Source organism: Bacillus sp. FSL K6-6540 (genome assembly GCF_038007545.1).
Genome location: NZ_JBBOXH010000001.1, coordinates 2,228,115 through 2,343,457 on the forward strand (window position 1 = coordinate 2,228,115; position 115,343 = coordinate 2,343,457).

Genomic DNA, 115,343 nt, shown 5'->3' on the forward strand with positions numbered 1-115,343 from the left:
TCGCCATGGGTATGGGAGCGCAAATTCGAAATCGATTCGCTGTGCTTCTCCGTTCGCCTGGCCTACCTGTACTGGAAGGAAACCGGCCTGACGGATGTATTCGACGCCAACTTTAAGTCGGCTATGATCAAAATCATCGAGCTGTTTAAAACCGAACAGCACCATTTCGAGAAATCGCCTTACCGATTCACGCGGGATAACGGAATTCCGACCGACTCCTTGCGCAACAACGGTCTCGGCATGCCTGTGAATTATACGGGCATGATCTGGTCGGGCTTCCGTTCAAGCGACGATGCCTGTGATTTCCACTACAACATTCCGGGGAACATGTTCGCCGTTGTGGCCCTTCGTCAAATGCAGGAATTCGCGGAATGGGTATTCCGTGACATGAAACTGCTGGATGAATTGAAACGACTTGAAGCTGACGTGGATCACGGAATTCAGCTGTACGGCATCTATCGTCATCCGGAGTTCGGTCCGATCTACGCCTATGAAACGGACGGTTACGGAAATTACTGCCTGATGGATGATGCGGGCACTCCAGGATTGATGTCCATTCCTTATCTGGGATATTGCTCAGCAGATGATCCTATCTACCAGAACACCAGACGGTTCGCGCTCAGCAAAGAAAATCCTTTCTACTACGAGGGGACCGTTGCCAAAGGCATCGGCAGTCCGCACACGCCGCCGGATTATATCTGGCATATGGCCTTGTCGATGCAGGGGATTACGGCGCAGACGGCAGAAGAGAAGCTGGAGATGATTGCGCTGCTGGAAGCGACCGATGCCGATACCGGCTTCATGCATGAAGGGTTCCATGCCGACGATCCGAAAGTCTTCACCAGATCGTGGTTTGCCTGGTCCAACAGCCTGTTCTCGCAATTGGTGTATCAGGCGATGAAAGCAGGGATTCTATGAGCGGGCGCCTGATTGTATTCTATGATCCGTCCTTTCCGGCAGCAGAAGCTGCCGGTTTGCCGGCTAGCGCCGCGGCTCTGAATGCATTCGATGCGGTGTGCGGCGCCGAGGACCTCGCTGAAGCGCTGGCTTCGTCAGGCGGACAAGGTGCAAGCTTTGTCAATTTGCACGCGCCTTATTTTCCGAAATCCGCCTGGAGAGCGATTCTGGACTTTCTGAGAAACGGCGGCGGCTTGGTCAGCGTTGGCGGCGCACCCTTCAAGCGTCCTGTCCGCAAAGAGGACGGCGCTTGGGTGGTGGAGCACGAACAGACGGCGTATCACCAGCAGCTTCATATTCATGAGGTGCTGCCCGTGGACAGCGGGCGTGTCGATCATTTGATTGCAAGCGACGTTATACCGCTGATGGAGGGCAGCCGGGAACGGTTAACTGTCAGCGATACGTGGAATTTGGTTCCGCATGTCACCAAGAGCAGTGATCTGCCTCATCAAATGGGATCGGCCGGGCCGATGGATACCCGGATTTATCCGCTCCTTAAGGGAAGCACGGCGAACGGGAGAGAGGTCGCCGCTCCGGTTGTTTTATGGGAAAATGTCGGCGGGCCTTTCTTGGGCGGACGCTGGCTGTTTGTGAACCAGCCACTCACCGCTTCCTTCTGGGAACAGGATGGAGGAGCAGAGGTGCGCCGCTGGGCGGCATTCTGCGCGAAGGGGATTACCGAGCTGTGGATCAAGCCGAATTATGCGACCTACGAGTCCGGCGAGCGCGCGATTCTGACCCTGCAGGCGCAAAGGCTTGGCCGGAGCCTGCCGGTTCATGAGCCGCAGAGCTGGACGTTCCGCATCTCTATCAAGCACGACGGGGATGAATCTTCCGAATGGAATCATACCGTTACCGTGGACGTGACCGGACAATTTCATGTACAGCGCATCCCGGTTGCGCTCGATATCAAGCCGGGAGCTTATCGCGTGGTGTGCGAAGCCGAAGGGCCGGACGGAGAAATCCGCAGGCTGAGACAAGGCTTCTGGGGAGCTGATCCGCAGCTGCTGCAGGCAGGCTCGCCCGTAACCTGCAACCGGGATTACTTCATCAAGGACGGCCGTCCGCTGCCGGTTGTCGGCATGACGTACATGACGTCCGATGTCGCGCGTAAATTCCTGTTCCTTCCGAATACGGATGTATGGGATCGTGATATGGCGCAAATGCGGAGTGCCGGCATCAACTGGATCCGCACCGGCATTTGGACCGCTTATCGCAATATTATGCAGGTGGACGGGCATGCATCCGAGGAGGTTATGCGTTCGATTGACGCCTTCCTGTTAACGGCGAAGAAGCATGATCTGCAGGTAACGTTTACCTTCTTCTCCTTCACGCCGGAGACATGGGAAGGCCAGAATCCTTACCTCGATCCGCGAAGCGTGGAAGCGCAGAAGCGTTTCATACGTTCCATCGTGACAAGGCACAAAGACACGAAGAATGTGGACTGGGATCTGATCAACGAGCCTTCCATGTTCGATCCGCCGCAAATTTTCTCGGACGGTCCGCGTTCGGCGAAGGATCCGTTCGAGCGGCAGGCTTATGTCGATTGGCTGAAAAAGCGTCACGGCTCGATTGAGCGTTTACAGGAACGCTGGAACATGACGGCCGATCAGCTGCCGGGTTTTGACTCCGTGGTACCTCCGGAGCCTCAAGCCATAAATTTTGACGTTCAAGACATGCACCAGGGGAAAAAGGGCGGGCAATGGCTCGATTATGTATTGTTCTCCATGGATATGCATAACCGCTGGGCCAAGGAATTATATGAAGATATCAAAGCGGCGTGCCCGGATCATATGGTGACCGTCGGACAAGACGAGGCGCTTGGCGCACAGCGTCCATCCCCGTTCTTCTATGCCGAAGCCGTGGACTATACGACGGTTCACTCCTGGTGGTTCAACGACTATTTGATCTGGGACGGCATCTTTGCCAAAACCCCGGATAAACCGAACCTGATTCAGGAAACGGGCATTATGTACGTGGAAACACCGGACGGCCGGGCGAAGCGGAGCGAAGCCGAGCTTCGGAACCTGCTGGAGCGCAAGTATGCTTACGCCTTCTCTACCGGTGGCGCAGGAGCCATTCATTGGATCTGGAACACGAACTTCTACATGGATAATGCCAATGAATCGCATATCGGAGCTGTCCGCGCCGATGGCACGGAGAAACCGGAAGCGGACGTATCGTATGATTTCGGCGCCTTCATGGAAGGCATCCGGGATTTGTTTGCAGGCCGGAAGCTTGAAGAGACCGCGGTCATCTTCCCTTATTCCAACGATTTCTCCAACCGGAAGCTTGCTTTTGAAGCGACGACGAAGGCGACGCGCGCGCTTGCTTACGAGCTGAACGTGCCGTTCCGTGCCGTTGGGGAATATGATTTAAGCTCGCTGCGCAGCAATCCGGCGAAATTCATCATTCTGCCAAGCGCCCACAATGTGGATGACCAGGCGTTTGCCGAATTGATAACGATCGTGGAGGAAACGGGAGCCACGCTGCTCCTGACCGGTCCGATCGGTCTGGATGCTTACTGGCATCCGGTTGATCGCATGACCGCAGAGCTGGGCGAGCGCAAGCTGGCAAATGTGCGCCGGGAAGAAAGCTTGCGCCTAGGGGATCGTGCATGGCCCGTTTCATATGGGCACCGCAAGATTGCCGAGCTGAGCAAAGAAATTCCGGCAGGCAGCGGGGCTAAACCGGCAGACGCAGCCGGCGACTCGATCGTGGACGTGAAGCTTGGGGCAGGACGTCTGCTCTGGAGCCCGCTTCCGGTAGAACTGAACGACCGGATCGACGCCATTTCGGCTTTGTACCGGCATGCATTGGAGCTGTCCGCAGCCGACACGGGGCTGATTTGGAATCAAGGCGGAGAACATTCCGGCGTATACGGACGCAAAGTAACGTTCGAAGAAGGGGCGCTCTTCGTCTTCGGCTCAGAGCAATCGTGGGATGCAAACGTCGAGGTGAAGGATCCTTCAACCGGCCTTACCTATTCATTCGTGCTCGAGGCGGATCGCTCGATCTTGTTCGCAGTGGATGCGAGCGGCGACCTGTTATCGGTGTACCGTCCGGATGAAGTCGAAATCACCGTATCGAAAGGCTAACATAAGGGGGACTAAGTAGAGATGGACCAATCCAGAAAGGCACATATCATTTCTCATACTCACTGGGACCGCGAGTGGTATTTGCCGTACGAAAAGCACCATGTGCGGTTAATCGAGCTGATGGACAGCTTGCTTGAGACGATGGAAAAGGACTCGGAATACCGCAGCTTTTTCCTTGATGGCCAGACGATTATTATCGAAGATTATTTACAGGTAAGACCTGAGAAAAAAGAACAGCTGGAGAAGCTGATCACGGACGGCCGGATCATCATCGGTCCTTGGTACATCCTGCAGGATGCTTACCTGACGAGCAGCGAAGCCAACGTGAGAAATATGCAGATTGGGCACCAGGATGCGAAGCGGTACGGCACGGTTGCCAAAATCGGTTATTTCCCGGATACGTTTGGACTTACGGGCCAAATCCCGCAGCTGATGCTCCAGTCCGGCATCGATAACGCCTTCTTCGGGCGGGGCGTGAAGCCGACGGGCTTTAACAATACCGTCTCCGACAGCGGCTATGAATCTTCGTTCTCCGAGCTGATGTGGGAAGGTCCGGACGGCTCCAAGGTGCTGGGCATCCTGTTTGCCAACTGGTACAGCAACGGCAACGAAGTTCCCGTGGATGAAGCCGAGGCGAAGGCGTTCTGGGACCGCAAGCTGGCGGATGCCGAGAAGTACGCTTCCACGCCTGAGCTGCTGTACATGAACGGTTGCGACCATCAGCCGATTCAGACCGATCTTCCGGAAGGCATTCGTACAGCGAAGAAGCTGTATCCCGATACGGAGTTTATCCACTCCAATTTCGACGATTACTTGAAAGCGGTCCGCGAGAAGCTGCCGCAGGATCTTTCCTCCGTCAAAGGAGAGCTCCGCAGCCAGCGCACCGATGGATGGGGAACGCTCGTGAACACCGCTTCGGCGCGCGTATACCTGAAGCAGATGAACCAGCGCGGCCAGACTCTGCTGGAAAAAGTGGCCGAGCCGCTGGCATCCTACGCCAGCCTGCTTGGCAAGGAGTATCCGCATCATCTGTTCACCTATGCGTGGAAGACGCTGATGCAGAATCATCCGCATGACAGCATCTGCGGCTGCAGCGTGGACGAAGTTCACCGCGAGATGGTCACCCGCTTCGAGAAAAGCGCCCACGTGGCGGAAAATATCGTGGACGACAGCGTGCGCGTCATCGCGGATGCGGTGGACACGACCGGATTCGAGCAATGGGGCACCGACCCGCTGCCGCTGGTCGTATTCAATACGACCGGATGGGAACGCAGCGGTACGGTCAGCATCGAGCTGGACGCGAAACGCCTCTATTTCCGGGAAGGCTATTCGCTTGAGGAAACCAGCCGCCGGATGAAGGAAGTCGACTTGTCCGGCCGCGTGCTGGTTAACGCTGAAGGTCAGGCCGTGCCTTGCACCGTAGAGGACCTCGGACTTCAATTCGGGTACGATCTGCCGGACGACCGTTTCCGCCAGCCGTACATGTGCCGCCGCGTGAGACTGACTTTCGAGGCAAGCGACATTCCTGCCATGGGCTTGACTGCCTATGCTTGGGTGAAGAGCGAAGTGAAGCCTGCCGAGACGGGATCCCTGTTCAGCCAGTCGAACGTGTTGGAAAATGACCTGATCAAGGTCGAAATCCAAGCGGACGGTTCCTTCTCCCTGACGGATAAAAAGAACGGACAAGTATACCGCGATCTGGGCGTTTATGAAAATACCGGAGACATCGGTAACGAATATATGTACAAACAGCCGGACGGCGAAATTCCATTGACAACCAAAGGATTGACCGCCGAAATTACGGTTCTGGAAGACACGCCTTACCGGGCATCCGTTGAAATCGTTCATAACTGGTCCATTCCGGCTATGGCGGACAGCAAGCTGGATGAAGAGCAGCATGAGCTTGTGTATTATCCGAACCGCAAAGCGCAAAGATCAAGCGAGATGGTGCCGATGCGCATACGTACCGTGGTCAGCTTGAACCGCAGCGGCAAAGGCGTGGAGATCGAAGCCACGTTGGATAATCAAGCGAAGGATCATCGGGTGCGTGCTTTGTTCCCGACCGATTTGGAGGCATCTTCCCATTACGTGGATTCCATGTTCGAAGTGGCGAAACGGGATAATGAACCGGCTGCCGAATGGGAGAACCCGAGCTACACGGCTCATCAACAGGCCTTCGTGGACGTTACGGCGGCTGCGGCAGGACTGACGGTGGCCAACCAGGGCTTAAACGAGTACGAAGTCCTGCGGGACGGTCGGAATACGATTGCCGTTACGCTGCTTCGCTCCGTAGGCGAGCTCGGCGATTGGGGTTACTTCCCGACGCCTGAAGCCCAGTGCATCGGCGTTCATACGGTACGTATGGAGGTCATTCCGCATCAGGGCGACGGCATCGCTTCCGGCGCTTATGCTGAGGCTTACCAGTTCCAGATTCCATGGACGGCTGCCCAGACCGGCGTTCATACCGGACAGGTGGCTTCCACATCTGCGCCGCTGGCATGGAGCCGCGAAGAGCTTGCATTCTCTTCCCTGAAAGTGAATCCGAACACAGGGGACTTGATGCTGCGCTGGTTCAATATGGCAGGCACAGATGCTGAGCTTGCGTTGACATCTTCCTTGCCTTCCCAGGGCGTGTATAAGAGCAATATTCTGGAGGAAGAGGGAGCGGTTCAAAGCTTTGACAATCACGGAAGCTTTACGCTGCCGGTGAAACCTTATGAGATCTTGACTCTGGGCGTTAAAGTTTCGGCCGAGTAAGTTTCGATCAAATATACGCCGGGCATGGTGATCCATCCCGGCTAGCAAAAGCCCGATTCCGAAATGACAGGGATCGGGCTTTGCTGTCTTGCAATGTGATAGGCAGCATCTCAAAAAAAGAATGGAGGTATGGAGATGAAGGTTTATTTTGATAACCTGCCGGAGAAGCTGCTTGAAGGGGTTGGCGAGCTCTCGGACATATTGGATATCCGCATTACGGAGGAAGAGGGCCTAAAGATTCGGGTCATTCAGGCTCCAGGACCGATCCAGTTATCATTAAAGCATGGGCAGGGGACGATCCGATACCAGGAGAAGATTCATTTTTTCCGTGCTTTAGGGGTGTTTCTGGAGCAGGCGAGGGAGCGTGACCGGTTCGAGCTGACCGAGGAGCCCAGGTTTGACTTCAACGGCACGATGCTTGACGTTTCGCGCAATGGCGTGCTTAAGGTTCCGGTGATCAAGCAGTTTATCCGCTATATGGCTTTGATGGGGCTGAACGGGCTGATGATGTATACCGAGGATACGTACGAGGTGAAAGAGCAGCCGTATTTCGGATATATGCGCGGCCGGTACACGGCTTCGGAAATGAAGGAATGCGACGATTACGCGGACCTGTTCGGCATCGAGATGATCCCCTGCATCCAGACTTTGGGGCATCTGCAGCAAGCGCTGAAATGGGGCTATGCCGCGGATATGAAGGATCATGCGGATATTTTGCTTGCAGGCGAGCCGAAGACGTATGCTTTCATCGAACAGATGATCACCGCCGCATCGGGGATGTTCCGTTCCAAGCGGATTCACATCGGGATGGACGAGGCGTTTCAGGTCGGCCTTGGCAAGTATTTAAAATTGAACGGCGTCCAGGACCGGTTTCAGATTATGAATGACCATGTCAGCCGGGTGCTTGCCATTACCGAGCGACTCGGACTCCGGCCGATGATCTGGAGCGACATGTATTTTAATTTGCTGGCCAACGATTATCAAGGTTCGCTGTACAATCTGGATGCGGATTTTTCCGACGATAATATGAGCCGCATTCCCCAAGGCGTCCAATTCGTGTATTGGGATTACGGACGTAGGGATGAACAGGGCTATGAGCGGCTGTATGAGAAGCATATGAAGCTGGGCTCCAAGCCGATTTTTGCCGGCGGCATTCATATGTGGAACAGCATCAGCCCGAACAACGGCAAGACCTGGATGACCAGCCATCCTGCCCTGCGCGCCGCCAAAACGAAAGGGATCCGCGAAGTCATCGCCACCGCGTGGGGGGATAACGGAAACGAAACCAATCACCTGGTCATCCTGGCGGGCCTCCAGCTGTTTGCCGAGCATGGGTACGGAGACGATATCAGCGACGAGTTTCTGGCAAGGAGGCTTGCGGCTTGCACGGGCATCGATTTGTTCGGAGCGCTGAACGCGCTGAAATATATGGATGAGGTTCCCGGCGTGTCGGAGGGAAATCACTGGATGGCCAATCCTTCGAAGTATTTGTTGTGGCAGGATCCTTTGCTGGGGCTGCTGGACAAGCATGTGGAGGGGGAAGTGGGTTCCGTGCTGCCTGGATATTACGCCGGTCTGGAGCAGAGATGGCGGGAATGCAAGGAACAGTACCCGGCACCGTTTAACCGCCTGTTTGATTTTTATGAAAAATTGGCCTCGGTCCTCGTTATCAAGAGCACCCTGGGCGTTACGTTGAAAAAGCTTTACGACACAGGCAACAAAGACCGGCTTGCTGAGCTTGCTTCCGCAGCGGATTCCCCGTTAAACGATCTGAAGCGGCGCATCGAGGCATTGCGTTTATCGCACAGGGGACTGTGGATGAGCACGTATAAGCCATTTGGCTGGGAGGTGCTGGATCTCCGCTACGGCGGGCTGCTCGCGCGAATCTCCTCTACGCGGGACCGCCTTGCGGATTATGTGGAAGGCGTAGTCGACGAAATCGAGGAACTGGAAGCCGACCGGATGCTCTTTGATCAGAATGGTTTAACCGACAGATCGCTGGAGGTTAATGTAACCTATCAGGCGGCCGTGACGGCGTCCTGCTTCATCTAATGAAAAAGCTGCTCTACCAAGGTCACTGTAGACGCTTGGAGGGCAGCCTTTTTTCTAAGGGGCTTGGTTATGGCTTCTCTCCGTGTGTTTGTTCTTTCTCGTAGGCAATCAGCGTGATCTCTTTGCCCGTCAGCTCGGCAATTTTGGTTTCGGCGTCTTCAATTGCCTTCAAAGTGCCTTCATTTCCATTGAGCGCAGCGATTTTGTATTCATCCGAATGGATATCCATGGTGAACTCCCCCCTTGGCTGGTTATTTCATGTTATATAATGATAAGGTATCCTTTACAATACAGTTACATACCTGGGGGTGGGATTCATGATACAATTTGAAGGACTGCACCATGTGAGCTTGGCGGTGCGCGACTTGGAGAAGGCGAAGTTTTTTTACTCGGACGTTCTCAAGTTTCGGGAGCTGCCGCGCCCGCCGTTTGATTCCAAAGGGGTCTGGTATGCCGTCGGGGGCCAGCAGCTCCATCTGCTGGAGCATCCCGTCAGCGATACGCTGCGGGAGCGGGGCATCGATACAACGGACGGGCATTTCTCGATATGGGTGAAGAGCTACCGCGAAACCAAGGAATGGCTGGACCGGATGAACGTCGAGTATGTAGCCAAACCCGACAGCGTTGCCGGCTTCGCCCAGATATTCGTGCTCGATCCGGACCGCAACATTATTGAATTCGGAGCCGAGTACGGCTCGTAAAACGTTAAACCTAAAAAAGCCAAACACTTGTGCAGTGTTTGGCTTTTTCATGGTCGCGCCTTATTTTTGGATGAGGACGGGGGTGTTCATTTTTACTTTGTCGTAGAGCCATCGCACGTCCTTGTTGTGCATCCGGATACAACCCGCGGATACGTACTTTCCGATCGAATTCGCGTTGTTGTTGCCGTGGATGGCATAAGCGTAACTGGTTCGGCCGTTCACTTTCACATTAATGCCGAGCCAGCGGTCCCCAAGCGGGTTGCGCGGATCTCCTCCCTTGATGCCTTCCTTGTAGTACGGTCTGTTCTTCACTTTTTCGTGGATTTTGAACAGTCCTTCCGGCGTATAGGAGGGTTTTTTGCCGGTGGCCACGGGGAATGTTTTTATGACCTTGCCTTTTTCGTAATACGTCAGCTTGTTGGTGGATTTGTCAATGACGATAAACTGTGCGTACTTGGTGTACTTACTGTCCAGCTTCTGTCCTGCTGCCGCGCCTTGGGTAACGGAGGGGAGAAAGAATACGAGCAGTAAGGCGAAGACCAGTATGCGGCCGATGCCCTTAATGATGTCCGATCACCTCTTTTCGTTCTCCCCCATATATATGCGGGGATTCGCGAATGTTGACGGAAATGTGCAGCTGCCGGAAAATAGAACAAGTTGTTTTCAAAGATCAAGCGACAGGGGCATTATGGGACATTCCATCTAAAAAATGATAGTGTCATGGCTGCGCTCAACTTGTCCTTTTAAAGGGCTTTGCTGTAAGGAATCAGCGTAAATTACTGGTTGGTATTTGAAAACGACATGAGTGTCGTTTATAATATGACATGAAAAACGACACCAGTGTCAGTTTAAGGTCGAGGGTGGGGAGGATTATGTGTCCAAGGGTCAGCGACGAATACAAGCAGCAGAAAAAGCTTGAAATCTTGAGGGCAGCCAGGCGCGTCTTTATTAGGAAGGGTTATACCCGCACCGTGATGCAGGACATCATGGAGGAAGCCGGCATGTCCCGCGGCGCCGTGTACGCGTATTTTGGCAATGTGGAGCATGTTTTTCTGGAGGTTCTGCGTTATGACGATCAGGAGGCGCTCCGTTTTTTTGAACCGGATTCGCCACATTCGATATGGAAGCAATTGTTGGACTGGATCAAGAAACAGCAGGAGGACATCACGCTGATCCATCACTCGCTTGTACTCGCCAGGGCGGAATACTTCCTGTCTTCCTCTTATGATCATGCGAAGCAAGGAGATCCCTATATTACCGAGCGCTATCAGATTACGGTAGAGGCTCTATGCGGGGTCATTCGGAAGGGGCAGGAGCAAGGGGAGTTTCGGCCGCGTCTGGAACCGGAAGCCATCGCACGGTACATGATCTCGTTTCTCAACGGACTCATGCTGGATACCTTCCAGCTTGGGGCTGGGGTGACTTGCGTGCCGGAGCAGCTGGAGTCTTTCCTCTACTCTCTCGGCGAAATGCTAAATCCGATAACCATAGAATCATGATGACAGAAAGGGGTTTATAGCAATGCTGTTTGATTCTGCTAGATTGTCTTGTCGAAAAATGACCATGGATGACGCGGAGCTGTATCATACCTGGCGCAATGACCTGGACGTGATGCAATCCACCAGTCCCAGCTTGGATACTTACCAAATGGAGGAGACCAGGGACTTCGTTCAGCATGTGATCCTCGGCACTCCGTCTTCGAAGAGCTATCTGATCCAGGCGAAGGAAACAGGCCAACCGACGGGATCATGTCGTTGGTCGGCATCGATTTCAAGAATCGCAATGCGGAGTGCATCATCGACATCGGCGATAAGAATTATTGGGGCAGGGGATACGGCTCGGAAGCGATGAAGCTGCTGCTGGATTATGCCTTTTTGGAGCTGAATCTGCACCGGGTAAGCCTGCGGGTGTTCTCCTTTAACCATAAAGCGATCAAGCTGTACGAAAAAATCGGCTTCGTCCACGAAGGCAGCTCCAGACAGAGTTTGTACCGGAACGGTGCCTGGCATGACATTGTGCACATGGGGCTTTTGCAGAGCGAGTATACCGCCAACGGTTGATTTTCCCGCGCTTCCATAATAAGGTAGGTATGAGACGACAAAAGAGGGAATGGGAGAATCAATCATGTCCGAAAATGAAGTGTTATCGATTGAAGACCTGCGCATGAAATATGATAACCGTTATGTATTGAACGGGATTGATCTGAAGGTCAACCGCGGCGAGATGATAGGATATATCGGTCCGAACGGGGCGGGAAAGAGCACGACGGTTAAAATTATGCTTGGGCTGGTTGAAGGGTATACGGGAACGGTCCGCATATTCGGCCAGGATATTTCCGACGGGAATATCGATTATAAACGGAGAATCGGGTATGTGCCCGAGGTGGCGGAATTATACGATCAGTTAACGGCCGCGGAATATCTGACGTTTATCGGCGAATTGTACGGACTTACATACGATGCTGCGGATTATAAGGCCAAACATTTGATGGACTGCTTTGACATGCAAAAGGCTTACCATGCTCGGATCGCCACGTTTTCAAAAGGAATGCGGCAAAAGGTGCTGCTGATCTCGAGTCTCCTGCATGACCCGGACCTCTTGTTCCTTGATGAGCCCTTAAGCGGGCTGGATGCAAACAGCGTGATGGTGGTCAAGGAGGTACTGGCGCAGTTGTCGGTACAGGGCAAGACGATTTTTTATTCCTCGCATATCATGGACGTCGTCGAGAAAATCAGCAGCCGGATCGTTCTGCTCGCAGACAGCCGGGTGGTGGCGGACGGTACGTTTAAAGAGCTGCAGCAGCATTCCCATGAAGGGTCGCTGGAAGAGGTGTTCAATCAGCTGACGGGCTTCAATGACCATGCCAGCATCGCAGAGCGGTTTGTATCGATCGTTCGGGAGGGAAGCTGATATGGCGGGCCCGGAAGTTTCATTTCGAATGCTGAAGCTGCTGGATCGGTTTCAAGGGGGTATCTCGAGACTGGGCGTCGACTATGAAACGCTGCGGCGGATCCTGCATGTCAAGCTGCTGATGGACTCGAGGCGGGCACCCGTCATATTATCTTCAAACAGCCGGAAGGCTGAAGAGCAGGACAAAAACCTGTTTGTCAGTTCCCTCTGGTTGTATGGCTTAATCGGGCTTGTCCTGACGCCGTTTGTGTTTTGGAGCGATCCGGAATATCTGATGCCGATGAGCATCCTGTCCGCTATCCTCATGTTCCTGATCATGACCTCCATGATTTCGGATTTCTCATCCGTGCTTTTGGATGTGCGCGACCGCAGCATTCTGATGACGAAACCGATCGACGGCCGCACGGTCGGCGTGGCCAGATCGATTCATGCCGGAATTTATTTGCTGCTGCTGACCGGAGCGCTATCGGCCGCTTCACTTGCCGTGGGGCTGTTTAAGCATGGCGTGCTGTTCTTCCTGATCTGCATCCTTGAGCTTATTTTGATGAATATGCTCATTCTGGTGAGCACCTCCATGATTTATCTGGTGCTGCTGAAATATTGGGACGGAGAGAAACTGAAGGATCTGATCAATTATGTACAGATTGGGCTTTCCGCTACGCTGGCCATCGGCTATCAGTTCGTGATCCGTTCATTTGATTTGATTGATTTCAATTTGGTATTTACGCCGGCCTGGTGGCAGGTCCTGCTTCCGCCCGTATGGTTTGCGGCCCCATTTGAATGGATGTTCGGCGAGGGGAGCGGGTGGCTGATTGTCCTATCCTTATTGGCCGTGTTCGTTCCGGTTCTGCTCATGGTGGTGTACCTTCGTTATATTCCATCCTTCGAGCAGTATCTGGAAAAGCTGGCGCACAGCGAAGCGGGAAAAGGGCGGGAGCGCGGTCGGTTTGACAGGTTTTTGGCCAAAATCGTATGCCGGTCCCGCACGGAACAGGCATGTTTCCGGTTATCTGCCAGCATGTTGAAGAACGAGAGAGAATTCAAGCTTAAGGTGTATCCTACGCTCGGGTTGTCCGTTCTGCTGCCCTACTTGTTCTTTTTCTCCACGATCCGTAATTCCTCCCTGGCGGAAATCGGCAGGGGATCGTCGTACTATGTGCTGCACGTCATGCTTATCATGATTGTAACCGTCGTGATGATGTTGAAATTCTCCGGCAAACCCAAGGCCTTCTGGCTGTTTGGGGCGGCCCCGCTGCCAAACATGAGTCCCTTATATCAAGGAGCTTTAAAGGCCTTTGCCATAAAAATGTTCCTGCCGTTGTTCACTGTGAATGCGATCGTATTCCTGATCATATTCGGTATTCGGATCCTACCGGACGTTCTCATCATTCTTCTTACCGGCTTGGTGCTGATTCCTGTGTCGGCCAAGGCGATGCTTCGCCATCCGCCGTTCTCCCAAGCGTTTAATGTGGCTCAGCAAAAAGACGGCTGGTGGGTGCTGCTGTTCATTATCGTTGTCGGCGGGTTATGCGGCTTGCACTATTTTAGTAGCACGGTTACCTACGGTATATCGGCCTATATCGTCGTGCTGCTGGCTGCCAATGGTATGGCTTGGACCAGACTGTATAAGTGACTGCTTTACTCATACACAAAAACATTCCGGCTAACAAGGCGCATCCTTTTGAAAGGTTGGGGACGAGAACGGAATAAAAGGGGAGGGGCATCCGGCGGATGCCTCTTCTTGGAATACAGATTAGTTGATCCTATCTTAATATCTAATTGTGTAAGGTTTATGTCAGAATAAAATAAATTCTGTCGTTCCTTAATGGTTGAACAGGAACGTAGGTTCGTATATAATAGAGTTATATCTAGTTATCTCCTTTTATAAACTCTACACTTCATAGATCCATGATGGATTCCCCCACATATGTATTTAATTACCTGTTGTTATGCCTACATGGCCTTATATAATCGACTTAGATGATGTCAGGATGTTATGCATCGTGCGACACGAGTTTATTCTGGCTTAGTTATGTTCATAAGGTCGTGGATTCTTGATCATTGATGCTCGTTTTTTGTTTTGCGGATTGAACGTTGCAGTGGTTTGCTTCGTCTTGGCGTTATAAGTTCCGGGCCGTTGTGCTTGGTAATTATTGTATACAAGCCGGAGCTATTGACGCCGTTCGATGTTATTGCATTTTTCATCAGAGCTTCCAGACATATAAGAAATGGCAGGCGCCATCGGAATTGACCTCAAGAACATGCATCATTCAGGGACGACTCGATAGAATCTGAAGGCTGAAGATATACGTTTCTTAGAGACGTTATAACCACTCAGCTCAACCAGGATGAATCGGGAAGTGGCGTTGTACACATTAAACCATTTCTTTACGGTGTAGGGAGGAAATCTTTGAATGGAAGCTATTTGGTTTATGGTGTTTTCGACTTTTGAAACACTGGCGATTTATTCACTGATCATGACATTGCTTAGATTTAAAACAACGGAGTACATATGGCAAGCCCTGCTGGTTATGATCCTTGCCAATCTACAGAGTTACATCATGCGGAATGAACTCTCGCTCGATTTTCTTGCCCCGCTTATTACGGTAATGATCTTTGTGTTCTTGTTCTCGGCCATCATTAAAATTCCAGTCATTTGGTCGGCGATTTGCACCATTATAGGCTACATGTTCTACGCGTTGATTCAAACCGCCTATTTGACTACGGTGTTCGGATCGATCAATGCCATTCAGACCGATCCTGCCAAAGGTTACATCCTTCAAGTTCTGTCAGGAGCGACGGGACTGCTGATATCCTGGTTGATGTACAGGTTCGGTATCGGGTTTAAGTACGACCTGGAGAAGCTGCGCATTAAATTTGAACATATTCTGTTGATCGCTTTAATTATCGTAGTGCTGATATTAATTGCCATTCTGTTTTACCTCAACCGCCTGTGGCTGCATCTTCTCTTCTTTGGAATCACATTTGGAATCTTCTTGTATTATGCGATCAATACAGAGGAGCGGGAGTCTTATGATCATAGAAGGACTGTCAGAGCGGATAGCGGAGAGGATCAAACGTCAGGTACCTGATCATCCGTCCTCCGTTCCTGTTTTGAAGCACGCGCTCGCCATTCTATTCAACGTGATGTTCATTGTCGTATTCACGCTGCTGATTTCGATCTTCTCGGGTAACGTGAGAGAGGCGGTCATAGCCTTGACGGGCTTCGCAATACTGAGGCAATTCTCGGGAGGGTATCACCTTAAGACGGGGGCCGGCTGTATTGCGTTCACGACAGCACTGTTTACCTTGGTGACTTTTGTTGATATGGGGATTGCAGCTGTGCTCGTTATGAATGCGCTTAGTCTGTTGCTGGTTATGCTGTTTGCTCCCAGCCGAATCGAGAGACAATCCCGGATACCGAGCAAGCATTACTCTAAACTCCGCTTGATTAGCTGCTTCATCGTGATGTTCAATTTTGTCCTTCAGTCCCCAACATTGGCTGTCATATTTTTAATCCAGGCTATTAGTTTATTACGCTGGAAAGGAGGACAAGCTCATGTTATGGATCCATAAGATTCGTCATCGTTTTTTTTCGTTCATCGCATCTGCACTGACGTTGGTAGCCGTATTTGTCGTTAATACTGCAAGTCCCGTATTTGTGTACAGCGGAGAGACGCCGGAAGAACTTTTGAAATAAATCTTGATCCAATTGATACGGGGACTGGGGTACACCAAATTTGTGGTAGGTTCATGGTTGTTGAATGAGATATGGGTCGTAGTAGCCGGTGCCGGTTGGCGCCGGTTTTTATTATGACTAAGGAAGCTACAGCTGAGTCCTTAACGGTCGGTTCCATCGATGCTCCAATGATTGCGAGTTTGTTAGTAATGGATGCCAAGCCAATTAGGGTAAAATTGACATTGATAAAAGAACGAGTGTTCGCATATAATTAATACAAACAAACGTTCTTATCAGAGGTGGGTGCATCATGTTTGAGAAATACCTGGAGCAAACCGTAGAAATCATATACGAAGACCGTAAGGGCAACATTACCCAGCGCAAAATACAGATACACAGCATTAAGGATCAGCGGATTCGGGCAACGTGCCTGGAGACGGGAAAGCCCCGAGTATTCAATGAAAACAACATCCTGTCCTGGAGGCCCCAGAAAGGAAGAGGTTCGCATGCTTCCTGATCTGGAACGAAAACTGCTCCGAATTTTGATCAACTATCCGGCGCATCGCAGCCGTGTCCCGACCTTGCGGTTACTTAAGTACCTAACGGGACGTAAACCGAATGAAATTATGGAGGGCATAGCTTCATTGGAGGAACAAGGCTATATTATGTTTAAGAACAAGCGGGAATTGCAGAGCCTGATTGTACTGAAAGAAGAGGCACAGCCCGTTCAAAGAGTGGAAAGAGCTGCGGATTACTGGACGACACATTGATTCGGCAGGAGGTATAGAGATGCCTGTGCTTAGAGATTGCACGGATGAGGGGACACGAGCCGAATTTCATTTTATATCACGTATCCCTGGAAAGTACGAAGGATGCCAAATCAACTTTAAATTTTATGATTCCAACCGATTCATCTATGATTTGAATTTCGGTTGGACGAATCTAACGATTCGTAATTATATTACAGTAACTACGGAATTTCCGTTGGACACACTGAATGGATTCAAATTAGATGGATTATATATGTCATTCGAAAAACATCTTTATCAATTAAGCTGGAGAAGAAGCCAATCGGAAGGTATTTATGAGTTGGGCTTTTTTGGGTCTGATCAAGATTTCACGCTTACGGCTGATATAGACTCAGTCAGAAAGTTTGGTTCTCAATTTAAGTTGGAATGGGATCAAGCACCGATATTCGATTGAATTCTTTGCGTCTTAGGTAAGGACAAAAGTACGGGTACTTGGCCCTCTTTAGTTTCCCCCATCGTCCCCCGAGACTCGCTATACGCAGAAAAGCATGTCATACGAGCAACCGGCGGCCTTTGAAAAGACCTACAAACTTATGAGACCATGCTTGATGATACGCTGTCTACGCTAAGTGTGAGAGAAACAAGTGTATGTAATTCGGTAATTACAGATTGCTAGGATAAATGTATATGATCATGGACAGGTTGTGTAGAGCGCCTGCTTGGCAGTCGAGCCAAGGTTTCCATCTGTTTATTTGTAAAAAGGGCTGAAATATAGAATTTAGACACTCAACGATGTTTTTTATTTTTTTTGTCAATTTTCGACAATTCAACATTATAAATTACATTAAAATACACATATTTTATATCATATGTATCATATTCCAATATTTAGGATACATGTTACAATGAAACCAATCGGCCGATTATATAATTAGAAGAGAGGCGGAATACCTTTGAAGATGAAAAAACTGTTCTCTATCTTACTAATTTCTGCAAGTCTTATGACTGTTTCGCAATCTGCTTTTGCTGATGAAGCAACTACAGAATTAACACCGCAAGTGATTGGTGTTGGGGATACACGGGCAACAGCTATTGATCTTTTTAATGGATCTGAATACAATTTATTTTTAGAAAGTGCAATTGACGAAGATTGGTTCAAGTGGACCAACAATACTGGAGCACCTAAATTGATTTATAGTAACGCTTATAACAAAGGTAGCGAGAATATTATAATACAGTCAGCTATTTTCCAATACGGAGAAGGTCGCGAATCAGGTGTGATTTATGCAAATCCAACTAAAAAGGGTAACACTGGCTGGCCATCTACATTTGAATTTATATATGTTCCAGCAGGAACAACTGTATTCTTTAAGGTACAGGCTCAGGAATTTGTTAAATTAGAGAGTTATAGATATCAGTTCTTAGTTCAAGATTTTAACTAATCTAATAATAGGCACTCCTTATGTGGGGTGCTTTTTTTGTGAAATTCATAATTTTATAGGGCGACAACCACCTATAGAGAGTGGTGAAGGGTTAATTGAGATGACGATACGGGACATTCTGGGTATCCCTTTATATTGTCTTGTTTGGTCAAGAGCAAAAACGTTGAACCTTAGGAGGGGAAGGATCTATTTAGAAGACTGCAAGCTATTTAAATAATGCAAGAAATGGATCATGGGATGTATCGCTTGGTATGATCACGTGTCATAATCTCATTGACATTACATAGTTGGAGTAGTCGCTCATGGTTTTCGCAATAGCATTATGATTATGTGGGGCGATATTACTTTTGCTCAGGTGCCTGCTGGGTATAAAGAAGCATCTAGAAATCGTCAGGCTACTCTTGCACTAGAAAACTTCCAATCTATTCCAAACAAATGTTGAAGTTTGTTGAATTGTAAATAGGTTTTGAGAAATATTTACTGATTCTTCCTGCGATGCTATATTAGCCATATACTAATACTTTGGAGGAGAGTAAATAATGAAGATAAAGAGACTCGCAGGATTTACAATTGCATTTGCACTTGGTATTTTTATTGCAAACGTCGGAGGGGATGTGTCAGCGCAAGTTAAGTCGCTTATTGGTAAAAAGGTAACTGGCGAGTATTCTATAGTGGTGAATGGAAAGACACTTTCAGATAAGGGAGCAATTATTGATGGCAGAGCCAATGTTCCCATACGTGCACTGGCTGATTCTATTGGAGCTGATATAAAAGTGGAGGGGAAAACAATTGTTGTCTCAACCGAAGGAGTTGGATCAATAGATAAGGTTGTTCTTATTGATGGGATACAATATGTTACGAAACCTGAATTAATGAACCTAAAGAAACATTTGGAGGATAATTTGATAACTTATCAAAATGAACTTGAGATAGAACTTGCTAAAAGTGAACAAATGGAAAGTGTACCAATTGGTGTTGTTAAGGATACGTGGTTAGCAGGAATAAATACATTAGAAGAAAAAATAAAAATAACAAATGAACAATTAAAAGAAGTGAGTGAGGCGCTCAAAGGGTTCAAATAATTAAGACTAAAGTCCTGCTATTTTGGAAGGTTTATTTTTGATCGATGTGATGGTACTGAACACTCTCTTTATCTGGCATTTTTTCATAGGATAAGCAGCCAATTAGAGAATAATGGAACTATCAAAATGAAATCACAGACGTTGATCATGAAGCATAACGTGCCGTAAGGCGGTTTCATTTTGCCCCTGGGTAGTCCGGGGGCTCTTTTTAATACACAGAGACAAGGCGAAGAAGAGCGGACGTTTTTCAATTTTGGTTCAACAGATAAAATTAATAATTGAAGAGGAACAAATAAAAAAGAAAAGAGCCCCTTGCTACGCAAGGACTCTTAGTGATGATCTGTAGTGGGCTCGAACCACTGACCCCTACCCTGTCAAAGTCAATGCGCGTACCCTTTTGAGTGTTTCTGATTTTATAAAACCTATGTAAATCAAGGTAACTGACGTTTTTCATTCTGCTGAATAGTCTCATTTTATCCTCCTTAATTTTGATTTCTCCCCCAATTGATTTGCGAGGGATTTACGAGAAAATTCATTGTACTTACCTGCAGTTTTCTTCTTGACCTTTTTCGTAAGGGTGAACATAGATATCTGATGTTGTAGAAAGGTGGGAGTGTCCCAATCTTTCTTGGATTACCTTAAGGACAGAATCGAAATTATGTTCGTCCTCGTCTTCAAGAAGGAGGGTCCCGGTGCTATGACGCAGTCCGTGGAATTTAATGAACCTGGTTTTATATCTAGCACAAAACTATTCGGAGGGGTTCTGATAGGTCTTGTTTTAGCAACCTCTGCCAGTGCTTTTGCAGATAGTGTAAAAAGCATGATTGGAAAAAAATGACCGGGGAATACACAGTTGTAGTTAACGGTCAGAAATTGACGGACAAAGGCGCGATAATTGATGGCAAAGCAAACGTGCCGGTACGTGGCATTACCGAGGCATCGGGTGCGGATATTAAGGTGGATGGGAAAACGATTATTGTAACTACAGAAAGCGAAAATAATCAAACGTCTATTGAGCCGACTGTTTCACAAAATAACAAGGAATTAACTAAACAGCAATTAGAGAGTAACCTGGATAATTTGAAGAATAATATCCTTGCTCCGAAAGTCCAAACAGTAACTGAAATCGAGAGCAATATCCAGAAATTAAAGGATGATGACAAAGAGTATAGATTGTTCTTGGGAAAAAGCGATGGCACAAGAAAGAGATATCAACAAAGTAAGCCCCTGGGCAGCAGCTGCTTGGGATGCAGCGAAAAAGAAAGGGCTTTTCGATGGCAGCTGCCCCGGAGATCCTTTGATCCGCGAAGAGGCGGCAATCGTCTTCCTCCGTTTGGAAAAAAATATTCTCCAGAAATTAAACAAATAACACGAGTACCCTTCGGGCCTATTACTGGCTGGCAGGGTCTTTTTTGATGGTTTAGCGGCACTTTCATTTTACCCAGGAAAGGTTTTATTGTTATGAAAAGTGCTGTCCCGCAGCCATTTTCATGGCTTTTGGAACAGCTTCTGTTTTCATCAGTTTTTAGATCCAAAAACCTGCTGCCAAAATGATAACGAGAAGAATGTACAGAACCAAGACAAAAGTAGCACTACGGCCATAGCCATACCCGGCATCAGCGCTCATGGTTATTCCTCCTTTGTTTTAGAGTCAGATTATTAATATGTGGTCACTTATGTATAAGCTTGGGTGATTAACTAAGTGTTTAGCCTAATTTTCAAGCCTATTTCGATTGCTGCTTGGGTGGAGGAGGAAGTTTTTAACGTGAGGGAGTTGTTGCAGCCCCTTTGTATTTTTTTTGATGATGTACATTTGAAAATGATTAGCAAAGTGGCATTTCTGTGAATATACATGAGAGTGTAGCCCGCCAACTACAACTCAGGTTTCCTTCTTTAAAAAAGAAGAAGCTGTCCCGCAGTCATTTTTATGGCTTTTGTGACAGCTTCCTCTTTTTGTACGGTGTCATATGCTCCATTTTCCGTCCGCATTGACGGGAAGGAGAAAAAACTCGGGGTAACACAACCCGTGATATCCATGTGGTCAGCGCCGCATCGGTAAAAAGAACCTCGCTGGCTTAGGCTGGCGTTTTTTTTTTGTTAATAAGAATATTGGCCCTAGCATTGCTTGAGTTTTTGAATACTTTGTATCAGATCGTTGAAAGGAGGAGTCCTCATGGGTGAAGTTGGTTACGAAGGTGGATACGGCGGTAAAAACTCAGTCGGAGCAGTTCTAGTTCTCTTTATCTTGTTGGTCATCATTTTAGGTTCTTTCTGGGTATAATACTCCCCCGGATGACAAAGACCCTACGTGATTTGAACATTTGTATTTATGTGAGAGGATCCCTACCGGCTTAGGCTATCGGGGGTCCTTTTTCTTTGTCTTCTATCGGTGAAGTAGGGGATAACAGCCTCCTGATCGATTTACCCAGTAGCAAATCTCCGCTTACCGACAATGCCCTCCATCTCCTGTTTTTCTATCTGAGTAAACAGGGCTTCGATGAACGGAACAATACCGAAGCTAGGGACGGTAGCGGAATAGACGAGAGTATTTCTTTCCGCTGTATTAGTGGCAGCCGTCGCAAATCCTGACCGTAATACTGCAGCAAGTCGAATATGACGAATGTAGACGGCAGAGTTCCGGCTAAAGCTGTAATTTTATCCGTCTTCTTCGCCTGGAATCGGGTCATAACCGCTTCAAAATCCGAGTTGCCAGTCGCGGGATCAACGCACGCGATTTCGCCGTCCAATACGATGTCATGCGGAAATATAGCGTTGGCTATCTCAGGATATTGGCGAGAACAGTCGTTGTTTTGGCGCGTGTATAGGCGAACAACGCCATTCTGCTGCGAAAAAATCAAGCGGTTGCCATCGATTTTAGGTTCAAATATGAAGCGCGAGTCTGAGAATGGAGCGGGCGCTGTTGCGAGTAACATCGGTTCAATAAACATAGAAATGCCTCTTTACCTGAATTATAGCGCTTGGCTATGTAATAAAGAGGCGAGAAGTAATGGTAGGATTAATGTCATGTCATCTATTCTAAAATAGCCCGGACAAATGCGACAATTGACAAAGATAAATCCGGAATAAAATATACATAATTATACCATTTAATGGTTCTAACATACTATATACTCCAATAATATCCAAATGATACAATTGATATGGGTTATGTAAATTAACTTTTATAAATATCTGGAGGTGTTAGCGTGGTTAGAATGGGGAAAAAATTTGTAATATTCTCTTCTATCATTGCTGCTTTTATGACTGTAGCAGCGCCAGTATCTGCAAGTCCTATCTCACAGACAGAATCTGAGATAACGCCTCAATATTGTAACCCATGTAAAGTAAAAGCGGGTTATATGTACCCAAAAAGTCAGTATAGCAGAGACTATTTCACGCCATTACATTACATTACAGTTGATGGAGTGGAGTACTTTTTTTGGTACATAGATGATGATAAATCTACAGCAACACATTGGTATACTGTTTGGAAAGAAGAATAACGAAAAATCCTTGGGGTTTGAATAACCTCAAGGTTTTTTTGTATACATAATAAGGCTGTGATGTAACGAAATTGCGTAAATGTTTTAACATCACGTCGGCTAAGATCGGAGGACATTATAAATGACAACGACTCGTAAAAAGCTTGAAGGTAACGGTCTTTGGGAATCGAGTCGGATGATGCTTCCGGAACATAAAGAAACTATCATCCGCCGACAGCTGGAAGAGGGAAGGAAGAATAAACCGGTTCTTGATCCGCAGGAAATGGAATTGATTGAGCAGGCGCTTGCAGAGTCATTTCATATGCACCGTACAATCAAATTGCGTTTGTTCGATGAATATGCGGACCAGGAACTGACCGGCACTGTATCCGTAATTCACACTTACAGACGTGAAATCAAGCTGGCTACCGGAATAGGCGAATGGGAATGGATCAAGATTAATGACATAGTTTCGGCAAATTGAAAATACTCGGCAAATGTAATCCCGTTGGCGTAGACTGACGGGGTTCTTTTTATCTTTCTTTATATAAAGAAGGCGTTACCTTTGAACAAATTATTATAATAGTAGAAATGAGGTCAAATAAGACCAAAAAGTGGTCTTAAAAGTAGTGTCTAACTGACTATGTCCCCCAATTCGTCCCCAAAAGTGAAATTCAGATAGACAACCATTAGAAGAAAAGAAAAAAGCCCTTGCTACGCAAGGGCTCTTCATGATGATCTGTAGTGGGCTCGAACCACTGACCCCTACCCTGTCAAGATAGTGCTCTCCCAGCTGAGCTAACAGATCATGAAATATTTAAAAAGGTAATTCATATATTACCAGCAGACAAGGAGGCTGTCAATGGTTTTCTCGTTATAAAATACCACGTTCCGGTTCAGACTAAATACAGCATGATTTTGCCAATGAAGGAGCGTGAAAGGCATGACAGGTGGGAAATCCCATCGTATCAAGCGAGTAGGACTGGTGCTCTCGTTATTGGCGGTATCTATTGCGGGCGGCGGCTGCAGTGTCCCGGAAAGAACATCGGTGCAATTGGAGCCGCTGCATGCCCCTGCAGCGCCCGTGATGCTGGATGTGTACGGGCGCTCTGTTGATCAGGACGTATATTCCAAGCAGGGAAGCGTGGCGGTGGAGCCGGTATCCCCGATGGATGCGGCGGACACGTTAAGGGATCTCCATCCATAAAGAGCTCCAGGACTGCTTTGTGCTTAAAGCGGCGCCAACCATCATGATGATCTCTGCACGAACAGTGAGCAGAACAAACCGCCGGCTGGCAGGCTGGCGGCTTGTTGTAAGACGGCCGATGCTATTCCTCATCCCATTTGCGGGAATAACCTTTTTTGATCGTCCAGAAGGTGGGATAGATGATCAGGGCAGCAATGACCACAGCCCAAAATATCGTGGCTCCCATGCTCATAAAGGCAATGCTCCTTTCATGAAGACGTTAGCTTCTACTACTATACAGGAAAACGAATATTTTGTATAATATCTCGACCTGCGATATCACGAGGAATTGATTCTACATAAAGAGGTGTTGAAATGGCAGCAGAAATCATCAATGTATCAACGGAAGAGCAGTTGCAGCAGGCGCTGGATATCCGAAAGGATGTGTTTGTCCTAGAACAGAAGGTGCCGATCGATTTGGAGATCGATGATTACGACCGCCTGGAATCGGATGCACACCATGTCTTGATCAAGTCGGAGGGGCAGTACGCCGCAACCGGGCGTATTACCTATTACAATAAGGATTCCGCCAAAATGCAGCGGATCGCGGTGCGGAAGCCGTTCCGTTCCAAAGGGATTGGCCGTGTGCTGATGATGGCGCTGGAAGCGCAGGCTCGCGAACTAAAGCTGCAATATTCCGTGCTCGATGCACAGGTGCAGGCAGAGGCTTTTTACCGCAAGCTCGGGTATGAGACGATTTCGGACGAGCCGTTTGATGATGCAGGCATTCCCCATGTTCGCATGAAAAAGGAATTGTAAGGCCGCAAACCAAAGCAAATCCAAATATGATGCGGGTCATTAACGCATCGTCCCCAAAAAAGAAAAGACCTCGAGCATCGCCTCGAGGTCTTTTGCGCATAAATTAGAACGTCGGCAAATTGTCCAGGTTGTTGCTTGGATCGCCATCCGCATTGGAACGAAGATGTTCGTCTCCATCACGTCCACGGAATACGTTCAGGTTCTTGATTTCCTTATTCTTGGCCATCTGTTGGGCCGTTTTGTAGTCCACGACGCTGCCGTTATCCAGCTTAAGTTCGATGATGTCGCCATCACCATTTTTACGTACGCCTACTACTTCTTGTTGTTGATCCATATGAATCGCCTCCCGGCCTTATTATTCCCGGGAACCCTCGTAAACTATGCATTGACGCATATTGAACTACAATTCGTATACCCGCTGCTGCTCCACGAATTCCATGTTTCCGGTCTTGCCGATGAAAGCTTCGACCTCATCGCTGTAATGCATAAGATAGGTACGCTCCTGAATTTCTTGAGGCAGGCTGAGCAGTTCATCGAGTGTCGTGTGCACCTCGCCCGGGCCCTGCAGCTGGCATTCATGCAGAATCACTTCGCAATCCCGTTCATTTACCAATTGCTTCAGCAGGATGGGGTCGAATACCATGTCCGCGCTGTAAAAAATCCGATCGTTCAAATAAAGCGAATAGCTGTCTTTGCCCGGAATATGCTGCGTATGAATCAGCTCCACCGAGGTTCCGGATGAAATAGCGGCCTTCACGCCCGGTTTCAAAGGATGCACGTCAAATACATCCTGAAGGGAAGAGATATGTCCCTGCTGGTATAAGCCGCCCTTGAGTGTATGTTCCCATATCGGTTCCACCAGCGCTTCAGCAATATAGAGCGGGAGTTTGCGATCGTATTTCATCTTCATAATAAACGCAAGCTCCTCCAAACCGCCAACATGGTCGGCATGAATATGCGTGATGAGCACGGCGTCCACATCGTTAAACGTCTTGTTCATCTGATGCAGCGCCAACGGAGCAGTGATTCCGCAGTCGATGAGCAGCGTGAAATTTCCGTCATGTATCAGTGCGTTATTGTTATAGTAGTTCTTGGCAAACGCACTGCCGGTGCCAAGCATTTGCAATGTCAGTGTCAATGGATGAAACCTCCTGATGAAATGATGTATAGTCCAAGTATGCTTATGTGTATTTTAACGAATTTCTTATGTATTTACACGGAGTATATGCTCGAAACGGAGCCTTAATGCTGCAAAAATCGTGATAAGATCTAGCCTTGAACCACGAGAAAAAAATTTTACCACAAAGTGCAAAATTGTCCGCAACTTGTTTTTTGACATGTAGTATACACATATAACAACAAGAAGAGTCAATGGAGGGAACGTATGAAATGAAGTGGAAAAAAGTGATGGCATGTATGCTAGTGCTCTCTTTAATGGGTGGCAGCACCCTTTTGTTTGCGGATTCCGTCAATGAGCGTGTTCGGGTTTGGCTGAACGGACGCGAATTGAAGGATGGCGGATATTTGATTGATGGCAAAACCTATGTGCCGGTCCGGGAATTTGACGGGGCTGTGGACTGGAATTCGGCGAATGGACAAGTCCAGGTCGTCAAGCCGAATGTGCATATTTTTCTCTTTAAAGGAGATACTGTATTCGGCAACGTAAACAAAGGCAAGCTGAAATTCAATGTATTTAGCCAGGTAGACAGCTTAAACAACAATATTCATGCCGTAAAAGTAGCGATCGAGGATCCTTCGGGCAATATCAAGGACATCCAGTCCCAGGAAGTGAAGGACCGCAAGGATAACTTCTGGTTCCGAACCTATGATTTCACATACGATTTCAAAACGGCCGGAAAATACTCGGTAGGCTTTTATGTAAAAGTCAAATCGGATGACGGTTTTGTGAAAGTTGCGGAGAAAGTGATTACCGCCCTAAATTGATGGGTCCATAGCCGCTTGGCAAAAATTGACCTGAAGAAGCTATCCGTGATACGATACGAAAGTATGATAATTTAACCGAAGTGAGGTTTTTTCAATGAGCGAACACAAACATGAACACGGAGATGCTTGCGGCTGCGGTCACGATCATGACCACGACCACGAACATGAAGAGTTTGTGCTGACATTGACGGATGAAGAAGGAAAAGAAGTAGAGATGGTTCTCGTGGAGACATTTGATGTCGGCGAGAAGCTTTACGCGCTTTTGCTTGAACGCGAGAATCCGGAAGCGGACGGCGTCATTCTACGTATGGAAGAAGAGAACGAGGAAATGGTTCTTTACAATATTGAGGACGAAGACGAATGGAATGAAGTAGAGGCGGTTTACAACGAACTGGTCGCTGCTGCAAACCAGGAGTAACACTCCCTAACGAAAAACCCGATGCGAACCACTCGCACCGGGTTTTTTGTATTTTGCCTTAGAATATAGGATCCGTTTCCACGATGACTTTCACATTCTGAATGCTGCGATCCTCAGGACCTTTGACAGGCAGGCCGACATCGACATGATCGGTAATGTAATCGATGTTTTCCTGGGAAATCACTTCGCCCGGAAGCAAGATCGGAATTCCCGGCGGGTAGACATAGATGAATTCGGCAATAATGCGTCCGGCCGATTCCTTGAACGGCACGACCTCCGTATCCCCATAAAACGCATCGCGGGGAATGAGCGACAGCTGCGGAATTTCCGGCGTTTTCACGACCAGCTCATTAATTTCGTTCACGTGCATGTACTGGTCCGAAAGCTCTCGGAGCGCCGTCAGCAGAATATCGATCGTCTCCCGATTGTCTCCCGGTGTAATGAGGCACAAAATGTTGTACATATCGCTGAGCTCCACTTCAATATTGTAGTGGTCCCGCAGCCAGTTCTCGGTTTCATATCCCGTAATGCCAAGATGGCGTACATGAACGGTCAACTTGGTCGGATCATAGGAGTACGTTGCTTCTCCGCCCAGTATTTCCTTCCCGAAGCAGTACAGGCCTTCGATTTTGTTGACTTCGTTTCGTGCATATTGCGCCAATTCAATCGTCCTTGCAGCCATTTCCCGTCCATGCAGCGCCAGGCTCCGGCGAGAAGTATCCAGCGATGCCAGCAGGATGTAGGAGGTCGACGTTGTGGTCAGCATACTGATGATGGTCTGCACGCGGTAAGGATTGATGTATCCGTTCTTGGTGTTCACGTTCAGCACGGAGCTTTGGGTCATCGATCCGCCGAGTTTATGAACGCTGGTTGCAGCCATATCGGCACCGGCTTCCATCGCCGACATCGGAAGTTCTTCATGAAAATGGATCAGAACCCCGTGCGCTTCGTCCACAAGCACGGGAACGTTGTAGCTGTGGGCCAAATCGACGATTTCCTTCAGGTTAGCGCTCACCCCGAAGTACGTCGGATTGATGACCAGTACGGCTTTGACGTCAGGGTGACGCTTTAGCGCTTTCCGTACGGAGCTGATCGTGATCCCGTGATCGATCCCCACATTGGAATCCTGGGCAGGCGATACGAACACAGGCTTGGCACCGGTAAAGATGATGGCGGAAAGCACGGATTTATGAACGTTGCGCGGTACGATGATTTTATCGCCGGGCGAGCATACCGACATGATCATGGTCATGATCGCTCCGCTTGTCCCTTGGACACTGAAGTAAGTGTGGTCGGCACCGAATGCGTCGGCGGCCAGCTTCTGGGCTTCTTCAATGACGCCTGTAGGCTGATGCAAATCATCCAACGGCGCAATATTGATCAAATCTATAGAAAAGGCGTTATCCCCTATAAATTCCCTGAATTCGGCATCGGTGCCGAGGCCCTTCTTATGTCCCGGAATGTGAAATTGCACGGGGTTTTTGGCCGCGTGTTCTTTAAGCGCGGTGAAGAGCGGTGTACGACTGTGGTCCATGGACGTTGTCACAACCTTTCCTTATGTTTATTTTGTTATGATTTGTTGATTCCTGTTTTTATATAAACAAAATTGAGTATAGCAAAATAGGGGGGGAATGCAAGAAGAATGACCGGCTTTTTTTGCACGGCCCGGCAGCGCTTCATACTTTGGACATATAAAGGCGGAGGGATGCGTTCTTCATCGTTCCTTCATTAAAATATCATCCATAAGATAAACGTCTATCGACGTACTTTCTCAGAAGACAGACCGCGGTTAAAGGAAGTTTTACTTGCGATTATAGAATTGTTCAGCTTCGCTGAAAATTTATAAATTCTATAATCTTAAAAAAAGAGCTGCAACAGCAGCCCTTTACATCAATATATCATGCTCATTAAAACGCCATTTTATAAAGCGGCAGCAGCGTCTCAAACGTCTCCTGCACTTTTTGCACCAGCTCGTCCCCTTCAAGCTTGACGGCTTCCTCGCGCGGAATGCGCAGTCCGCACATGACCTCAGCTTTTTTCACCTGTTTCAGCTTCTCAATGAGGCGAACGAAATCCTCCTCGCTCATGTCCTGGTGAGGGGTGCCGGCCGGATTCATATGATCCATGGACCAATAGAAATGTTTAGGCAGCGCCTTCGCTGTTCTCTTGAGCTTGGCTTCCAGGTTGCCGGCAAATACGGTTTTGTTGGGGCTTTCGTAAATAATCGCGAAGATGACAAACAGATGGGTTCCGAACATGCCCACCTCAAAATGAGGCAGTGCTTTGTAGCCCCGTTTGCTGGCAGCCCATGCGACCCAGGTGTCAATCGGGGGATTAACGGTTCGTCTTGCATGCTTGGCCACATGCACAAACATCTCTTCCCCGACCAGCGCGGACACATAGGGGGCAAGCTCGGCCCCCAGCGTCTCAAGCTTGGGTCTTACCCGTTCAATGAGAACCTCCATACGGGCTTCGAGCCCTGGAACGGAGAATACGTCGAAATCCTGATCTTTAAATCCGGTAACCGTCATGAATGTGATGGCCTCCCTGTTGTTTATGATGAACACTTACTAAACTCGGCTTTTGGATAACCCATTATACCATAAGGCAAGTGGACGTCAGGCATGACCCAGGAAAGTTTCACCGTATTTTCATGCGGGTTAAAAATAGTCAATAAACCAAGTTACCGTTACATAAGATGGAGTATAAGATATAGATAAGACAACATCAAAAGCAGCCATGGGGGAAATCTTCACCGTCGTTTTTCAGATCGGTAGTAAACCGGAGGAGGGAGTGCCGTGAATAAGAGCGAGGAAGTGGAGTATTGCAACCTGGAGCTCCGGTTTGATCGCCGGCATATCCAGGACCTAATCAAGGAATTGATCCAGGAAGGATATTCGCTTTATTGGAGCGAGAATGAAACGCAGTTTGTCATTTCGATCCGAACCGGACGCAAGCTGGTAAAGCTGCGGTTTCAACGGACAGGAAGCGGTTTTAAGCTGGTAGGCGATTATATGATCCGCGATCCCAAGCTTGCGGAATGGATGGAGAAATTAATCGAGAATACCCGTGGCCACGCTGTCGTCAAACGTTTCAAGGACCGGCAGATATTGATCGAGAATATTTTGTTTGGCGAGGTTATAAGGCTGGTGGAAATATCCGGTTACCGGCAGCGTGTGCTGTTTCAGAAGGGGACGCCGATGACGGAGCAGGAAATGGTGCGGTTGTTCGAATCGGATGAGGGGGAACAGCGGCTCCTTCTGTCCAGGCTGGAAACCGATGATGAGCTTGAGAAGCTCCATGCCGCCCTGCAAGAGGGGAATCAGGACAAAATCGCGGCCTGCAAGCAAAGACTCCGCGAGCTTTCCTTGGAGCTGATGAGGCTGGAGTGGTAATTCACTTCATCGAACGATACAAGAGTAAAGCACGAACAACACTCCGAAACCGAAGGGGTGTTTTCGCGCGTGTTCTCATTTTGTGACAGGGGTTCACTTGTCAAATGAAAAACGTTAATATAAGATTATTGCAAATCATCTCGTAGGGATGGGTTGTTTAAAAATATATTGGAGCAAAGGATGGAGAACCAGATGTCAAAACAACAAATCGGTGTGATTGGCCTTGCTGTAATGGGAAAAAACCTGGCCCTGAACATCGAAAGCAAAGGCTTCACCGTTTCCGTATATAACCGCTCTCCGCAAAAAACGGAAGATATGCTGAAGGAAACCGAAGGCAAGCAAGTGAAAGGAACGTTCTCGATCGAAGAATTCGTGGATTCCCTTGAAACTCCTCGCAAAATCCTGATCATGGTACAGGCAGGACAAGCTACGGACGCTACGATTGAACAGCTGATTCCTCATTTGGACCAAGGCGATATCATCATCGACGGCGGTAACGCTTATTTCCCTGATACGCAGCGCCGCAGCAAAGAGTTGGCTGAAAAAGGCTTTAACTTTATCGGTGCAGGCGTTTCCGGCGGCGAAGAAGGCGCATTGAAAGGCCCATCGATCATGCCAGGCGGACAGGAAAGTGCCTATAAGCTGGTTGAGCCTATTCTGACGGCCATTTCCGCGAAGGTTAACGAAGAGCCTTGCTGTACATATATCGGACCGGACGGTGCCGGCCATTATGTAAAAATGGTTCACAACGGTATCGAATATGGCGATATGCAGCTCATTTGCGAAGCGTATCAATTGCTGAAAGACGTACTCGGCCTCGATGCGAAGGATCTTCACGGAATCTTCACGGAGTGGAACCAAGGCGAACTCGACAGCTACCTGATCGAGATCACGGCTGACATTTTCTCCAAATACGACGAAGAAACCGGCAAGCCGATGGTTGACGTCATCCTGGATACGGCGGGTCAAAAAGGAACAGGCAAATGGACAAGCCAAAGCTCCCTGGATCTGGGCGTGCCGCTTTCCATGATCACCGAATCCGTATTCTCCCGTTTCCTCTCCGCGATGAAAGAAGAGCGCGTTGCGGCAAGCAAAATCCTGAATGGTCCAAAAACGGCTGCATTTGACGGCGACAAAGCCGAGTTCATCGAAAATGTGCGCAAAGCGCTGTTTGCGAGCAAGATCGTATCCTACGCTCAAGGCTTCGCACAGCTTCGCGTAGCGTCCGATGAATACGGCTGGAACCTGCAATACGGCAATCTCGCTAAAATCTGGCGCGGCGGCTGCATTATCCGTTCCCGCTTCCTGCAGAACATCACCGATGCGTATGAGAACAATCCGGAGCTTAAGAACCTGCTGCTGGATCCGTTCTTTACCGATATAATCGAATCCTATCAAGATGCATGGCGTAAAGTCGTAGCTTCCGCGGTTTCCTTGGGCATTCCGGTGCCTGGATTCTCCAGCGCGCTTGCATACTACGACAGCTACCGTACGGCGAACCTGCCAGCGAACCTGCTGCAGGCTCAGCGCGACTACTTCGGAGCGCACACCTTTAAACGCGTTGACAAAGAAGGAACCTTCCACTACAACTGGATGGAGTAATCCTGCTCTTTTATCGGCAGCGTCAATTCGACTCTGTCCTGGATGGACTAATTCTGCTCTCTTGCAGCAGTATGGATACCGTCCTCAGGGATCGAGGACATCGATTCAAACGCGCGGGCTTTAGTAGGGGAGATAGCCTCCGCCAGCTCGGGAAGCCCGTGCATGGCTTCTAAGAGACAGGTGCGGATGTCGCCGTTCTTTGTGTGAAAGTGGTTTCCGCTTCCGAGCAAGAGCAGCGCGGCTTCGCAATAACTGTTGAAATTTTGCAGCAACCGTGGCTTTGAAAGATCTTGTAGCGCAGGATCCTTCAGAGCCACTTTTTTTTGGACAAAATGAAGCACCCACATCACGTCCTCGCGGCACAGCGGGTAGGATGGATCGAGCATCCGGCGGATCCGCTTGGCCGAGGAAGAGAGTCCGGTTGGATGAAATGGCACCATGGGTTCATTCCTTTCTTCTAATCTTGCATTCTTGTAACAGTGTATGATGCTTAGGAACAAGATAGACTCCATAAATAAGGGCTTGGCTTGAGGCATTTGGATTACATTTTAGAGAGTTGGGTCCATTGTCGAAAGATTTGGGGCTGTGGTATGATATGAACAACCTTTACAGTGAAGCAGCGAATGGGGTGTGAAATTGGATAAGCTGGGTAGAAACATCATTCTGATCGGGATGATGGGTACGGGCAAGTCAACCGTGGGGCGCCTCGTGGCGGACTCGCTCGGCTACAACTTGATAGATCTGGATGCGGAAATTGAGAGAATGGAAGGCAGAACGATTTCCGAGATGTTTGAAACGGAGGGAGAGCCGTATTTCCGCGAGGCTGAATCCGCTGCATTGCGCAGCGTTTTGCTCCGGGATGGAATCGTCCTGGCATCCGGCGGCGGAGCCGTCCTTCGTTCCGAGAATTGCGACGCAATGAAACGAGGCGGCTGGGTCGTTGCCCTCACAGCGGATGCCGCCAGCATCGTGGAACGCGTACGGGGCGATGCCAACCGGCCGCTGCTTGCGGGCGATGTCGAAGAGAGGGTTCGGCGCATCCTCGATGAGCGAAAGGACAAATACCGGTTTGCGGACGTGATGGTGGATACGGTTGGCCGATCCGCGGATGAAGTGGCGGCTGACATTTTAACGCATTACCGCGGCTAAGATGATAAGCGGACCCGGCTTGGAATGGTGATGGATGAGATTTTAATCAAGGGAGTTTGCGAGCGGGATCAACTCAAGCACAAACACAAGCAAAAAAAGGCGGGGATCATGTTCATCCCGCACCTTCTTTACGGCTTGCCTATACTTCATCGTCATGCCATTGCAGCATGCCGCCCTTCATGTTGATCACGTTGTTCAAGCCTTGGTGATTGAGAAATTCGCATACGTGTTGACTGCGTCCGCCGCTGCGGCAGATAAAGACAACCTCTTGGTCGCGCGGAATTTCGTCCAGGCGGTTCGGAATCTCGCCCATCGGGATATGCTTGGCACCGCTGATCATCCCGGCGGCAACCTCTTCATCCTCGCGGACATCAATCATGTACACCTGTTCGCCGTTTTGAAGCCGGCTTCTAAGCTCCGAAGTTTCCATTTGAGGGATCGGTTTCATCATATAGACCTCTTTTCTTAGCATAAATGAGTAAGATCGCAAACGATCTGATTTTCCGGTTCACATGAACTATGATAACCAAGCGGTTCTTTCCCTGTCAATTTATCCTAGGGAGATTGTAATGCTGGTAATCGCAACACTATATACAAGGGAGAGATACATACGATGGATGTTATCGTCAGGCCTACGCCTATTTTAAAAGGGGAAATCGGAGCACTGTCCTCCAAGAACTATACCACCCGTTACCTTCTTGTGGCTGCCCTAGCGGAAGGAACGAGCACGATTTATTACCCTGCCCACAGCGAGGATAGCGATGCGATGAGACGCTGTATCCGGGATCTCGGAGCCGTGATCGAGGAGGACGAGGAAAAAGCCGTGATTACGGGCTTTGGAAAATCGCCGCGGGATGTGAAGGAGCTGAACGTTGGCAACGCCGGTGCCGTCCTGCGCTTCTTGATGGGCGTAACGGCATTGTCTAAAGAGGTTACCTTCGTCAATGCGTACCCGGAATCACTGGGCAAGCGTCCTCATGACGATCTCATTGAGGCCCTTGGCCAATTGGGCGTGGAAGTGGAGCATAACGATGGCAGGCTGCCCATCACGATTCGCGGCGGCCAACCGAAGGGCGGCAAGCTCACCGTTTCAGGCGAAGTAAGCTCGCAGTATTTAAGCGCCCTGTTATTCTTGACTCCATTGCTTGCCGAAGACAGCGAGATCACCGTTACCGGAGATCTGAAATCCAAGGTCGTGATCGGTCAGACCCTGGAAGTGCTGGAGCAGGCCGGCATTACGATTCACGCAGCGGACGACTATACGTTCTTCCGGGTTCCCGGAGGGCAATCCTACGAAGCCAAGACCTATACGGTTCAAGGCGATTATCCGGGGTCTGCTGCCGTGCTGGCGGCTGCCGCGGTTACGCAGTCCGATGTAACGATCCGCAATCTGTCGGAGGACAGCAAGCAGGGCGAGCGCGCCATTATCGACGTTCTTCGAATGATGGAGGTTCCGCTCACGCATGAGAACGGAAATGTCCATGTGCAGGGCAACCGCACCCTGAAGGCGCTGGAATTCGACGGAGACGCGGCAACGGACGCGGTGCTCGCGATGGTGGCGGCAGCCGTGTTTGCCGAAGGGACCTCCCGGTTCTACAACGTGGAGAATCTCCGTTACAAGGAATGCGACCGGATTACGGATTATTTGACCGAACTGCGTAAAGCAGGAGCCAACGTGGAGGAGCGCCAAGCCGAGATTATCGTTCATGGCCGTCCGGGCGGCGTCGAGGGCGGGGTTGAGATCAATGCCCATTACGATCACCGGGTGATCATGGCCCTCACGGTGGTCGGGCTGCGCGCAGGACAGCCGATCCGGATCAAGGACGCCCACCATGTAGCCAAGTCGTACCCGCAATATTTTGATCACATGAAGGCGCTTGGCGCCGATGTAGAATGGGTAAAATAGAGGAATAGGCCAAGATTCTCATCGATAAGGAACGGAAAGGTGGTCATGAACCATGGCATTTGAAAATCCTACGCGCGAAGAAATCGCGGATATTTTACGAAATGCGGGCAATATCGCTGTCGTTGGCCTGTCTGATCGGCCGGACCGCACATCCCATATGGTTTCTGCCGCGATGCAGCAACGCGGATACCGGATCATCCCGGTAAACCCTGGTGCAGCCGAAATCCTCGGCGAGAAAAGTTATCCTTCCCTGAAGGACATTCCCGAGCCGATCCATATCGTCAATGTGTTCCGGCGCAGCGAATACTGCGCCGATGTAGCACGGGAAGCCGCCGAGATCGGTGCGAAGGTGCTCTGGCTGCAGCAGGGAATCATCAGTGAGGAGGCGGCGGCCATCGCCGAAAGCAGCGGCATGATCGCGATTATGGACCGCTGCATCAAGGTCGAGGATTCCATCGCATTGGGCGGCCGTTAAACTTCAATACGCATATCGGAAGAATAGGCAAGTCTTGCGTAGAAAACAGCCGGTGGCAGACTGGACATGGTCCGGTTCTGTCGCCGTTCTGTTTGCAGGGCTTGCTTTTGCTGTGGGCATTTGCCCTTAATTCTTTTTGACAAAAACAGGCGCAGCGCTTACCATCAAGGATAGAAAGGAGGGCTCGCCTTGAATTGGTTGGGATCGTTGCAACAGCTGGGCAGAGCAGTCATGCTCCCTACAATGGCGCTTCCGGCGGCAGCTCTCCTGCTTAGCGTGGGGAGTTTGCCATGGTCGGCGTGGGGCTTCGGAACCTTGGGCGAAATCGCTCAGGCAGCGGGGCACGGGGTGTTTTATTACATGCCGTATTTATTTGCCATTGGCGTCGCATGGGGACTCTCGAATCAGGGAGGTCCCGCCGGACTCGCCGCCCTTGCCGGCATGTTCATCTATGATCAGGTCATATCCCGTCTGGGAGACGGGAGCGTACAGCCCTCGACCTTGATCGGCATTATATTTGGGGTAATGTCCGGTTACGTGTATAACCGGTTCAAACATATTAAGCTTCCCGAAGCCATACAGTTTTTTGGAGGCTCCAGATTTGTACTGCTGTTCATGGGATTGTTCTCAACGATATTCGCTTGGATCATGCTGGGGACAGCACCCCTGGTGCAGCGCGGGTTAGATGCTTTTTATGATCTTACCGTACATATGGGAGCTTTCGGTTTGTTTCTATACGGAATTTTGTACCGCGTGCTCACGGCCTTCGGTCTGCATCATTTGTTAAACAATGTGTACTGGTTTCAGCTGGGCTCCTACGAGACGGAGGATGGTACCGTCGTGCAGGGGGATCTGCCCCGGTTCTTCGCGGGGGATCCCACGGCTGGCGACTTCATGGCCGGTTTGTTCCCGATCATGATGTTTGCCCTGCCGGCGATCGCGTTTGCCATTATCCAGGAAGCGCGTGAAGATCTGAAGCCGAAAGTGAAAAAGACGTTTATGCGGTCCGCGCTTGTCTGTTTTTTGACCGGGGTATCGGAGCAGATCGAGTTCGCGTTTTTATTTGCGTCTCCATATCTGTATGTGCTCCACGCCTTGATGGCCGGTTTCGCGATGGTGCTTACCTATGCATTTGACATCCATCACGGTTTTTCGTACTCGGCCGGATTCATCGATTACGTGCTTAACTTCCATTTATCGCAGAACGCCTGGATCATCATACCGATCGGGGCCGTGTACGGCATCGTCTACTATTTTCTGTTCCGCTGGGCGATACGCACTTTCGAAATCCCCACGCCGGGGCGCGAGGAGGGCTCGGCGCTGGAAGGCCGGGCAGGCGACATTCCCTATCAGGCACCGCTCATTCTGGAGGCGCTTGGAGGCAAAGACAACATCGTTCAGGTGCAGTCCTGCATGACGCGTCTGCGATTGACCGTATACAATGATCGTCAGATTGATTCTGACGCACTGAAACTGCTCGGTTCAGCCGGCATTATCAAGCTGGGCGGAGGGAACGTGCAAGTGGTGTTCGGGACGTATTCCGAGCTCATCCGCGAAGAGATAAACAAGCTGATGCAGCAGGATTTGCCGCGCGTTCTGTTCATTGCGCCCGTACAGGGACGCATGCTTCCGATTGACGAAGTGCCGGATGATATTTTTGCGGCGAAGCTGGTCGGCAACGGCGTTGCCTTCATACCGGAAAAAGGAGAGCTTGTATCACCGGTATACGGCACGGTCATGCACGTGTATCCGACGATGCATGCCATCGGGATTTCAACGCCGGAAGGGCTTGAGGTATTGATTCATATCGGGATCGACACTTCCCAGCTGAAAGGACCGTTTACGGCTGTGGTCAGCGAAGGGGATACCGTTGAACCGGGGCAACTGCTGGTCAAGTTCGATTTGGCGTATTTAAAGACACATGCCGCATCGTTGGCCACGCCAATGGTAATCACCAATCCCGATAAAGTAAGATCCTGGAGCTATGCTCCGTTCAAGACCGTGAAGAGAGGACAGTCATCTGTCATGTCCGTCGTATTAAATGAGAGTAATGCTGGGGGTAGAGAATCATGATACAAGGCATTGGCGCAGCAACAGGCGTAGCTATCGGTAAGGCTTTCGTACTGCCGCATTGGGAGCTGGATCTTCCGGATTCCGAAATGGACGCTGTCGATTTAGCCAAAGAGTTCGAGCGCTTATATGAAGGCATACGAACCTCCAAGAATGAAATTGAATACATCAAGAACGAATTCAAGGAAATGGTGGGGCACGAGGAGTCGCAGATTTTTGACGCGCATCTGGCCATACTGGAGGATCCCGTGTTCATGAACGAAATTCAAGGGATCATCGAGCGTCAGTACAAGGCTGCCGAGGTGGCGGTAAAAGAGGCGATCGATCATTTCGTATCCATGTTCGATCTGCTGGACGACGAGTACATGAAGGAGCGGGCGCTTGATATTAAGGATGTCGGCAATCGGCTGCTGAAGCATCTTCTTGGTGCTCCCGAAGTGAAGCTCCCGGCCGATACGCAGCCTTACATTTTGGTTGCGAAGGAGCTCTCCCCGTCGCAGCTCGTTCATCTAAACCCTTCCCACGTTCTTGGTATCGTGACGATGACCGGCGGCAAGACCTCTCATTCGGCGATCATGGCCCGCGCGCTGGGCATACCGCTCGTTTCGGGAATCGAGAATAAGCTGGATAAACCGATCCAGACCGGACAGCAGTTGGTGGTGGACGGAGATGAGGGGTTGGTCTATTTGGAGCCTGACACGCTCATCGTGGAGCGGTATGAAGGCATCCGGGACCAGCAGCGGAAAAAGAAAGAGCAGCTGCAGCTCCTGGCAGCCGTTGATGCGGTCACCAAGGACGGAACATACTTTAACCTGGCCGCGAACATGAACTCCGTTAAGGAAATGGAGATTGCGCTGAAGAACGGCGCGCAGGGAGTCGGATTGTTCCGAACGGAGTTTTTGTATATGGACCGGCACAACTTCCCGACGGAGGAGGAGCAGTTCGAAGTGTATAAACTGGTTGCGGAGAACGCAGGCCAGGCATCCGTCGTGATTCGTACGCTGGATATTGGCGGCGATAAGCAGCTGGATTATTTCGCGCTTCCGGAAGAAGAAAACCCCTTCCTCGGGTACCGCGCCATCCGCATCAGCTTGGACCGAACCGAACCGTTCCAGACCCAGCTTACCGCGATTCTGAGAGCCAGCGCATACGGCAGCGTCAAAATCATGTATCCGATGATTTCATCGGTAGAAGAAGTCAAGCAGGCCAATGCCGTGCTGCGGCGTGCCATGGCCGATTTGGACCGACGCGGCATCGCCTATGATCCGAACATCAAGGTCGGCATCATGATCGAGGTGCCTGCAGCGGTCACGATCTCGGATTTGCTGGCAGAAGAGGCCGATTTCTTCAGCATCGGGACCAATGACCTGGTTCAGTATGTTCTGGCCGTGGACCGGATGAACGAGCAGATCGCGCATATGTATCATCCGTTTCATCCTGCCATTTTGCGCATGCTCCGGACGACGGTGGAGGCTGCCCATGGGGCAGGGATTCCAGTCAGCGTGTGCGGAGAACTGGCCGGAGACGAAAGAGCGATTCCGCTATGGCTTGAGCTCGGCGTCAAGGATTTGAGCATGTCTCCGCAATCCCTGCTCCGCGTGAAGCATCGCATTTTGAATACGAATGCTGCAGAAGCGAAAGGAGAAGCGGCGGCTTGCTTCAAGCTGCGTACCAGCTCCGCTGTCGAAGAACGTCTTAGCGCTTTTGCCGAACGGAGCAGTTATCTGAACGGAACCAACGGGACGGACAGCACGGCGTCTTAACCGTTAAGATAGGGATCATCGACTTTTTCCAGGCTTCTTTTTTTAAAGGACAAGCTATATGAGCATAAAAAAACAGCCGCCTATCTCACCAGGAGCCCTGGTGACAAAGGCGGCTGTTTCTGTATATGGGGGATGAGGAGTAATTATTTGCCTTGCTGCGCCAGCGCATCGCAGAAGGCTTTGCCGTATGGCGGAAGATCCGGAGGCCGGCGTGCGGAAATAATATGTCCGTCGGTCACGACCGCCTCATCCTTCCAGATCGCGCCCGCATTTTCCATATCGTCGCGGATTCCCGGCGTGGAAGTAACGGTAACTCCGTCCAGGATTTTGGCGGAGATCAGCACCCATCCTGCATGGCAGATCTGTCCGATCGGCTTCTGGTCCTCGTTCATTTCTTTCACCAGTTGAAGCACTTTATCATATCGGCGCAGCTTGTCCGGCGCCCAGCCGCCCGGTACGAGTATTCCGTCATAATCCTTGCTGTTCAGCTCTTCAAACGAATACTCGGCCTGAGCCGGAACGCCATATTTGCCGGTGTAAATTTTCCCCTTTTCCAGCCCGGCAAGATGGACTTCCGCTCCTTCCTCGCGGACCCGGTAAACGGGATACCATAGCTCCAAATCCTCGAATTCTTCATCTACAAGCGCTATAACCTTTTTTCCAGTCAATCGCATAATTGGCCTAGCTCCTTTCTCAAAAATCTTGATATAACCGTAACGCTGCGCATTCGGTCCTTTAAGACTGTATTCATTGTAACAAATATGGAGAGGAGTTTCATGGAAGCGTCCGAAGAAGGAACATTTGAAAACATTTCTGGTAAATAAAGCATTATCACAAATTTGGAGGATTCTCTGGTATGATAGTCGAATAGAACTAATTCAGGTGACAGATTTGTGACATGGGACTGTTGGTTTTAGATTACGTGATAGGATTTGGGGTGGGCATTTTGTTCAAAACCTGCAACTGCGGACAAAGTATGAAATTGGAATTAAGAAAGCTGATTCATGAAAGAAAAACTCGGATATGTGATGTTCCTGTTTATGCCTGTCAGGCCTGCAAGAAGTATGAGCTTCTGCCTCTTATTAAACCGGATTTGCTTCGCTATCTCGCATCGATTAACAATGAGACCGAGCGAATACGCGTTTCGTTCGCAGATGTCAATGAAGCCGCATATGTTCTTCGTGAAGTGTTCCGTACATACGATGATGATTCGTCGCCCGAATGGCAGGCGCGCTGCATGGAAGTGTTTGACGAGCGCATTAATATGCTGTTGGATCTATTTCGTTATGCCCAGAGCCTGGCCGACGGCGACTGGATGAGACAAATTGAGGGGCGTCTCGAGCAATTAAGCACCATAAAATCTCTCATTCCTGAAAATTCGAGCAATTATGCAAGATAATTTTCAGAAAATTTTCGTGGTTGTTGGATTTTTCACGCACTTTTTGTTAGGATAGAGGATAGGAACTTCAATACAATGAAGGGAATGTATATCCTATGGCGACGTTGACGAAAATGACTACTATAGAAGAGCTGCGCAGCACGCTGGAATCTTCCGATCGGAAGCACTTGCTATTGTTCAAACATAGTACCAGATGCCCAATTAGTGCCGGAGCCTACAGGGAAGTGCAAGCTTACCTTGAGGACCAGCCGAACGAGGGGATCGACTATGTGTGGATCGATGTCATTGCGGACCGACCGGTGTCGAGTCAGGCTGCCGAAACTCTGAACATCCAACACGAATCGCCGCAAGTTATACTTGTAAAAGAAGGAGCGCCAGTCTGGCATACATCCCATTCCCATATTACGGCTGAAGCGCTGAAAGCTCAATTGGACGGCATATGATGCCGTGTCGTTGCACAAAGCAGTAATTTGTCGTATCATAAATTCAATTGGTATTGAACGAATGAAAATCTATTGGCAATGGAGAGAAGGAATTTGACGGTAACCATTTACGATGTTGCGCGCGAAGCAGGCGTTTCCATGGCGACGGTATCCCGGGTTGTAAACAATAACCCGAACGTTAAGCCTCAGACCCGGAAAAAAGTATACGAAGCGATTGAACGTTTAGGGTATCGTCCGAATGCGGTAGCCAGAGGCCTGGCCAGCAAGAAGACCACAACCGTCGGCGTTGTGATCCCTGACATTTCAAACTCGATCTTTGCGGAGATTGCCCGTGGTATTGAGGATATTGCTAACATGTATCACTATAATATAATTTTGTGTAATGCCGACAAACGTAAGGAAAAGGAAATCCGCGTTATCAACACCTTGCTCGAGAAGCAAGTGGACGGGCTGTTGTTTATGGGTGGAACGGTGACGGACGAGCATATCCAGGCGTTCCAGACATCGGCTGTGCCGATTGTTCTCTGTGCGACCAGTGATGAGAGAGGTTCTTATCCTTCGGTCGACATCGATCATGAACAGGCTGCGTTTGATGCGGTCAACACGCTGATTCGGCACGGACACCGCGAGATCGCTATGATCAGCGGCACGCTGCAGGATCCGGCAAACGGCTATGCTCGTTTCCAAGGCTACAAAAAAGCGCTGGAAGCGGCAGGCATCGAGTATCAAGAGGATTTGGTGCGGATCGGTAACTATCGTTATGAGTCCGGCGTGGAAGCGATGAAGTACTTCCTGGGCCTCAAGAAGAAACCAACCGCTATATTTGCCGCTACCGACGAGATGGCGATTGGCGCTATTCATAGCATTCAGGATGAAGGCTATAAGGTGCCGGATGACTTCTCGATCATCAGCGTAGACAATATCCGGATGGCTTCGATGGTACGTCCACAGCTGACAACGGTGGCCCAACCGATGTATGATCTGGGAGCCGTAGCGATGCGTTTGCTTACCAAGCTGATGAAGAAGGAAAATGTGGAGAATCCTCGCGTGATTCTGCCGCATGAAACGATTCTTCGCCTCTCGGTCAGCCATGTGAACGAATAGGCTGCGCGAAACCAAACGTTTAGATGAACAAGATGGATTCGAGAAAAGCTCCTGGTTTTAAGGGGCTTTTTTCTGGTGGGATTTTTTTATGCGCTCTTATAATCAGGAGGGATATCGACATGACAACACAGGTGATCGGCCTTATCGGGGCGATGGACGAAGAAGTGGAGCTGCTGCTCGGTCAACTGGAGAATAAAGAAACAACCGTTAGGGCAGGAGTTACCTATGCATCGGGAACGATCCATGGCAAGCAGGTCGTCGTATGCAAGAGCGGGGTGGGCAAGGTCAATGCAGCGGTTACCACGCAGATCTTGATCGACTTCTTCGGCGTTTCCAAAATATTGTTTACCGGCGTAGCGGGCGCGCTGCATCCGGAGCTCAACATCGGCGATATCGTGATCTCCTCTTCATGCATGCAGCATGATATGGACGTGACGCCGTTAGGTTTTGCGCGCGGGGTCATCCCGTATCAGGAGCTGTCCGATTTTCCCGCCGACGCCTCTTTGATCCAGCTGGCGGAGGAGGCCTGCAAAGAGCAGGCGGTGAATCATTACATCGTAGGGAAGGTCCTGTCTGGGGACCAGTTCATTGCCAGCCGCGATACGGTGCAGACGCTCTACGAGGAATTGAACGGGGCTTGCGCGGAAATGGAAGGCTCTGCCGTTGCCCAGGTATGTTACATGAACGGCGTGCCTTATGTGGTGATCCGATCCATGTCGGATAAGGCCGACGGTTCTGCGCATGTCAACTTCCCCGAATTTACTGTAAAAGCTTCCAAGCGTTCTCATGAAATCGTGAACTATATGCTGGGCAAACTCTAGCAATTAAATGATAGGAAGCGCTCGTTACTGCTTAATCCGGCATGAGCGAAAGATACACAAACTCCCCTGAGCAAAGCCCAGGGGAGTTTGTTTTATTGAGGATTGATTTAATACATAAACCGCTGTCTGAAACGGATCCGGTCGAATTGTTCTTGCGATGAAAGCGGCACGTGCCGTCCGATTCTGACCATGAGGCAGTTGGCGGGATGGGAGCAGATTTCCGGATCGTCGGTTGCGTACCATTCCATATCCACGACTTTCATTAAGCGCTCCATCATTTTGCGATAATCCCACACGTTAAGGCCGCTGCCTTTTAGGTCCCAATGCCAGTAGTATTCGGTCGTAAACACGATGTAGCGCTCCATCTGGCCTTCCTCGAATGCGGTTTTGATCATCCGCTGCCCAAGGCCTAGGGAACGGTAGTCTTTCGCAACCTCGATGGCACCAAGCTCGATCAAATCTTCCATATTGCCCTCAGACCAGCGCTCCTGCTCATCCGGGTGATGAAACGTTACGTATCCTACGATCATATCTCGGTCCCTCGTGATGATGATTCTGCCTTCGGGCAGGCCTGCAATTTCCACCAAAGCCTCATGCTGCTCCGCAGGACGACGAAAAGCCTTGAGATCAGGGTGCATGGTCAGTTCGGATAGCTGCTCGGGAGGTACAGGTCCTTCGATGATCAGGCGGCGGTCTTCAGGGAACAAAACATGAGACTGGTATACCTTGCAGTGTTCCATCCGTTACGCTCCTTTCAATTCCATACCCTACTTATAGCAAAAAAATAAAAAAATGAAAAGCAATGACAGGCAAACAAAAGCTATGATATAATCTTTTCGACATAAAACCTTCACAATTGTATCGTACTTAACGATATGTTTCCTTGCGAATTCCAAGGGTTAATGACTCGATGACTGTGACAACGTGATAACCCGCCGCAATGTGTAAAATGGATGTTTCATTCAATCATTTTGTAAGCGCTGTCCACTATGAGGAGACCGATTTGAGAATGAGGAGGATGTTATCATGAATCAAACGCATAGCGAAATATTGCCAAGTGAAGTATCACATTCCAATATGAAGAGTTACGAGCAGGCACGCTCCGAGTTTTCATGGGACGAAATCGAGAGACATTTTACTTGGTATGAGACGGGTAAAGTAAACATGGCGTACGAGGCAATCGACCGTCATGTAGCGGAGGGACGAGGAGACAAGGTAGCACTCTTGTACAGTGACGCCGCCCGCGAGGAGACTCTTACTTTTGCGCAATTGAAAGAGAAATCCGACAAGTTCGGCAATGTGCTGCGCAAATATGGCGTGGGCAAAGGCGATCGGGTATTTATCTTTATGCCGCGAGGCCCTGAGCTCTATGCCGGTTTGCTTGGTATTTTGAAGGTTGGTGCCGTGGTAGGCCCATTGTTCGAGGCGTTCATGGAGACGGCGGTAAAGGATCGCTTGGAGGATAGCGGAGCGGTTGCGCTGATTACGACGCCTGCGCTGTTGTCGCGCGTGAAACGGGATGAGCTCCCCGAACTGAAGCATATCTTTGTCGTTGGCGAAGTGGAAGAAGAGGATCCGCGTCTAGTAAACTATCATGAGGAAGTTGAAGCCGCATCCAGCGAGCTGGAGATTGAATGGCTCGAGCGGGAAGACGGATTGATCATGCACTATACATCAGGCTCAACCGGGAAACCGAAGGGCGTGTATCACGTTCAGAACGCGATGGTGCAGCATTATTATACAGGCAAGGTTGTTTTGGATTTAAGGGAAGACGATATATATTGGTGTACGGCGGACCCGGGTTGGGTAACCGGTACGTCATACGGTATTTTTGCGCCATGGTTGAACGGCGTGACCAATGTCATTCGCGGAGGCCGCTTTAGCCCGCAGGACTGGTACAGCACATTGGTAAACAACAAAGTAACGGTATGGTACAGCGCGCCGACTGCCTTCCGGATGTTGATGGGGGCAGGTTCCGATCTCATCGACCAATATGATTTGAGCCATGTACGGCATGTACTGTCCGTTGGCGAGCCGCTCAACCCCGAGGTGGTGCGTTGGGGACACAAGGCTTACAAGCAGCGTATCCATGATACATGGTGGATGACGGAGACCGGGGGGCAGCTGATCTGTAACTATCCGGGGATGGCGATCAAGCCGGGATCCATGGGGCGTCCGCTGCCGGGCATTACGGCGGCGATCCTGGACGATCACGGGAAAGAAGTTGCTCCATATACGATGGGGAACCTGGCCATCAAGACACCTTGGCCGTCCATGATGAGAACCATCTGGAATAACGAAGCGAAGTATCAAGAGTATTTCCGTATTCCGGGCTGGTACATTTCCGGGGACTCGGCCTATATGGACGAGGATGGATACTTCTGGTTCCAGGGCAGAATCGACGATGTGATCAATTCGTCCGGGGAGCGAATCGGGCCATTCGAGGTGGAGAGCAAGCTTGTTGAGCATCCGGCCGTAGCCGAAGCCGGCGTTATCGGTAAACCTGATGTAACACGAGGCGAGATCATTAAAGCCTTTATCTCCCTGCGTGAGGGCTATACGCCTTCTCAGGAGCTCAAGGATGAAATCTATCGTTTCGTGAAGGAAGGTCTTTCCGCCCATGCCGCCCCGCGTGAAATCGAGTTTAAGGATAAACTTCCGAAGACGCGCTCCGGTAAGATCATGCGGCGCGTATTGAAAGCCTGGGAACTGGATCTGCCGACTGGCGATCTGTCCACGATCGAGGATTAATAAGCAGATCATAACAGAGCTGGCAATGAAGATGGCTAACCGCCATGTTCGTGGCCGGCTCTTTTTTATTTCAGAGCGTTATCTGTACGTCCTAAACGTTTTCTTTTAACAAGAGGAATAAACAACCGTATCGACCCATCTCCAGCTAAAAATAAAACCAGCCCTTCCACAGAGTAATGTCTGTAGAAGGGCTGGTTTTTACGTAAACAATCTATTTTTTCTCAAAATATACGGCTGGCGAAGCTGCAGATTCACCAATCGGATTGACAGCAGTAATTCTAAAGGTGCCGCCAATCGGGTTGCCCGAGGTGTAGTAGAACTCCGTGCTCTTGCTGGAGCCCAGAATCTGGTAGTTCCCGTCACTGTTCGGGCTGATATAGATATTGTATACCATGACCTCTTCTTCTGGGGCGTTTCCGCTCCAAGCGGCCTGGAAACCCTCCGGAGTAGCTGTGAGTGTCGGCTGGCCTGGTGCAGACGGTACAGTCGTGGCGCCTTCATTCCCAAGGCCGGGATCGATACCGGGCTCTTCCTCGGTGATGCCGTCATCAGGCTGATCGATGGTGTCATCCGGGTTCGTTTCGGTGTCGCCCGGTAATGGGAATCCCGATGTTGTGCCGCCCACAATAGCGCTTGGCTCAGACGTCTTGCCCGCTACGTCAACGGCGACGACGTAATAGGTCGTAAATACACCGTCAGCTCCAAGACCTGAGAAGACAAGGCTCTCGTCGCCAAGAATGACCTGGCCTTGATGAGTGTACGGGCTGCCGTTCACGGACTTAAAGAGCCGGTATCCGACAACATCAGGCGATCCGCTGGCATTAAAGCTGATGGAACCGCTGCCCACCGAATAATGTACGTTTTTCGGTGGAGTAGGGGCCTTGCCGTCGTCCGTTCTCGGATCGACCTTGCTCGGCATTCCTTTTTTCGCATCCTGCGGGAGATAGGATTCCAGCGCTTTCTTTTCACCTTTCATAACCTTCAAGGCGTTCTGGAGTTCCACAATCAGCTCGTCAATCGGCTTTTCGCGCTTGATTACGATTTGTTCTCTCAACATATCCAAAGGCGTTGCTTCCTGTGGAATATAATTTACGCCCCGATAGGTAATGTATTTTGCTTTGGCGATGCCGTCATCGCTTTCGGTAGGCACGAACTTCGCGTTGAACAGATCCGTTACGAATTTGTCCGTTAAGGAAGTCGGCAGTTTGCCGCTGTAAGCGGAGACCGTCTTGGACGTTATGCCTTCCGGCTTCTCGAACGTTTTGGTTGGGAACAGCTCCGGCTTAACGTCCGTCGCTTCGTTCATGATTCTGGCCCAGATGGCCTGGGCGTGCTTGCGCTGGTCGCCGACAAGCGTATTTTTTTGCTCCTTGTATCCGACCCATACGCCAAGCGTAACATCCGGCGAGTATCCCATGAACCAAACATCCCCGTAGTTCTGGGTGGAGCCGGTTTTACCCACGACGGGAACCTCATTGAATTTCTTGTACGTATCCCGGACCTTGCTGGCGGTTCCGTTCGTAATGACGGTACGCAGCATATCCGTCATGAGATACGCTGTCTGCTCGGAGAATACCTGCTCCGGTTTTACTTCGTGTTTATAAACAATATTGCCTTTGGAGTCCACGATTTTCTCGATCATGAATGCATCCGTGAATTTGCCTTGATTGCCGATGGAACTGTAGGCATTCGTCAGCTCTTCCACGGTCACGCCGTAATGCAATCCGCCCAGTACGCCGGTTGAAGCATTATAATCGTCTTCCTCCAAGGTAGTGATGCCCAGCTTCTTGGAAAACTCCCAGGCCTTCTCAATGCCGACCGTGTTGTTAAACAGCTTGAGTGCCACCGTATTGGTCGAATCGTTCAGCGCCTGTCTTGCCGTCATCAATCCTCTGTACCCGGTGTACGAGTTTTTAGGGATATGGAATACTTTGCTGTAGTCCTTTAAGATGATCGGTGAATCGTCCACCACGCTGGCAGGCTGAATCGCCCCCGTATCAAGTGCCGGTAAGTAGGCGGCAATAGGTTTCATGGCAGATCCGGGCTGCCGTTTCATTTGCGTAGCATAATTCATTTGTTCCGTGTTGAAATCCCTGCCCTCAATCATGCCGAGAATGGCGCCGGTTTTGTTGTCGATCATCATCGCGGCGGTTTGCTCCATTCCTTTTTCGGCGCTGTCAGGCAAGTAGTTGCTGTCATCCTCTGCAATGGAACGCATGGTCTTGTAGAGCGTCCGGTCGATGGTGGTGTACACACGGTAACCGCCGGTGCTCAGCTGAGCACGGGAAGCGTCCATCAGATCGGAGTTCGCTTGCGTGCCTTTTGCGTTCTCTTCAGCTTCCTGGCTTAGCTGCATCAGAATGTTCGATGCTTGACGTTCGACTTCCATCATGAGATAAGGATAAGTCACATAGGCTTTCTGCGTCCGAGGAGCCAGCGATTCTTTGATATCGAATGCTTTGGCCTCATCGTATTCGGCTTGCGTTATTTTACCTTCTTCCAGCATGCTTGCCAGCACGCGGTGCTGGCGGTTTATGGCCCGGTTGAACGATTTCTCATCAAATTCTCCTTTGCCGTTGAAGGCCGAGTAGGAGGATGGCAGCTGCGGAAGCCCTGCCAAGTATGCAGCTTGGGCCACATTCAGATCATTCAGATTGTTGATGTTGAATATTCCTCTTGCCGCCGCCTTGATCCCGAACAGCTGATATCCGCTCGAGCCGTTTCCGTATGGAACCTTGTTCAAGTAGGCCGTCAAAATCTGGTCTTTACTTAAGAAGCGCTCCATCCGCATCGCCAGCAGCATTTCTTTTACCTTACGGTTATCCGTTTTGTCACGACTTAAAAAAGTAAGCCTGGCCAGCTGCTGCGTCAATGTGCTGCCGCCGGTTTGAACCGGCTCATTCAACACGCGTTCCTTCACGGCGCGAGCGGTACCTTTTATGTCAACACCCTTATGTGTATAAAAACGGTTGTCTTCTATGGATACGACGGCATCTTTAACAAGCTGGGGAATCTCCTTGAACTCCACAGGTCGTCTGTCTTCTTCGGTTCTAAGCTGTCCGATCGGTGAGCCATCCGCGAAGTAGGCGAAGCCCGTTATGGCATTATCGTTCACCGTGTTCTCAATGAGGGCACGCGATCTTACCGGCTCATTCTCAACAATAGAGGTTACATAACCGGCTACGGCTCCTCCGGCGAACAAAACGCCCATCAGACCTACCACAAAGAGCCATCCGATGACGGATCCCAGCACCCGCAGAAAGGACCGTTTTCGCGGTTTTTTCTGTTGTTCAGGCTCTTGTTTTTTCTCCTCAACCATGAATGTATACTCCTCCTTTTAACGCACCTATTATAGCATAAATCGAAGGTTTTGAATCATGTGTACCTATATAGCGTGTCCTTTTTTGAGGAAGAATGACTTTTTTGGGAAGGGTGCAATACATATGCCGCCAAGTTCATACGGGAAAAAAGCTTTGAAGGCCCTTGATTTAAGGAGGAGCTTTTCGTTTCGGAGAGAGCCGTGCCACACAAAAAAAACCTGAAGGCCGAGGCCTTCAGGTTTTTTGGGTTCCGAATGAATCTTAACGGTTGTAGAATTCGACGATTTGTTTCTCGTCGATGTCTTGGGAAAGCTCGGAACGTTCTGGAAGACGGATGTATTTCCCTTCCATTGCTGCTTCATCAAACTCGAGGTAAGCTGGAAGATGCACGCGGTTAGCCAAAGCTTCCTTGATGGAAGAAAGGCTGCGGCTTCTTTCACGAAGGCCGATTACATCGCCAGTGCTTACAGCGTAAGAAGCGATATCGACTTTCTTGCCGTTCACAGTCACGTGACCGTGAGCTACCAATTGACGAGCGCCCGCACGGGAGTTGCTGAAGCCAAGACGGTATACCAGGTTGTCCAGACGGCTCTCAAGCAGGAACATGAAGTTCTCACCCGCGATACCTTTCATGCTGGTAGCTTTGTTAAACAGGGTGCGGAATTGCTTCTCGCCCAAGCCGTACATGTGACGCAGCTTTTGCTTTTCTTGAAGCTGCATACCGTAGTTGCTTACTTTTCTCCGTTGGTTAGGACCATGCTGACCTGGAGGGAAAGGACGTTTTGCCAATTCTTTACCTGTACCGCTCAGGGAGATTCCCAGACGACGGCTTAATTTAAATTTAGGACCGGTGTAACGTGCCATGTTATATAGACTCCTTTTTAATTAAAGTTTCATTAGGGCTCTATTTGCGCCGTATTTGTTTGCTCTATCCGTCATCTTCCGGAAGATCTGCCAGGAAAGTTCAGCCGCTGTCCTGTCAGTAACAAATAACGTGAGGGTGACACAACCCGCCCAAATTCATCGAATGCATTGCATTCTTACTCAACAATAAATATTATATGAAGTAATGATATAAAGTCAAGTTCAACCTGCAACTTACTATAACTTGGTTTTTGTCTAATTTTGTCGATAGGACCATGGACCTAAAATTATTGTGAAAAACGCATAAATTCTGATGCAAAAATGGGTAGAAAAGAGTAATATGATATTGGAATAAGTAGTAGCAATTATCTAGTTACATATCGTAGTGTTTTTTGGTTATTATCATTCCCCAACATGTTGAACAGCCGGGTTGCCGCCATGCGGCAGCCGAATGGATCCTTACATTATGAATCGGAACGCCAGTCTTGGATAGGCCTTTTATAATGGTGCAAAGGAGCGCCCAATATGTCAGAAGAACAACGGAAAGTGTATGAAAGCTCTCCCGGTTCTGCGGTCATGTTCAATGATGCCGGGCCAATTCCTGGAAACGAGCCTCGTCTATGGCTTCAGGGCTTGGATATTACACCTCATGATTTCCCTTATATTCAGCCTCTCATATCAGACAGCTATCTGGAGTGGCTAAGAGAAAGCGCTGGCACGCAGGCGATGCGGAAATTCAACTGGGCCCTTCTTTCTCATGAGGGAGCTTGGCTGACAGGGGCACCCGAAATAACGGAATACGTTCATGCAAGCGAGGACGAGACGCTGGCGCATACGCTCCGTTCGAAAGAAGCCGCCCAAGGCATGGGCAAGGGTTCGCTTGAGGGAAGGGTGCTGTGCGCTGTCCCGCTGTTCACGCGCGTCCATGGCGATTTTTTTGCGGTGATGGTCAGCGTTGCCTCGGGGAGGATGGAGCCGGAGCAGTCGCTCATGCTGACGGAAACTTACGCATTGCTGTTCCGTTCCTGCTTCTACCGCCAGATGGAGTACATCTTTGCGGATGACCTGGAGAAGGTCCACCGCCAAGCCGAACGTGAAGTGCAGAGGCGTTCCATCTTGTTTCAGTACGTGAAGCGGATGCATGTGCAGATCAATGTGGACAGCGTGCTGGTGGAGGCTATTGATAGCGTCCTGGCCCTGTATCCCAAGGCGAAAGTCGAATTATTTATGTCACAGGACCATGAAAGCGTTCATCCGCTCGTGCGTCCGCTGCTGCTCCATCATTGGCAGGAAGAGGTTTATGTTCGCACCTTTATGGAAGGTTCCCTGACGATTCATGAGCATGAAGAACCCGACACGCTGGTGGAGATCGGGATTCCCATGGGAGGCAAGCAGGGCGTCTATGGGGTGCTTCACGTTGAAGTGGACAAGTCGGAACTGCCCGATATGGATCTGGAACTGCTGGGGATGATGGCCGATGCCGCAGGCACCGCCTTCGAGAACGCCAAACTGTACGAGCAATCCAACCTGATGATTCATGAGCTCCGCATGATTAATGAGCTGACCCAGCGGCTGAACAAAAGCTTGCATTTGGCGGAGATATTTCAATTCGCCAATCATGAGCTGCTCAAGATCCTTGAGGCGGATTACTGCTGCATTCTGATCCATAATGAGGAGCTTGGCGGTCTAGAGGTGGTATCCTGCAACGCCGAGTGGCTGGCCAAGGAGGTCTTCGAGAAGGACTACGGCTTGGGGGGCCTCGTCTATCATTCGAAGGAGCCGCTCATTCTGTCAGACTATCAGGAAGAGCGTCCGGCAGAATCCAGGCTGATGGAGAGCACGCGGTCCAGCTCGATGATTGCTACTCCGCTAATGGTTAACGGCGAGGTGAGGGGCGTCGTCCTGCTCACCCATGCGAAGCGGCATTATTTCTCGTACGACAGCTATCGGCTGCTTCAAGCCTTGACAAGCCATATCGGCTTGGCGATCGGGAATGCCTTCCTGCATGCGGAAGTGAGAAGAATGGCTAACCGGGATATGCTGACCGAACTGTACGCCAGACATTATCTGGATGAAATAATCCATGAATGCCAGAACCGTGATTTTTGCGGCTCGCTCATCGTGGTGGACATCGACGAATTCAAGCAGGTCAACGACACGTTCGGGCACCAGCGTGGTGACAAGATTCTGAAGCAGGTCAGCAGCATCGTGAAAACAACCATTCGTCACAGCGATATTCCGGCCCGTTGGGGCGGTGAGGAGCTTGCGGTGTATTTGCCGGGACTCGGCATTCAGCAGGCGGTGCAGGTGGCCGAACGGATTCGCTTACGGGTGGCCGAAGAGACCGATCCGCGCGTAACGGTGTCCTGCGGGATTTCCGAGTGGAACTGGACCAATGACAAGATCAGCGTGGAGTCGCTCTTCTATCGGGCGGATATGGCGCTCTACGAAGCGAAGAATGGCGGCCGCAACCGGATCGTCGTGGAGAGGGCCGAAGCCGAGATCGGAATGGATTAGATACCCTGCAGCTAAGAGAGGCTGCAGGGTTTTTTCTGTAATCTGCATAATGTAAGGGGCCGCGGATAGCCTAATAGCAAGATCAACGAGAGGCTGATGATTATGCGAAACAGAAGGTTACGAAGCGTCATCGCTATGATGGTATTCATTTTTGGCTTAACCGGATGCGCCTGGCAGGATCAGCTGACTGCCGAAGAAGCGTTTAACCGTGCTTTGTCGGGGCTGTCTGGCATCGATAATTTCTCTTTTCGAGGAGAAACGGCGATTCGGAGCGGAGAAACAGGACCGTTTGAGGAAAGCCTGGCGTTTGAAGGGAATCTGCGGCATCATTCCGACCTGACCTTATCTTCAAAAGAGAGAAGCACCGTCATAAATAATGACAAGATGTCTGCCGAATCGGCATATAAATCGAATGAACTTACCGTGACGCTCAAGCGAAAGGATGGTAAGTGGAGGACGCTTTCGTCGGAGCATGCCGGGGGAATGTGGATGAACCGGTTAAATCCGCTGGAATTGCTGGAGTACATGGGCAAGTCGGAGAAGACCGTAACCCAGGAACTGGGGGCCGCAAGAGGAACGAAGGTGCTGCGTGTCGAGCTGTCGCCCGAGGCGGCTGCCCATATGGTGGACGAGTCGCTGGATGAGCAGATGAAGGCGTTGGCTGAGCGGATTGAACGTAAAGGCGACCCGTTATACAGCGACGATCCGAAGGTTCGCAAGCGGCTGAAGGAAATCTGGGAAAGGGACTACCATGAAATGAAAAACATGCTGAATGAGGCGGATGCCGTTTCGGTCTGTCATGTAACCATTAACAGAAAAAGCCAGTTGCCTACCAAGATGACCATGGAGCGCAGGTTATCCTTTGTGGACGAACAAGGCAAAGCACGTACCGAAACACTGCTGTCGGATGTTACGTTTACCGGTTATTGAGCCATTAAAAATTTTTTCACGATGAGCGCTGACGCGAGGCTGCCCGGCGTGCTACAATAATATAAATTTACCGCTGTTCAATTTATACAATAGGGAACAGTCATCATAAGGAGGATAAGACATATGCGTGATCCCAGAATTCAAAAATTGGCTCAGAATCTCGTGAACTACTCCGTGGATATGCAGCCAGGGGAAAATGTGCTCATCGAAATGATCGGATCGGAGCGCGATCTGCTGAATGCCATTATCGAGGAGGTCTCGAAGGGAGGCGGCCGCCCGTTCGTGCAATTGACGGATCGTACGGTCCAGCGCGCGATGTTGAAGAACGCAAATAAGGAGCAGCTTGAGCTGTGGGCAGAGCTGGATCTTGAACGCATGAAAAAAATGGATTGTTACATCGGCATCCGCGCAGGCGAGAACGTCAACGATATGGCTGACGTGCCCGAAGAGAACATGAAGCTGTACAATGCCCTTTACTCGCATCCCGTACATAGCGAAGAGCGCGTGAAGCGCACCAAATGGGTGGTTCTCCGTTACCCGAACGCCAGCATGGCGCAGCTTGCCAACACCAGCACGGAGGCCTTTGAGGATTTCTACTTCGATGTGTGCAATCTGGATTACTCCAAAATGGACCGTGCCCAGGATCCTTTGGCCGAGCTGATGAGGAATACCGACAAGGTTCGCATCGTGGGACCGGGAACGGACCTCAGCTTCTCGATCAAAAACATCGGCGCGGAAAAGTGCTCCGGCCAGAAGAACATTCCGGATGGCGAGGTGTACACCGCGCCCGTTCGTGACTCGGTTAACGGGACGATCGCTTACAACACGCCGACTCTTTACAATGGAGTCACCTTCGAAAATATTAAATTCCGCTTTGAAAACGGGAAAATCGTCGAAGCAACAGGGAGCGACACGAAGCGGCTGAACGAGATCCTGGATTCGGATGAGGGTGCGCGGTACATCGGCGAATTTGCCATCGGCTTCAACCCGTACATTTTGACACCGATGAAGGATATTCTCTTCGATGAGAAAATTGCAGGAAGCCTGCATTTTACGCCAGGCCAAGCATATGATGTAACAGACAACGGCAACCGATCCTCCATTCACTGGGATCTCGTTTTGATCCAGCGTCCGGAGTACGGCGGTGGGGAAATCTACTTTGATGATCGCCTGATCCGCAAGGATGGCCTATTCGTTATTCCAGAACTGGAAGCATTAAATCCGGAAAATCTTAAATAGATTGGAAAAAATGTTGCATAAGAAAACGGATTCAATGTATCATGAAGGTGCAGTGATGAGCTTTATTCAGATCCTAAAGTTACGGAGGGATTCGTATGTCCAATAACAATCAATCTATCGTAGAAATTTCGCAAACAGCCAGCCAGTTCACATCCTCCATCGTTTTGCAGGCGGAGAACAAGTACATTGATGTTAAGAGCATCCTGGGTCTGTTCACAACGCTTGTCAACAGCCAAAGCTATGAACTGCATGTACATGGTCCTGATGCCGATGAAGCCAAAAAAGCAATGATCGACGTATTCACCAAGCATGGCTTGAACGTATCCGTCGTGGCTGAATAACATTCGCCAAAAACACCCTTTCAATCCATGGAAGGGTGTTTTTTCGTAGAGAAGGGGTCTATTTTGTTCAGGTCCTTGTATTGAGAAACGATTTCGACTAATATTAAAGATAGTAACTGTGCTGTGATTTTTGACATAGGGGGGAAGATCATGACTTCATCTGATTTACAGGAACAGCTGAATCTCAAAGCGATCAGTCTTCTTCATGAAGATGCAGATAAAATCCTAAAGCTTATTGAAGTACAGATGGAGAATCTGGCGACCCGTTATTGCCCTCTCTATGAGGAAGTGCTGGATACCCAAATGTACGGTTTTTCAAAAGAGGTTGATTTCGCGGTGCGGGCCGGGCTTCTTCCGGAAAGTACGGGAAAGCAGCTGATCAGCAAGCTTGAACGCAATCTGGCGGTCCTGTACGAAGCCATGAATCAATCCAAATAGCCTGTACTCGTACAGGCGCATACATAGAGAAACGCATGTCGCGCTCCCGCGACATGCGTTTTTTTTCTAGCTTTTCGATTAGATTTGAATCCGTGGCAATCACCGCTTCCAAGGTTTATACGAGGAAGAAGGAGACGCCCAGTATGACGTATACGGCGAGCAGCAGCAGGCCTTCATACCAGTTGGAGGCGCCGTCCTGCGTAATGGACCTGGCTATGAATACGGCGACGCCGATGGCGACCAGCTCCAGCGTGGTGAAGACGAGATCCATCGTATCCCCAAGGAAGAAGCTGATGAACACAAGCACGGGAGCAACGAACAGGGCGATCTGCAGGCTGCTGCCGACGGCAATTTCTACGGCCGCGCCGATTTTGTTCTTCATCGCAAGCATGATGGCAGCACTATGCTCTGCGGCGTTGCCGATAATCGCTACCAGGAAGGCCCCGATGAACAGCTCGCTGAGGCCATATTCGTGACTGATGGGCTCAAGCACCCCGACAAGCCATTCGCTGACAAACGCAACCATCACGGTGGCGATGACAAGGTACAGAATCGAGCGCTTCTTGGACCAAGTGGGACCGTGCTCGTGCGGGAGCGCATCCTGGTCGTGATCGTCGCTGACATCCGCCAAATAATTTTTATGGGTGATCATCGAGAATCCAAGCCATGCGATGTAGGCCACGATCAGAATTCCCGCCACAATGAGGCTGAGCGTCTTGGTTTCACCCTCCGTAATGGAGTGGGTATTCAGAAAGACCGCAGGGATGAACAGGGCGATAATGGCCAGCGTCATCAGGGATCCATTCAGACCAGCCAGCGTCACATTGTATTTCTGGATTTTAAATTTGAGGCCCCCTGCAAACAGGCTTAGCCCGAGGACGAGCAGCAGGTTGCCGATAATGGAGCCGGTGATGCTGGCTTTCACCATGTCGTACAAACCTTCCTTAATCAGCAGGATGGCGATGATCAGCTCTGCCGCGTTGCCGAAGGTAGCGTTCAGGAATCCCCCGAGCCGTTGGCCGGCGTAATGCGCGACGCTTTCCGTTGCTTTGCCGAGAAAACCGGCGACAAAAATAACCGCTATGGCAGACAGAATGAATTGGAGCGTGAAGTTCCAATTCGCAAAATGTCCCAGCGCACTAAGCAAAAAGGTAAAGATCAGAAGCGCGGGATTGAGCCATTTCTTCATAACCGACACCTACCTTATGGTTTATGTACTGATGAGTACTTGCGAGCGAAAACGACGATTCTCGTATCGCTTTTTACAATATACCCAAATTTTTCGAAAAATTATCGTTCTTTTCAGAAGCGAGCATTTGCTTTTTAGGCCCGTTACCATTTACAATAACGGATAATGAGGTGAAGGAGGAAATGGCATGACGGAACAACTTCAACTGGATAACGGTTTGATTCGAATATCGGATGATGTCGTCTCGAAAATTGCCGGATTGGCTGCCTTGGAAACCCCAGGTATTGCAGCCATGTCCGGTGGATTGTCCGAGGGCTGGGCGAAGCGGCTGAGCGGCAAAAATGTGCAAAAGGGTGTTACGGTAGAAGTAGGGCAGTTGGAGGCAGCGATCGACCTGCGGATTATCGTGCTTTACGAGACGCCTATACATGAAGTGTGCCGCATGCTTCAACAGAATGTCCGCGAAGCTGTCGAGAGCATGACAGGGCTTCGCGTGGTTGAAGTCAATGTGAAGGTCGAAGGCGTAGCTTTCAAAGACGACGAAATCGACGATATTCAGCTTCGAGCCAAATAAGACGAACCTTGGGGGATCAGCCCCCGCTAATGATGAAAAAAATGAACAAAAAAGACTACACGGTTGCCCGGTAGTCTTTTTTAATTACGGATTTAACCTGCTCCTCTTTCATCGGACGGTTGCTGTCCCTGGATATGCTAAGCACGATGCCCATGCTCAGCATCATGACCAGCAGCGAGGAACCGCCGTAACTGATGAACGGGAGGGTAACGCCCGTAATCGGAATGGTATTGGTCACCCCGCCGATGTTGATGAAGGCCTGAATGGCGATAAGTCCCATGATGCCGACGCCGGTCAAGGTTCCGAACGGATCCGAGCAGCGAAGCGACACGATGATCCCCCGCAGGATGAAGTATAAATAGAGCAGCAGGAATATCGCGGTTCCGATAAAACCGAATTCTTCGCCGATGACCGAGAAGATGAAATCGTTGTACGGATTCGGCAGATAATGCAGCTTCTGCACGCTCTCCCCGTAACCCGCTCCGGTAACGCCGCCCTGGCCGATGGCAATCAGCGATTGGACCAGATTGTAGCCCGTGTCCGATTCATCATGGAACGGGTCCATGAATGCCTCGATTCGTCCCATCTTGTAGTTCTTGGAGGCCTGCTCCTGATCTCCGCCGGAGTTGAAGAGCGATCCGACGCCGAGCGTGAGCACCAGGCCAAGCGCAACAAGCGAGATACAGCCGAGAATATGCTTAAGGCTGGCGCCCCCCGCATAGATCAACAGCCCGCTGGTAGCCACGAGGATGAAGCAGGAGCCCAGGTCGGGCTGAAGCATGATCAGGCCCGCTACGATCCCTACAATAATGAGTACGGGGAAGAAACCGCCCTTCCATTGACGGATTCGTTCCCCTTTTTTGGTGATCAGCGCTGCCAGATAGACGATGGTCGCGATTTTGGCCAGTTCGGTCGGCTGGATGCCGAATTTCCCCAAATTAAACCAGCTTGTGGCGCCGTTGGTTGCGGAACCGATAATCACCACAAGAATCAGCAGCATCAAGGTTAGAAAAAACACCGGTATGAATAGCTTCTTGTATTTCTTATAGTTGATGTTCATGGCCACAAACATGACAAACGTGCCCAGAACCGCAAACGCGGCTTGCCGCTTCGTGAAGTGCAGCGGATCGTTATTGAATTTTTCATTGAAAACGGCCAAGCTGGAGCTGGAACTGAACACCATGATCAGTCCGAATCCCACCAACAGCAAGGTAAGGATCAGCAGTTGGAAATCAGGCGTCCCTCTCTTCGGCTGAGGTTTGGTCGTATTCATCGTGTTCGACCTTACGCTTCCAGAAGAGCTTTGAGCTCTTGAAGCTTCTTGGTGGCCACATTCATGACAGGCTGCGGAGCCATGGATTCATACTCGAGACCGTGCGGGAACGTGGCTTTACCCAGGTATACCGCTTCGATTTTGAGGATGGTGTCGGGTTTCTCCAGCTTGCCTTCAACAGCGCGGGTGTTAATGCGCAGGAAGTATTCAGCCTGATTTTTTTTATCTTCGATTTTCAAGTCGTATGTAGCGCGGTAGTATTCCCACTGCCAACGAATGAAGCCTACTTTCTCGGCACATTCATCGAGGTAAGCTAAATCGCTGTGCAATCCGTCCAAGCCTGTATTTTCGAAAATCATGTGGTCGTAACCCCCTTAATAGTCCTTGCAAAGTTCTTTAATATGATAGTATGTTTCAAGAACTTGTGCAAGCCTGTACCGCCCGTCACGCTTCAATTGAGACCATTTATCCAGATCAGATTTTGATAACGGCAAGCATTCTTCTTTTCTGTTAAAATAAATGCAAGTGAAAACGCTGTGAAATGTACGCTTTCCATCCTGGTGGTTATATATTCATAGGACTTCAATTCAAGCGAAGGGTGGATACGGCCTATGAACCGCGTCGTTTACCGCACGGAGTATTATGCAGTGGAAGAAAACGGGCAGAAAGAAATCGTCGTGATCGACCGGATTCCGGATTCGGCAGCGGTTGTGGCCGTCCATCAAGGGTGCCTGCTACTGGTATGCCAGCATCGGGAAGCGGTGAATGAGATCACCTGGGAGCTTCCCGGCGGAACGGTGAAGCCCGGCGAGGAACGCGCGCTTGCCGTTAAGCGGGAGCTTGAGGAAGAGGCAGGCGTGCAGTGCAAGGACCTGTCCTACATGGGCAGTGCTTATCCGATGGCTTCTCTGGCCAACCGGAACGTTTATTTTTATTTCACCGACGATTTGAAGGTGTCCGGGAGCCGGGAGTCGAATCAAGAGGAAGACGAAGACGTTAGAGCGGTGTGGGTCCCGCTCAGGGATGTATATCGCAAGATCAAGGAGGGCGGCCGGATGGATGCCATGGTTGGGCACGGACTGCTGCTGAGCAAACTCCACGGCTTTCTTGCGATCGATTGAGCCGCCAATAGCGGGGGAAGGATGATGAACTTGATGAAGGAAGCATTTTGGGATCAATGGTATCCACGGATGGTGGAGTGGCGGCGTCATTTACATATGCACCCGGAGCTTTCGTTCCAGGAGAAGGAAACTTCGGCATTTATAGCAGCCCGGCTGCAGGAGCTCGGTCTTGCGGTCAAGACCGGTGTTGGCGGGCATGGAGTTATAGGGACATTAAAAGGGGATAAACCCGGCAGGACGGTTGTGCTGCGGTCCGACATGGATGCGCTGCCGATCGAGGACGGCAAGAGCTGCGAATACAAATCCAGGGTGCAGGGAGTTATGCACGCTTGCGGGCATGACGGGCATGCCTCCATGCTGCTTGGAGCCGCCGCATATTACAGCACGTTCCCGGAAGAAATTCAGGGGGAGATTCGTTTTATGTTCCAGCCGGCGGAGGAAGTATGCCCCGGCGGCGCGGTGGAGATGATCAAGGACGGAGCGCTCGAAGGGGCCGACGTCGTCTATGGTCTGCACCTGTGGACGCCGTTACCTGTAGGCACCGCAGCGAGCGCGCCGGGTCCGCTGATGGCGGCGGCGGATGAGTTTTTCATTGACATTACGGGGCGCGGGGGGCATGGCGGCATGCCGCATGTGACGGCCGATGCCCTGGTTGCGGGGGCTGCGCTTGTCATGCAGCTTCAAACCATCGTAAGCCGCACCGTGGATCCGCTGCAGCCTTCCGTCGTTACGGTAGGGACGATGCAAGCCGGAACGGCGCAAAACGTCATAGCCTCCTCCTGCCGGATCACGGGGACGGTGCGCACGTTTGACGAACCTACCCGGGCGTTGATCCGGGAGCGGATCGAGCATATGACCCGGACGGTTTCCGAAACCTACGGCACAAAGGCGGCGGTTCGATATCTCGTCGGCTACCCTCCCGTGGTGAACGATGAAGCCGAAACCGCACGATTTTTCCGTACGGCACCCAAAGTGTTCGATGTGGATCAGGTCATCGTCTCGCCCAAACTGATGCCGGCAGAGGATTTCGCTTATTACTTGAAGGAAATTCCGGGCTGCTTCATTTTCGTTGGAGCCGGCAACCCCGACAAAGGGGCGATTTATCCGCATCATCATCCGATGTTCGACTTTGATGAAGATGCGATGCGCTACGGGGCGAAGCTGCTGGTCGAGATGGTGTCGAGCTATCAGAACGGGGAATAGACTTTCACAAAATCGCAATCTTCGCGCATGAACGCTCGTTATTTGGAAATCCTATTGATCATAGGGGAAGTTCAGATCCAGGTCATGGATGTGGACTTCTTTTTTTTAGATGACCGAATGTCACGAGGAGGAATAAGGGTGCACAACAAGCCTTGCATCGTCCAGCGCGATCGGACCATACTTCTTGAAACCGCCCATGCGGATGCGGAGGCTGCGCGCGAGCAGCTAGCCCAATATGCGGATTTGATCAAAAGTCCCGCGTCTTTTCATACATATCGCCTGACCCCTTTATCTTTATGGAACGCCGCTGCAGGGGGCATGTCGGCTGAAGCGATTTGCTCGAGCCTTCAGTCGTTGTCGCGTTGGGACGTGCCGGCCGCCCTGCTGGAAGAGGTTCGCCAGCTCGTTGGGCGTTACGGGCAGCTGTCGCTGCTCCCGCATCCAACGCTTGAACGTGCATTGCTGTTATCCAGCAATGAGGAAGCCCTGATGCAGGAGCTGACGTCCCATCGCTCCCTGAGGGAAATCGGCGTCCGGTTGATTTCACCAAAGGAAGCAGAGGTGCCTTCGGACCGCCGCGGCGTGTTAAAGCAGGAGATGACCCGGCTCGGCTATCCTGTGCTGGACCACGCGGGATATATGGACGGGCAATACCTGAACATTCTTTGGCGGGGAGAAAAATCGGGCAGCTGGCGCCTTGAAGATTCGAACGGCGGATCCAACGATCAGCGCTTCGTGCTTCGCGACTATCAGCAGAAGGCTGCCGAATCCTTCAGGGATATTGGCGGCGAAGGCGGCAACGGAGTGCTGGTCCTGCCATGCGGGGCCGGGAAAACGGTCATTGGCATCGCCGCCATGCGCGAGCTGCAATGCGAGACGCTGATCCTCACTTCCAATACTACGTCGGTAAGGCAGTGGATCGCCGAGCTGATGCAGAAAACGACGCTGTCCGTGGATGAAATCGGCGAATACTCCGGTCAACGCAAACAGGTCAGGCCGGTGACGGTCGCTACCTACCACATCTTGACCCACCGGCAGGGCAAGGGGGAGGAGCAGCAGCATATGAAGCTGTTTAATGAACGGCGCTGGGGCTTGATCATTTATGACGAGGTTCATCTTCTTCCCGCACCGGTATTCCGCGCGACGGCCGACATCCAGGCGACCCGCAGGCTTGGCCTGACCGCCACTTTGGTTCGCGAGGATGGAAGGGAGAGCGACGTGTTCTCCCTGATCGGTCCCAAACGATATGAAATGCCGTGGAAAAGGCTGGAGGCACAAGGGTGGATTGCTTCGGTGACCTGCACGGAGATTAAGGTGCCGCTGCCGGACGAGATCAGAGAAGCCTGCGAAACGGCAAACAAAAGGGAGCAATATCGGCTGGCTGCCGAGAATCCCTCCAAACTTGATGTGATTCGGCAGCTCGTGGATGTCCACAAGGATGCGCAGACGCTCATCATTGGACAATACCTGGATCAGCTCCATGCCATTTCCAGGGAGCTGCAGGCCCCGCTCATCACGGGACAAATGACCCAGGATCAGCGCAACGAATGGTATAACGCCTTCAGGGAAGGAAACATACGCGTGCTTGTCGTATCGAAAGTGGCAAACTTCGCGGTCGATCTCCCCGATGCTTCCGTAGCGATCGAGGTTTCGGGCAGTTACGGCTCTCGGCAGGAGGAAGCGCAGCGGCTTGGACGTTTGCTGCGGCCGAAGTCAGGGGAGAATCGGGCTTATTTTTATGCATTGGTAACGGAGGACAGCCGGGAGGAGATCTTTGCGATCCGGCGACAGCTGTTTCTGATTGAGCAGGGGTACGAATATCACGCGATACATGCAAAGCAGCCGGCGGCCTCCCTGGATCTGATCGCGATGCGAAATCCCCGTTCTTATCAGCATCCCGACGGGAAGGAGGTCTCGTGGAGATGACGAGGCAGCAGGACATGGCGGACACGATGAGCCTGGAACGGCTCCTTCCGAAGGAGCGATCGGTCCTCTATCATATCTGGCGCCGCTTTGCCGGGCAGGGTTTCGATGACGACAAGCTGCGCTCATTGCGATTTCCCCGCTTGAGCGGCGCGGAGGCGCAGCTTGCCTTCATCTCCTTGAGACAACAGGGATGGGTGCGAGCGGTCAAGCGGGGTTGGGGCGAGAGGCTGTATTTCATTCCTTTTGACAAGCTGCAGATCCTCCTAGAAGGCTGTGGTCCTGTAGAGGCTCATGAAACAGGCTCCCTGCCTTCTGTATCCGTGAGGCTTCAGCAGGAAGCAAGAAGCGGCATAGCGATCGATATGTTCAATGTTCTCGTATATATGGCCAAGAACCGCGTATCGTTGACCGCTAAAGGGATTTTGCATAAGAAATGCATTCAGAAACTGGGGGGCGAGATCGCCTTAACGCCATACGATGTCGAAGGGCTCGCCCTTCACTATGATCATTCGGATGCGTACCCTCAACATGTCGCGATGGTGTTGGATCTGCTGTTTACGTTTGAGCTGGTCGTTGCAGAGCAGGGGGAACTCAAGCTGAACCGTACCTCATTGCGGCGTTGGCTTATGCTCTCCCGGGAAGCGATGGACCGGTCCGTCCTTCTTCACATGATGGAACGTTACATTCCGAACTCGGCCGAGTTTCAGCATTGGACTTGGCGGATATGTCACTCGTCGTTGTCCGGCGGGGTGTGGTACCGCGCCTGGCAGATGCCCGCTGCAGTCTCTGAGCCTTTGGAAGGAGGTGCATCCACCGGAAAAGAATTATTGCCGGAGGAAGCCGCTTCATGGCTCCGGTTATTAACCGGCTGCGGTTACACCGATTTGGGCATCGATGACGATGGTCAATTCCTGTTCCGCTGGCGCGTGGCCCCCTTCTCCTTGCTGGATGGAAGCGAAGGGGCTGATACCGGATCATCGGGTCTGTTCATTCAGCCGGATTTTGACATTTTGATACCGCCCAATGTGCCGAATTCCGTTAAGTTTCAAGCTGCTTGCTGCACGGAGCGGATTTTGGATGATGTGATGACGGTCTATCGCCTGACAAGGGATTCGGTGATTCAGGCGGCAAAAGCCGGAATGGAGCCGGACAGAATCGCGGCCTTTTTCTCGAAACATGCAGCCGCCGGAATGCCGGAGAACGTGCAAGCTGCTTTATACCAATGGGGCAAGGAGATGGACAGGGCGGGCCTGAACGAGTCGCCTCGCTATGAAGAGGCTTTTCCGGAAGAGGATACGGAACTTGCGGGTACTGATGGAAATGACCGTTACCCTATGCAGTGGGGGAGTCGTAGCCGTCCCTCCTGCGGATTGATTCGCCCGGCACGAAGCGAGCTTGTACTTGAACCTGATGACACCCTGCCGGATCCATCGTCGATCATTCCCGATTTGAACCGGATTCCTGTCATGTGGACACGGGATTGGCGCTCTTACCACGGCTCGACGGCCAAACAAATGATGGAGCAGGCGCTGGAGCTGTCGGCCAAATTGGAGATTGCCGTGGATGGCAGCCGCATGGAATTCATTCCATTTCAAATCCTGCGTCAGCCGTGGAAAATTTCGGGTGCGTTATACGATCCGGATTCGGATAAGACGGGAGCCATCGTGGAGTTAGGCGAAGGGGAATGGAGGGAAATGCGGCTTGTGATTCCGTAAAAGCGTTTGAATTCCCCCTTCTTAAGATACGAGCGTTATGCTATGATGAAAGAGTCCACGATCAACACGCGGGCCAAATTTAATAGAAAAGCGGGATGAGTTCATGAGCGTATCGGAAATAAACACGGTCGATATGGCCGAGGTGCTCACCTATGCCTACGAAATAGGCGACATGATTAATGCTTCCGTCGAAGTGGCGGATTATCTATATTGGAAGCAGGCAGTTGAGAATGACCCCATGATTCAGGCTTTGGTCAGAAAGCTTGACTCGAAGAAGGAGTTGTTCGAAGAGACGCAGCGGTTCGGCCACTTTCACCCGAATTATCATTCGGCTAAGGATGAAGTAGCCGCGGTGGAAGCGGAACTGGAGGCTTTTGAACCCGTAGCCCGGTTCAAGCAGGCGGAGAAGAATCTGGACGATCTGCTGCATTCCATGTCGGAGAGGATTGCTTTTTCGGTTTCGGAGAGCATCAAGGTTCCCGGCAATGACCCTCTTCCGAAGAAGGGGTGCGGCAGCGGAGGAGCCTGCTCGTGCGGATAAGGGGCATACATTAGAGATAGAGACGAAAGTGAGGCGAGGAGCTTAGGATGTTGGCTGAACGGACGGGTTTTATTATATGGGTCAGCGATGTTAAGGCAGCAAGGAATTTGGAGAAATACGGCAGCGTCCATTATATATCGCGCCGCATGCATTACGTTGTCATGTACGTCAACGCTGACCGTGCCGAAGAGACAATGAAGAACATCCGGAGATTGTCCTACGTTCGTAAGATCGAGCGCTCCTACCGGAACGAGATTAAGACAGAGTACAGCAGCAAGGGGCCGGATAAAGCCAAGTTTTACGGTCCCTAGCAGGATGTGCCTGCTCGAGAATCTGTGCAAATCGCATATCGCGTATCTTGCAAGAATACGAGAAAAGCGTAAAGCGGCCCCTCCTGGGGCCGCTTTTTTTAAAGCCTTGGAAAGTATTAGCCTCGCAAGTCACGCATGAACTTCCAAAGATTATTTCGATTTGCGGCGATAGATTGGCATAAATCGGAAGGCCATTTGATAAAATAGTATAAGTAAGGTACAATTTACATTTTAATGGGACCCATCATTCCATCCGGATTTGCACCTTCCGCACCAGGATGCAATTAGAGCTATTTCTAAATTTTCGGTGATTGTTCACAAGAAGCGAGGTTTCAATCTTGTGAATGACAGTGGAATGATGTAATATGTTGGGTATATATACATAGATACAAAGACCCATTTGGTGGAGAGTGATATTCCATGCGCGACAAAGGGACTGAGCGGTGGAGCACCTATGAGCCGTTTTATATTACGTTAAATGATAAAAAGGTAGCCGATATCGTGATTACCAATCATGCAAAGAGCCGTTATACGGACCGGGTGGAAGGCCATGACACCTCCCACGAGGAAATCGGGACTTGGATGTGGGAGTGCTTGAAGCAGGACCGGATCGTGCCGTATTACCGCAACGAACAGGATGTCTATCTGATCGACGACGACCTGGTGGTTGTGGCGGAGTTCTCGGAGCTGGAGCACGAACGCGATCTGATCGGCAACCCACTGCATCGGATGATCATTGTAACATTTTTGGGGCGTATGTCCGAAACCATTGAGCTTCGGGACCTGAAGTCTTATTACTCATGGCTTCGTCATTCGCGCCGCATGACGCTGATCAAGAACAGCCGCAAGCGTAAATAAAGAAATAAAGTCATGAAATGGCATGCGAGCGTAAGCGCGGATGTCTTTTTTTGTATGCGCTGCCGCGATCCGTTACAATATAAAACAAGAGCGGCAGCGAGAGGGGAACCGAAACGATGAATTTTCACCAGCTACATATCTTTTACACGGTGGCCGAGCGGGGAAGTTTTTCCGCCGCTGCGCAAGCGCTTCATATGAGCCAGCCGGCCGTGACGATGCAGGTGCAGGCGCTGGAGGAGTACTTTGGGACAAAGCTGCTCATCCGTTCCACCAAGCGCATGGAGTTATCCGAGGCCGGGAGGACGCTGCTCCCCTTTGCCCGCAGGAGCCTGGAGCTGTCGCAGGCCACGGACGCGGCCATGGCGGCTTTCTCGAACAAACTTCAGGGAAGGCTGCAGCTCGGGGCAAGCCTGACGATCGGGGAGTATGTGCTGCCGCGATTGCTGGGGCCCTTCGGCCGGGAGTACCCGGACATATCGATAATGCTCAAAGTGATGAACACTACGCAGATTCTCGAGGAAATCGCAAGCCATCAACTGAACTTCGGATTGATCGAGGCTCCGGTTGAACATCCGGACATGGTGCTGGATGCGGTCATGGAAGATGAGCTGAAACTGATCGTTCCTTCCAGCCATCCTTTAGCGCAAAGGGAAGATGCTATATATTTGAAGGATGTGCTGACGTATCCGTTTGTGCTGCGCGAGAAAGGTTCCGGCACCCGGAAGGTCATGGAGGACGTGCTGCTGGAGCGGGGGCACGATCCCGAGAGCATCCAGACGGTGATGGAGCTGGGGAGCACGGGAGCTGTCAAATCGGCGGTAGAGGAAGGACTCGGCATCACGATGCTGTCAACCTCTACGGTTAAGCACGAGACGGCGCTCGGGTTAGTCAAAATGATCGATATCGCGGATGCGTCATTTAAACGGAATTTCTATTCCATTCATTTGCGGTCGGCGCTCTTGCCGATGTCGGCGATGACGTTTTTGGCCTATTTAAGAGAGCGACGGCGTTAATGCAAGCATACCCGTATATACAACGAAAGGAGATTGAACGCCATGGATAAACTTGCGTCTCGAAAGGGCTGCGATCTTCATTCGCACACCCAGGCTTCGGATGGAATGAATACGCCTTCGGAGAACGTGCAGCTTGCCTATGAGCGGGGGCTGGGGGCTTTGGCCATTACGGATCATGATACCGTAGCCGGCATCGAGGAAGCGCTGCAAGCGGGAGAGCGCTTGAACATCATCGTGGTCCCCGGCGTAGAAATCAGCACCATGGCAGGCGGGACGGATATTCACGTCCTGGGCTATTACGTCGATCACCGGGACCCCGTGTTTCTGGAGCGGCTGGCAGCGCTCCGTCGCACGAGGGAGAAGCGCAATGAGAAGATCTTGGCTAAGCTTCGCGAGCTTGGCATCGAGCTTACGATGGAGGAAGTCATTGCGGTATTGGGGCGGCCGCTGGAGCCAGATGAGAGCATCGGACGCCCGCATATTGCGGATGCGCTGGTCCATAAAGGACATGCCCTGGATCTGCGGGATGCCTTCGACCGGTATCTCGCCCAGGGCGCTGCTGCCTATGTACCGCAGCCGCGGATCCATCCCAAGGAAGCCTGCGAATGGATCCGTGAAGCCGGCGGCGTGCCGGCGCTTGCGCACCCCGGACTCTACGGCGATGATGCGTTGGTCAGAAGGGTCATTGAAGAGTCAGGGTTCAAGGGGATCGAAGTCTATCATTCGGACCATGGGGTATCGGAGGAGGAACGTTACTTGGCGATGGCCGAGGAGTACGGCTTCATCGTGACCGCCGGATCGGATTACCATGGACAGAGGCAAGGCCAGGTATTCCATGGGGATATCGGCAGCCGCCAGGTATCCACCCAGGTGCTGGACCGGCTTCAACAGGCACGGGCAAGGACCTAAGACGGACGGAACGGTAAGAAAAACGGGTATCCCGGATGGTCATTTTGACCTTGCGGGGTACCCGTTTTTTTGGCTGAATGAAGATCTATCCGCGTCTTCCGTTCATTTTAATTGCGATTGTTTTTTACCGAATTGGGCATGGCCTTGATCAGCTGCTCGTCCGGCGTCACGAACAGCGTTTTCTGATTGTCGTAGATGACGAAGCCGGGCTTGGCTCCATTCGGCTTGCGGACGTGGCGAATGAGCGTATAGTCGACGGGCACGCTGCTTGATTCTTTGGCCTGACTGTAATAAGCCGCCAGCTGCGCCGCTTCCTGGAGCGTCGCGTCCCCGTACTCGCTGCTGCGGATGACCACATGGGAACCCGGGATATCCTTGGTGTGCAGCCATGTGTCGTTCGAGGAAGCGAGACGGTTGGTCACGTATTCGTTTTGAAGGTTGTTTTTGCCCACATAGAGCTCGACGCCTTCGGATGAAGTATAGACATGCAGCGTCGGCTTGTCGTTTTTCTTCTTTTTCTTCGTTTTGCGGCTGCGGTCTCTTAAATATCCCTGCTGGACCAATTCGTCCCTGATTTCATCGATGTCGTTCAGGGAAGCATGCGACAGCTGCTGCAGAAGATTCTCGATATAGTTGATCTCTTCGCGGGTTTTGATTAACTGTTCGTTGATGACCGCGAGGCTGTTCTTATACTTGTTGTACTTTTTGAAATAACGCTGGGCATTGTCCGATGGTGTCAGTAGCGGATCCAGCGGTATGGTGACGGTCGCCTGCTCTTCATCGTAGAAGTTGATCAGCTGGACTTCGCGGTCGCCCTTCTGAATCTGATGGAGCGAGGCGAAGAGAAGTTCGCCAAAAATCCGGTACCGATCGGCATCGCCGGCTTCCTCCAAATCTTTGTTCAGATTATCCAGCTTCTTGATGTTTTTGGTCCGTTCATTCTGCAGGAATCGGAGGAGGTCGCTGACCTTCTGTTTAACCGTGTCCCGCTGGGCCTTATCCCCGTAATAATCCTCCATGCATTGGCTGACGGATTCGTAGGTTCTGGTCTCGTCCGCAAGCAATGTCAGCGGTATGACGGAGAACACCGATTTGCCCTTGGCATTGACGCCTGTAACAGGCGTATATTGATGGCTGCGGACTTGCCCCATCACCTCATCGAATGCACGCCACAGGCTGCCGCAATCTTTTTCCCCTTCGTTTCCGCCAGGATGGCCTTCTCCTGCACGGTGGGCTATTTCCTGCGCTGCCAGCGGGCTCAGGCCGCTGAATGTACCGACCAGCCATGGGACGGCCGGCTCCTCGTTCACCAGGCAGGACTCCCGGAAAGCTTCCTGCCCGGTTTCGAGCGGGCTCCGCTTATGCTGCTCCGGCGGATCCGTGTAGGAAAATCCCGGCATGACCACGCGGTAGCTGCTGATGGCGGGCGTCACATGGTTGATGCCGTCCAGTATGGTATCGCTCGCGGGATCAAGCAGAATGATGTTGCTGTGTCTGCCCATCAGCTCCACGATGATTTTCTTGGAGGAAACATCCCCGAGCTCGTCGCGCTGGCGAATCGTCATATGGATGATCCGCTCCATGCCCACCTGCTGGATGTCCTCGATGATGCCGCTTTCGCAATGCTTGCGCAGAATCATGCAAAACATCGGCGCTTCGGCCGGATTGAGAAACGTTTCCTGCGTCAGATGCACCCTGGGATATGTGGGGTTTGCGGAGAGCAGCAGCTTGGCGTTTCCTTGCTGGGTGCGTATGTGAAACACGATGTCCCGATCGTTCGGTTGATATATTTTATTGATTCGTGCGCCCCGGCAGGCTTGAAGCTCATGCACGATCGCGCGCGTGACAATGCCGTCTAGTGCCATCCTTCATTCTCCTATCTGTCTGTTACCCTTCCTAATCGTACTTCTCTATGATGCCATATTTCCCTTAAAAACTTAAGGCCCCTTCTGTGATAATTCAGGACCTGTCCGAATACATTTACGTAGAAAGGGTGGAAAAGCTGTCATCCGCCGGAACTTGCAAAACCAACCGGGAGGGAAAGGAAGCATGGAACAAAAGCAATGGCACCAGATGGACACGGATGAATTGCAGCAAGTACTGCAGATGCATCCGGAGCAGGGCCTCACGGAAGAGGAAGCCGGGGAGAGACGAAAAAAAAGTGGCTACAACGAGCTCTCCGAGGGCGTTAAAATTTCTCCATTTGTTCTGTTCTTGAATCAATTTAAGGATTTCATGATGCTGGTGCTTCTTGGAGCCACCCTGGTATCCGGCCTGCTGGGCGAGTATCTGGATGCCGTCACGATCGTGGCCATCATCCTGATCAACGGGATCCTTGGTTTCATCCAGGAATTCAAGGCGGAGCGGTCGCTTCGGGCCTTGAAGCAGCTGTCCGCGCCGACCTCCAAGGTCATCCGGGACGGCAAGGTGGTGCAGCTAACGGCCAGAGAACTCGTACCTGGCGATGTCATTCTCGTCGAGAGCGGAGACCGTATCCCGGCCGACGTTCGCTGGCTCGAGATCAACAGCTGCAGCGTCGAGGAGTCCGCCTTGACCGGCGAGTCCCTGCCGGTAAATAAGCATGCTGAGCCGATCCACGATGCGGAAGTTCCGCTGGGCGACCGGAAGAACATCGGGTTCATGGGAACGATGGTGGCCCGCGGCACGGGTAAAGGCGTTGTCATCCGGACCGGAATGGATACGGAGATGGGCAAAATCGCCGATTTGATCCAAAACACGGAATCCCAGGAGACGCCGCTGCAGCATCGCCTGGAGCAGCTGGGCAAAATTCTGATCGCCGTGTCGTTGGGGCTGACGGTCTTGGTCGTAGTCGCAGGCATTCTGCATGGACAGCCTGCAGCAGGGATGTTCTTCGCAGGGGTCAGCCTCGCCGTAGCGGCCATTCCCGAAGGGCTGCCGGCCATCGTCACGATTGCGCTATCCCTCGGCGTGCAGCGCATGATCAAGCGCAAAGCGATCGTGCGCAAGCTGCCATCCGTGGAGACGCTGGGCTGCGCATCCGTGATCTGTTCGGATAAAACGGGGACGCTCACGCAGAATAAAATGACCGTGACCCAGGTTTGGCTGGGAGGACGTACGCTGGAAGTGACCGGGCACGGGTATGACCCGACGGGTCAGATCCTCCACAGAGGCAAGCCTGTCGAGCTGAGATCCGATCAGGGGCTTCGCAGACTGCTGCAAATCAGCGGGCTGTGCAACAATGCGGAGATCTATGAGAATGTGCAGGAGGAAGCCCGGAGCAAGCGCAAGGGCAAGGAGGAGCCGGCAGCAGCTGCTTGGGAGTTAAAAGGGGACCCGACAGAAGGAGCGCTGCTGACGCTGTCGTCCAAAATGGGATTGACGAAGGGCAGCCTGAACTCCATCTACCAAAGGGACAAAGAGTTTCCTTTCGATTCGGAGCGGAAGCTGATGTCCGTCATCGTCAGCCATCAGGGCGGACGATTGCTCTGCACGAAGGGCGCACCGGACGTCCTGCTGGACGCCTGTGCTTATATCATGTGGGACGGGAACGTCGTGCCGCTGTCCTCCACGCTCCGCCAGAAGGTGCTGGCCGCCAATGAAGGCATGGCTTCCAACGCGCTGCGCGTGCTTGGTTTGGCTTATCGGGATTTGCGTTCCTATGATAAGCCCGAAACGGAGAAAGAGGCCGAGAGCCAGCTTATCTTTGTGGGGCTGGCCGGAATGATCGATCCGCCGCGCCGTGAAGTGCGCGACGCGATTGCGACTTGCCGCCGCGCCGGAATCAAGACCGTCATGATCACGGGCGACCATCGGACAACGGCGGAAGCGATCGCGGCCCAGCTCGGGATCCTGCCAAGGAACGGTCTGTCGCTATCGGGACAGGAGTTATCCCGAATGGACGACAAGGAGCTGGATGCGAGGGTGGATCAAACCTTCGTTTATGCCCGCGTCTCTCCCGAGCACAAGCTTCGCATCGTGAAATCGCTCCAGCGGAAGGGGCATGTGGTTGCCATGACGGGGGATGGCGTGAACGATGCACCAGCCATCAAAGCCTCGGATATCGGGATTGCCATGGGCATTACCGGCACGGACGTAACGAAGGAAGCGTCGTCGCTGGTGCTCAGTGACGATAATTTCTCCACGATTGTTTCGGCGATTGAGGAGGGGCGGAGCATTTATGAAAATATCCGCAAATTCATCCGCTATTTGCTGGCCTCCAATGTCGGCGAGATTCTGACGATGTTTTTTGCGATGATGATGGGGCTTCCGCTTCCGCTCGTTCCGATCCAGATTCTGTGGGTAAACCTGGTCACCGACGGGCTCCCGGCCATGGCGCTCGGGGTGGACCAGCCGGAGAAGGACCTGATGGAGCACAAGCCGCGGGGGGCCAAGGAAAATATTTTTGCCAGACGCCTTGGCTGGAAAATCATCAGCCGCGGCATCTTGATCGGCTTGTGCACGCTCGGCGCATTTTGGGTCACGCTGCGCATCGCGCCGAATGATCCGGCGCAGCTGGCCAAGGCGCAGTCCGTTGCCTTTGCTACCCTTGTCATGGCCCAGCTGATCCATGTGTTCGACTGCCGCAGCTCGCGCTCGATTTTCCATCGGAACCCGCTTCAGAACAAAGCATTGGTTCTGGCTGTGCTGTCCTCCGTATTGCTGATGCTCGGCGTCATGTACATCGAGGCGTTCCAGCCGATCTTCAAGACGGTTCCGCTTGGCCTGAAAGAGTGGGCATTGACACTCGTCGCCGCCGGCATTCCTACCTTCCTGATGGGGGCCGGAAGCGTGTGGGGCGGCAGACGGAACCGCAACCGGAACCGCCGCGGCATGATGACGAAGAGTGCAAATATTTCGGCGTAAAATGAATGGATAGCCCATCACCTCTGCGATATGCTAAGCACGAGCGTAGCAATTGCAGAGGAGATGGGGTTTTATGATGGAATTTACGAAAATGCATGGATTGGGCAACGACTTCGTTGTCGTATACGGCGAACGGGAACTTCCATCCGATGCATCCGAATTGGCCGTGAAGCTGTGCAATCGCTTCTTCGGCATCGGTGCTGACGGACTTGTATATATTTTGCCTTCCGCGAAGGCTGATTTCATGATGCGGATTATGAATTCGGACGGTTCCGAAGCGGAGCAGTGCGGCAACGCCATCCGCTGCGTCGCGAAATATGTGTACGATCATGGCCATATCGACCGCGAGGAGATTACCATAGAAACCATCGGAGCCGGCGTGCAGCAAGTGCGTCTTACGGTGCAGGACGGTCAAGTAAGCAGCGTAAGGGTCGATATGGGCGAACCGGTCCTGAATGGACTTAGCGTGCCGACCTTGGTCGATCTCAATCCGGTGGTGAATCATCCCGTTGAAGTGGACGGCCGGGAATTCCGATTCACTGCCGTTTCCATGGGCAATCCGCACTGCGTCATTTATGTGGACGATGCGGTGAACTTTGATCTCGGCGTATGGGGTCCTAAGCTTGAGGTGCACCCGCTCTTTCCGAGAAAGATCAACGTGGAGTTTGCAACGGTGAATTCACGCGGTCAAGTGGACATGCGGGTATGGGAGCGCGGCGCGGGGCCGACCCTGGCCTGCGGCACCGGCGCCTGCGCGACGCTGGTATCCTCCGTGCTGAACGGGGCCACAGACCGCAGCGCGACGATCTCGCTTAAGGGCGGGGACCTGTTCATCGAGTGGGATGAGCTTGATAACCATGTGTACATGACGGGACCGGCCGAGGTTGTATACAAAGGGAAGTTGGCAATTTAGGGCATCTGCTGGCCGCTTCTCTTCCTCCGGCAGTTGAAAAAAACAGCATGTTCATAAGTTTGTCCTGCAGGGACGGACACGGTAGGGAGGCCTTCGAAGGCCTCCCTTTTGTCTCTTTATCTTTGCAGAGGTTTTATGATACATTAGTTGAAAATAAACGTCGGGTGGAGGAGAAAACGCGATGAAACCGAATCTTCGGCAGGCATGGGAGAATCAGGTACTGGTCGGTGACGGCGCGATGGGTACTTATTTATATCAAAAAGGATTTCCTGTAGGCATTTCATATGAAGAACTGAATTTAACCTCTCCGGAGGTCATCGGGAACGTTCATCGCCAGTATGTTGAGGCTGGTGCACAGGTCATCGAGACCAACACGTTCTCAGCCAATTATGACAAGCTGTCCAAATACGGCTTGGAGGCGAGGGTAGGAGAGATCAACCGCGCAGGCGTGAGAATTGCGCGTGAAGCCGCCGGCGATCAAGGATATGTGGTTGGAGCGGTCGGCTCCATTCGGGCAGGCAAAAGAAGCAATATTTCCACGAGCGAGCTCAAGCGTTACTTCGAAGAGCAGCTGTCCGTACTCATCTCCGAAGGCGTTGACGGCATCCTGCTCGAGACGTTCTACGACGTGGATGAAATGCAATTGGCTTTGGCGCAGGCACGGATGCTGAGCGACCTGCCGGTGATCTGCCAGTTCGCGGTGGAGGATATTGCCCGCACGCTGGACGGCTTCACGATGCCGGATGCATACCGCATATTGAGCCATGAAGGCGCGGACGTGATCGGGTTTAACTGCCGGACGGGGCCGAACGGCATCATGCGCGCGCTGGAAACCCTGAACGGCATCATGAATCTTCCGGCTTCGGTCTACCCGAATGCGGGAATCGCCGATTATGTGGACGGGGAATACCGGTATGGCGCGAGTCCCGAGTATTTCGGGAAAACGGCCCTGGAGTTTGCGGATCGCGGCGCCCGCATTATCGGCGGCTGCTGCGGGACGACGCCGGAGCATATCGCGGAAATTTCCTCGGCGCTATCCGGCTACGTTCCTTCGCCGCTCCCTGCCGTCGAAGAGGCGGAGATCAACCGGATCGTGATTCACGAAACCGCCCAGGAGCAATTCTACGAGCGCAGCGGGGAGCCGACGATTGTCGATATCGTAAAGGAACGGCATACGGTTATCGTGGAGCTGGACCCTCCGAGGGATTTGGATATCACCAAGTTCATGAAAGGCGCGGAAGCTTTGAAAAAAGCGGGAGCCGATGCGCTGACCCTTGCGGATAACTCGCTGGCCGTAACCCGCATGAGCAACATGGCTCTCGGCCATCTGGTACAAGCACGCACGGGACTGCGGCCGCTGATCCACATTGCTTGCCGCGACCGGAACCTGATCGGGACGCAGTCGCACATGATGGGCTTCGACGCGCTCGGCATCGACCATGTGCTTGCGGTGACGGGGGATCCGGCCCGTTTTGGGGATTTGCCGGATTCCAGCTCGGTTTACGACATGACCTCGTTTGAAATCATTCGGATGATCAAGCAGCTGAACGACGGCATTGCTTTCTCCGGAAAGCCGCTGAAACAAAAAGCCAAATTCGTTGTCGGGGCAGCGTTCAATCCAAATGTAAGGCATCTGGACAAAGCGGTTGCCCGCTTGGAGAAGAAGATTGCTTCGGGCGCCGATTACGTCATGACGCAGCCCGTTTACGATCCCGAGTTAATGGTTAGGCTTCGGGAAGCGACGGCGCATCTGGATATTCCAATCTTCATCGGCATCATGCCGCTGGCAAGCGGGCGCAATGCCGAGTATTTGCACAATGAGGTGCCGGGCATTCAGCTGTCGGACGAAGTCCGCAGCCGCATGGCGGGACTTGAAGGCGAAGCGGGCCGGGCGATGGGCGTCAAGATCGGCAAGGAGCTGCTGGATGTTGCGACAGAGCATTTTAACGGCATCTATTTGATGACGCCGTTTATGTTCTATGAAATGAGCGTACAATTAATGGAGTACGTCTGGGAGAAATCGGGCCGCCGATTGACCCCCTTGTTTCATTAATAATTATCAATTACAATAGTGTAATGGATGTGATTCCGATGTCATTGAGCATGACCGGATATGGGCAATCCGTTGTCGATTTTCAAGGCTACAGTATCTCTTTCGAAGTGAAGTCAGTCAATCACCGGTACTGCGAGATCGTCTTTCGCATGCCCCGTGAATGGGCACTCTTCGAGGATTCGCTTCGACGGGCGGTACAGAGCCGGATCGGACGCGGACGGATTGATGTTTATATTAACAAGGAAAACAACGGCGAGTCTCAGGGTGCCGTGCTGAACCATGCCATGGTTCAAGCGTATTTACAGGCAGCCGAGGATTTGAAGTCATACGGAATCACGGGAGATCTGGCGGTGCGGGATATTTTGACGCTGCCAGATGTTCTTGTAACTCCGAGCGGACTTTCCATGGATGAAGCGCAGCAGAGGTTATGGAATGATGCGCTTCTTCAAGGTCTGGAACAAGCGCTTGAGGGTCTGGTCCAGATGCGCAGCAGGGAAGGCGCTTTTCTCGCGAAGGATATCGGGCAGAGGCTTGACCGCTTGCAGCAGCTGCACCGGGAGATGACCGAGCTTGCTCCGGAGGTTCCGGCCGAATACCGGAAGCGCCTGCGGCAGCGCATTGAATCTCTTGATGACGGATCGCTTGCTGTTGATGAACATATATTCGGAATGGAAGTCGCTCTGTTTGCTGAACGTTCCAATGTGGACGAGGAGTTGATTCGACTTCACAGCCATTTGGAACAATGCAGGGAGCTGCTACTTCAGAAAAGCCCTGTAGGCCGTAAACTGGATTTTCTGATTCAGGAAATGAACAGAGAAGTCAATACGATTGGATCGAAAGCCAATCATCTGACTCTGGTAAACCGTGTTGTCGAAATGAAAGCGGAACTGGAGAAGATTCGTGAACAAGCCGCCAATGTGGAATAACCGCAGTTTCATCGGCAAGTAAGAGTCAAATGTATAGGGGGAGCAACCGCACTATGGCAATCAAACTTATTAATATTGGCTTCGGAAACATCGTATCGGCCAATCGGATCATCTCAATCGTGAGTCCTGAATCGGCTCCGATCAAGCGGATCATTCAAGAAGCACGGGACCGTCATATGCTGATTGATGCTACATATGGCCGAAGGACGAGGGCTGTTATCATTACCGATAGCGACCACGTGATTTTATCGGCTGTACAGCCGGAAACGGTGGCTCACCGTCTGTCCAGCAAAGATGACGACAACGACGAATAAGATGAGGAGTACTATGTCTAAAGGATTATTGATTGTATTGTCCGGTCCTTCCGGCGTTGGAAAGGGAACCGTCTGTACGGCACTTCGCAGCCGGGTTCCGGAACTGGTGTATTCGGTGTCGGCTACGACGCGTTCGCCGCGGCTCGGCGAGGTAAACGGCGTAAACTATTTTTTCAAAAGTCGGGAACAATTCATGGATATGATTGAGAACGACCAGCTTCTCGAATATGCGGAATACGTCGGGAACTATTATGGAACCCCTCGAGATTTTGTGGAAGAAACATTAGCCACCGGCAAGGATATTATACTGGAGATCGAAGTGCAGGGCGCGCTGAAGGTCAAGGAGAAGTTTCCGGACGGTATCTTTGTGTTTCTGATGCCGCCGTCGTTGGACGAACTGAAAGATCGGATCCAGGGCCGGGGGACAGAAAGTCAGGCCACGATCGACCACCGCATGTCCGTAGCTGTTGACGAAATCAATCTGCTGCAGCATTATGATTATGCCGTAGTGAACGATGAAATCAATCTTGCTTGCGAGAGAATACAATCTATCATTATAGCCGAACATTGTAAGGTGAGAAAGTAAGCTGTCTTTTCATAGACGGCGTAAAACTTTCAAGTAAATAAAGAAGAGGTGCTTCGACTGTGTTATATCCATCCATTGATGAAATGATGAATAAAGTGGACAGTAAATATTCTCTTGTGGTTGCGGCTTCCCGCCGTGCACGCCAATTGCGTGAAGGAGAAGTCAGCGAGTTGAAACATCCGAAATCCCATAAGTTCGTCGGTGTCGCTCTGGAAGAAATCTATGGCGATTACGTGAAGATCGAGCGTGGAGAGGACTAAGGCTTTTTTTCAACATTCGAATACCATGCGTTAGCGCGCGAAAATGTGACAACCGAAAGGTTGTTATTTTTTTGAGAAGATATGAAAGTACAGCCTTCATACAAATGGAAAGCGGGGGATTGTCATGTTGAACGGAAAAGTCGTCGTACTTGGCGTTACAGGTGGCATTGCCGCGTATAAAGCAGCGACTTTATGCAGCAGGCTTGTCCAGAGGGGAGCGGATGTGCATGTTATCATGACGGAATCCGCCAAGCAGTTCATTCCGGAATTAACGCTGCAGACGCTGACCAAAAACCCGGTTTATAGCGATACTTTTGACGAAAGGGACCCCTCGGTCGTCTCGCATATCCACTTGGCCGACCTAGCCGATCTGGTGCTGATTGCTCCGGCGACGGCCAATATCATCGGCAAGATGGCACATGGCCTGGCGGATGACATGCTGACCACGACGCTGCTTGCGACCACGGCTCCTGTCATGATCTCGCCGGCGATGAACGTGCATATGTACACGCATCCGGCCGTCATGGCCAACATGGAGACGCTGGTTTCCCGCGGGGTGTCCATGATTGAACCCGGAGAGGGACTTCTGGCATGCGGATACGTCGGAAAGGGACGGATGGAGGAGCCCGATACGATCGTGGATGTGGTTGAACGGTTTTTCCAAGGGCGCGCAGCCGAGTCCGCGGCGTCGTGGAATCAGGACGTGGAAAGCGGATCGTCAGGCATATTGCACGGCAAAAAAGTGGTTGTCACGGCCGGCGGTACGATCGAGCGCATTGATCCGGTCCGTTATATCACGAATGATTCCTCCGGAAAAATGGGGTTTGCGATTGCTAAAGCCGCCAAGCAGCTGGGAGCGGACGTCCACCTCATTACGGCTCATACCGATGAAGCCCCGCCAGAGGGGATTCCTGCCGAGAGAGTGGAGTCGGCCCAGGATATGTACGAAGCGGTGCAGCGCGTGTTCGATACGAGCGATATCGTGGTTAAGGCGGCAGCGGTCGCCGATTATCGTCCTGCGGAGGCGGCGACGTCAAAGATCAAGAAGCGCGGGGAAACGATGACGCTGGATCTTGTCAAGACCACGGATATCCTGGAAAGCCTGGGACGCCAAAAGACCTCCCAGTTCTTGATCGGATTTGCCGCCGAGACGGATACGGTGGAGCAGTTCGCCAGGGAAAAGCTGAAACGCAAAAATTGCGACCTGATCGTTGCCAATGATGTTACGCAGGAAGGCGCCGGCTTTGGCACGGACACGAACAGCGTTCATATATTCGATGCAGAAGGGCTCGTCCTGCAGCTGCCCGTGATGTCCAAGGAGGAAGTGGCCATGAGGCTGTTAACGCTGGCGGCCGAACGGTTGACCGGGAGGTTATCCTGATGGAAATGGCCCGTGTGATTGTGGACGTGCCGTCCAAGGATACGGACCGTCCATTTGATTATCTGATTCCGGAGGAGCTCCGGCCATGGGTCGAGGTAGGCAGCCGGGTCGGCGTGCCGTTCGGTCACCGTACGCTTCAGGGATTCGTGGTTTCGCTGCATCCCCGGCCCGAGATGGATACGGCCAAAATGAAGCCGATTCAGGAAGTCCTCGATGTGATGCCTCCGCTCTCGCCTGAGCTGATTGAGCTTGGAGAATGGATGAAAGAGCGGTATGCATGCCGTTATATATCCGCTCTTCAATCGATGCTGCCAACGGCGCTGAAGGGAAAAGCCGAGCGGTATATTTCCCTTGGCGAGCCGGATGCAGGCTTGTCGGATGAAAGCGGCGGATTATTCGCGCTCCTCCCGGAAAGCGAATTGGAGCAGGAGATCATCCGGTTTGTCAGTCAGCGAGGCGAGGTGTCGCTCCAGCAGTTAACGCGAGCGTTTCCGGATGCGGCAGCCACCGTAAAAGCGCTGATCGGCCGGGGGCGGTTAAGCGAATTCCAGCAAATCAAGGACAAACTGCAGAAAAAAACGATGAAAGCGGTAGAGCTTGCCGTTTCGAGCGAGGAAGCGCATGTGGCGCTGGCTTCGTTTCCGGCTAAGGCTCAGCGGCAGAAGGAAGTGCTCCAATATATCGTAGAGATGGAGGACTTCCTGCCGATATCGCAGAAGGATCTGCTGCAGACGCTCGGCGTCACCGCAGGCACCGTGAAGGCGCTGGCCGACAAGGGACTGATTACCCTTGAGGATGTCGAAGTGTTCCGCGACCCGTACCGGGGACGGCACTTTACGCCCAGCGCCCCGCTGGCGCTCACGCCGGAGCAGCAGGCGGTGTACCGGAGCATCGTGCGTAAGCTGGATGAACGCAAGCATGGCGCGTTTCTCCTGCACGGGGTAACGGGCAGCGGCAAGACCGAGATCTACCTGCAGACCATTCAGCGCTGCATGGATCAGGAGCGTCAGGCGATTGTCCTGGTGCCCGAAATATCGCTCACACCCCAAATGGTGGAGCGGTTCAAAGCCCGCTTCGGCGACCGCGTGGCCGTCATGCACAGCCGGCTTTCGGATGGTGAGCGCTACGATGAATGGCGCAAAATTAGGGAAGGCCGGGCTTCGGTTGTCGTGGGAGCACGATCGGCGGTGTTTGCGCCGTTTGACCGACTTGGCCTTATTATTATGGATGAAGAGCATGAAAGTTCATATAAGCAGGAAGAAACGCCGAAGTACCATGCCAGGGACGTGGCGATTCACCGTGCCTCGCTGACAGGCGCAGCCGTCATTCTGGGCTCGGCAACGCCTTCGCTTGAAAGCTACCATGCGGCGAGATCGCAGGCTCAGGATGATTTTGCTCCGCATCTGCTGGAGATGCCGAGCCGTGCGCTGGGCAACCAGCTGCCGGCTGTTCAGGTCGTGGATATGCGGGAGGAGCTCCGGGAAGGGAATCGCTCCATGTTCAGCCGCTCCCTGCATGCCGCGATTTCGGCGCGGCTGGAACGCGGAGAACAAACGGTGCTGCTGCTGAATCGGCGGGGGTATTCCACTTTCGTGATGTGCCGGAGCTGCGGATATGTGGCTGGCTGTCCGGAATGCGATATTTCGCTGACCTACCATCAGAAATCGAACAATCTGCGCTGCCATTATTGCGGTTACGCCGCACAGGCCCCGGAGGTATGCCCGGATTGCGGGAGCGAGCATATACGCTATTTCGGTACGGGCACGCAGCGTGTCGAGGAAGAATTGGCCAAACTGTTCCCCGGGATTCGCGTCATTCGGATGGACGTGGACACGACGACCGAGAAGGGCTCCCACGAGAAGCTGCTGAAGCAGTTTCGGGATAAAAAGGGCGACGTGCTGCTTGGAACCCAAATGGTCGCCAAAGGCCTGGATTTCCCGGATGTCACCCTGGTCGGCGTCATTACGGCCGATTCGGCGCTGAACCTGCCCGACTTCCGGGCGGCCGAGAAGACGTTTCAGCTGCTGACCCAGGTGGCCGGAAGAGCGGGACGCCATCAGCTGCCGGGTGAAGTGGTCATCCAATCCTACACGCCCGAGCATTATTCGATTATTCATGCAAGCAGCCATGATTATTTATCCTTCGTCAAGGATGAGCTGAAGCACCGCAAAGCGCTCCATTATCCGCCGTACTGCAGGCTGATTCTGGTGACGCTGTCGCATGAACAGCTGCCGCTGCTCGTACGACTGGCAGAGAATTTTGCCGCCGCCATCAAAAGCGAATCCGACCGCCGGGGATGGTTCGGAAGCCTGGACCGGTTCGACGCAAGCGCGCTCGATATCCTGGGTCCGGTGGCTTCCCCCATTCCGCGGTTAAAAAATAGATACAGATTTCAATGTATGATAAAATGGCGGGGAACGATGGATGCTGTCTCGCTGGTGCGTTCGGTTGCCGAGAAGCTTCAGGATTCGGCGCGGGACGGCAAGCTCCAAATCAGTATTGACGTTGATCCGCAAATGTTAATGTAATAGCGCATATAATGATGAAAAGCACAAGGATGGTGTCGTAGACATGGCGATTCGTATTATCGTTAAAGAACCGGATGAGGTTCTTCATAAAAAGGCAAAGGAAGTTACCAAAATTACGCCGAACGTTCAAAAGCTCCTGGATGATATGGCCGATACCATGTACGATGCGGAAGGCGTCGGGCTGGCCGCGCCGCAGGTCGGCATACTGAAGCGCCTGATCGTTATCGATGCGGGCGATGAGCACGGCTTGATCAAGATGATCAATCCGGAGATCGTGGAGAGCGAGGGCGAGCAATTCGGGCCGGAAGGCTGCCTGAGTATTCCAGGATGGAACGGGGATGTTCGACGTGCGGAGAAAGTAACGGTTAAGGGGCTTGATCGCGAAGGCAATGAGCTTGTCATTACGGGTACAGGGCTGCTTGCGCGAGCATTTCAGCATGAAATCGATCATTTGAATGGGGTGCTGTTTACGGAAATCGCCGACCGGGTGTATGAGTATGTTCCGGAACAGCCGAGAAATGAGTTGGAGAACCGATGAATATCGTATTTATGGGCACCCCCGCCTTTGCAGTACCCAGTCTGGAAATGCTGATTGCCGAAGGATACACGATAGCCGCCGTCGTTACGCAGCCGGACCGTCCGCAGGGGCGCAAAAAAGTGCTGACCCCGACGCCGGTCAAGGAAGCCGCCCTTCGTCACGGCATCCCTGTCCTGCAGCCGCAGCGACTGCGGAATCCGGAAGCCGTGGCCGAACTGGCCGAATATAAACCCGAGCTGATCGTCACGGCCGCGTACGGCCAAATCCTGCCGAAATCGGTGCTGGATATGCCGGCGCTTGGCTGCCTGAACGTCCACGGCTCGCTGCTCCCCGCTTATCGGGGAGGAGCGCCGATTCAGCGGAGCATCATCAATGGAGAGTCCGTCACAGGCATCACGCTGATGTATATGGCGGAGGGACTCGACACCGGGGACATGATCGCCCGCACCGAGGTCCCTATTGAAGACGATGATACAGCTGGAACCATGTTCGAGAAGCTGAGCCAAGCCGGCGCGGAGCTGCTTCGGCGGGAGCTGCCCCGGCTCGTGAAGGGCAGAGTGGAGGCCGAGCCTCAGGATGATTCGAAGGCAACGTATGCTCCGAATCTGACCCGGGATGACGAGAAGATCGACTGGAGCCGCACTTCCCGCGAAATCTACGATCAGATTCGCGGTCTGGTTCCTTATTCCGGCGGGTTCACGCTGTGGAACGGCGAAGTGTTTAAAGTATGGGCAGCGGCTAAGCCGGACAGCGCCCAGAAACCATCTGGCGATTCGCAGCCCGGGACCGTGCTTGAGCTGCATGAGACAGGGATCGTCGTGAAAACAGGCGACGGTACGCTGACGCTGCTTACGGTTCAGCCTAGCGGCAAGAAGGCAATGGATGCGGCGCAATTCGTCCGCGGGACGAGCCTGACGGCCGGGACGGTGCTGTCGTGAGCGGAAACCGCAGCCCGAAGGGACGCCTGGACTCTCCCCGGGAGCTGGCGATGAATGTATTGACTCAGGTTGAGCAGGAGGGGGCGTACAGCAATCTCCTGCTCAACTCCGCTCTGCAGAAGTCCTCGCTTGCCAAGAGCGACGCGGGACTAGCCACGGAGCTGATCTACGGCACGATCTCGCGGCTGAACACGCTTGATTATTTTTTGGACAAGTTTGTCAACAAAGGGGTGCGGAAGCTTCAGCCTTGGGTAAGGGCGCTGCTTCGCATCAGCCTTTATCAGATCGTGTACCTGGATCGGATCCCGGACCATGCGGTTGTCAGCGAAGCCGTTAATCTGGCGAAGCGCCGCGGGCATCAAGGGATCTCCGGCATGGTGAACGGGGTGCTTCGGAATATTCTGCGTCAGAAGGAAACCCTGGCCATTCCGGAGGATATGACGGACGCCCAGCGCATTTCCCTTCTGCATTCCCATCCGCAGTGGCTGGTGGAGCGCTGGATTTCCCAGTACGGTACGGAGGCAACAGAGGCGATCTGTGCCGCAAACAATGAACCGCCTGCTGTAAGCGTGAGGGTGAACACCACGATGATCAGCCGCGATGACATGCTGGAATTAATGGGCAGCCATGGCCTGGATGCTTCCCCATCGTCGGTTAGTCCTTACGGGATTGTCGTTAAGGGCGTGGGCAATATGGCCTTGACCGATTGGTATCGTGACGGGATGATCTCGATCCAGGACGAAAGCTCGATGCTCGTGGCCGAGGCCGTTCAGCCTGAGCCGGGCATGCGCATCCTCGATTGCTGCGCGGCCCCGGGCGGAAAGAGCGCCCATATGGGCGAGCTGATGAAGGACGAGGGCAGCATCGTCGCCAACGATATTCATGCCCATAAAGGGAAGCTGATCTCGGATCAGGCCAGCCGTTTGGGACTGGACAGCATTTCGATCGTGACGGGGGACGCGCTGGATTTGGCAGACCGCTTCGAGCCTGCGTCTTTCGACCGAATTTTGCTGGATGCTCCCTGCTCCGGCCTTGGCGTGATCCGGCGCAAGCCGGATCTGAAGTGGGGCAAGTCCCAGGAGGACATCCATGAGATTACGGCGCTGCAGCTCAGGCTGCTGGAGTCGGTCTCGACCTTGCTGCGTCCCGGAGGGATCTTGGTATACAGCACGTGCACGATTGAACCGATGGAGAATGAAGGCGTGGTATCTGCTTTTCTGGAAGGCCATTCCGAATTTGCCATTGCTGAAGACGGCCTTGGAGCCTTAAGCCGGCTGGGCGAGAATTCGCTTGCGCGAGGCGGCGGCATTCAAATCCTGCCCCAGCACTATCACAGCGACGGCTTTTACATTGCCAGACTCGGCAGACGTTCCTCTTAAGGGCGCTTGCCGCCATGACTATAGTCGTATCCCGCCTATGCCGGCGGGTTTTCCTCTTTTACCGTCTCTTTTATTTATGTTAGAATAGGAAGAATGAAAAAAGAGATGCATATGAATGAAATAGGGAGCGTTCGGAAGAATGCTGGCCGGACATCCTTTAAACTAGACAGGTGTGGTGAGAATGAAACCTTTTATATATGATTATTCACTGGAAGAGCTTCAAGCCTGGGCTCAAGAGAACGGGGAGCCCGCGTTTCGGGGAACCCAGATTTATGACTGGCTGTACGTGAAGCGGGTGAACGACTTCGCGGAAATGACGAATCTGTCCAAAGAGCTTCGGGCCAAGCTGGAGCAGGAATTCAGCTTCGTGACCCTGACGGAGATCACCAAGCTGGAATCCAAGGACGGAACGGTCAAGTTTCTGTTCGGCCTTCATGATGACCATGCCATCGAGACCGTCATCATGCGGCATAACTACGGCAACAGCATCTGCGTTACGACGCAGGTCGGCTGCCGTATCGGATGTACGTTCTGCGCATCCACGCTGGGAGGCTTGAAGCGAAACCTGACCTCCGGCGAAATCGTTGCCCAGGTGGTTCAGGCACAGAAGATTCTCGATAAAACGGGAGAACGCGTCAGCAGCATCGTGATCATGGGTTCAGGCGAACCGTTTGAGAACTATGAGGCGACCATGAAATTCCTGCGCACGATGATCCATGAAAAAGGATTGAATATCGGCCAACGCCACATTACCGTATCCACGAGCGGCATTGTGCCTAACATCTATAAATTCACCGAAGAGGATACCCAGATTAATCTGGCCATCTCCATTCATGCGCCGAACGATAAGCTGCGCTCCAAGCTGATGCCCGTGAACCGCCGGTTCCCGTTTGACGACGTGATTGAATCGCTTCGTTATTACCAGGCTAAAACCGGACGCCGCATTACGTTTGAATACGCCTTGATCGGCGGAGTGAATGATCAGGTGGAGCACGCCGAAGAGCTTGCGGACGTCATCAAGGATATGAACTGCTTCGTCAATCTGATTCCGGTTAACCATGTGCCGGAACGGAAATATGTTCGCACATCGCGTAACGATATTTTCAAATTTCAACGTGCGTTAGCAGACAAGGGGGTCAATGTGACCATCCGTCGTGAACAAGGCCATGATATCGCTGCCGCTTGCGGCCAGCTGCGGGCCAAGCATATGGAGTTGAGGTGAGAAGATTTGATCAAGACGGTTCATGTAAGCCATGTGGGGCGCGTTCGTCCTGTTAATGAGGATTCGGTATTTGTTAGCACATTGGAGCATGGCTATACCTTGGGTGTGGTTGCCGACGGCATGGGCGGCCACCTTGCGGGCGACACCGCCAGCAGGCTTGCGGTAGATACCGTGGCCGCGGATTTGTCCTCTTTGGAGCAGGACATGTCCATGGACGGCGTTCGGGCTGCGCTTGGCGATGCCATATTGCACGCCAATGCAGTTATCTATCAGGAAGCCTCGGCAGATGAGCGGCTTCACAATATGGGCACGACGATCGTAGCGGTGCTGCTGCGAGGCTCCGAAGGTTATATCGGTCATATCGGGGACAGCCGGGCTTACAAAGTCGTTCCCGGACAAGTCATTCGGCTCACGGATGATCACACATTGGTTAATGAGCTTTTTAAGAGCGGTCAGATTACGGAAGATCAACTGGAAACCCATCCCCGGAAAAACGTATTAAGCCGGGCACTTGGAACGGATGTGGACGTGACGGTTGAGCTTACGCCGGTTACGCTCGGGGAAGGCGAGGTGCTGCTGCTATGCAGTGACGGACTCAGCAACCGGGTCAGCCGCGAGCTGATCGGACAAATTTCCGGTTCACTTGACCTTCCTCTGGAAGAAAGAGCGGATCGCCTGCTTCAACTGGCACTTCTCGCTGGCGGTGAGGACAACATCACAGTCGCAATGTTTGAACATCAAGAAGAGGTTGTCGGGCAACGTATAAAGGGGTGGGATTCATGATCGGACATGAATTGGCTGGTCGTTATAAGATTATTGAACGCATCGGCGGCGGCGGCATGGCGCTGGTCTACAAGGCTCAGGATATTTTGCTGAACCGGAACGTAGCGATCAAAGTGCTGCGCCAGCAGTTTGTGCACGACGAGGAATTTATTCGCCGTTTCCGGCGTGAGGCACAATCGGCGGCTTCATTGTCGCATTCCAACGTGGTCAGCATCTACGATGTGGGCCAAGAGGAAGATGTGCATTACATCGTCATGGAATATATCGAAGGTCAGAATTTGAATGAAATCATTAAAGAACGGGCGCCGCTGCAGGTCGAAGAAGCCGTCCGGATTGCGACCCAGATCTGCGATGCATTGGGGCATGCCCATCATAACCAGATTATTCACCGCGATATTAAACCGCATAACATTCTGATTGGCCGTAACGGGAGGGTCAAAGTAACCGACTTTGGCATTGCCAGGGCGGTCACGTCGACAACCATTACGCAGACAGGCTCCGTCGTGGGTTCTGTGCATTATTTCTCGCCGGAGCACGCCAAGGGCGTCGTGACGGGCGAGAAATCGGATTTATACTCACTTGGTATCGTGTTATATCAAATGCTCACGGCCCGTCTTCCTTTTCTGGGCGAGAGCCCGATCAGTGTTGCACTGAAGCATCTGCAGGAGGAATTTGACGAGCCTAGGGAAGTGAACCCGCTCATTCCTCAAAGCGTGGAGAACATCATCCTGAAGTCCATGCGCAAAAATCCGGAGGAGCGTTACCAGTCCGCGGAAGAAATGATGGACGACCTCGAAACGTGCTTGATGCCGATGCGCCTCAATGAGCCGAAGATGGAGTTCGAGGACGATGCCGATTCTACCCTGGTCATGCCGGCGCTCAAAACGATGCAGCGCAGCAGCCAGCATCATCATGACCAAGATGACGACTTGGATGACGATGAGTTTGAGGAAAAGCCAACCGGCAAGCCGAAGAAAAAGTGGGTCAAGCCGACCATCATTATCGGCTCGGTGCTCCTGTTCCTCGGCCTTATGTTAGGCGTCGTCATGTATGTGAACAATATGCTGGAGGTGCCGGAGGTTAAGGTGCCGCCAGTGGTAGGCATGACGGAGGAGGAAGCGATCCGCGAGCTAGAGGCCCAAGGTTTGACGGTGAATGAGGAAGTCATTCGCGAATATAAACCGAATGTGGATGAAGGCGTCGTGTTTGCACAGGACAAGGAACCAGAGACCATGCTGAAGAAGGGCTCACCGGTTCAGTTATCGGTCGGGGATGCGAAGCCGCTTCCGGAAATGCCGGATCTTAATGGGATGACGTTTGATGAGGCAGTTGCTGCATTAAAAGAGATTGGAGTCAAGGAAACCTCCATCAAGCGATCGTCTGAAAAAAATGATGAAGTACCTCAGGGCAAGATCTTTAAACAAAGCCCGGAAGCCAGTACAAAAATCGATCCAGAAACTGAAGTAATCAGCGTAACGGTGAGCGAGGGCAAGAATTTGGTCCCTATGCCGGGCGTGGTTGGCTTAGAGCAGGAGAATGCCGTCAATATTTTGGAGTCAAATGGCTTTAAGATTGCAGCAATCAAAGAGAGATCTAGTTTTGAAGTGAAAAAGGGCATCGTAATAGAGCAATGGCCGCATGAGGCCAATCAACAAGTTGCACCAGGCTCCGATATCACGCTGTTCGTCAGCTCCGGCTATCCTTCGGACGCGCTCGAGTATAATTACAGCGTACCGGTGTCGCCGAGCGCCGAAGGACAAGAAAGCAAAATCCGGGTGGTCTTCAGCGACGCGCTGGGAGACAACCAGGAAGCCGTAAACAAGACCATTACGACTTCCGAAATGGTACCCGTTAAGCTGCTGCTTGCTCCCGACAAACACGCGACGGTCATGATATTCCGTGACGGCCGCCAGGTGGATACGTACAGCGTAAGCTACACCGACGTCAAGAACGGTACCGTGCCGCAGCCGACCTTTGAGCAGCCGCCTGAGCAACCTGATGTACCGGTGGACACCAACCCGGATGAGGGAAATGGCGAGGACGGTTCGAATGAGGAAGATGATGCTGCTTATCACTGGGATAACGGCAGCGAAGGAAACGGCAAGGGTAAGGGCAAAGGCAAAGACAACGATTAGAAACAAGTCATGAGAACACTAATTTCAACAAGAAAGGTGAGGCCTATTATATGCTAGAGGGACTGATCGTGAAGGCACTAAGCGGATATTACTATGTCAAATCACTGCAGGATGGCAACATTATATCCGGGGAGGACCCAGCGGTTCAATGCAGAGCCCGCGGCATTTTCAAAAAGAAAGGCATCTCTCCGCTCGTTGGAGATCGCGTGAAGTATTCATTGACTGAGAATGGGGAGGGGACCGTGGATGAAATACTTCCACGGTCTTCCCAATTAATTCGCCCGCCGGTCGCGAACGTCGACTTGGCGGTTCTGTTGTTTTCGGTCAAGGAACCGGACTTGAGCCTGCATCTGCTGGACAAGTTCCTGGTACATATCGAGCATTCGGGACTTGAGGCGTTGATCTGCCTGACGAAGCAGGACCTTGCAGACGACTCGGACGATGTATTGGAGCAGGTCAAGCGCCAGTACGAAGAAATCGGGTATGAAGTGCTTATAACCAGCTCCTTGCAAGGCATCGGTACCGAAGAGGTGAAGGACCGCCTGGCCGCTCGAATCAGCGTATTCTCCGGTCAATCCGGCGTCGGCAAGTCGTCCCTGCTCAATGCGTTGATGCCGGGCCTCTCGCTGGAGACCAGCGAAATCAGCCTGCGCCTTGGCCGCGGCCGGCATACGACGCGCCACGTGGAGCTGATTGAGCTTGATAACGGAGGCTATGTTGCCGATACGCCCGGCTTTAGCCAGCTGGATTTTCTGGAGCTTGGTGTCGAGGAGCTGTCGACCTGCTTCAAGGAGTTTGCTCCTTATGCGGCTGAATGCAAATTCAGAGGCTGCAGTCACATGCAGGAGCCTGGCTGCCGGGTGATTCAAGCCAAAGAGGATGGAATCATCCTGGCAAGCCGTTATGAGCATTACGTGGAGTTTTATACCGAGATGAAAGACAAGAAGCGGAGGTACTGAATCATGATAAAAATTGCGCCATCCATATTGTCGGCGGACTTTGCAAAGCTGGGGCAGGAAATTAAGGAAGCCGAAGCGAGCGGGGCCGACTGGATTCATGTGGACGTCATGGACGGGCATTTCGTGCCGAATATTACTCTGGGGCCGCCGATCGTCCAAGCGATCAGACCGCATACGGGCCTGACGCTCGACGTGCATCTGATGATCGAACAGCCGGAGTTGTATATTGCCGACTTCGTCAAGGCAGGAGCAGACTTGATCACGGTTCATGCCGAGACCTGCCCGCATCTTCACCGCGTCATCCATCTCATTAAAGAGCATGGCGTGAAAGCTGGCGTGGCGATTAATCCGGCCACGCCGGCCCATGTCCTTCAGGAAGTGCTTCCTGATGTGGATTTGGTGCTGGTTATGACCGTGAATCCCGGCTTCGGAGGACAGGCTTTTATCGAGCGGACCGTAAACAAGATTGCGCAGCTGCGTGAATGGATTTCAAACTCCGACAATCCGAATATCCATATCGAAGTGGATGGCGGCATTACGGCGGAGACGGCGCCGCTCGTGGTGGAAGCGGGAGCGGATGTCCTGGTTGCGGGCAGCGCGGTCTTCGGCAAGCCGGATCGGGCGGCGGCCATTGCCCAAATCCGAGACAGCGTAACATCTTGACCGCAGAACGTGAGCTCGGGATGCATAGGGCGGGGGATTCCCGCATAAATATGGTTACATGAGCTGGGTTCTCATGTAGCCTTTTTTGTCTGTGTTCACATCTAAGGGCTTGGTGCATAACATAATCTAGGAAGGCATGAGAATGATGGGGAGGGTGAGACATGAAATTCTATACGTTCAAGCTGCCGAAGTTTTTGGGAGGTTTTGTGAAGGCCATCTTAAATACGTTTCACAAGAGCTGACAGCTTGTCCCGGCGTAACAAAACCTCCGCCTGGGACCGACGCCGCCAGCCGGTTTACGGGGGATGAGGCAAGAGAAGAGCACTCCGATAGAGCGCATGGAGGACATACCGCATCTTGTATGCGGAGGTTTTTCTTGCGGTATAAGAAAGCCAATGCGCGCATGGCCTCTGCCGCTTTCTTGTATCATAAGAAGAGTGTCTAGCGACGTACTTATCGAAGACAGACCGCGTTCGACCGGAAGTTTTTCTTGCGATATAAGAAAGCGGGAGTTCGGCTCTTTCAATTTTCTTATATCTAAATAAAAAAAGCACCTGTTATCTGCTCAGGGTGCTTTTTGTTTAGGTGAAGAATATGTATCTAAACGCAAGAAAAACTTCCTTGTCCCGGATCGCCCACAAATGGTGCCTGGAGATTTAGAAGTTTTTCTTCATATAACGAGATGATTATACGCGAGTCACTTTACCGGATTTCAAAGCGCGAGTGCTGACGTATACACGTTTTGGCTTGCCATCCACCAAAATGCGAACCTTTTGAACGTTGACACCCCAAGAACGCTTGTTGTGGTTGTTAGCGTGAGAAACATGGTTACCACTGCTTGGTTTCTTGCCTGTTACATAACATTTGCGAGCCATTCATTACACCTCCTTGTTCCTAACCCTGCATGAAACAATACTTAAATATAATATCACAGTAAAAATTGCTCCGTCAACTGTCCTAAAAACATTTATTTCTCTTTCTCATTATAGTACAATGTTGATTAGTCCATAATATTTCGGAAGATCTGTATATTGTGGGCTGGTCGGCATGTTTCGAGGAGGTTTGGAGCTGCCGAATGACGTAGAGGACGAGAGGGCAGCCCATCAAGATGGTATGATCCATTTAATCATGCAAGTCTATTATTTACTGGTTGGGCATTTCGTCAGCTATAAGCTATGAAATAGATATGAAGTTTACGACAAGAAGTGTTATGGGTATCAAGCCAGGAAGGGGAATTCTCATTGAGTAAGCGTTCTTTGAATGGAACAGAATTTACCGCTATGGTCCTTGCCGGAGCGGAGCAGCTGCAGCAGCATGCAGAACACGTCAATTCCCTGAATGTGTTCCCGGTGCCGGACGGCGACACGGGGACCAACATGAATTTGACGATGACGGCAGGCGTAGCAGAACTGAAGAGTAAGTACTCGGAGTCCGTCGGGCAAAGTGCCGGTGTGCTGTCCAAGGGGCTTCTGATGGGAGCCAGAGGGAACTCGGGGGTGATCCTGTCCCAGTTGTTCCGTGGTTTCAGCCGGTATGCGGCACCTTATACAGAACTTAATTCTCATCAATTCGCCGCAGCGCTGCAGACAGGCGTGGAAGCTGCGTATAAAGCTGTCGTAAAGCCTGTGGAAGGCACCATCCTGACCGTAGCTAAAGAAGCGGCCAAACATGCCGTTTATTTCTCGCGCCGCAGCAACGATATCGTGGAGCTGATGGAGCAGGTGCTGGCCAAAGCCAAAGAAACGCTGTCCCAGACGCCGGATATGCTTCCCGTGCTGAAGCAGGTTGGCGTTGTGGACTCGGGCGGGCAAGGCCTGGTGTACATCTACGAAGGTTTCTTGCAAGCGTTGAAGAAAGACGGCGCGTCCGGATCCTTCGCTTCTGCGGAAGGACAAGCAGAACAGAGCAGCGCGGCACCAGCCTATCATGCGGTTCCTGATTTCTCGGCGGTTCAAGCTCCGGCTTCGGCCCAATCCCGACTGTCCACGGAGGACATTGAATTTTTATACGACATGGAATTCTTTATTAATAGGCAGCTTGGAGAGGGAACGAGTGCGGACTTTGATGAAGATAAGTTCCGGAAAGCGCTTGCAGTGAACGGTGATTCCATCATTGTCATTGCCGATGACGAGACGATCAAAGTGCATGTCCATTCCAAGGCGCCGGGCGAAGTGTTGAATTTGGCCCTCATGTATGGAGAGATCACCCAGATTCACATTTTGAATATGCGCGAGCAGCACCGCGACTTGCTGACAACGGGAATGGATATCGCGCCGATGCCCGAGCTGTTTGCGGATATTCCGGCAGAGACCGTGACGCCGGAAGCACCGGCTGTTCCTCCTGCAGACGAGATCGCGCCGTACGGGTTCATTGCGGTTTCGTCAGGGGAAGGCATTTCCGATATATTCAAGAGCCTGGGCGTCGACGTCGTTCTCTCCGGAGGACAGACGATGAACCCGAGCACCGAGGATTTCGTCAATGCGATTTCTTCGATCTCGGCCCAGCAGATTTATATTCTGCCAAACAACTCCAACATCGTGCTTGCTGCCCAGCAGGCCAGAGAGCTTCTCGAAGGCGAGCGCAGCGTAACGGTCATCCCGAGCAAGACGATCCCGCAGGGAATCGCGGCAGCATTTGCTTTCCAGGAAGACGAGAATGCGGATGTGAATACCGACAACATGCTGGATGCCATCACTCGCGTGCAATCGGGGCAGGTCACTTATGCCGTGCGGGACACAACAATTGATGATCTCGAGATCAAGGCTGGCCAGTTCATCGGTATCCGCAATTCCAACATCGTGGCAGCAAACGAGGATCTGATTACGGCATCCCAGGATTTGCTGGGTAAAATGCTGGAATCCGGCGATGAAATCGTAACGCTGCTTACCGGCGCTGACGCAACCGAGGAATCGACCAGCGCACTCACGGAGTGGTTGGGCGAGCAGTACCCTAACGCGGAGGTTGAAGTACACTACGGCGGACAGCCGATCTATTCCTATCTGTTCTCCGTGGAGTCTTGATATAAGAGATAGGCAGGTACCTCAAGAGGCTTTCCTTCCTATCTCGGTAGAAAAACTTACGCTGCATGCGGCCTGTCTTCGGAGAAAGTACGTCGATAGAGTTTTTTTCATAACGCTTTGATATTATGCATGGTACATTTTTAGGAGGGGTTCCGGTGAATAAGACCGTTATTGTGACAGACAGCACAGCGGATATTCCGGCAGACCTGGCGAAGCAACACAACATTCATATTGTGCCGCTGAGACTTATGTTCGGGGAAGATACGTTTTTGGACGGAGTGGAAATCACGCCGGGAGAGTTCTACAAAAAGCTGGTGCAATCACCTCAGCTTCCGACGACCTCCCAGCCTTCGCCCGCAGATTTTGTGGCTGTGTATGAGTCCATTCTGGAACAGCACCCAGGCTGCTCCATTGTGTCCATTCACATCTCATCCGGCCTGAGCGGAACGTATCAGTCCGCATTGCTAGCAACCTCTCTTATTGAAGGAGAAGCGGATATTACCGTATGGGATTCCAAATCGGCCTCCTACGGTTTCGGGTTATTCGTGGTTCATGCAGCGAAGCTCGCGCAAGAAGGGGCCGCTGTTTCGGATATTCTTTCATCGCTTGAGGACCTTCGTTCCAAGCGCCGCCTCTATTTCTTGGTAGACACGCTGGAATATTTGCAGAAGGGTGGACGAATCGGCAAGGCGTCGGCCGTGCTCGGTACGCTGCTTAACATTAAGCCGATTTTGTCCATTGACGGCGAAGGGATTATCTTTCCGGTAGACAAGGTCCGGGGTCGGAAGAAAGCGACAGCCAAAATCATTGAGCTGTTTCAACAGGATCTATCCGGCGTGAAAAATATTAAAGTGGCTGTGGGTCATACAGCTGACCCTGCTCTGGTTGAGGATTTTCTGCAGCAGCTGTCCGCTGTGTTCACGATCGAGGAAACCGTGTTCTCCGAGATCGGTCCGGTTATCGGTACGCACGTCGGACCGGGAACCATTGCAGCATATATATGGCCTGCTTAAGTGAGGTAGATGATATGAGTCTCAAACTCGATCAAATATCCGTCAGACAGATCAACGGCGTGAGCGCCCTGAAAGAGGGGGAGCTTCACGCCTTTGGCGTCTCTACGGTCAAGGATCTTTTGGAGTATTACCCTTTCCGGTACGAGGATTACCGGCTTCGGTCCTTAAGCGAAGTTAAGGACGGGGACAAAATCACCATTCAAGCCAAGATTGCGAGCGTGCCGGTTCTGCAGCGTTACGGGCGCAAATCCCGATTAACCTGCAAAATGCTGGCCGAAAACTGGATGTTCACCGCGACTTGGTTTAACCGGCATTTTCTGAAGGACCAGCTTACGGCTGGGCGGGAGATCGTGCTGACGGGCAAGTGGGACCAGCGCAGAATGCAGCTTACGGTGTCTGAATCCGAATTCCCGGATAAAGGAGCCTTCCGCAGCGGAACGCTGCAGCCGGTGTATTCCATCGGCGGAAAGATTACGCAATCCTGGATCCGAAAAACGATGGGACAGGCATTGGAGCAATACGGGGAGATGATTCCCGAGATTTTGCCGCAATCCCTGCTCCGAAAATATGATCTGATGCCCCGTAAAGCGGCGATTATGACGATCCATCAGCCTGTCGACTCCAGGGAAGGTCAGGAAGGGCGGCGCCGTATGGTGTACGAGGAGCTCTTCCTGTTCCAGTTAAAAATGCAGGCATTCCGGGCACTGAACCGGGGACGGATGGACGGGGTGGTACATACGGCCGACAATGCAACCATCCGGGAGTTCGTGCGCAGCTTCCCGTTTGAGCTTACCGATGCGCAGAAGAAGGTGGAGCTGGAGATTTTGCATGATATGCGATCCCCTTACTGCATGAACCGTTTGCTGCAAGGGGATGTCGGCTCGGGTAAAACGATTGTTGCCGCCATCGCGTTGTTTACGACGGTCCGCTCGGGCTTCCAAGGCGCATTGATGGTGCCGACGGAGATTCTTGCCGAACAGCATATGCGTTCCCTGCAGAAGCTGTTTGAACCCTTCGGCATTACGGTCGGATTGCTGACAGGCAGCGTAACGGGGAAGAAGCGGAAGGACCTGCTGGCTTCCTTGCAGATGGGACTGACGGACATCGTTGTGGGCACCCATGCCCTTATCCAGGATGACGTCTACTTCCGGGAACTGGGGCTCGTCGTGACGGACGAGCAGCACCGCTTCGGCGTGAATCAGCGAAGCGTTCTAAGGCGTAAAGGGTATAACCCGGACGTGCTCACGATGACGGCGACGCCGATCCCGCGGACGCTGGCCATTACCGCCTTCGGCGACATGGACGTGTCCACGCTGTCGGAGCGTCCGAAAGGGCGCATTCCCATTACGACCTATTGGGTCAAACATGAACTGATGGACCGCGTGCTCGGATTTATTTCCCGGGAAGTAAATCAGGGACGCCAGGCATATCTGATCGCCCCGTTGATTGAGGAATCGGACAAGCTGGACGTCCAGAATGCGATTGACCTGCATGTTCAGATGCAGCAGGCGTTCCCCGCATATTCCGTCGGACTTCTGCACGGCCGCATGACGCCGGCCGAGAAGGATGAGGTCATGCGCCAATTCTACAGCAATGAGGTTCAGCTGCTGATCTCCACGACGGTTGTTGAGGTTGGCGTTGACGTGCCGAACGCAACCCTGATGATCATTATGGACGCCGATCGCTTCGGCCTGTCCCAGCTGCACCAGCTTCGGGGCCGAGTAGGCCGTGGACAGCATGCTTCCTATTGTGTCCTGGTGGCTGATCCGAAGTCGGAAGTGGGTCAGGAGCGGATGCAGGTCATGACGGAAACCGAAGACGGCTTCGAGGTATCCCGGCGGGATCTGGAGCTTCGGGGACCGGGCGACTTTTTCGGTACGAAGCAGAGCGGGCTGCCGGAGTTCCGGCTGGCCGACATGGTCGCCGATTTCAAGGTAGTCGAAGAGGCCCGGGGCGACGCGGCCGCTCTCGTTAGCGACAGCTCCTTCTGGACGTCGCCGGAATATGAGCCGCTGCGCGACTTTTTGCAGCAGGAGAAGATCTTCCAGGGCGATATCATGGATTAATGGCATGAATCTGTTGGCACAATGGACAGACCTTCGTCATATACTCAAAAAGGGTAGCAGCATTTATGACTGGAGGTGCTTCAACATTGGGTTATCAGCAGTATGGCATTAGTCCGCAGCTGGTGGAGCGTATCAAGCTGAAAATGAAAAACCCGGCCATCAAGGAAAGAATCAAGGGACTGACTCAGGGCTTGACCAAAGCGGATCTTCAAAATAGCGCAAAAGTACATCAATTGATCCGGACGGCCAGCGGCATCTTGAATGAAAAGCTGAGCTCCGCACAGGAGCAGCAAATGGTTCAATTCGTGCTTGCACAGCGCATCGATCCGAACAACACCTTCCATTTGATCAAGCTGTGGGGAATGTTTCGTTAACAACTGGATGACATCAAGGAATGACAAGCATAGAAGAAGCCCCTCTCGGGAGTGTTTTCTCCTAATGAGCAGGGGCTTTTGACATGGCTTGAACAGGGATGAGGCGATCTTAGGCGGATTCCCGTTTAGAGGAGTCCCTCGCTATTGTGGTCTAACCGGCAGCGGCGAAGCCGGTATGCTGTGAAAAAGCGCGACAGTTGAAGAGAAATCCCAACTTTTTCGGAATATCTAGCTGCCCGTAATGGAGCGGATGCAATCTTCCGTGTCGTTCTTGACGGAGTTTACGGTTGTGCTTACCGGCACTGCCTGCATTTCTTCCGCAGGATAGGGTCTCAACAGCTCTTTGAGCGATTGCAGGTGGGAAGGGTGGTTCCCATGGGTATGGGAGGACGGCTGCCGTTCAAGCCATAGCGCTTCGTCAGCGGGTCTTAGAATGACCGGCATCCGGTTATGGATCGGCTCCATGAGCCTGTTGGGCTCGGTCGTAATGACGGTACAGGTGCTCAGCTTCTCGCCCCCTGGGGTGATCCAGGTGTCGTACAGGCCGGCCATGCTGAATATTTCGCCGTTCTTCAATCCAATGCGAAAGGGCTGCTTGCCATTGCCGCTTTTCTGCCATTCGTAAAAACCGTCTGCAGGAATCAGGCATCTTTTCCGATAAAAGGGCATCCTATAGGCAGGCTTGTCTTCCAGCGTTTCACTGCGGGCATTGATCATTTTGGCTCCGCCCGAGGAATCTTTGGCCCAGGAAGGGACAAGCCCCCATTGCAGCTGCCCGATCCGGTTGGTGCTCCCGTCATGGATAATGGCCGTGACCATCTGCGTAGGCGCGATGTTGTACCTGGGAACGTGAAAGGGAGAGACCGATTCGGGATCAATGAGATACCTGGTCATCAGCTCTTCCCAAGTAACGGTGAGCGTAAAACGTCCGCACATCGTTTCAAGGCCTCCTCTCATTCGAGCCGCTTTAGATCAGAACATCGACTTATGCTGGCATTCCCGACGGAATGGCCATATAAGGATGACGGCTCGTTTGTGTTTGAGTATATCAAATATTGCACAACTTACCAAAAGGGTCCGGCGCTCAGCCGGGCCGAGCATCATGAATGGAGGATTTTTCGTGTTTGATTTAAAAGCTAACGGCACCTCGGTCAAGACCGAAGTTGTTGCCGGGACCACGACATTTTTTACGATGGCTTATGTGACCGTGGTGAATCCGCTGATACTGTCGCAAGCGGGCGTGCCGTTTGAACAAAGCTTCACGGCTACGATTATTGCCGCCGTCATCGGTACGCTGCTCATGGGGCTCGTAGCCCGTTACCCGATTGCCGTGGCGCCGGGGATGGGGCTGAATGCTTATTTTACGTATTCCGTTGTCCAAGGGCATGCCGGACTTGGTTATATTGAAGCTTTTTCCGCCGTTTTTATCGCCGGTATTCTGTTTCTGCTGTTATCGATGACTTCCCTGCGGCGCAGGTTGATTGAGATGATCCCGGCGAACCTGAAGCATGCGATCACGGTCGGGATCGGCCTGTTCATTGCTTTTATCGGCCTGCGGATGAGCGGCATTATCACCGCGCATCCGGATAATCTGGTAGCGCTCGGCGATCTGCACCAACCATCGGTCGTGCTCGCCTTGGTGGGCTTGGCGGTTACGCTCGTGCTGCTGTCCCGCGATGTGAAGGGCGCCTTGTTCATCGGCATGATTTTCACCGGCATTATCGCTTATTTTGCCGATATGCTGTCCTTTACCGGCGGGATTATGTCCGTTCCCACGCTGCCGGAAGGCATTCTGGTATGGAACCCGATTACCGCCGCCTCGGATGTAATCAGGCACGGGCTCTATGCCGTGGTGTTCTCGTTCCTGCTTGTCACGCTGTTCGATACCACGGGCACGGTCGTTGGCGTGGCAGAGCAGGCGGGGCTGATGAAGGATAACAAGCTGCCCCGCGCGGAACGTGCCATGTTCTCCGATTCGGTGGCAACCGTGGCCGGTTCCATGGTCGGCACAAGCCCGACCACGGCGTATATCGAATCCGCAGCCGGTGTCGGCGCAGGCGGCCGCACAGGCTTAACCTCGGTGGTCGTTGCCGGGCTGTTCGTGGTTGCGGCCTTCTTTAGCCCGCTGATCGGGGCGGTGGCCGGATTGTCCGCCATCACGGCACCTTCGCTTATCGTGGTGGGCTGTCTGATGCTGAGCAACGTTCAGCACATCCGGTGGAATGATTTTGATGAAGCGTTCCCTGCGTTTCTCGTGATTTTGACCATGCCGCTTACGTCCAGCATCGCAACTGGGATTGCGCTCGGTTTTATTTCATACCCGCTCATGAAAATCGTGAAGGGCAAGTGGAAGGCGGTTCACCCGCTGATGTATATTTTTGCCGTGCTGTTCGTGCTGCAGCTCGTCTTTGTTCCGCATTGATAAGGAGCGCGGAAATCCCCTGCAAGGTCTTTAGAGCAGACCCGGCAGGGGATTTTTTGGCATGGCGGACGACCGTATGGCGGGTGGATCCCTTGTTGCGGATCAGGCGACATTATAACGGTTTCCCGGCTGATGCTGCCGCAGCAAGGGGAACACTGACAGCGGGGGGATGGACGGGGCTCAGCGAGTCCGGCTCCATACGTCCGCGTACGTTGTGACAAGGCCGTGTTCGTCAACCTCCAAATCCGCTTGATACGCTCCGTGGTTGCTCTCGTAACAGTAGCCGCATTCGCCCGTCCGCGTGTATCGTTGGGGGAGGGGAGCAACGGTTAGACTCGGGAATTGAATCCATACGGCCGTCATGGTTGCGCTATCCCCGGGCTCCAGCTGCAGGCGGCGGATCGGGAGCGTGTTGGTGGACGGGGTGATCCCGAGATCGATGTCGGTCATGCCGGCAAAGGCCGTGAGCTCGGTATCGCCGTTCCACCAGCAGCCCTCATCATCCCGTTCCAGGTGAAGGGACTGTTCTTCCGTGTCGCTTGAGAGCGTAATCCGGACCTTCCGGGTCTCCCAGCTGCTTGTGGTTTCGACCTCGTAGGAACAGTGGAGAGTCCGGCCTTCCAGGCTGGCTACGACCGTTCCGGTGAGCGTAAATCCATCGTCATGCCGATAGAGCCGGCCATGCTCCAGCGAAGGAAGATCGTGCCGGTTCCATAGCAGCGATTGCAGAAGCTGGCCGGACTGGCCGGAGCTTGCTTTTTTTTGTCCGATGGACTGCAGGTCTTGTTCAGCGTGCATATTGTTGTTCAAACGTGATCCCATCCTTGATCCATAATGTAGCGAATTGGCCGTATCCCCTGGCTCCGATGATCCGAGATGGCAGCAGGCAGGGGATCCGGCATGGGCAAGACGGCGGCGCGGCCACGGCGCGGATATGGATGCGCGCGGCAGTCAATCACACGTCTCCGCCGTTTCAACCTCCAGTATATCTACCAGATTAATCCATGTATCCCCGACAAGCAACCGCTCGTTCAGGGTATTGATTCGGGAGATCCTTCCGTTTACCGCGTAATTTCCGTACTCCCCGTATACTTGCAGCTGTATGGTTTCCTTGCTCCGGTAAGCCGTGCTGATCTTTTCTATAATCCACTGCATCTGCTGCTCATCCAGAAGAGGGTGGGTCTGCTTATGCTTCTCGCCCTGCTTCTCCAAAATGGCGTCACGATGCTCAAACAGCATCATGCGGCTGGATTCCCATAGACCGTTTCCCGTTAGTTTTTTCATTTGTAGTGTCCTCCGATCTTGGCATTCAGAAATTTCAGCTGGCTGGTTTTGGTTAGCGATGAGCCGAAGTAAACGGAGGAGGGACCATATTGGTTGTTGATATCGTCCATGGTATGTTCCAAATACATGAGCCGCTCCCGGTCGCCGAAGAGAGACAGCTGGTAAACGGCGTCACTCTGCAGTTCTCCGAGGGAGACCCAGATTTTGCGGACAGGGCCGCCGTCCCAGTGCTTGCGGAACAGCTCCTTGGCAGCCGCATACACTTCGCGGGACAGATGCGTCGGCTCGGCAATCTTCATTTGGCGGGAGAACCCCACCGGCCGGTCGAAATCGGCGCCCTGGGCGCCGGCGTGGACCACGTTGCCCATGTAGCCTTTGGCCCGCGCCCGCTGGCAGATGAGCATGGAGAGCTCGTTCAGCACGACATCGATGTCCTGCTGGTCATGATAATCGACGGGAAGCGTGGTCTGGCGGCCGATTCCTTTTTGCCCGTCGAATGCATCGGGCGTCACTGGGGAATCATCATAACCATTGGCGGTTCGCCACAGCACTTCGCTCCAGATGTCGCAGTTTTTTTTCATGTAGCGCTTCATTTTGAATTTGAGATCGGGAAGCGGCGTATGGGCCAGCTCCCCGATGGTCTGGATACCGAGCCGTGCCAGATGCTTCGTGGTCCGCGAGCCCACGCCGAACATTTTATGGGTGGGGCAGGCCCAGAGCGCATCCATGGTGGCCTCGTTCAGCTCAAAGATGCCGTCCTCATTCTTCTTGGCGAAATTGTCGCAGGCCAGCTTGGCAAGAACCTTGTTGCGCCCAATGCCGACTCGGGTATAAACGCCGGTCTCGCGCCGCACCCGCATCTGAATATGCCGGGCGAGCTCCTTCGGCGTGCAGCCAAAGTGCGCCAAGCTTGCCGTCACATCGATGAATTGCTCATCAATGCTGAACGGCTCCACGAGATCGGAATAGGATTCGAGAATGCTCATGATCTGCAGGGATACCCGGATATAGGCGCTCATGCGCGGTTTCATCACGACCAGATCGGGGCATTTCTGCTGGGCCTGCCACAGGGGCTCCGCCGTGGTGACCCCGTGATCCTTCGCAAGCGGGCATGCCGCGAGAATGATGCCGCTTCGCCGGGCAGGGTCGCCGGAGACGACCAGGGGTCTGTGTTGGTATGCGGGATTCGCCGCTTTTTCAACAGAGGCATAAAAGGACTGGCAGTCCGCCAGAAAAACGACGCGCTGCTTGCGTTTATGCATGATGATTCCTCCTATTCGAGACGAATGTGAAATGTTTCAGCCAGACGCATTTGAATATCGGCCCTCACAAAATCCCACATCAGCTCCATGTCATGCTGGTAGCCGCGACATCGGTAGCGGATGGTGACGGAGTGCTTCTGGCGCCGGGTTTCCAGAATGGCGATGCCGCGTGTGCGGCAGCTTCTCTTGAGCTCGGCGAGCTTCGCGAACGTCATCTTCTGAATGGTCTGCAGATGGAACACGTAATAGTCGCTAATGCCGGTATGCTTCATGCTGCGGATATCCCGTTCCAGCACGTCCAGCAAAATCGGCAGAATGACGCAGTCCTTGACGGACAGCAGCTCTTCCTCGGTTTGCAGCGGAGACGCAGACATACCTGATGCCTCCTCATCGTTCTTCATATGCTCCTCACTATTATATAACGAACATACGTTCGTTATGCAACTGGTAAATACAGAGCATGATGCGGCATTCCATATATGGACTCCAAAACGTTTGTGAAGTAATATGAAAAGATCGTGTATTCATCCGGAAAAAATTTCATAAGAGTAGGGGTACAGCCTCCATGAACATACCCAAACGACGCCTCAAAATCAGTCTTGCGATGGTCATGCCTGCATTGGTTTCATTATCCATCCTGATGACGATGTCGATCATGGTCTACATCCAGTATAAAAACGAGAAACGATCCCTGTACGACACGACCATGTCGCTGAATTTATCATCCGCGCAAAAAATGGCGGTTACCATAGAAGCGCTTTTCTCGGGGATGCGCCAAAGTCTGCGCGCCGCCGCAAGCAACCCGGCCATTGAGGCAAGAGCGGCATCCGACGAAAAGGAGCTGCAGGTTATCTTTGATCTTATGCTCCAGAGCAGCCCTTACTTCAATTCCGTATTATGGGCCGACGAAAGGGGGAGCATTCGGGTCGTCTCTCCTGCGGGAAATCAGGCAAACCATGCCCGATTAATAACGGAGGGGGCCATTCAAGCATTAAACGAGAGAAAATCCTATCTTTCGGTACCGTATAGGAGTCCGACCGGCCGCTGGATCGTGTTTGCGAGCGAGCCGATTTTTGACGGATCCGGCAAGTACTGCGGCATGATAGCAGGCACGATTTATCTGGAAGAAAACAATATATTGCATCGGATCTTCGGATCCGGTGCTGGAAATGAAGAGGACTCCTATTCTTATATCGTGGATTCCGGCGGGAAGGTGCTCTATCATCTGGAGGAAAGCCGGGTCGGGGAGGACGTGAGTTCTAACGTGGTCGTGAGACGGCTCATGGATGGCGAGAGCGGCATGCAACGCGTGACGAATACGCAGGGCGACGATTACTTGACGGGTTATGCCAGCGTGACGATGAATGGCTGGGGGATCGTCATGCAGACGTCGGTAAGCTCCATCCTGGCCGATGTCAATCGAAATTTGCAGGACCAGCTGAGAAGCATGCTCTTTCCCATTGCGCTCATGCTGTTCATTGCCGTATATACGGCCGCAAGAATTGCCGCCCCGTTTACCCGGCTCTATAAATTAACGAAATCGGTAGCAGCCGGCCAAACGGTGTCTTCCCAGGAATTCCGGCCGCATTGGAACCGGGAAGCCGACCAGTTGAACCGGATCATGGGAGCCGCCGCGGAAACGATGGCCAAGCAGACCCAGTCGCTGCAGCAGGAAGCGATCACGGATCCATTGACGGGGCTGTCCAATCGCCGGGAGCTGGAACGCTGCCTGGAGTCTTGGGATGCGCTCGGGGAGCCGTATGCCGTTATTCTCCTGGACATCGACCATTTTAAAGCGATAAACGATACATACGGCCACCAAACCGGCGATCAGATCCTGAAGCTCGTGGCGGCCGTCATGGTGCATTGCGCTCCCGCGGATGCGGTATGCTCCCGTTTTGGCGGGGAAGAGTTTGTCATTCTTCTTCGCGAACGCAGCCTGGATACGGCATACCGTATGGCTGAACGGATACGCAGGGCGATCCTGGTTTCCCCGACCCCTTATTCCGGAACGCTCACCGTATCGATCGGCGTATCGTTGTATCCGGAGCACGGGGGAAACCGGGAGGATGTATTTCAAGCGGCGGATATGGCGTTGTACCGGGCGAAGGGGGAAGGACGCAACCGCACGGTGGCGGCGGGATTATCGGCATGAGAGACATCCTGGCCGCTTTGGTGAACCGGATATCTTTTTTTGTATATAGGGGTGTAATTCCGAGCACACTCCTATACAAATCAAAAAAAATTGATGCTTGACGTGCTGCGGATCGATTGCTACAATCATCACATCAAAATAATTTGATGGAAAATGAGGTGACAACATGAAGGTCTCTACCATACATGAAGACGTATTAAGCCTGTATGAACAGAAATTCAAAGCATTGTCCGATAAGAATCGGTTGAGAATCATTTATGAATTGAACCAACGAGGTAAAGTATGCGTATGTGACCTAACGGACATGCTGGATCTCCCTCAATCGAAACTGTCTTACCATCTGAAAATGCTGCTGGATGCAAACATTATTTTGATGGAGCGCATCGGAAAATGGAACTATTACGAGCTTAACGATGATGAAGTCAAGGGACTGCTATCCGAGAAGCTGTGCTGCGTGTTTTATCCGAATTCCAAAGCATAATTTTTTTGATCGATGCATCAAAAAAAATTGATGCATTTAAAAATAAGGAGGATTTCCCTATGAAAAACATTGAGTTTAAGGTAACCTCATCTTCCTGCTGCACACCCCGAGTACCGTCAAACACCAAGGAAACAGTCAAGGAGGAGTATGCTTCCTATAACGATAACCTGCCCGTGGCGATAATCGGTGCCGGACCGATCGGTTTGGCAGCAGCAGCGCACTTGGCAGAGAGAGGACAAAATTTCATCCTTTTTGAAGCCGGATCCAGCATTGGTCAAAACATCCTCCAATGGGGACATGTACGACTATTCTCGCCATGGCAGTACAACATCGATAAAGCCGCCGAGCGTCTTTTGCGCAAACAAGGATGGAAGCCTCCTGTATTAACGGAACTGCCTTTCGGTCAAGAGATTGTCCATCAATATTTAAAACCTTTAGCGCAGTTGCCTGAACTTGCGCCCAATATCATGTTAAATTCCAGAGTAGTCTCCATATCGAAAAAGAATACAGATAAAATGAAATCGGCTCATCGCGAAGCTGCACCATTCGTGCTTTATGTTGATACAAATAACTCCACGCAACGTTTTGAAGCTAGGGCCGTGATCGATGCGTCCGGAACCTGGGGACATCCGAATCCGCTGCATGCTGACGGAATATGGACACGGGAAGAGCGTGATTTGAAAGATCGTATTTATTATGGGATTCCGGATTTATCAGCAGAACAAAGGCAGAAATACGCAGGGAAACGCGTTGCAGTGGTAGGAGGCGGACACTCGGCGATCAACACTCTATTGGATCTGGCCCAGCTCAAAGAAACGGATTCGAATACGGAAATTATTTGGGTGATGAGAAAGAAATCGGTGCAAGAAGCCTATGGCGGGGAAGAGAACGATCAACTCGAGGCTCGCGGGGCGCTTGGAAGCCGTATTCACCAGTTGATTGATGCAGGCCAAATCCAAGTGGTTACTCCATTGATGATTGAGGGGGTTTCCCAACAAGATGGGAAGATTGGCATCAAGGGGACTGCCAATGGCGAAGGCAAGGAAATCCAAGGTATCGATGAAGTAATCGTGAATACAGGGAGCCGACCTGATTTTTCATTTCTGAGCGAGATCAGGCTTAGCATGGATCCTGCCACGGAGAGCGTCGAGGCGCTGGCTCCGCTAATTGATCCGAATGTACACAGCTGCGGCACCGTAAGACCTCATGGCGAGAAGGAACTTCGTCATTTGGATAAGAACTTTTATCTTGTCGGGATGAAGAGTTATGGCCGGGCTCCGACTTTCCTCATGGCTACAGGGTATGAGCAGGTCAGATCCATTGCAGCCTATTTGGACGGCGATCTGGAGGCGGCGTTAAAGGTTGAGTTGGAGCTGCCGGAGACCGGCGTATGTGGCATCAGCAGCGCATCGAATGCCAACGATTGCTGTTTGCCGGCCTCATCTGCTTCGGGCTGCAAATAAATCGCCTAAACGATTGAAATCAGGCACACTTTCCATTAACATATAAGCATTGACTTATATGGGACAGAATCGTCATTTTATTTTGCCGGAGGAAAGGGATGAATCTTAATGGAGCCCATAAACGAAATAGCCGAGAAACTCAAATTGCTTGGGGATAAAACAAGGCTTACGATGTTGACGCTCCTTAAGGAAAGAGAATGGTGCGTTTGCGAGTTCGTGGATATTTTCGATATGTCGCAGCCGGCGATCAGCCAGCATCTGAGAAAGCTGAAGTCTCAGGGAATCGTCAATGAAGCCAGGCGAGGGCAATGGGTTTATTATTCATTGAATGTGGATGACAAGCCGTATATCCAAGCCGTATTAAATGAGATGCCAGGCTCGCAAGAAGTATTGTCATCCATGAATAAGGAGGTTAACTGTACTTGTAACTAACCGAGAGTCAGCCGGCATTCGCATAAAGTAGGATTGTTGTTCATTATATAAGGATATAGTTATATATTGATTCACCGTGAAACATAATTGTATTCCGGCTCAACACGTCATTGGAGGTTTGAACATTGGTTTCTGTTGTCCTGGCCAGCATCATATTTATTGTCACATTAATTTTTGTCATTTGGCAGCCTAAAAATCTATCCATTGGATGGTCGGCTTGCGGAGGCGCTTTGCTGGCGCTTCTCGTTGGAGTCGTGGACTTCCAGGATGTGTGGGACGTCACCTTGATCGTATGGAACGCAACGCTCGCGTTTGTTGCAATCATCATTATTTCGTTGATATTGGATAAAATCGGGTTATTCGAATGGGCTGCGCTGCATATGGCCAATGCCGCCCGGGGAAACGGCATCCGGATGTTTGTGTACGTCTCCTTGCTTGGAGCGGTTGTTTCCGCATTCTTCGCGAATGACGGAGCGGCTCTCATCTTGACACCGATCGTACTTGCCATGGTACGGGCACTGAATTTCGATGAACGAAAGGTATTTCCGTTTATTATCGCAAGCGGCTTTATTGCGGACACCACCTCGCTTCCGCTTGTCGTCAGCAATCTGGTGAACATCGTATCTGCCGATTTCTTCGGCATCACGTTCATCGAATACGCCAGTCGCATGCTGGTTCCGAATCTGTTTTCTTTGGCAGCTAGCGTTCTGGTGCTTTACTTGTTTTTCCGCAAAAGCATCCCGCGGAATTATGACGGTACCCAGCTGAAGCAGCCATCCACGGCAATTCAGGATCCTGCCATGTTCCGTTTATCATGGATCGTATTGAGCATGCTGCTGATTGGTTACTTTGTGTGTGAATTTGCAGGTATACCCGTATCGATCGTCGCCGGCGTTATCGCGATATTGTTCCTGCTGATGGCGAGAAAAAGTCCAGCTGTGCAAACCAAGGAAGTGCTTAAAGGGGCGCCATGGGCGATCGTGTTTTTCTCGATTGGCATGTATGTCGTCGTATATGGCTTGCGCAATGCAGGCCTTACGGATCTTCTGGCCGGCGTCATACAGAGCGCAGCGGATCAAGGGTTGTTTGCCGCTACCATGGCCATGGGTTTTATTGCCGCCATGATTTCGTCCATTATGAACAATTTGCCGACGGTGATGATCGATGCACTCGCAATCGATGCAACCCATACGTCGGCAGCCATTAAAGAGGCCTTAATTTATGCGAACGTGATCGGTTCCGATTTAGGTCCCAAAATTACGCCGATCGGCTCGCTGGCAACCTTGCTTTGGCTGCATGTCCTTTCTGCCAAGGGCGTGAAAATCAGCTGGGAAACCTATTTCAAAACAGGGATCATATTGACCATCCCGACGTTATTCATAACCCTCTTGGGTTTATATATCTGGTTGACCATATTGTAAATGATCAGGATAAGAGGAGAGGACGAAGATGGGGAAAAAGACGCTATACTTCTTGTGCACAGGCAACTCTTGCCGCAGCCAGATGGCTGAAGGATGGGCTAAAAAGCATCTGGGTGATGATTGGAATGTCTACAGCGCCGGGATCGAAGCTCATGGCCTAAACCCGAATGCGGTCAAAGCTATGAACGAAGCGGGCATCGATATTTCGAAGCAAACGTCGGATATCATAGATCCGACGTTGTTAAATCAATCCGACCTGGTGGTCACCTTGTGCGGCGATGCTGCTGATCGTTGCCCCATGACGCCTCCGCATGTTCGCCGTGAACACTGGGGATTTGACGATCCTGCCAAGGCTCAGGGAACCGACGAGGAGAAATGGGCGGTTTTCCAGCGCGTTCGCGACCAAATCGGGGAGCGCATCCAACAATTCGCCAAAACCGGCGAATAATACAAATCGTTACAGCCGGGAGCATTCCCGGCTTTTTTTCATTAGGAAGAAAACATGAAAAAAGGTTAGCTTTCCGAAAGCTAACCTTTTTCCTGCTAAAGGGCAGGGGGCACCGCTCCCGGTGCTGCCCTATTAAATGGCGGCGTGCAGGGCTTGGGCGAACTTGGAGATTCCGGAAGGGATATCCTCGGCCCTGGCACGGGCGTAAGTGAATCGCACGTATCCGGAAGCCGAACCGTACACGCTTCCCGGCGCGAAAATAACGCCTTTTTGAATGGCGGCCTCCAGCAGCTTGCTGTCATTCACTTCCGGCACGATCTTGCACCAGAGATGCAGGCCGCCCTTCGGCACATGGAAATGAACCAGGCCTTGCAGCTCTTTCTGCAGGGCTTCGATCAGTAAATCCCGCTTGTACAGCAAGCTCGCTCGCAGCCTGTCCAGGTGGGGAGCAAAATAGGAAGAGTCGATAAACTGGACGGCAAGGCTTTGGGGCACCACGCTCAGCCCGAAATCCATCTGCTGCCTGGCGTCTGCGAGCCGCTCCACGATGGAATTCGGGGCGACCATCCAGCCTACGCGAAGGCCGGACGCGGCTATTTTCGAGAGTGACCCGATGTAAAGCACCGACCCGATGGAATCCACGGATTTCAAAGGAGCCGGCGGCGGGCACTGGTAGGCGGTCAAACTGAAGGGATCGTCCTCCACGATGGGAAGTCCAAGTTCACTGGCTGCATCCAGCAGCTGCGACCTTCGCTCCTGAGCCATGACGGTGCCGGTCGGATTCTGAAAATTCGGATTAATGAAGATCATCTTGATCCGGTGTTTCTTGTACAGGGAGCGGATGTCCTCCGGCCGCACCCCTCGTTCATCGACAGGGAGTCTGAACAGGCGAAGGCCGGCCGATTGAAACATCGGCAGCGAATAGCAGTACGACGGATCTTCAATGGCCACCGCATCGCCTGGCGACAACAAGCACTGCGTAATGAGATACAGCGACTGCTGAGACCCCGACGTGATCAATATGGAGGATTCGGTGGTCTGGATCCCCCGATATTTTTTCAGATACGTAACCAAAGCCTGCCGGAGCGGACCATATCCCTGCGGGTTGTCATATCCGAAATAGGACGTGTTCGATTTTTGACTCATTAACGTATTCATTTCTTGGATCGGCGCCAAATCGCCGGCAAGCTCTCCGCTGGCAAAATCGATCAATGAGGGATCATGCGCCAGCGCTTCCCGAATCCGGCGAAGAAAAGGGAGATTCGGCAGGAAATTCCCTCCCTCCGCATAGCGGCGCCAGTTCGGCGTATGCTTGGGCGTGGCTCCCCATTTGGAGTTGCTGACCCGCGTTCCGCTTCCGGAACGGCTCTCTATGATTCCAAGCGCCCGAAGCTCCGAGTAAGCCAGAACCACGGTGCTTCGATTAACCCCTAACTGCTCCGCGAGCTTTCGTTCGGATGGGAGTAAGCTGCCCGGTGGAAACTCACCATAAGATATTCTTTGCTCCAGATCATCGGCAATTTGCTGATATAGAGGTCGTGTGCTGTTACGATCCGGCTTCCACACCTTCCTCATCCTTTCGTGACATATTCAGGCGGTTTCTGTCTGTAACCTTAATCATATCATTTAGCATAAATAAAGGCTTTTCATAATTTCATCATTACGATGACAAATCTTGAGCCATCCCTTCAATATGGACGGGATATCGGACTGCGAGTTGGACGGGGGCAACATGACCGACTTCCCGAAATGCGGCTGTAAGTCGCTCCGATTTCTTGACAAAACATAAAAACGGGAATAAAGTATATTTTAGTTAATCGTAATTATTACGATTTAAACAAAAGGCAGGAGGTGCTGAATATGCGAGTGACCATAACATTGGCATGCACGGAAACAGGGGACCGTAACTATACAACGACCAAAAATAAACGAAATCACCCGGAGCGGATGGAATTGCGCAAATATTGTCCGCGTTTGAAGCGGGTGACGCTGCATCGGGAAACCCGTTAGCGCATGCTTTAACGCAAGCCGGACCAGCCGTCCGGCTTATTTGACTTCAAACGAAATGGGACTACACTAAAAGTAACAGCAAGAGACCATGTCAATGAGGGGGATGGACGGGATGAACCAGGAACGACAGGATTCCGGCGGAGAGATGCTCCTGAGCGCACATACCCCGGAACAGTGGAGACGGAGAAGGCAGGAGCTAAACGAGTGGATCAACAGACCCAAGGTACGCAAACAGCCCAAACGCACGCGGCTGTTCGGCAATGCCCCTGTCGACGAGCAATTGTATCCGATATTGATTTCGCTGCAGCAGGCGGGCTTGGAGACCGAGTTTTCCTGCGCGGGCGTAAGCCCTCTCGATGAGCCCGTGGATCATTCCCTGTACGCCTACCTAACCTTTTTCGCAAAGGGTCCTGCAGAGCGGTTCGCTGACATACTTATCGAAAATATGAAGCATCGGGCTCTGATTACTTATGAGCCAGCCCGTCATCGCTATGACGTATCGTCGTTTTTTATCGGACATAACCGGTCCTTCTGCCTTCTTCTGCAGCGCAGCGCGGATCAATTACTGAGCGATTCAGCCCGGTAGAATGCGGGGCTTTTACATAAGATATCATCGTTTTGCCGGCTCAGAGCCTAAAGCAGCTTAGTCTCGGACAACCCCATTGGTTAACGCTTCTGTATCAATTGCCACAGCGGCCGTGCCGCGTGCGGTGATATATTGAAGCAGGACATACACCAGCCTGCCCTATATCGATAACGTCCAGCAAAGGGGAGAAAACCATATGCCGAGTAAAGAGAGTACGGCTGTAAAAGAGCAGCTGACCGCCGAGGGATTTCATCATAAATGGGAACATGCCGGAACGATTCGGCAGTATATCGAAACATTGCCTCCATATCCTGCGTTGTCCGAGGAACAGGAAGGGTTTGAGACCCGCCGTTTCCATAGCGGATCGGGCGTAAGCATGAATTATTATGTATCGCATGGCACGAAGGAACGGGGGACTGTCGTTTATTTGCACGGCGGAGCCTATATCGAAGAGATTCTGCCGCCCCACTTCGCGTTTGCCAGACAGTGGACGAAACGAACCGGTTTCACCGTCATCCTACCCAATTACCCCACCGTTCCGGCTGCCGATGCGAAAAAGCTGACGGGGCTGATGCGCGAGTTTTACGTGCACGTATGTGCCCAGGCCGGGAGCCCGGTACTTCTTATGGGCGATTCGGCCGGCGGCGCGCTGGCTCTCGACATGGCCCAGTCGGTCAAGGAGACGCCGATGCAGGCACAGGGGCTGATTCTGATCTCGCCATGGGTGGATGCAGCCTCGGACAATCCGCAGATATCCGCGCTCGGCATCCCGCAGCGCGACGTCTTTCTCCAGCCCGCCGGGCTCGGAGCGGTAGGAAGGATGTATGCAGGAGGCCTTCCGATGGACGATCCTGCGGTCAGTCCTTTGTTTGGCGAGATGGGAAGCCTTCCCCGCACGGTCATTCTCGCAGGAACCGACGACTCCCTGCTGCCGGATGCTCGCCTGCTGCGCGATAAGATGGCCCGGGAAGGCGTCGATACCGAGTACTGGGAATACGAGAACATGATGCATGTGTGGCCCCTGTTTCCGATGCCTGAAGCCGAAGAGGCACTGGAACGGCTGCATCAATGGACGGCGCGCGAAGGTTGAAAGCCGAAATGGAGGGTGACCCGCCATCCAATTGGATGGTCACAACTGTCGCGCAATTGGATGGTGTACATCGGCCGATTGTTCATTATAATGAGGCAGAAACGACCATTTCATGATGATATAGGTTGATCCTGAAGCCTCAGGTTCTATAATAGATTGTATATAATGAATAATCGAATGGGGTTGTTTGTGGTTGGTTATGTATATTATCGTCATCGCGCTGGCATTAATTGGAGGAATATCAACGCTTCTAGTAGGATTATCTCAGGAGAATAAGAAGGCAAACCCGAACTATGAGCGGAAAACGAGAACCAATCTCACGAAGCTGCTCATCATTTATCTTGTTTCGTTAATAGCGTTTATTGTGATATGGATGATTTTCAGATAGGCTGAGTTCGCTCCCGGTCCATGACCGAAGAGCGGGCTTTTTTTATTCAAATAAAGGAATTGAGGACAAGGCCGACGAAACATGATGCTTGCCGGGCTTTTCCGGTACTATGATAACGAAGAAGAAAAGGGCATCGTCTCTAATGGAAGGGGAGGTTTTAGGATCAGATGGCATTCAACATAGGAATGATCGGTACAGGCTGGTTCAGCAGAGTGCATGCAGATATTTTGTCCAACATGGACGGAGTGAACGTTGCCGCCTTTGTCGGGACGAGTCAGGAAAAAGCGGAACAAGCGGTGCGGGGCTATGCTGGCGCCAAGGCGTACAGCAACGTTGAGCAGATGCTGGATGCAACCAAGCCCGATGCGGTTTATATCTGCGTTCCGCCGTTTGCGCATGGAGAGATCGAAGCCCAGGTGGTGGAGCGGGGCATTCCTTTTCTGGTCGAGAAGCCGCTGGGCACGAACCTGGATACGCCACGGCAGATTCTGCATGAGGTGAAGAAGGCCGGTTTAATTACGTCTGCAGGGTATCATTTCCGTTATACGGATGCGGCCATCAAGGCTGCCGAGCTGCTGGAAGGCCGGAAGATCGGGATGGCGCTTGGCTACTGGTTGGGAGACATGCCGCAGGTGTACTGGTGGAGACAGCAAGAAGGCTCGGGAGGGCAATTCATTGAGCAAACTACCCATATGGTTGACCTGCTTCGCTGCCTGCTGGGCGAAGCGGATGAAGTGTATGCGGCTTTTGCCCATCGCGCGATGAAGGATGTTCATGAGGGGGTAACGGTACACGACGTGGGCACTGCTACGCTGAAATTAAAATCCGGCGCCGTGGCAACGATCTCCAATACCTGCATGCTGCCAGAGTCGGATCGGGCTGGCTTGGATATTTATACGGAGCAGGGGATCATCGGCATTCAATCCGATAAACTCATCGTCAAGGAAAAAGGACGAACGACGGAATACCGGAATAGGGCTAATCCGTATCTTCGGGAGAGTGAAGCGTTCATCCACGCGGTTCGCACCGGCGATGCCTCCGGAATCTTATCCTCCTACGAGGATGCGTTTAAAACCATGGAAATTACCTTTGCTGCTTTGCAGTCGGCCGAAACGGGGGTCCCGGTGAAGATCGGGGAATGATCCTAAACATCCAGCGGTCGCAACAGAATCCCAAGGTGTCCCGCAAGATCATCAGATCTTGCGGGACACCTTTTTTTTCGTTTCACAAGACGATCCGTGCTCGGATCGCCGCCTGACGTTAACCAAGGGAATTCTCGAAGGAATATAGGAGTTTCCCTAATAGGAACCGAGGGTGAGGCCGCTCATAATGAAGCTATACGAAGAACGGCACATTGATTCCCCAATCATTGTCATTCAAGCAGAAGGAGTTGAAGTGTCCTATGAGACGAAAGTCGGGGCTGAAGTTCTTCAAGAGGATGGAAAGCTACTCTGGCAATTGGTCCGTTCTGGAGGAAAAAAGCAGGGAATGGGAGGATATGTACCGCAAGCGCTGGTCGCACGACAAAGTGGTGCGGACCACTCACGGCGTGAACTGTACAGGCTCCTGCAGCTGGAAGGTGTTCGTAAAGAACGGGATCATCACCTGGGAAAATCAGCAGATCGATTATCCGTCCTGCGGGCCGGATATGCCGGAATTCGAACCGCGCGGATGTCCGCGCGGGGCGTCGTTTTCCTGGTATGAATACAGTCCGCTGCGGGTGAAATACCCTTATATGCGCGGCCGTCTGTGGCAAATGTGGAAAGAGGCGTTGAACGAGCACGGCGATCCGATCGCCGCTTGGGCCAGCATCGTCGAAGATCCGGCGAAATCGAGGTCCTATAAACAAGCACGGGGAAAGGGCGGTCACGTTCGTGTATCTTGGCAGGAAGCCACGAAGCTGATCGCCGCCCAGTTAATCTATACGATTCGCAAATACGGCCCGGACCGCATCGCCGGCTTTACCCCTATTCCGGCGATGTCCATGATCAGCTATGCTTCGGGGGCAAGGTTTATCTCCCTGCTGGGCGGCGAAATGCTGAGTTTTTACGACTGGTATGCCGACCTGCCGCCGGCTTCCCCGCAAATTTGGGGAGAGCAGACCGACGTGCCGGAATCGAGCGACTGGTACAATGCGGGCTACCTGATCATGTGGGGCTCGAACGTGCCGTTAACGCGTACGCCGGACGCCCATTTCATGACGGAAGTGCGATACAAAGGGACCAAGGTCGTGTCGGTCGCGCCGGACTATGCCGAGAATGTCAAATTCGCCGACAACTGGCTGGCCCCGAACCCCGGGACCGATGCGGCGATTGCACAGGCCATGACGCATGTCATTTTGAAGGAGTTCTATCATGAGCGTCAGGAGCCGATGTTCCTGAATTATGCGAAACAATATACGGATATGCCTTTCCTGATTCTCCTGGATGAGTTTGAGGGGGGGTACAAGGCCGGCCGCTTCCTGCGGGCAAGCGATTTGGGCGATGCCTCGCAGCATGCCGAGTGGAAGCCGGTGATTATCGACGAGAACACGAATGAAATCATCGTTCCGAACGGTACGATGGGCCAG

General features: G+C 51.9%; 112 protein-coding genes, 1 tRNA gene and 1 pseudogene (2 of these 114 cut by a window edge). 87 read left to right on the forward strand and 27 right to left on the reverse strand.

Features of this window, described 5'->3' with window-relative positions:
• The 4 genes from MHH82_RS09760 to MHH82_RS09775 all read left to right on the forward strand — a co-directional run.
• Positions 1–918: the 3' portion of a glycoside hydrolase family 125 protein gene (locus MHH82_RS09760; RefSeq protein WP_015734277.1), read on the forward strand. Its footprint begins 402 nt before the window's first position; the window shows 918 of its 1,320 coding nt (coding positions 403–1,320); its start codon lies beyond the left edge, outside the window; its stop codon occupies positions 916–918.
• Complete coding sequence (locus MHH82_RS09765) at positions 915–4,055, forward strand: alpha-amylase family protein (protein ID WP_340965428.1); 3,141 nt, start codon at positions 915–917, stop codon at positions 4,053–4,055. The genes MHH82_RS09760 and MHH82_RS09765 overlap by 4 nt, the downstream gene beginning before the upstream one ends.
• A 21-nt stretch (positions 4,056–4,076) precedes the next feature.
• Positions 4,077–6,812, forward strand: coding sequence for an alpha-mannosidase (locus MHH82_RS09770; protein WP_036665967.1), 2,736 nt, complete (start codon positions 4,077–4,079; stop codon positions 6,810–6,812).
• Positions 6,813–6,947: 135 nt separating this feature from the next.
• Positions 6,948–8,864, forward strand: coding sequence for a beta-N-acetylhexosaminidase (locus MHH82_RS09775; protein ID WP_340965430.1), 1,917 nt, complete (start codon positions 6,948–6,950; stop codon positions 8,862–8,864).
• A 67-nt stretch (positions 8,865–8,931) separates the two neighbouring features.
• Here the strand turns inward: MHH82_RS09775 and MHH82_RS09780 are convergent, their stop codons facing one another.
• Positions 8,932–9,093 carry a hypothetical protein gene (locus MHH82_RS09780; RefSeq protein ID WP_186326403.1) on the reverse strand — a complete coding sequence of 54 codons (162 nt, stop codon included), beginning with the start codon at positions 9,091–9,093 and terminating at the stop codon, positions 8,932–8,934.
• A gap of 88 nt (positions 9,094–9,181) precedes the next feature.
• On the opposite strand from MHH82_RS09780, the gene MHH82_RS09785 reads away from it, so the two are divergent.
• Positions 9,182–9,565, forward strand: coding sequence for a VOC family protein (locus tag MHH82_RS09785; protein ID WP_015734282.1), 384 nt, complete (start codon positions 9,182–9,184; stop codon positions 9,563–9,565).
• Positions 9,566–9,625: 60 nt separating this feature from the next.
• Here MHH82_RS09785 and MHH82_RS09790 read toward each other — a convergent pair whose 3' ends face one another.
• Complete coding sequence (locus MHH82_RS09790; RefSeq protein ID WP_306436885.1) at positions 9,626–10,132, reverse strand: L,D-transpeptidase; 507 nt, start codon at positions 10,130–10,132, stop codon at positions 9,626–9,628.
• A 305-nt stretch (positions 10,133–10,437) separates the two neighbouring features.
• On the opposite strand from MHH82_RS09790, the gene MHH82_RS09795 reads away from it, so the two are divergent.
• From MHH82_RS09795 to MHH82_RS09850, 12 genes and pseudogenes are all read left to right on the forward strand, one after another.
• Positions 10,438–11,064, forward strand: coding sequence for a TetR family transcriptional regulator (locus tag MHH82_RS09795; RefSeq protein WP_340965433.1), 627 nt, complete (start codon positions 10,438–10,440; stop codon positions 11,062–11,064).
• A gap of 22 nt (positions 11,065–11,086) precedes the next feature.
• Positions 11,087–11,625 (forward strand): annotated as a pseudogene (locus MHH82_RS09800) (GNAT family N-acetyltransferase).
• 64 nt (positions 11,626–11,689) lie between these two features.
• Entirely contained in the window at positions 11,690–12,475 is a 786-nt protein-coding gene (locus MHH82_RS09805) for an ABC transporter ATP-binding protein (RefSeq protein ID WP_340965435.1), read from the forward strand.
• A gap of 1 nt (position 12,476) precedes the next feature.
• Positions 12,477–14,108 (forward strand): hypothetical protein, encoded by a 1,632-nt coding sequence (locus tag MHH82_RS09810; protein ID WP_340965436.1) that lies wholly within the window; start codon positions 12,477–12,479, stop codon positions 14,106–14,108.
• Positions 14,109–14,889: 781 nt separating this feature from the next.
• Positions 14,890–15,567, forward strand: coding sequence for a hypothetical protein (locus MHH82_RS09815; RefSeq protein ID WP_015734289.1), 678 nt, complete (start codon positions 14,890–14,892; stop codon positions 15,565–15,567).
• On the forward strand, positions 15,509–16,051 hold the full coding sequence (locus MHH82_RS09820; protein WP_051425425.1) for an accessory gene regulator ArgB-like protein: 543 nt from the start codon (positions 15,509–15,511) through the stop codon (positions 16,049–16,051). Before MHH82_RS09815 ends, MHH82_RS09820 begins: the two co-directional genes overlap by 59 nt.
• Positions 16,035–16,175: a cyclic lactone autoinducer peptide gene (locus tag MHH82_RS09825; protein ID WP_009589655.1), complete on the forward strand. Its 141-nt coding sequence runs from the start codon at positions 16,035–16,037 to the stop codon at positions 16,173–16,175. Before MHH82_RS09820 ends, MHH82_RS09825 begins: the two co-directional genes overlap by 17 nt.
• Positions 16,176–16,464: 289 nt before the next feature.
• The gene (locus tag MHH82_RS09830; protein WP_009589586.1) at positions 16,465–16,671 is read left to right on the forward strand and encodes a hypothetical protein; all 207 of its coding nucleotides are present in this window, start codon (positions 16,465–16,467) and stop codon (positions 16,669–16,671) included.
• Entirely contained in the window at positions 16,661–16,924 is a 264-nt protein-coding gene (locus MHH82_RS09835) for a hypothetical protein (RefSeq protein WP_015734291.1), read from the forward strand. The genes MHH82_RS09830 and MHH82_RS09835 overlap by 11 nt, the downstream gene beginning before the upstream one ends.
• 19 nt (positions 16,925–16,943) lie before the next feature.
• Positions 16,944–17,357 carry a hypothetical protein gene (locus MHH82_RS09840; RefSeq protein WP_251493733.1) on the forward strand — a complete coding sequence of 138 codons (414 nt, stop codon included), beginning with the start codon at positions 16,944–16,946 and terminating at the stop codon, positions 17,355–17,357.
• A 499-nt stretch (positions 17,358–17,856) separates the two neighbouring features.
• On the forward strand, positions 17,857–18,345 hold the full coding sequence (locus MHH82_RS09845) for a hypothetical protein (protein ID WP_340965438.1): 489 nt from the start codon (positions 17,857–17,859) through the stop codon (positions 18,343–18,345).
• 539 nt (positions 18,346–18,884) lie between these two features.
• Positions 18,885–19,427 (forward strand): hypothetical protein, encoded by a 543-nt coding sequence (locus tag MHH82_RS09850; protein WP_340965440.1) that lies wholly within the window; start codon positions 18,885–18,887, stop codon positions 19,425–19,427.
• Between the two features lie 541 nt (positions 19,428–19,968).
• Here the strand turns inward: MHH82_RS09850 and MHH82_RS09855 are convergent.
• Positions 19,969–20,148 (reverse strand): tyrosine-type recombinase/integrase, encoded by a 180-nt coding sequence (locus MHH82_RS09855; protein WP_340969888.1) that lies wholly within the window; start codon positions 20,146–20,148, stop codon positions 19,969–19,971.
• On the opposite strand from MHH82_RS09855, the gene MHH82_RS09860 reads away from it, so the two are divergent.
• Positions 20,125–20,265, forward strand: coding sequence for a hypothetical protein (locus tag MHH82_RS09860; RefSeq protein ID WP_251493735.1), 141 nt, complete (start codon positions 20,125–20,127; stop codon positions 20,263–20,265). The two genes, MHH82_RS09855 and MHH82_RS09860, sit on opposite strands and share 24 nt — an antisense overlap.
• Entirely contained in the window at positions 20,262–20,843 is a 582-nt protein-coding gene (locus tag MHH82_RS09865; protein ID WP_340965442.1) for a stalk domain-containing protein, read from the forward strand. The genes MHH82_RS09860 and MHH82_RS09865 overlap by 4 nt, the downstream gene beginning before the upstream one ends.
• Before the next feature lie 109 nt (positions 20,844–20,952).
• On the opposite strand, the gene MHH82_RS09870 is transcribed toward MHH82_RS09865, so the two are convergent.
• A complete protein-coding gene (locus MHH82_RS09870; protein WP_015734293.1) occupies positions 20,953–21,054 on the reverse strand; it encodes a hypothetical protein in 102 nt (33 codons plus the stop codon).
• A gap of 546 nt (positions 21,055–21,600) precedes the next feature.
• Between MHH82_RS09870 and MHH82_RS09875 the strand changes: the two genes are divergently transcribed.
• Positions 21,601–21,708, forward strand: a complete 108-nt coding sequence (locus MHH82_RS09875) for a sporulation protein YjcZ (protein WP_192569185.1) — start codon at positions 21,601–21,603, stop codon at positions 21,706–21,708.
• A gap of 193 nt (positions 21,709–21,901) precedes the next feature.
• On the opposite strand, the gene MHH82_RS09880 is transcribed toward MHH82_RS09875, so the two are convergent.
• Entirely contained in the window at positions 21,902–22,375 is a 474-nt protein-coding gene (locus MHH82_RS09880) for an ATP-dependent DNA ligase (RefSeq protein ID WP_340965444.1), read from the reverse strand.
• Between the two features lie 258 nt (positions 22,376–22,633).
• Between MHH82_RS09880 and MHH82_RS09885 the strand changes: the two genes are divergently transcribed.
• Positions 22,634–22,930, forward strand: coding sequence for a hypothetical protein (locus MHH82_RS09885; protein WP_041621959.1), 297 nt, complete (start codon positions 22,634–22,636; stop codon positions 22,928–22,930).
• Positions 22,931–23,051: 121 nt separating this feature from the next.
• Positions 23,052–23,393 carry a YolD-like family protein gene (locus MHH82_RS09890; RefSeq protein WP_340965445.1) on the forward strand — a complete coding sequence of 114 codons (342 nt, stop codon included), beginning with the start codon at positions 23,052–23,054 and terminating at the stop codon, positions 23,391–23,393.
• A gap of 251 nt (positions 23,394–23,644) precedes the next feature.
• Here MHH82_RS09890 and MHH82_RS09895 read toward each other — a convergent pair.
• A tRNA-Val gene (locus MHH82_RS09895) sits at positions 23,645–23,717 on the reverse strand.
• Between the two features lie 135 nt (positions 23,718–23,852).
• Between MHH82_RS09895 and MHH82_RS09900 the strand changes: the two genes are divergently transcribed.
• Together MHH82_RS09900 and MHH82_RS09905 are read left to right on the forward strand one after the other, a co-directional pair.
• On the forward strand, positions 23,853–24,116 hold the full coding sequence (locus tag MHH82_RS09900) for a hypothetical protein (RefSeq protein WP_340965446.1): 264 nt from the start codon (positions 23,853–23,855) through the stop codon (positions 24,114–24,116).
• 354 nt (positions 24,117–24,470) lie between these two features.
• Positions 24,471–24,914, forward strand: a complete 444-nt coding sequence (locus MHH82_RS09905) for a GNAT family N-acetyltransferase (RefSeq protein WP_015734297.1) — start codon at positions 24,471–24,473, stop codon at positions 24,912–24,914.
• Positions 24,915–25,017: 103 nt separating this feature from the next.
• On the opposite strand, the gene MHH82_RS09910 is transcribed toward MHH82_RS09905, so the two are convergent.
• Complete coding sequence (locus MHH82_RS09910) at positions 25,018–25,248, reverse strand: DUF3892 domain-containing protein (protein ID WP_015734298.1); 231 nt, start codon at positions 25,246–25,248, stop codon at positions 25,018–25,020.
• Between the two features lie 66 nt (positions 25,249–25,314).
• Positions 25,315–26,052 (reverse strand): MBL fold metallo-hydrolase, encoded by a 738-nt coding sequence (locus MHH82_RS09915; protein WP_340965450.1) that lies wholly within the window; start codon positions 26,050–26,052, stop codon positions 25,315–25,317.
• Between the two features lie 251 nt (positions 26,053–26,303).
• Here MHH82_RS09915 and MHH82_RS09920 point away from each other — a divergent pair, with 251 nt between their 5' ends.
• Positions 26,304–26,858 carry a copper amine oxidase gene (locus MHH82_RS09920; RefSeq protein ID WP_015734300.1) on the forward strand — a complete coding sequence of 185 codons (555 nt, stop codon included), beginning with the start codon at positions 26,304–26,306 and terminating at the stop codon, positions 26,856–26,858.
• 94 nt (positions 26,859–26,952) lie between these two features.
• Entirely contained in the window at positions 26,953–27,276 is a 324-nt protein-coding gene (locus tag MHH82_RS09925) for a DUF1292 domain-containing protein (protein ID WP_009589641.1), read from the forward strand.
• 58 nt (positions 27,277–27,334) lie between these two features.
• Here the strand turns inward: MHH82_RS09925 and MHH82_RS09930 are convergent, their stop codons facing one another.
• Both MHH82_RS09930 and MHH82_RS09935 read right to left on the reverse strand, forming a co-directional pair.
• Entirely contained in the window at positions 27,335–28,810 is a 1,476-nt protein-coding gene (locus tag MHH82_RS09930; protein ID WP_036665945.1) for an aminotransferase class I/II-fold pyridoxal phosphate-dependent enzyme, read from the reverse strand.
• A 373-nt stretch (positions 28,811–29,183) separates the two neighbouring features.
• Entirely contained in the window at positions 29,184–29,807 is a 624-nt protein-coding gene (locus MHH82_RS09935) for a YktB family protein (protein WP_340965453.1), read from the reverse strand.
• Positions 29,808–30,074: 267 nt separating this feature from the next.
• Between MHH82_RS09935 and MHH82_RS09940 the strand changes: the two genes are divergently transcribed.
• A complete protein-coding gene (locus MHH82_RS09940; RefSeq protein WP_015734302.1) occupies positions 30,075–30,671 on the forward strand; it encodes a hypothetical protein in 597 nt (198 codons plus the stop codon).
• Positions 30,672–30,863: 192 nt separating this feature from the next.
• Positions 30,864–32,273 (forward strand): NADP-dependent phosphogluconate dehydrogenase, encoded by a 1,410-nt coding sequence (gndA, locus tag MHH82_RS09945; protein WP_175320731.1) that lies wholly within the window; start codon positions 30,864–30,866, stop codon positions 32,271–32,273.
• Between the two features lie 47 nt (positions 32,274–32,320).
• Here gndA and MHH82_RS09950 read toward each other — a convergent pair whose 3' ends face one another.
• Positions 32,321–32,713, reverse strand: coding sequence for a hypothetical protein (locus tag MHH82_RS09950; RefSeq protein WP_015734303.1), 393 nt, complete (start codon positions 32,711–32,713; stop codon positions 32,321–32,323).
• A 190-nt stretch (positions 32,714–32,903) separates the two neighbouring features.
• On the opposite strand from MHH82_RS09950, the gene MHH82_RS09955 reads away from it, so the two are divergent.
• Positions 32,904–33,422, forward strand: a complete 519-nt coding sequence (locus tag MHH82_RS09955) for a shikimate kinase (protein ID WP_340965457.1) — start codon at positions 32,904–32,906, stop codon at positions 33,420–33,422.
• Between the two features lie 139 nt (positions 33,423–33,561).
• Here the strand turns inward: MHH82_RS09955 and MHH82_RS09960 are convergent, their stop codons facing one another.
• The gene (locus MHH82_RS09960; protein ID WP_175320732.1) at positions 33,562–33,870 is read right to left on the reverse strand and encodes a rhodanese-like domain-containing protein; all 309 of its coding nucleotides are present in this window, start codon (positions 33,868–33,870) and stop codon (positions 33,562–33,564) included.
• 165 nt (positions 33,871–34,035) lie between these two features.
• Between MHH82_RS09960 and aroA the strand changes: the two genes are divergently transcribed.
• The 4 genes from aroA to ptsP all read left to right on the forward strand — a co-directional run bounded on the left by aroA (position 34,036) and on the right by ptsP (position 39,636).
• The gene (gene aroA, locus MHH82_RS09965; protein WP_251493744.1) at positions 34,036–35,328 is read left to right on the forward strand and encodes a 3-phosphoshikimate 1-carboxyvinyltransferase; all 1,293 of its coding nucleotides are present in this window, start codon (positions 34,036–34,038) and stop codon (positions 35,326–35,328) included.
• 52 nt (positions 35,329–35,380) lie between these two features.
• Complete coding sequence (locus tag MHH82_RS09970; RefSeq protein WP_009589621.1) at positions 35,381–35,803, forward strand: CoA-binding protein; 423 nt, start codon at positions 35,381–35,383, stop codon at positions 35,801–35,803.
• A 189-nt stretch (positions 35,804–35,992) separates the two neighbouring features.
• Complete coding sequence (locus tag MHH82_RS09975; RefSeq protein WP_340965460.1) at positions 35,993–37,876, forward strand: glucose PTS transporter subunit IIA; 1,884 nt, start codon at positions 35,993–35,995, stop codon at positions 37,874–37,876.
• The gene (gene ptsP, locus MHH82_RS09980) at positions 37,873–39,636 is read left to right on the forward strand and encodes a phosphoenolpyruvate--protein phosphotransferase (protein WP_340965462.1); all 1,764 of its coding nucleotides are present in this window, start codon (positions 37,873–37,875) and stop codon (positions 39,634–39,636) included. The genes MHH82_RS09975 and ptsP overlap by 4 nt, the downstream gene beginning before the upstream one ends.
• A 143-nt stretch (positions 39,637–39,779) precedes the next feature.
• On the opposite strand, the gene MHH82_RS09985 is transcribed toward ptsP, so the two are convergent.
• A complete protein-coding gene (locus tag MHH82_RS09985) occupies positions 39,780–40,310 on the reverse strand; it encodes a type 1 glutamine amidotransferase domain-containing protein (RefSeq protein WP_340965464.1) in 531 nt (176 codons plus the stop codon).
• 224 nt (positions 40,311–40,534) lie between these two features.
• Here MHH82_RS09985 and MHH82_RS09990 point away from each other — a divergent pair, with 224 nt between their 5' ends.
• The 4 genes from MHH82_RS09990 (at position 40,535) to MHH82_RS10005 (ending at position 43,403) form a co-directional block, all read left to right on the forward strand.
• Positions 40,535–41,035, forward strand: coding sequence for a hypothetical protein (locus MHH82_RS09990; RefSeq protein WP_015734309.1), 501 nt, complete (start codon positions 40,535–40,537; stop codon positions 41,033–41,035).
• A 95-nt stretch (positions 41,036–41,130) separates the two neighbouring features.
• Positions 41,131–41,478, forward strand: a complete 348-nt coding sequence (ytxJ, locus tag MHH82_RS09995; RefSeq protein ID WP_009589575.1) for a bacillithiol system redox-active protein YtxJ — start codon at positions 41,131–41,133, stop codon at positions 41,476–41,478.
• A gap of 93 nt (positions 41,479–41,571) precedes the next feature.
• Positions 41,572–42,582 carry a catabolite control protein A gene (ccpA, locus tag MHH82_RS10000; RefSeq protein ID WP_015734310.1) on the forward strand — a complete coding sequence of 337 codons (1,011 nt, stop codon included), beginning with the start codon at positions 41,572–41,574 and terminating at the stop codon, positions 42,580–42,582.
• A 119-nt stretch (positions 42,583–42,701) separates the two neighbouring features.
• The gene (locus tag MHH82_RS10005) at positions 42,702–43,403 is read left to right on the forward strand and encodes a 5'-methylthioadenosine/adenosylhomocysteine nucleosidase (protein WP_192569177.1); all 702 of its coding nucleotides are present in this window, start codon (positions 42,702–42,704) and stop codon (positions 43,401–43,403) included.
• A 107-nt stretch (positions 43,404–43,510) separates the two neighbouring features.
• Here MHH82_RS10005 and MHH82_RS10010 read toward each other — a convergent pair whose 3' ends face one another.
• Positions 43,511–44,143 (reverse strand): GNAT family N-acetyltransferase, encoded by a 633-nt coding sequence (locus tag MHH82_RS10010; RefSeq protein ID WP_009589652.1) that lies wholly within the window; start codon positions 44,141–44,143, stop codon positions 43,511–43,513.
• 286 nt (positions 44,144–44,429) lie between these two features.
• Here MHH82_RS10010 and acsA point away from each other — a divergent pair, with 286 nt between their 5' ends.
• Positions 44,430–46,154, forward strand: coding sequence for an acetate--CoA ligase (acsA, locus tag MHH82_RS10015; RefSeq protein ID WP_015734312.1), 1,725 nt, complete (start codon positions 44,430–44,432; stop codon positions 46,152–46,154).
• A 211-nt stretch (positions 46,155–46,365) separates the two neighbouring features.
• Here acsA and MHH82_RS10020 read toward each other — a convergent pair whose 3' ends face one another.
• A complete protein-coding gene (locus MHH82_RS10020) occupies positions 46,366–49,473 on the reverse strand; it encodes a transglycosylase domain-containing protein (RefSeq protein ID WP_251493751.1) in 3,108 nt (1,035 codons plus the stop codon).
• Between the two features lie 262 nt (positions 49,474–49,735).
• Positions 49,736–50,338, reverse strand: a complete 603-nt coding sequence (rpsD, locus tag MHH82_RS10025; protein ID WP_009589567.1) for a 30S ribosomal protein S4 — start codon at positions 50,336–50,338, stop codon at positions 49,736–49,738.
• A gap of 525 nt (positions 50,339–50,863) precedes the next feature.
• Here rpsD and MHH82_RS10030 point away from each other — a divergent pair.
• From MHH82_RS10030 to MHH82_RS10050, 5 genes are all read left to right on the forward strand, one after another.
• On the forward strand, positions 50,864–52,855 hold the full coding sequence (locus MHH82_RS10030; protein WP_145035377.1) for a sensor domain-containing diguanylate cyclase: 1,992 nt from the start codon (positions 50,864–50,866) through the stop codon (positions 52,853–52,855).
• Positions 52,856–52,957: 102 nt separating this feature from the next.
• Complete coding sequence (locus MHH82_RS10035) at positions 52,958–53,785, forward strand: hypothetical protein (protein WP_036665924.1); 828 nt, start codon at positions 52,958–52,960, stop codon at positions 53,783–53,785.
• A gap of 123 nt (positions 53,786–53,908) precedes the next feature.
• Positions 53,909–55,024, forward strand: a complete 1,116-nt coding sequence (locus MHH82_RS10040) for an aminopeptidase (RefSeq protein WP_015734316.1) — start codon at positions 53,909–53,911, stop codon at positions 55,022–55,024.
• Between the two features lie 95 nt (positions 55,025–55,119).
• Entirely contained in the window at positions 55,120–55,365 is a 246-nt protein-coding gene (locus tag MHH82_RS10045; protein WP_009589671.1) for an HPr family phosphocarrier protein, read from the forward strand.
• Positions 55,366–55,515: 150 nt separating this feature from the next.
• Positions 55,516–55,803, forward strand: coding sequence for a YlaN family protein (locus tag MHH82_RS10050; RefSeq protein WP_009589686.1), 288 nt, complete (start codon positions 55,516–55,518; stop codon positions 55,801–55,803).
• Positions 55,804–55,918: 115 nt separating this feature from the next.
• On the opposite strand, the gene cax is transcribed toward MHH82_RS10050, so the two are convergent.
• Positions 55,919–56,992 (reverse strand): calcium/proton exchanger, encoded by a 1,074-nt coding sequence (gene cax / locus MHH82_RS10055; protein ID WP_015734317.1) that lies wholly within the window; start codon positions 56,990–56,992, stop codon positions 55,919–55,921.
• Positions 56,993–57,179: 187 nt separating this feature from the next.
• On the opposite strand from cax, the gene MHH82_RS10060 reads away from it, so the two are divergent.
• Positions 57,180–57,566: an Asp23/Gls24 family envelope stress response protein gene (locus tag MHH82_RS10060; protein WP_009589611.1), complete on the forward strand. Its 387-nt coding sequence runs from the start codon at positions 57,180–57,182 to the stop codon at positions 57,564–57,566.
• A gap of 55 nt (positions 57,567–57,621) precedes the next feature.
• Here MHH82_RS10060 and ftsW read toward each other — a convergent pair whose 3' ends face one another.
• The gene (ftsW, locus tag MHH82_RS10065; RefSeq protein ID WP_009589615.1) at positions 57,622–58,839 is read right to left on the reverse strand and encodes a putative lipid II flippase FtsW; all 1,218 of its coding nucleotides are present in this window, start codon (positions 58,837–58,839) and stop codon (positions 57,622–57,624) included.
• An 11-nt stretch (positions 58,840–58,850) separates the two neighbouring features.
• Positions 58,851–59,198, reverse strand: coding sequence for a YugN family protein (locus MHH82_RS10070; RefSeq protein ID WP_009589628.1), 348 nt, complete (start codon positions 59,196–59,198; stop codon positions 58,851–58,853).
• Between the two features lie 252 nt (positions 59,199–59,450).
• Between MHH82_RS10070 and MHH82_RS10075 the strand changes: the two genes are divergently transcribed.
• The 9 genes from MHH82_RS10075 to MHH82_RS10115 all read left to right on the forward strand — a co-directional run bounded on the left by MHH82_RS10075 (position 59,451) and on the right by MHH82_RS10115 (position 68,436).
• A complete protein-coding gene (locus tag MHH82_RS10075; protein ID WP_036665923.1) occupies positions 59,451–59,960 on the forward strand; it encodes an NUDIX hydrolase in 510 nt (169 codons plus the stop codon).
• Between the two features lie 24 nt (positions 59,961–59,984).
• Positions 59,985–61,163, forward strand: coding sequence for a M20 family metallopeptidase (locus tag MHH82_RS10080; protein WP_340969892.1), 1,179 nt, complete (start codon positions 59,985–59,987; stop codon positions 61,161–61,163).
• Positions 61,164–61,280: 117 nt separating this feature from the next.
• Positions 61,281–63,089, forward strand: a complete 1,809-nt coding sequence (locus MHH82_RS10085; RefSeq protein WP_340969895.1) for a DNA repair helicase XPB — start codon at positions 61,281–61,283, stop codon at positions 63,087–63,089.
• Complete coding sequence (locus tag MHH82_RS10090; protein ID WP_340965480.1) at positions 63,086–64,804, forward strand: helicase-associated domain-containing protein; 1,719 nt, start codon at positions 63,086–63,088, stop codon at positions 64,802–64,804. Before MHH82_RS10085 ends, MHH82_RS10090 begins: the two co-directional genes overlap by 4 nt.
• Positions 64,805–64,907: 103 nt before the next feature.
• A complete protein-coding gene (locus MHH82_RS10095; protein ID WP_015734322.1) occupies positions 64,908–65,345 on the forward strand; it encodes a YlbF family regulator in 438 nt (145 codons plus the stop codon).
• Between the two features lie 47 nt (positions 65,346–65,392).
• Positions 65,393–65,656 carry a YlbG family protein gene (locus tag MHH82_RS10100; RefSeq protein WP_006209210.1) on the forward strand — a complete coding sequence of 88 codons (264 nt, stop codon included), beginning with the start codon at positions 65,393–65,395 and terminating at the stop codon, positions 65,654–65,656.
• A gap of 420 nt (positions 65,657–66,076) precedes the next feature.
• Entirely contained in the window at positions 66,077–66,514 is a 438-nt protein-coding gene (locus MHH82_RS10105; RefSeq protein ID WP_009589660.1) for a hypothetical protein, read from the forward strand.
• Positions 66,515–66,630: 116 nt separating this feature from the next.
• On the forward strand, positions 66,631–67,527 hold the full coding sequence (locus tag MHH82_RS10110; protein WP_015734323.1) for a selenium metabolism-associated LysR family transcriptional regulator: 897 nt from the start codon (positions 66,631–66,633) through the stop codon (positions 67,525–67,527).
• Positions 67,528–67,569: 42 nt separating this feature from the next.
• The gene (locus tag MHH82_RS10115; RefSeq protein ID WP_340965486.1) at positions 67,570–68,436 is read left to right on the forward strand and encodes a PHP domain-containing protein; all 867 of its coding nucleotides are present in this window, start codon (positions 67,570–67,572) and stop codon (positions 68,434–68,436) included.
• Positions 68,437–68,543: 107 nt separating this feature from the next.
• Here MHH82_RS10115 and MHH82_RS10120 read toward each other — a convergent pair whose 3' ends face one another.
• Entirely contained in the window at positions 68,544–70,301 is a 1,758-nt protein-coding gene (locus MHH82_RS10120) for an Rqc2 family fibronectin-binding protein (protein ID WP_340965487.1), read from the reverse strand.
• A gap of 184 nt (positions 70,302–70,485) precedes the next feature.
• Here MHH82_RS10120 and MHH82_RS10125 point away from each other — a divergent pair, with 184 nt between their 5' ends.
• The 18 genes from MHH82_RS10125 (at position 70,486) to spoVM (ending at position 91,101) form a co-directional block, all read left to right on the forward strand.
• A complete protein-coding gene (locus MHH82_RS10125) occupies positions 70,486–73,281 on the forward strand; it encodes a calcium-translocating P-type ATPase, SERCA-type (RefSeq protein ID WP_340965489.1) in 2,796 nt (931 codons plus the stop codon).
• Between the two features lie 76 nt (positions 73,282–73,357).
• Positions 73,358–74,194: a diaminopimelate epimerase gene (gene dapF / locus MHH82_RS10130; protein ID WP_036666168.1), complete on the forward strand. Its 837-nt coding sequence runs from the start codon at positions 73,358–73,360 to the stop codon at positions 74,192–74,194.
• Positions 74,195–74,375: 181 nt separating this feature from the next.
• Complete coding sequence (locus tag MHH82_RS10135; protein WP_015734328.1) at positions 74,376–76,247, forward strand: bifunctional homocysteine S-methyltransferase/methylenetetrahydrofolate reductase; 1,872 nt, start codon at positions 74,376–74,378, stop codon at positions 76,245–76,247.
• Positions 76,248–76,285: 38 nt separating this feature from the next.
• Entirely contained in the window at positions 76,286–77,173 is an 888-nt protein-coding gene (locus MHH82_RS10140) for a YicC/YloC family endoribonuclease (RefSeq protein WP_036665917.1), read from the forward strand.
• A gap of 53 nt (positions 77,174–77,226) precedes the next feature.
• Positions 77,227–77,487 (forward strand): extracellular matrix/biofilm regulator RemA, encoded by a 261-nt coding sequence (remA, locus tag MHH82_RS10145; protein WP_006209218.1) that lies wholly within the window; start codon positions 77,227–77,229, stop codon positions 77,485–77,487.
• Between the two features lie 13 nt (positions 77,488–77,500).
• Positions 77,501–78,073, forward strand: a complete 573-nt coding sequence (gene gmk, locus MHH82_RS10150; protein ID WP_009592584.1) for a guanylate kinase — start codon at positions 77,501–77,503, stop codon at positions 78,071–78,073.
• Between the two features lie 59 nt (positions 78,074–78,132).
• Positions 78,133–78,333: a DNA-directed RNA polymerase subunit omega gene (rpoZ, locus tag MHH82_RS10155; RefSeq protein WP_009592612.1), complete on the forward strand. Its 201-nt coding sequence runs from the start codon at positions 78,133–78,135 to the stop codon at positions 78,331–78,333.
• A 124-nt stretch (positions 78,334–78,457) separates the two neighbouring features.
• Complete coding sequence (coaBC, locus tag MHH82_RS10160) at positions 78,458–79,714, forward strand: bifunctional phosphopantothenoylcysteine decarboxylase/phosphopantothenate--cysteine ligase CoaBC (RefSeq protein WP_036665916.1); 1,257 nt, start codon at positions 78,458–78,460, stop codon at positions 79,712–79,714.
• On the forward strand, positions 79,714–82,242 hold the full coding sequence (priA, locus tag MHH82_RS10165) for a primosomal protein N' (protein WP_036665915.1): 2,529 nt from the start codon (positions 79,714–79,716) through the stop codon (positions 82,240–82,242). Before coaBC ends, priA begins: the two co-directional genes overlap by 1 nt.
• A gap of 43 nt (positions 82,243–82,285) precedes the next feature.
• Entirely contained in the window at positions 82,286–82,780 is a 495-nt protein-coding gene (gene def, locus MHH82_RS10170; protein WP_015734332.1) for a peptide deformylase, read from the forward strand.
• On the forward strand, positions 82,777–83,718 hold the full coding sequence (gene fmt / locus MHH82_RS10175; RefSeq protein ID WP_145035392.1) for a methionyl-tRNA formyltransferase: 942 nt from the start codon (positions 82,777–82,779) through the stop codon (positions 83,716–83,718). Before def ends, fmt begins: the two co-directional genes overlap by 4 nt.
• A gap of 50 nt (positions 83,719–83,768) precedes the next feature.
• Entirely contained in the window at positions 83,769–85,097 is a 1,329-nt protein-coding gene (rsmB, locus tag MHH82_RS10180; RefSeq protein ID WP_445661993.1) for a 16S rRNA (cytosine(967)-C(5))-methyltransferase RsmB, read from the forward strand.
• 181 nt (positions 85,098–85,278) lie between these two features.
• On the forward strand, positions 85,279–86,319 hold the full coding sequence (gene rlmN, locus MHH82_RS10185; RefSeq protein ID WP_009592630.1) for a 23S rRNA (adenine(2503)-C(2))-methyltransferase RlmN: 1,041 nt from the start codon (positions 85,279–85,281) through the stop codon (positions 86,317–86,319).
• Positions 86,320–86,325: 6 nt separating this feature from the next.
• The gene (locus MHH82_RS10190) at positions 86,326–87,102 is read left to right on the forward strand and encodes a Stp1/IreP family PP2C-type Ser/Thr phosphatase (RefSeq protein ID WP_009592617.1); all 777 of its coding nucleotides are present in this window, start codon (positions 86,326–86,328) and stop codon (positions 87,100–87,102) included.
• Entirely contained in the window at positions 87,099–89,237 is a 2,139-nt protein-coding gene (gene pknB / locus MHH82_RS10195) for a Stk1 family PASTA domain-containing Ser/Thr kinase (RefSeq protein ID WP_340965500.1), read from the forward strand. Before MHH82_RS10190 ends, pknB begins: the two co-directional genes overlap by 4 nt.
• A gap of 50 nt (positions 89,238–89,287) precedes the next feature.
• Positions 89,288–90,196 (forward strand): ribosome small subunit-dependent GTPase A, encoded by a 909-nt coding sequence (rsgA, locus tag MHH82_RS10200; protein ID WP_340965502.1) that lies wholly within the window; start codon positions 89,288–89,290, stop codon positions 90,194–90,196.
• Positions 90,197–90,199: 3 nt separating this feature from the next.
• A complete protein-coding gene (rpe, locus tag MHH82_RS10205) occupies positions 90,200–90,859 on the forward strand; it encodes a ribulose-phosphate 3-epimerase (protein WP_015734337.1) in 660 nt (219 codons plus the stop codon).
• Positions 90,860–91,020: 161 nt separating this feature from the next.
• Positions 91,021–91,101: a stage V sporulation protein SpoVM gene (spoVM, locus tag MHH82_RS10210; protein ID WP_034273235.1), complete on the forward strand. Its 81-nt coding sequence runs from the start codon at positions 91,021–91,023 to the stop codon at positions 91,099–91,101.
• Between the two features lie 444 nt (positions 91,102–91,545).
• Here the strand turns inward: spoVM and rpmB are convergent, their stop codons facing one another.
• On the reverse strand, positions 91,546–91,734 hold the full coding sequence (gene rpmB, locus MHH82_RS10215; RefSeq protein ID WP_006209230.1) for a 50S ribosomal protein L28: 189 nt from the start codon (positions 91,732–91,734) through the stop codon (positions 91,546–91,548).
• Positions 91,735–92,100: 366 nt separating this feature from the next.
• Here rpmB and MHH82_RS10220 point away from each other — a divergent pair, with 366 nt between their 5' ends.
• The 4 genes from MHH82_RS10220 to MHH82_RS10235 all read left to right on the forward strand — a co-directional run bounded on the left by MHH82_RS10220 (position 92,101) and on the right by MHH82_RS10235 (position 97,332).
• Positions 92,101–93,879: a DAK2 domain-containing protein gene (locus MHH82_RS10220; protein WP_041621960.1), complete on the forward strand. Its 1,779-nt coding sequence runs from the start codon at positions 92,101–92,103 to the stop codon at positions 93,877–93,879.
• Positions 93,880–94,034: 155 nt separating this feature from the next.
• On the forward strand, positions 94,035–94,892 hold the full coding sequence (locus MHH82_RS10225) for a DegV family protein (RefSeq protein WP_015734339.1): 858 nt from the start codon (positions 94,035–94,037) through the stop codon (positions 94,890–94,892).
• Positions 94,893–94,906: 14 nt separating this feature from the next.
• Positions 94,907–96,958 carry an ATP-dependent DNA helicase RecG gene (gene recG / locus MHH82_RS10230; RefSeq protein ID WP_009592585.1) on the forward strand — a complete coding sequence of 684 codons (2,052 nt, stop codon included), beginning with the start codon at positions 94,907–94,909 and terminating at the stop codon, positions 96,956–96,958.
• An 86-nt stretch (positions 96,959–97,044) separates the two neighbouring features.
• A complete protein-coding gene (locus MHH82_RS10235) occupies positions 97,045–97,332 on the forward strand; it encodes a stage VI sporulation protein F (RefSeq protein ID WP_009592565.1) in 288 nt (95 codons plus the stop codon).
• A 228-nt stretch (positions 97,333–97,560) separates the two neighbouring features.
• Here the strand turns inward: MHH82_RS10235 and MHH82_RS10240 are convergent, their stop codons facing one another.
• Positions 97,561–98,268 carry an SOS response-associated peptidase gene (locus MHH82_RS10240; protein ID WP_015734341.1) on the reverse strand — a complete coding sequence of 236 codons (708 nt, stop codon included), beginning with the start codon at positions 98,266–98,268 and terminating at the stop codon, positions 97,561–97,563.
• Positions 98,269–98,452: 184 nt separating this feature from the next.
• On the opposite strand from MHH82_RS10240, the gene MHH82_RS10245 reads away from it, so the two are divergent.
• Complete coding sequence (locus MHH82_RS10245) at positions 98,453–99,754, forward strand: NCS2 family permease (RefSeq protein ID WP_009592553.1); 1,302 nt, start codon at positions 98,453–98,455, stop codon at positions 99,752–99,754.
• 180 nt (positions 99,755–99,934) lie between these two features.
• Here the strand turns inward: MHH82_RS10245 and MHH82_RS10250 are convergent, their stop codons facing one another.
• From MHH82_RS10250 to MHH82_RS10265, 4 genes are all read right to left on the reverse strand, one after another.
• Positions 99,935–100,564, reverse strand: coding sequence for a putative glycolipid-binding domain-containing protein (locus MHH82_RS10250; protein WP_340965507.1), 630 nt, complete (start codon positions 100,562–100,564; stop codon positions 99,935–99,937).
• A gap of 141 nt (positions 100,565–100,705) precedes the next feature.
• Positions 100,706–101,038 (reverse strand): YolD-like family protein, encoded by a 333-nt coding sequence (locus tag MHH82_RS10255; protein WP_015734344.1) that lies wholly within the window; start codon positions 101,036–101,038, stop codon positions 100,706–100,708.
• Positions 101,035–102,300 carry a DNA polymerase IV gene (locus tag MHH82_RS10260; RefSeq protein ID WP_015734345.1) on the reverse strand — a complete coding sequence of 422 codons (1,266 nt, stop codon included), beginning with the start codon at positions 102,298–102,300 and terminating at the stop codon, positions 101,035–101,037. Before MHH82_RS10260 ends, MHH82_RS10255 begins: the two co-directional genes overlap by 4 nt.
• Before the next feature lie 11 nt (positions 102,301–102,311).
• Positions 102,312–102,674: a hypothetical protein gene (locus MHH82_RS10265; RefSeq protein WP_036665883.1), complete on the reverse strand. Its 363-nt coding sequence runs from the start codon at positions 102,672–102,674 to the stop codon at positions 102,312–102,314.
• Between the two features lie 191 nt (positions 102,675–102,865).
• Here MHH82_RS10265 and MHH82_RS10270 point away from each other — a divergent pair, with 191 nt between their 5' ends.
• From MHH82_RS10270 to arsC, 6 genes are all read left to right on the forward strand, one after another.
• Positions 102,866–104,455, forward strand: a complete 1,590-nt coding sequence (locus MHH82_RS10270; RefSeq protein WP_340965510.1) for a sensor domain-containing diguanylate cyclase — start codon at positions 102,866–102,868, stop codon at positions 104,453–104,455.
• A gap of 166 nt (positions 104,456–104,621) precedes the next feature.
• The gene (locus tag MHH82_RS10275; protein WP_015734348.1) at positions 104,622–104,936 is read left to right on the forward strand and encodes an ArsR/SmtB family transcription factor; all 315 of its coding nucleotides are present in this window, start codon (positions 104,622–104,624) and stop codon (positions 104,934–104,936) included.
• A gap of 59 nt (positions 104,937–104,995) precedes the next feature.
• On the forward strand, positions 104,996–106,399 hold the full coding sequence (locus MHH82_RS10280) for an FAD-dependent oxidoreductase (protein ID WP_340965512.1): 1,404 nt from the start codon (positions 104,996–104,998) through the stop codon (positions 106,397–106,399).
• 108 nt (positions 106,400–106,507) lie between these two features.
• The gene (locus tag MHH82_RS10285; protein ID WP_251493769.1) at positions 106,508–106,831 is read left to right on the forward strand and encodes an ArsR/SmtB family transcription factor; all 324 of its coding nucleotides are present in this window, start codon (positions 106,508–106,510) and stop codon (positions 106,829–106,831) included.
• A 125-nt stretch (positions 106,832–106,956) separates the two neighbouring features.
• A complete protein-coding gene (locus MHH82_RS10290; RefSeq protein WP_340965514.1) occupies positions 106,957–108,252 on the forward strand; it encodes an arsenic transporter in 1,296 nt (431 codons plus the stop codon).
• Between the two features lie 28 nt (positions 108,253–108,280).
• Positions 108,281–108,700 carry an arsenate reductase (thioredoxin) gene (arsC, locus tag MHH82_RS10295; RefSeq protein WP_015734352.1) on the forward strand — a complete coding sequence of 140 codons (420 nt, stop codon included), beginning with the start codon at positions 108,281–108,283 and terminating at the stop codon, positions 108,698–108,700.
• Positions 108,701–108,832: 132 nt separating this feature from the next.
• On the opposite strand, the gene pdxR is transcribed toward arsC, so the two are convergent.
• Positions 108,833–110,266, reverse strand: a complete 1,434-nt coding sequence (pdxR, locus tag MHH82_RS10300; protein ID WP_015734353.1) for a MocR-like pyridoxine biosynthesis transcription factor PdxR — start codon at positions 110,264–110,266, stop codon at positions 108,833–108,835.
• Between the two features lie 294 nt (positions 110,267–110,560).
• On the opposite strand from pdxR, the gene rpmG reads away from it, so the two are divergent.
• The 5 genes from rpmG to MHH82_RS10325 all read left to right on the forward strand — a co-directional run.
• The gene (rpmG, locus tag MHH82_RS10305; protein WP_009592608.1) at positions 110,561–110,710 is read left to right on the forward strand and encodes a 50S ribosomal protein L33; all 150 of its coding nucleotides are present in this window, start codon (positions 110,561–110,563) and stop codon (positions 110,708–110,710) included.
• 112 nt (positions 110,711–110,822) lie between these two features.
• On the forward strand, positions 110,823–111,296 hold the full coding sequence (locus MHH82_RS10310; protein ID WP_015734354.1) for a hypothetical protein: 474 nt from the start codon (positions 110,823–110,825) through the stop codon (positions 111,294–111,296).
• 196 nt (positions 111,297–111,492) lie between these two features.
• Positions 111,493–112,386, forward strand: a complete 894-nt coding sequence (locus MHH82_RS10315) for an alpha/beta hydrolase (protein WP_340965518.1) — start codon at positions 111,493–111,495, stop codon at positions 112,384–112,386.
• A 555-nt stretch (positions 112,387–112,941) separates the two neighbouring features.
• Positions 112,942–113,916 (forward strand): Gfo/Idh/MocA family protein, encoded by a 975-nt coding sequence (locus MHH82_RS10320; protein WP_340965519.1) that lies wholly within the window; start codon positions 112,942–112,944, stop codon positions 113,914–113,916.
• 260 nt (positions 113,917–114,176) lie between these two features.
• Positions 114,177–115,343: the beginning of a nitrate reductase subunit alpha gene (locus MHH82_RS10325; RefSeq protein WP_340965521.1), read on the forward strand. The gene runs 2,508 nt beyond the window's last position; only the first 1,167 of its 3,675 coding nucleotides appear in the window; its start codon is at positions 114,177–114,179; its stop codon lies off the right edge, out of view.

Coding starts and splice junctions, on each gene's coding strand:
- MHH82_RS09765 (WP_340965428.1), top strand. CDS start 915: ATGAGCGGGCGCCTGATTGTATTCTATGATCCGTCCTTTCCGGCAGCA.
- MHH82_RS09770 (WP_036665967.1), top strand. CDS start 4,077: ATGGACCAATCCAGAAAGGCACATATCATTTCTCATACTCACTGGGAC.
- MHH82_RS09775 (WP_340965430.1), top strand. CDS start 6,948: ATGAAGGTTTATTTTGATAACCTGCCGGAGAAGCTGCTTGAAGGGGTT.
- MHH82_RS09780 (WP_186326403.1), bottom strand. CDS start 9,093: ATGGATATCCATTCGGATGAATACAAAATCGCTGCGCTCAATGGAAAT.
- MHH82_RS09785 (WP_015734282.1), top strand. CDS start 9,182: ATGATACAATTTGAAGGACTGCACCATGTGAGCTTGGCGGTGCGCGAC.
- MHH82_RS09795 (WP_340965433.1), top strand. CDS start 10,438: ATGTGTCCAAGGGTCAGCGACGAATACAAGCAGCAGAAAAAGCTTGAA.
- MHH82_RS09805 (WP_340965435.1), top strand. CDS start 11,690: ATGTCCGAAAATGAAGTGTTATCGATTGAAGACCTGCGCATGAAATAT.
- MHH82_RS09810 (WP_340965436.1), top strand. CDS start 12,477: ATGGCGGGCCCGGAAGTTTCATTTCGAATGCTGAAGCTGCTGGATCGG.
- MHH82_RS09815 (WP_015734289.1), top strand. CDS start 14,890: ATGGAAGCTATTTGGTTTATGGTGTTTTCGACTTTTGAAACACTGGCG.
- MHH82_RS09820 (WP_051425425.1), top strand. CDS start 15,509: ATGATCATAGAAGGACTGTCAGAGCGGATAGCGGAGAGGATCAAACGT.
- MHH82_RS09825 (WP_009589655.1), top strand. CDS start 16,035: ATGTTATGGATCCATAAGATTCGTCATCGTTTTTTTTCGTTCATCGCA.
- MHH82_RS09830 (WP_009589586.1), top strand. CDS start 16,465: ATGTTTGAGAAATACCTGGAGCAAACCGTAGAAATCATATACGAAGAC.
- MHH82_RS09835 (WP_015734291.1), top strand. CDS start 16,661: ATGCTTCCTGATCTGGAACGAAAACTGCTCCGAATTTTGATCAACTAT.
- MHH82_RS09840 (WP_251493733.1), top strand. CDS start 16,944: ATGCCTGTGCTTAGAGATTGCACGGATGAGGGGACACGAGCCGAATTT.
- MHH82_RS09850 (WP_340965440.1), top strand. CDS start 18,885: ATGAAGATAAAGAGACTCGCAGGATTTACAATTGCATTTGCACTTGGT.
- MHH82_RS09860 (WP_251493735.1), top strand. CDS start 20,125: ATGACGCAGTCCGTGGAATTTAATGAACCTGGTTTTATATCTAGCACA.
- MHH82_RS09865 (WP_340965442.1), top strand. CDS start 20,262: ATGACCGGGGAATACACAGTTGTAGTTAACGGTCAGAAATTGACGGAC.
- MHH82_RS09870 (WP_015734293.1), bottom strand. CDS start 21,054: ATGAGCGCTGATGCCGGGTATGGCTATGGCCGTAGTGCTACTTTTGTC.
- MHH82_RS09875 (WP_192569185.1), top strand. CDS start 21,601: ATGGGTGAAGTTGGTTACGAAGGTGGATACGGCGGTAAAAACTCAGTC.
- MHH82_RS09880 (WP_340965444.1), bottom strand. CDS start 22,375: ATGTTTATTGAACCGATGTTACTCGCAACAGCGCCCGCTCCATTCTCA.
- MHH82_RS09890 (WP_340965445.1), top strand. CDS start 23,052: ATGACAACGACTCGTAAAAAGCTTGAAGGTAACGGTCTTTGGGAATCG.
- MHH82_RS09900 (WP_340965446.1), top strand. CDS start 23,853: ATGACAGGTGGGAAATCCCATCGTATCAAGCGAGTAGGACTGGTGCTC.
- MHH82_RS09905 (WP_015734297.1), top strand. CDS start 24,471: ATGGCAGCAGAAATCATCAATGTATCAACGGAAGAGCAGTTGCAGCAG.
- MHH82_RS09910 (WP_015734298.1), bottom strand. CDS start 25,248: ATGGATCAACAACAAGAAGTAGTAGGCGTACGTAAAAATGGTGATGGC.
- MHH82_RS09920 (WP_015734300.1), top strand. CDS start 26,304: ATGAAGTGGAAAAAAGTGATGGCATGTATGCTAGTGCTCTCTTTAATG.
- MHH82_RS09925 (WP_009589641.1), top strand. CDS start 26,953: ATGAGCGAACACAAACATGAACACGGAGATGCTTGCGGCTGCGGTCAC.
- MHH82_RS09930 (WP_036665945.1), bottom strand. CDS start 28,810: ATGGACCACAGTCGTACACCGCTCTTCACCGCGCTTAAAGAACACGCG.
- MHH82_RS09935 (WP_340965453.1), bottom strand. CDS start 29,807: ATGACGGTTACCGGATTTAAAGATCAGGATTTCGACGTATTCTCCGTT.
- gndA (WP_175320731.1), top strand. CDS start 30,864: ATGTCAAAACAACAAATCGGTGTGATTGGCCTTGCTGTAATGGGAAAA.
- MHH82_RS09950 (WP_015734303.1), bottom strand. CDS start 32,713: ATGGTGCCATTTCATCCAACCGGACTCTCTTCCTCGGCCAAGCGGATC.
- MHH82_RS09960 (WP_175320732.1), bottom strand. CDS start 33,870: ATGAAACCGATCCCTCAAATGGAAACTTCGGAGCTTAGAAGCCGGCTT.
- aroA (WP_251493744.1), top strand. CDS start 34,036: ATGGATGTTATCGTCAGGCCTACGCCTATTTTAAAAGGGGAAATCGGA.
- MHH82_RS09970 (WP_009589621.1), top strand. CDS start 35,381: ATGGCATTTGAAAATCCTACGCGCGAAGAAATCGCGGATATTTTACGA.
- ptsP (WP_340965462.1), top strand. CDS start 37,873: ATGATACAAGGCATTGGCGCAGCAACAGGCGTAGCTATCGGTAAGGCT.
- MHH82_RS09985 (WP_340965464.1), bottom strand. CDS start 40,310: ATGCGATTGACTGGAAAAAAGGTTATAGCGCTTGTAGATGAAGAATTC.
- MHH82_RS09990 (WP_015734309.1), top strand. CDS start 40,535: ATGGGACTGTTGGTTTTAGATTACGTGATAGGATTTGGGGTGGGCATT.
- ytxJ (WP_009589575.1), top strand. CDS start 41,131: ATGGCGACGTTGACGAAAATGACTACTATAGAAGAGCTGCGCAGCACG.
- MHH82_RS10005 (WP_192569177.1), top strand. CDS start 42,702: ATGACAACACAGGTGATCGGCCTTATCGGGGCGATGGACGAAGAAGTG.
- MHH82_RS10010 (WP_009589652.1), bottom strand. CDS start 44,143: ATGGAACACTGCAAGGTATACCAGTCTCATGTTTTGTTCCCTGAAGAC.
- acsA (WP_015734312.1), top strand. CDS start 44,430: ATGAATCAAACGCATAGCGAAATATTGCCAAGTGAAGTATCACATTCC.
- MHH82_RS10020 (WP_251493751.1), bottom strand. CDS start 49,473: ATGGTTGAGGAGAAAAAACAAGAGCCTGAACAACAGAAAAAACCGCGA.
- rpsD (WP_009589567.1), bottom strand. CDS start 50,338: ATGGCACGTTACACCGGTCCTAAATTTAAATTAAGCCGTCGTCTGGGA.
- MHH82_RS10030 (WP_145035377.1), top strand. CDS start 50,864: ATGTCAGAAGAACAACGGAAAGTGTATGAAAGCTCTCCCGGTTCTGCG.
- MHH82_RS10035 (WP_036665924.1), top strand. CDS start 52,958: ATGCGAAACAGAAGGTTACGAAGCGTCATCGCTATGATGGTATTCATT.
- MHH82_RS10040 (WP_015734316.1), top strand. CDS start 53,909: ATGCGTGATCCCAGAATTCAAAAATTGGCTCAGAATCTCGTGAACTAC.
- MHH82_RS10045 (WP_009589671.1), top strand. CDS start 55,120: ATGTCCAATAACAATCAATCTATCGTAGAAATTTCGCAAACAGCCAGC.
- MHH82_RS10050 (WP_009589686.1), top strand. CDS start 55,516: ATGACTTCATCTGATTTACAGGAACAGCTGAATCTCAAAGCGATCAGT.
- cax (WP_015734317.1), bottom strand. CDS start 56,992: ATGAAGAAATGGCTCAATCCCGCGCTTCTGATCTTTACCTTTTTGCTT.
- MHH82_RS10060 (WP_009589611.1), top strand. CDS start 57,180: ATGACGGAACAACTTCAACTGGATAACGGTTTGATTCGAATATCGGAT.
- ftsW (WP_009589615.1), bottom strand. CDS start 58,839: ATGAATACGACCAAACCTCAGCCGAAGAGAGGGACGCCTGATTTCCAA.
- MHH82_RS10070 (WP_009589628.1), bottom strand. CDS start 59,198: ATGATTTTCGAAAATACAGGCTTGGACGGATTGCACAGCGATTTAGCT.
- MHH82_RS10075 (WP_036665923.1), top strand. CDS start 59,451: ATGAACCGCGTCGTTTACCGCACGGAGTATTATGCAGTGGAAGAAAAC.
- MHH82_RS10080 (WP_340969892.1), top strand. CDS start 59,985: ATGAACTTGATGAAGGAAGCATTTTGGGATCAATGGTATCCACGGATG.
- MHH82_RS10085 (WP_340969895.1), top strand. CDS start 61,281: ATGTCACGAGGAGGAATAAGGGTGCACAACAAGCCTTGCATCGTCCAG.
- MHH82_RS10090 (WP_340965480.1), top strand. CDS start 63,086: ATGACGAGGCAGCAGGACATGGCGGACACGATGAGCCTGGAACGGCTC.
- MHH82_RS10095 (WP_015734322.1), top strand. CDS start 64,908: ATGAGCGTATCGGAAATAAACACGGTCGATATGGCCGAGGTGCTCACC.
- MHH82_RS10100 (WP_006209210.1), top strand. CDS start 65,393: ATGTTGGCTGAACGGACGGGTTTTATTATATGGGTCAGCGATGTTAAG.
- MHH82_RS10105 (WP_009589660.1), top strand. CDS start 66,077: ATGCGCGACAAAGGGACTGAGCGGTGGAGCACCTATGAGCCGTTTTAT.
- MHH82_RS10110 (WP_015734323.1), top strand. CDS start 66,631: ATGAATTTTCACCAGCTACATATCTTTTACACGGTGGCCGAGCGGGGA.
- MHH82_RS10115 (WP_340965486.1), top strand. CDS start 67,570: ATGGATAAACTTGCGTCTCGAAAGGGCTGCGATCTTCATTCGCACACC.
- MHH82_RS10120 (WP_340965487.1), bottom strand. CDS start 70,301: ATGGCACTAGACGGCATTGTCACGCGCGCGATCGTGCATGAGCTTCAA.
- MHH82_RS10125 (WP_340965489.1), top strand. CDS start 70,486: ATGGAACAAAAGCAATGGCACCAGATGGACACGGATGAATTGCAGCAA.
- dapF (WP_036666168.1), top strand. CDS start 73,358: ATGGAATTTACGAAAATGCATGGATTGGGCAACGACTTCGTTGTCGTA.
- MHH82_RS10135 (WP_015734328.1), top strand. CDS start 74,376: ATGAAACCGAATCTTCGGCAGGCATGGGAGAATCAGGTACTGGTCGGT.
- MHH82_RS10140 (WP_036665917.1), top strand. CDS start 76,286: ATGTCATTGAGCATGACCGGATATGGGCAATCCGTTGTCGATTTTCAA.
- remA (WP_006209218.1), top strand. CDS start 77,227: ATGGCAATCAAACTTATTAATATTGGCTTCGGAAACATCGTATCGGCC.
- gmk (WP_009592584.1), top strand. CDS start 77,501: ATGTCTAAAGGATTATTGATTGTATTGTCCGGTCCTTCCGGCGTTGGA.
- coaBC (WP_036665916.1), top strand. CDS start 78,458: ATGTTGAACGGAAAAGTCGTCGTACTTGGCGTTACAGGTGGCATTGCC.
- priA (WP_036665915.1), top strand. CDS start 79,714: ATGGAAATGGCCCGTGTGATTGTGGACGTGCCGTCCAAGGATACGGAC.
- def (WP_015734332.1), top strand. CDS start 82,286: ATGGCGATTCGTATTATCGTTAAAGAACCGGATGAGGTTCTTCATAAA.
- fmt (WP_145035392.1), top strand. CDS start 82,777: ATGAATATCGTATTTATGGGCACCCCCGCCTTTGCAGTACCCAGTCTG.
- rsmB (WP_445661993.1), top strand. CDS start 83,769: ATGAATGTATTGACTCAGGTTGAGCAGGAGGGGGCGTACAGCAATCTC.
- rlmN (WP_009592630.1), top strand. CDS start 85,279: ATGAAACCTTTTATATATGATTATTCACTGGAAGAGCTTCAAGCCTGG.
- pknB (WP_340965500.1), top strand. CDS start 87,099: ATGATCGGACATGAATTGGCTGGTCGTTATAAGATTATTGAACGCATC.
- rsgA (WP_340965502.1), top strand. CDS start 89,288: ATGCTAGAGGGACTGATCGTGAAGGCACTAAGCGGATATTACTATGTC.
- rpe (WP_015734337.1), top strand. CDS start 90,200: ATGATAAAAATTGCGCCATCCATATTGTCGGCGGACTTTGCAAAGCTG.
- spoVM (WP_034273235.1), top strand. CDS start 91,021: ATGAAATTCTATACGTTCAAGCTGCCGAAGTTTTTGGGAGGTTTTGTG.
- rpmB (WP_006209230.1), bottom strand. CDS start 91,734: ATGGCTCGCAAATGTTATGTAACAGGCAAGAAACCAAGCAGTGGTAAC.
- recG (WP_009592585.1), top strand. CDS start 94,907: ATGAGTCTCAAACTCGATCAAATATCCGTCAGACAGATCAACGGCGTG.
- MHH82_RS10240 (WP_015734341.1), bottom strand. CDS start 98,268: ATGTGCGGACGTTTTACGCTCACCGTTACTTGGGAAGAGCTGATGACC.
- MHH82_RS10255 (WP_015734344.1), bottom strand. CDS start 101,038: ATGAAAAAACTAACGGGAAACGGTCTATGGGAATCCAGCCGCATGATG.
- MHH82_RS10260 (WP_015734345.1), bottom strand. CDS start 102,300: ATGCATAAACGCAAGCAGCGCGTCGTTTTTCTGGCGGACTGCCAGTCC.
- MHH82_RS10265 (WP_036665883.1), bottom strand. CDS start 102,674: ATGTCTGCGTCTCCGCTGCAAACCGAGGAAGAGCTGCTGTCCGTCAAG.
- MHH82_RS10270 (WP_340965510.1), top strand. CDS start 102,866: ATGAACATACCCAAACGACGCCTCAAAATCAGTCTTGCGATGGTCATG.
- MHH82_RS10275 (WP_015734348.1), top strand. CDS start 104,622: ATGAAGGTCTCTACCATACATGAAGACGTATTAAGCCTGTATGAACAG.
- MHH82_RS10280 (WP_340965512.1), top strand. CDS start 104,996: ATGAAAAACATTGAGTTTAAGGTAACCTCATCTTCCTGCTGCACACCC.
- MHH82_RS10285 (WP_251493769.1), top strand. CDS start 106,508: ATGGAGCCCATAAACGAAATAGCCGAGAAACTCAAATTGCTTGGGGAT.
- arsC (WP_015734352.1), top strand. CDS start 108,281: ATGGGGAAAAAGACGCTATACTTCTTGTGCACAGGCAACTCTTGCCGC.
- rpmG (WP_009592608.1), top strand. CDS start 110,561: ATGCGAGTGACCATAACATTGGCATGCACGGAAACAGGGGACCGTAAC.
- MHH82_RS10310 (WP_015734354.1), top strand. CDS start 110,823: ATGAACCAGGAACGACAGGATTCCGGCGGAGAGATGCTCCTGAGCGCA.
- MHH82_RS10315 (WP_340965518.1), top strand. CDS start 111,493: ATGCCGAGTAAAGAGAGTACGGCTGTAAAAGAGCAGCTGACCGCCGAG.
- MHH82_RS10320 (WP_340965519.1), top strand. CDS start 112,942: ATGGCATTCAACATAGGAATGATCGGTACAGGCTGGTTCAGCAGAGTG.